At 58.1% G+C, this 113,430-nt stretch carries 98 protein-coding genes, 1 tRNA gene and 1 other RNA gene (2 of these 100 running past the window's edge); 38 read left to right on the forward strand and 62 right to left on the reverse strand.

Translation table 11 applies throughout. The annotated features are described in order from the left end of the window. The 3 genes from ACESMZ_RS03115 to ACESMZ_RS03125 form a co-directional block, all read right to left on the reverse strand. Positions 1–860, reverse strand: partial view of a HesA/MoeB/ThiF family protein gene (locus tag ACESMZ_RS03115; RefSeq protein WP_372972187.1) — the 5' portion only. Its footprint begins 244 nt before the window's first position; 860 of the gene's 1,104 nt are visible here — the first part of the coding sequence; its start codon is at positions 858–860; its stop codon lies off the left edge, out of view. Beyond that, positions 841–1,992 carry a HesA/MoeB/ThiF family protein gene (locus tag ACESMZ_RS03120; protein WP_372972188.1) on the reverse strand — a complete coding sequence of 384 codons (1,152 nt, stop codon included), beginning with the start codon at positions 1,990–1,992 and terminating at the stop codon, positions 841–843. Before ACESMZ_RS03120 ends, ACESMZ_RS03115 begins: the two co-directional genes overlap by 20 nt. Before the next feature lie 588 nt (positions 1,993–2,580). Beyond that, complete coding sequence (locus ACESMZ_RS03125; protein WP_348295693.1) at positions 2,581–2,745, reverse strand: helix-turn-helix transcriptional regulator; 165 nt, start codon at positions 2,743–2,745, stop codon at positions 2,581–2,583. Between the two features lie 217 nt (positions 2,746–2,962). On the opposite strand from ACESMZ_RS03125, the gene ACESMZ_RS03130 reads away from it, so the two are divergent. Together ACESMZ_RS03130 and ACESMZ_RS03135 are read left to right on the forward strand one after the other, a co-directional pair. Further along, entirely contained in the window at positions 2,963–3,568 is a 606-nt protein-coding gene (locus ACESMZ_RS03130) for a DUF6088 family protein (protein WP_372972189.1), read from the forward strand. Continuing rightward, entirely contained in the window at positions 3,561–4,571 is a 1,011-nt protein-coding gene (locus tag ACESMZ_RS03135; protein ID WP_372972190.1) for a nucleotidyl transferase AbiEii/AbiGii toxin family protein, read from the forward strand. Before ACESMZ_RS03130 ends, ACESMZ_RS03135 begins: the two co-directional genes overlap by 8 nt. Before the next feature lie 344 nt (positions 4,572–4,915). Here the strand turns inward: ACESMZ_RS03135 and ACESMZ_RS03140 are convergent, their stop codons facing one another. Then, positions 4,916–5,131 (reverse strand): antitoxin Xre/MbcA/ParS toxin-binding domain-containing protein, encoded by a 216-nt coding sequence (locus ACESMZ_RS03140; RefSeq protein WP_372972191.1) that lies wholly within the window; start codon positions 5,129–5,131, stop codon positions 4,916–4,918. A gap of 174 nt (positions 5,132–5,305) precedes the next feature. Between ACESMZ_RS03140 and ACESMZ_RS03145 the strand changes: the two genes are divergently transcribed. Genes ACESMZ_RS03145 through ACESMZ_RS03155 form a run of 3 tightly spaced genes read left to right on the forward strand, consistent with a single transcriptional unit; the run spans position 5,306 to position 11,374 of the window. Continuing rightward, on the forward strand, positions 5,306–5,848 hold the full coding sequence (locus ACESMZ_RS03145; protein WP_372972192.1) for a hypothetical protein: 543 nt from the start codon (positions 5,306–5,308) through the stop codon (positions 5,846–5,848). Further along, complete coding sequence (locus tag ACESMZ_RS03150) at positions 5,838–8,207, forward strand: hypothetical protein (RefSeq protein WP_372972193.1); 2,370 nt, start codon at positions 5,838–5,840, stop codon at positions 8,205–8,207. The genes ACESMZ_RS03145 and ACESMZ_RS03150 overlap by 11 nt, the downstream gene beginning before the upstream one ends. After that, positions 8,204–11,374, forward strand: coding sequence for a hypothetical protein (locus ACESMZ_RS03155; protein WP_372972194.1), 3,171 nt, complete (start codon positions 8,204–8,206; stop codon positions 11,372–11,374). The genes ACESMZ_RS03150 and ACESMZ_RS03155 overlap by 4 nt, the downstream gene beginning before the upstream one ends. A 58-nt stretch (positions 11,375–11,432) precedes the next feature. Here ACESMZ_RS03155 and ACESMZ_RS03160 read toward each other — a convergent pair whose 3' ends face one another. From ACESMZ_RS03160 to ACESMZ_RS03175, 4 genes are read right to left on the reverse strand one after another with little or no spacing between them, the layout of a single operon-like run. After that, on the reverse strand, positions 11,433–12,338 hold the full coding sequence (locus ACESMZ_RS03160; RefSeq protein WP_372972195.1) for a hypothetical protein: 906 nt from the start codon (positions 12,336–12,338) through the stop codon (positions 11,433–11,435). Continuing rightward, on the reverse strand, positions 12,335–12,604 hold the full coding sequence (locus ACESMZ_RS03165; RefSeq protein ID WP_372972196.1) for a hypothetical protein: 270 nt from the start codon (positions 12,602–12,604) through the stop codon (positions 12,335–12,337). The genes ACESMZ_RS03160 and ACESMZ_RS03165 overlap by 4 nt, the downstream gene beginning before the upstream one ends. Further along, on the reverse strand, positions 12,601–13,800 hold the full coding sequence (locus ACESMZ_RS03170; RefSeq protein WP_372972197.1) for an Arm DNA-binding domain-containing protein: 1,200 nt from the start codon (positions 13,798–13,800) through the stop codon (positions 12,601–12,603). The genes ACESMZ_RS03165 and ACESMZ_RS03170 overlap by 4 nt, the downstream gene beginning before the upstream one ends. Continuing rightward, positions 13,793–14,029, reverse strand: coding sequence for a hypothetical protein (locus tag ACESMZ_RS03175; RefSeq protein WP_372972198.1), 237 nt, complete (start codon positions 14,027–14,029; stop codon positions 13,793–13,795). The genes ACESMZ_RS03170 and ACESMZ_RS03175 overlap by 8 nt, the downstream gene beginning before the upstream one ends. A 151-nt stretch (positions 14,030–14,180) precedes the next feature. On the opposite strand from ACESMZ_RS03175, the gene ACESMZ_RS03180 reads away from it, so the two are divergent. Next, positions 14,181–14,387, forward strand: coding sequence for a helix-turn-helix domain-containing protein (locus ACESMZ_RS03180; RefSeq protein WP_286714595.1), 207 nt, complete (start codon positions 14,181–14,183; stop codon positions 14,385–14,387). 58 nt (positions 14,388–14,445) lie between these two features. Here ACESMZ_RS03180 and ACESMZ_RS03185 read toward each other — a convergent pair whose 3' ends face one another. Beyond that, complete coding sequence (locus ACESMZ_RS03185; protein ID WP_372972199.1) at positions 14,446–15,732, reverse strand: cysteine desulfurase family protein; 1,287 nt, start codon at positions 15,730–15,732, stop codon at positions 14,446–14,448. A gap of 53 nt (positions 15,733–15,785) precedes the next feature. On the opposite strand from ACESMZ_RS03185, the gene ACESMZ_RS03190 reads away from it, so the two are divergent. The 5 genes from ACESMZ_RS03190 to ACESMZ_RS03210 all read left to right on the forward strand — a co-directional run bounded on the left by ACESMZ_RS03190 (position 15,786) and on the right by ACESMZ_RS03210 (position 22,822). After that, complete coding sequence (locus tag ACESMZ_RS03190; protein ID WP_372972200.1) at positions 15,786–16,736, forward strand: DUF4007 family protein; 951 nt, start codon at positions 15,786–15,788, stop codon at positions 16,734–16,736. Then, positions 16,736–20,131, forward strand: a complete 3,396-nt coding sequence (locus ACESMZ_RS03195; RefSeq protein WP_372972201.1) for an ATP-binding protein — start codon at positions 16,736–16,738, stop codon at positions 20,129–20,131. The genes ACESMZ_RS03190 and ACESMZ_RS03195 overlap by 1 nt, the downstream gene beginning before the upstream one ends. Positions 20,132–20,135: 4 nt before the next feature. Further along, positions 20,136–20,972 carry a phosphoadenosine phosphosulfate reductase family protein gene (locus tag ACESMZ_RS03200; protein ID WP_372972202.1) on the forward strand — a complete coding sequence of 279 codons (837 nt, stop codon included), beginning with the start codon at positions 20,136–20,138 and terminating at the stop codon, positions 20,970–20,972. 75 nt (positions 20,973–21,047) lie between these two features. After that, complete coding sequence (locus tag ACESMZ_RS03205; RefSeq protein WP_372972203.1) at positions 21,048–21,569, forward strand: hypothetical protein; 522 nt, start codon at positions 21,048–21,050, stop codon at positions 21,567–21,569. Then, positions 21,566–22,822 carry a DGQHR domain-containing protein gene (locus ACESMZ_RS03210; RefSeq protein WP_372972204.1) on the forward strand — a complete coding sequence of 419 codons (1,257 nt, stop codon included), beginning with the start codon at positions 21,566–21,568 and terminating at the stop codon, positions 22,820–22,822. The genes ACESMZ_RS03205 and ACESMZ_RS03210 overlap by 4 nt, the downstream gene beginning before the upstream one ends. Before the next feature lie 51 nt (positions 22,823–22,873). Here ACESMZ_RS03210 and ACESMZ_RS03215 read toward each other — a convergent pair whose 3' ends face one another. The 5 genes from ACESMZ_RS03215 to ACESMZ_RS03235 form a co-directional block, all read right to left on the reverse strand. Continuing rightward, positions 22,874–23,716 (reverse strand): hypothetical protein, encoded by an 843-nt coding sequence (locus tag ACESMZ_RS03215; protein WP_372972205.1) that lies wholly within the window; start codon positions 23,714–23,716, stop codon positions 22,874–22,876. Between the two features lie 100 nt (positions 23,717–23,816). Then, a complete protein-coding gene (locus tag ACESMZ_RS03220) occupies positions 23,817–29,153 on the reverse strand; it encodes an FtsK/SpoIIIE domain-containing protein (RefSeq protein ID WP_372972206.1) in 5,337 nt (1,778 codons plus the stop codon). Beyond that, complete coding sequence (locus ACESMZ_RS03225; protein ID WP_372972207.1) at positions 29,150–30,682, reverse strand: hypothetical protein; 1,533 nt, start codon at positions 30,680–30,682, stop codon at positions 29,150–29,152. The genes ACESMZ_RS03220 and ACESMZ_RS03225 overlap by 4 nt, the downstream gene beginning before the upstream one ends. Continuing rightward, the gene (locus ACESMZ_RS03230; RefSeq protein WP_372972208.1) at positions 30,679–32,511 is read right to left on the reverse strand and encodes a hypothetical protein; all 1,833 of its coding nucleotides are present in this window, start codon (positions 32,509–32,511) and stop codon (positions 30,679–30,681) included. Before ACESMZ_RS03230 ends, ACESMZ_RS03225 begins: the two co-directional genes overlap by 4 nt. A gap of 674 nt (positions 32,512–33,185) precedes the next feature. Further along, a tRNA-Arg gene (locus tag ACESMZ_RS03235) sits at positions 33,186–33,262 on the reverse strand. 249 nt (positions 33,263–33,511) lie between these two features. Here ACESMZ_RS03235 and ACESMZ_RS03240 point away from each other — a divergent pair. Then, on the forward strand, positions 33,512–34,036 hold the full coding sequence (locus ACESMZ_RS03240; RefSeq protein WP_372956965.1) for a DUF2244 domain-containing protein: 525 nt from the start codon (positions 33,512–33,514) through the stop codon (positions 34,034–34,036). A 1-nt stretch (position 34,037) separates the two neighbouring features. Here the strand turns inward: ACESMZ_RS03240 and ACESMZ_RS03245 are convergent, their stop codons facing one another. After that, entirely contained in the window at positions 34,038–34,574 is a 537-nt protein-coding gene (locus ACESMZ_RS03245) for a YaeQ family protein (protein WP_372956966.1), read from the reverse strand. 161 nt (positions 34,575–34,735) lie between these two features. Here ACESMZ_RS03245 and ACESMZ_RS03250 point away from each other — a divergent pair, with 161 nt between their 5' ends. The 3 genes from ACESMZ_RS03250 (at position 34,736) to ACESMZ_RS03260 (ending at position 37,194) form a co-directional block, all read left to right on the forward strand. After that, the gene (locus tag ACESMZ_RS03250; protein ID WP_091848798.1) at positions 34,736–34,942 is read left to right on the forward strand and encodes a bacterioferritin-associated ferredoxin; all 207 of its coding nucleotides are present in this window, start codon (positions 34,736–34,738) and stop codon (positions 34,940–34,942) included. A gap of 198 nt (positions 34,943–35,140) precedes the next feature. Continuing rightward, positions 35,141–35,617 (forward strand): bacterioferritin, encoded by a 477-nt coding sequence (bfr, locus tag ACESMZ_RS03255; protein ID WP_372956967.1) that lies wholly within the window; start codon positions 35,141–35,143, stop codon positions 35,615–35,617. 221 nt (positions 35,618–35,838) lie between these two features. Beyond that, positions 35,839–37,194: a phosphomannomutase gene (locus tag ACESMZ_RS03260; protein WP_372956968.1), complete on the forward strand. Its 1,356-nt coding sequence runs from the start codon at positions 35,839–35,841 to the stop codon at positions 37,192–37,194. Positions 37,195–37,284: 90 nt separating this feature from the next. Here the strand turns inward: ACESMZ_RS03260 and ACESMZ_RS03265 are convergent, their stop codons facing one another. Next, positions 37,285–38,280, reverse strand: a complete 996-nt coding sequence (locus ACESMZ_RS03265; protein WP_372956969.1) for a phospholipase A — start codon at positions 38,278–38,280, stop codon at positions 37,285–37,287. A gap of 78 nt (positions 38,281–38,358) precedes the next feature. Next, positions 38,359–38,691 (reverse strand): hypothetical protein, encoded by a 333-nt coding sequence (locus ACESMZ_RS03270; RefSeq protein ID WP_372956970.1) that lies wholly within the window; start codon positions 38,689–38,691, stop codon positions 38,359–38,361. A 167-nt stretch (positions 38,692–38,858) separates the two neighbouring features. On the opposite strand from ACESMZ_RS03270, the gene ACESMZ_RS03275 reads away from it, so the two are divergent. Beyond that, positions 38,859–39,275, forward strand: a complete 417-nt coding sequence (locus ACESMZ_RS03275) for a c-type cytochrome (protein WP_372956971.1) — start codon at positions 38,859–38,861, stop codon at positions 39,273–39,275. Between the two features lie 65 nt (positions 39,276–39,340). Here the strand turns inward: ACESMZ_RS03275 and rep are convergent, their stop codons facing one another. After that, complete coding sequence (rep, locus tag ACESMZ_RS03280) at positions 39,341–41,359, reverse strand: DNA helicase Rep (protein ID WP_372956972.1); 2,019 nt, start codon at positions 41,357–41,359, stop codon at positions 39,341–39,343. Between the two features lie 217 nt (positions 41,360–41,576). Between rep and ACESMZ_RS03285 the strand changes: the two genes are divergently transcribed. From ACESMZ_RS03285 to gshA, 3 genes are all read left to right on the forward strand, one after another. Beyond that, entirely contained in the window at positions 41,577–43,292 is a 1,716-nt protein-coding gene (locus ACESMZ_RS03285; protein WP_372956973.1) for a putative bifunctional diguanylate cyclase/phosphodiesterase, read from the forward strand. 114 nt (positions 43,293–43,406) lie between these two features. Continuing rightward, positions 43,407–45,749: a Tex family protein gene (locus ACESMZ_RS03290; protein ID WP_372956974.1), complete on the forward strand. Its 2,343-nt coding sequence runs from the start codon at positions 43,407–43,409 to the stop codon at positions 45,747–45,749. Between the two features lie 96 nt (positions 45,750–45,845). Next, a complete protein-coding gene (gene gshA, locus ACESMZ_RS03295; protein WP_372972209.1) occupies positions 45,846–47,399 on the forward strand; it encodes a glutamate--cysteine ligase in 1,554 nt (517 codons plus the stop codon). Positions 47,400–47,457: 58 nt separating this feature from the next. Here the strand turns inward: gshA and ACESMZ_RS03300 are convergent, their stop codons facing one another. Beyond that, positions 47,458–47,901 (reverse strand): flagellar basal body-associated FliL family protein, encoded by a 444-nt coding sequence (locus ACESMZ_RS03300; protein ID WP_372956976.1) that lies wholly within the window; start codon positions 47,899–47,901, stop codon positions 47,458–47,460. Between the two features lie 117 nt (positions 47,902–48,018). Here ACESMZ_RS03300 and ACESMZ_RS03305 point away from each other — a divergent pair, with 117 nt between their 5' ends. Beyond that, positions 48,019–48,516, forward strand: coding sequence for a disulfide bond formation protein B (locus ACESMZ_RS03305; RefSeq protein ID WP_372956977.1), 498 nt, complete (start codon positions 48,019–48,021; stop codon positions 48,514–48,516). Between the two features lie 128 nt (positions 48,517–48,644). Then, entirely contained in the window at positions 48,645–49,127 is a 483-nt protein-coding gene (rsd, locus tag ACESMZ_RS03310; protein ID WP_372956978.1) for a sigma D regulator, read from the forward strand. Between the two features lie 137 nt (positions 49,128–49,264). Here rsd and ACESMZ_RS03315 read toward each other — a convergent pair whose 3' ends face one another. The 3 genes from ACESMZ_RS03315 to ACESMZ_RS03325 form a co-directional block, all read right to left on the reverse strand. After that, positions 49,265–49,978, reverse strand: a complete 714-nt coding sequence (locus ACESMZ_RS03315) for an FKBP-type peptidyl-prolyl cis-trans isomerase (protein WP_372956979.1) — start codon at positions 49,976–49,978, stop codon at positions 49,265–49,267. Between the two features lie 104 nt (positions 49,979–50,082). Next, positions 50,083–50,472, reverse strand: coding sequence for a DUF4124 domain-containing protein (locus ACESMZ_RS03320; RefSeq protein ID WP_372956980.1), 390 nt, complete (start codon positions 50,470–50,472; stop codon positions 50,083–50,085). Continuing rightward, entirely contained in the window at positions 50,469–51,023 is a 555-nt protein-coding gene (locus ACESMZ_RS03325) for a DUF2390 domain-containing protein (protein ID WP_372956981.1), read from the reverse strand. The genes ACESMZ_RS03320 and ACESMZ_RS03325 overlap by 4 nt, the downstream gene beginning before the upstream one ends. A 66-nt stretch (positions 51,024–51,089) precedes the next feature. On the opposite strand from ACESMZ_RS03325, the gene ACESMZ_RS03330 reads away from it, so the two are divergent. After that, positions 51,090–53,021 (forward strand): ATP-binding cassette domain-containing protein, encoded by a 1,932-nt coding sequence (locus ACESMZ_RS03330; RefSeq protein ID WP_372956982.1) that lies wholly within the window; start codon positions 51,090–51,092, stop codon positions 53,019–53,021. Between the two features lie 61 nt (positions 53,022–53,082). Here the strand turns inward: ACESMZ_RS03330 and ppx are convergent, their stop codons facing one another. Then, complete coding sequence (gene ppx / locus ACESMZ_RS03335; RefSeq protein ID WP_372956983.1) at positions 53,083–54,597, reverse strand: exopolyphosphatase; 1,515 nt, start codon at positions 54,595–54,597, stop codon at positions 53,083–53,085. A gap of 291 nt (positions 54,598–54,888) precedes the next feature. Between ppx and trxA the strand changes: the two genes are divergently transcribed. After that, complete coding sequence (gene trxA, locus ACESMZ_RS03340) at positions 54,889–55,215, forward strand: thioredoxin TrxA (RefSeq protein WP_091848782.1); 327 nt, start codon at positions 54,889–54,891, stop codon at positions 55,213–55,215. 75 nt (positions 55,216–55,290) lie between these two features. After that, the gene (gene mobA / locus ACESMZ_RS03345; RefSeq protein ID WP_372956984.1) at positions 55,291–55,884 is read left to right on the forward strand and encodes a molybdenum cofactor guanylyltransferase MobA; all 594 of its coding nucleotides are present in this window, start codon (positions 55,291–55,293) and stop codon (positions 55,882–55,884) included. A gap of 162 nt (positions 55,885–56,046) precedes the next feature. Here mobA and ACESMZ_RS03350 read toward each other — a convergent pair whose 3' ends face one another. Genes ACESMZ_RS03350 through moaB form a run of 4 tightly spaced genes read right to left on the reverse strand, consistent with a single transcriptional unit; the run spans position 56,047 to position 58,557 of the window. Beyond that, the gene (locus ACESMZ_RS03350; RefSeq protein ID WP_372956985.1) at positions 56,047–56,502 is read right to left on the reverse strand and encodes a molybdenum cofactor biosynthesis protein MoaE; all 456 of its coding nucleotides are present in this window, start codon (positions 56,500–56,502) and stop codon (positions 56,047–56,049) included. Between the two features lie 2 nt (positions 56,503–56,504). After that, positions 56,505–56,765, reverse strand: a complete 261-nt coding sequence (moaD, locus tag ACESMZ_RS03355; protein ID WP_372956986.1) for a molybdopterin converting factor subunit 1 — start codon at positions 56,763–56,765, stop codon at positions 56,505–56,507. 5 nt (positions 56,766–56,770) lie between these two features. Continuing rightward, positions 56,771–57,985, reverse strand: coding sequence for a gephyrin-like molybdotransferase Glp (glp, locus tag ACESMZ_RS03360; RefSeq protein WP_372957064.1), 1,215 nt, complete (start codon positions 57,983–57,985; stop codon positions 56,771–56,773). Then, entirely contained in the window at positions 57,985–58,557 is a 573-nt protein-coding gene (gene moaB, locus ACESMZ_RS03365; RefSeq protein WP_372956987.1) for a molybdenum cofactor biosynthesis protein B, read from the reverse strand. The genes glp and moaB overlap by 1 nt, the downstream gene beginning before the upstream one ends. Positions 58,558–58,919: 362 nt before the next feature. Between moaB and rho the strand changes: the two genes are divergently transcribed. The 3 genes from rho (at position 58,920) to ACESMZ_RS03380 (ending at position 63,174) form a co-directional block, all read left to right on the forward strand. Then, positions 58,920–60,182, forward strand: a complete 1,263-nt coding sequence (gene rho / locus ACESMZ_RS03370; RefSeq protein ID WP_372956988.1) for a transcription termination factor Rho — start codon at positions 58,920–58,922, stop codon at positions 60,180–60,182. A gap of 498 nt (positions 60,183–60,680) precedes the next feature. Further along, entirely contained in the window at positions 60,681–62,168 is a 1,488-nt protein-coding gene (gene ubiD / locus ACESMZ_RS03375) for a 4-hydroxy-3-polyprenylbenzoate decarboxylase (protein ID WP_372972210.1), read from the forward strand. Between the two features lies 1 nt (position 62,169). Continuing rightward, positions 62,170–63,174: a 2Fe-2S iron-sulfur cluster-binding protein gene (locus ACESMZ_RS03380; protein ID WP_372956990.1), complete on the forward strand. Its 1,005-nt coding sequence runs from the start codon at positions 62,170–62,172 to the stop codon at positions 63,172–63,174. 278 nt (positions 63,175–63,452) lie between these two features. Here the strand turns inward: ACESMZ_RS03380 and ACESMZ_RS03385 are convergent, their stop codons facing one another. The 12 genes from ACESMZ_RS03385 to ACESMZ_RS03440 all read right to left on the reverse strand — a co-directional run bounded on the left by ACESMZ_RS03385 (position 63,453) and on the right by ACESMZ_RS03440 (position 76,594). Next, entirely contained in the window at positions 63,453–64,064 is a 612-nt protein-coding gene (locus ACESMZ_RS03385; RefSeq protein ID WP_372956991.1) for a methyltransferase domain-containing protein, read from the reverse strand. Then, on the reverse strand, positions 64,064–65,626 hold the full coding sequence (locus tag ACESMZ_RS03390; protein ID WP_372956992.1) for a cation:proton antiporter: 1,563 nt from the start codon (positions 65,624–65,626) through the stop codon (positions 64,064–64,066). Before ACESMZ_RS03390 ends, ACESMZ_RS03385 begins: the two co-directional genes overlap by 1 nt. Before the next feature lie 98 nt (positions 65,627–65,724). Next, positions 65,725–67,011 carry a phosphoribosylamine--glycine ligase gene (gene purD, locus ACESMZ_RS03395; protein WP_372956993.1) on the reverse strand — a complete coding sequence of 429 codons (1,287 nt, stop codon included), beginning with the start codon at positions 67,009–67,011 and terminating at the stop codon, positions 65,725–65,727. 13 nt (positions 67,012–67,024) lie between these two features. Further along, positions 67,025–68,605: a bifunctional phosphoribosylaminoimidazolecarboxamide formyltransferase/IMP cyclohydrolase gene (gene purH, locus ACESMZ_RS03400; protein WP_372956994.1), complete on the reverse strand. Its 1,581-nt coding sequence runs from the start codon at positions 68,603–68,605 to the stop codon at positions 67,025–67,027. Positions 68,606–68,675: 70 nt separating this feature from the next. After that, positions 68,676–68,993 (reverse strand): DNA-binding transcriptional regulator Fis, encoded by a 318-nt coding sequence (gene fis / locus ACESMZ_RS03405; protein ID WP_372956995.1) that lies wholly within the window; start codon positions 68,991–68,993, stop codon positions 68,676–68,678. Next, entirely contained in the window at positions 68,990–69,988 is a 999-nt protein-coding gene (dusB, locus tag ACESMZ_RS03410) for a tRNA dihydrouridine synthase DusB (protein WP_372956996.1), read from the reverse strand. The genes fis and dusB overlap by 4 nt, the downstream gene beginning before the upstream one ends. Positions 69,989–70,223: 235 nt before the next feature. Then, a complete protein-coding gene (locus ACESMZ_RS03415; RefSeq protein ID WP_372972211.1) occupies positions 70,224–71,474 on the reverse strand; it encodes a DUF3426 domain-containing protein in 1,251 nt (416 codons plus the stop codon). 58 nt (positions 71,475–71,532) lie between these two features. Beyond that, positions 71,533–72,429 (reverse strand): 50S ribosomal protein L11 methyltransferase, encoded by an 897-nt coding sequence (prmA, locus tag ACESMZ_RS03420; protein WP_372956998.1) that lies wholly within the window; start codon positions 72,427–72,429, stop codon positions 71,533–71,535. A 1-nt stretch (position 72,430) separates the two neighbouring features. Further along, positions 72,431–73,777 (reverse strand): acetyl-CoA carboxylase biotin carboxylase subunit, encoded by a 1,347-nt coding sequence (accC, locus tag ACESMZ_RS03425; RefSeq protein WP_372956999.1) that lies wholly within the window; start codon positions 73,775–73,777, stop codon positions 72,431–72,433. Positions 73,778–73,797: 20 nt separating this feature from the next. Next, positions 73,798–74,253: an acetyl-CoA carboxylase biotin carboxyl carrier protein gene (gene accB / locus ACESMZ_RS03430; RefSeq protein ID WP_372957000.1), complete on the reverse strand. Its 456-nt coding sequence runs from the start codon at positions 74,251–74,253 to the stop codon at positions 73,798–73,800. Positions 74,254–74,278: 25 nt separating this feature from the next. After that, a complete protein-coding gene (gene aroQ, locus ACESMZ_RS03435) occupies positions 74,279–74,722 on the reverse strand; it encodes a type II 3-dehydroquinate dehydratase (protein ID WP_372957001.1) in 444 nt (147 codons plus the stop codon). Positions 74,723–74,971: 249 nt separating this feature from the next. Next, a complete protein-coding gene (locus ACESMZ_RS03440; RefSeq protein ID WP_372957002.1) occupies positions 74,972–76,594 on the reverse strand; it encodes a diguanylate cyclase in 1,623 nt (540 codons plus the stop codon). Positions 76,595–76,840: 246 nt separating this feature from the next. Between ACESMZ_RS03440 and ACESMZ_RS03445 the strand changes: the two genes are divergently transcribed. After that, a complete protein-coding gene (locus ACESMZ_RS03445) occupies positions 76,841–78,865 on the forward strand; it encodes an EAL domain-containing protein (protein WP_372957003.1) in 2,025 nt (674 codons plus the stop codon). 108 nt (positions 78,866–78,973) lie between these two features. Continuing rightward, the gene (locus ACESMZ_RS03450) at positions 78,974–80,035 is read left to right on the forward strand and encodes a DUF2333 family protein (RefSeq protein WP_372957004.1); all 1,062 of its coding nucleotides are present in this window, start codon (positions 78,974–78,976) and stop codon (positions 80,033–80,035) included. 64 nt (positions 80,036–80,099) lie between these two features. On the opposite strand, the gene ppa is transcribed toward ACESMZ_RS03450, so the two are convergent. Then, the gene (gene ppa / locus ACESMZ_RS03455; protein ID WP_372957005.1) at positions 80,100–80,630 is read right to left on the reverse strand and encodes an inorganic diphosphatase; all 531 of its coding nucleotides are present in this window, start codon (positions 80,628–80,630) and stop codon (positions 80,100–80,102) included. A 115-nt stretch (positions 80,631–80,745) separates the two neighbouring features. Next, positions 80,746–81,426 (reverse strand): ribose-5-phosphate isomerase RpiA, encoded by a 681-nt coding sequence (rpiA, locus tag ACESMZ_RS03460; protein ID WP_372957006.1) that lies wholly within the window; start codon positions 81,424–81,426, stop codon positions 80,746–80,748. A 187-nt stretch (positions 81,427–81,613) separates the two neighbouring features. Here rpiA and ilvA point away from each other — a divergent pair, with 187 nt between their 5' ends. Together ilvA and ACESMZ_RS03470 are read left to right on the forward strand one after the other, a co-directional pair. Then, complete coding sequence (ilvA, locus tag ACESMZ_RS03465; RefSeq protein ID WP_372972212.1) at positions 81,614–83,143, forward strand: threonine ammonia-lyase, biosynthetic; 1,530 nt, start codon at positions 81,614–81,616, stop codon at positions 83,141–83,143. Positions 83,144–83,381: 238 nt separating this feature from the next. Continuing rightward, positions 83,382–83,549, forward strand: a complete 168-nt coding sequence (locus ACESMZ_RS03470; RefSeq protein WP_372957008.1) for a hypothetical protein — start codon at positions 83,382–83,384, stop codon at positions 83,547–83,549. A 14-nt stretch (positions 83,550–83,563) separates the two neighbouring features. Here the strand turns inward: ACESMZ_RS03470 and ACESMZ_RS03475 are convergent, their stop codons facing one another. The 6 genes from ACESMZ_RS03475 to ACESMZ_RS03500 all read right to left on the reverse strand — a co-directional run bounded on the left by ACESMZ_RS03475 (position 83,564) and on the right by ACESMZ_RS03500 (position 87,112). Then, the gene (locus ACESMZ_RS03475) at positions 83,564–84,196 is read right to left on the reverse strand and encodes a 5-formyltetrahydrofolate cyclo-ligase (RefSeq protein WP_372957009.1); all 633 of its coding nucleotides are present in this window, start codon (positions 84,194–84,196) and stop codon (positions 83,564–83,566) included. Between the two features lie 24 nt (positions 84,197–84,220). Next, positions 84,221–84,401: non-coding RNA, 6S RNA (ssrS, locus tag ACESMZ_RS03480), on the reverse strand. Between the two features lie 48 nt (positions 84,402–84,449). Next, the gene (locus ACESMZ_RS03485; protein ID WP_372957010.1) at positions 84,450–84,779 is read right to left on the reverse strand and encodes a cell division protein ZapA; all 330 of its coding nucleotides are present in this window, start codon (positions 84,777–84,779) and stop codon (positions 84,450–84,452) included. Further along, entirely contained in the window at positions 84,779–84,985 is a 207-nt protein-coding gene (locus tag ACESMZ_RS03490; RefSeq protein WP_372957011.1) for a TIGR02449 family protein, read from the reverse strand. The genes ACESMZ_RS03485 and ACESMZ_RS03490 overlap by 1 nt, the downstream gene beginning before the upstream one ends. A 187-nt stretch (positions 84,986–85,172) precedes the next feature. Beyond that, a complete protein-coding gene (locus tag ACESMZ_RS03495; RefSeq protein ID WP_372957012.1) occupies positions 85,173–86,441 on the reverse strand; it encodes an ABC transporter permease in 1,269 nt (422 codons plus the stop codon). Next, positions 86,438–87,112, reverse strand: coding sequence for an ATP-binding cassette domain-containing protein (locus ACESMZ_RS03500; protein ID WP_372957013.1), 675 nt, complete (start codon positions 87,110–87,112; stop codon positions 86,438–86,440). Before ACESMZ_RS03500 ends, ACESMZ_RS03495 begins: the two co-directional genes overlap by 4 nt. 126 nt (positions 87,113–87,238) lie before the next feature. Here ACESMZ_RS03500 and ACESMZ_RS03505 point away from each other — a divergent pair, with 126 nt between their 5' ends. Next, on the forward strand, positions 87,239–87,775 hold the full coding sequence (locus ACESMZ_RS03505) for a DUF3299 domain-containing protein (RefSeq protein WP_372957014.1): 537 nt from the start codon (positions 87,239–87,241) through the stop codon (positions 87,773–87,775). 31 nt (positions 87,776–87,806) lie between these two features. Here the strand turns inward: ACESMZ_RS03505 and ACESMZ_RS03510 are convergent, their stop codons facing one another. Further along, a complete protein-coding gene (locus ACESMZ_RS03510; protein ID WP_372957015.1) occupies positions 87,807–88,370 on the reverse strand; it encodes a ZrgA family zinc uptake protein in 564 nt (187 codons plus the stop codon). Between the two features lie 141 nt (positions 88,371–88,511). Here ACESMZ_RS03510 and ACESMZ_RS03515 point away from each other — a divergent pair, with 141 nt between their 5' ends. From ACESMZ_RS03515 to ACESMZ_RS03530, 4 genes are read left to right on the forward strand one after another with little or no spacing between them, the layout of a single operon-like run. Then, positions 88,512–89,123: a UPF0149 family protein gene (locus tag ACESMZ_RS03515; protein WP_372957016.1), complete on the forward strand. Its 612-nt coding sequence runs from the start codon at positions 88,512–88,514 to the stop codon at positions 89,121–89,123. A 21-nt stretch (positions 89,124–89,144) separates the two neighbouring features. Continuing rightward, the gene (pepP, locus tag ACESMZ_RS03520; RefSeq protein WP_372957017.1) at positions 89,145–90,467 is read left to right on the forward strand and encodes a Xaa-Pro aminopeptidase; all 1,323 of its coding nucleotides are present in this window, start codon (positions 89,145–89,147) and stop codon (positions 90,465–90,467) included. Between the two features lie 51 nt (positions 90,468–90,518). Then, positions 90,519–91,799, forward strand: coding sequence for a 2-octaprenyl-6-methoxyphenyl hydroxylase (ubiH, locus tag ACESMZ_RS03525; RefSeq protein WP_372957018.1), 1,281 nt, complete (start codon positions 90,519–90,521; stop codon positions 91,797–91,799). Then, positions 91,796–93,010, forward strand: coding sequence for a UbiH/UbiF/VisC/COQ6 family ubiquinone biosynthesis hydroxylase (locus ACESMZ_RS03530; RefSeq protein ID WP_372957019.1), 1,215 nt, complete (start codon positions 91,796–91,798; stop codon positions 93,008–93,010). Before ubiH ends, ACESMZ_RS03530 begins: the two co-directional genes overlap by 4 nt. 1 nt (position 93,011) lies before the next feature. Here the strand turns inward: ACESMZ_RS03530 and ACESMZ_RS03535 are convergent, their stop codons facing one another. From ACESMZ_RS03535 to ACESMZ_RS03560, 6 genes are all read right to left on the reverse strand, one after another. Further along, entirely contained in the window at positions 93,012–93,626 is a 615-nt protein-coding gene (locus tag ACESMZ_RS03535; RefSeq protein WP_372972213.1) for a QsdR family transcriptional regulator, read from the reverse strand. A gap of 170 nt (positions 93,627–93,796) precedes the next feature. Next, on the reverse strand, positions 93,797–95,509 hold the full coding sequence (locus ACESMZ_RS03540) for an ABC transporter substrate-binding protein (protein ID WP_372957021.1): 1,713 nt from the start codon (positions 95,507–95,509) through the stop codon (positions 93,797–93,799). A gap of 152 nt (positions 95,510–95,661) precedes the next feature. Further along, the gene (locus tag ACESMZ_RS03545; RefSeq protein ID WP_372957022.1) at positions 95,662–96,714 is read right to left on the reverse strand and encodes an ABC transporter ATP-binding protein; all 1,053 of its coding nucleotides are present in this window, start codon (positions 96,712–96,714) and stop codon (positions 95,662–95,664) included. Next, positions 96,707–97,741 (reverse strand): ABC transporter ATP-binding protein, encoded by a 1,035-nt coding sequence (locus ACESMZ_RS03550; protein WP_372957023.1) that lies wholly within the window; start codon positions 97,739–97,741, stop codon positions 96,707–96,709. The genes ACESMZ_RS03545 and ACESMZ_RS03550 overlap by 8 nt, the downstream gene beginning before the upstream one ends. Positions 97,742–97,814: 73 nt before the next feature. Beyond that, positions 97,815–98,846 (reverse strand): ABC transporter permease, encoded by a 1,032-nt coding sequence (locus ACESMZ_RS03555; protein WP_372957024.1) that lies wholly within the window; start codon positions 98,844–98,846, stop codon positions 97,815–97,817. Beyond that, the gene (locus ACESMZ_RS03560) at positions 98,836–99,795 is read right to left on the reverse strand and encodes an ABC transporter permease (RefSeq protein ID WP_372957025.1); all 960 of its coding nucleotides are present in this window, start codon (positions 99,793–99,795) and stop codon (positions 98,836–98,838) included. Before ACESMZ_RS03560 ends, ACESMZ_RS03555 begins: the two co-directional genes overlap by 11 nt. 268 nt (positions 99,796–100,063) lie before the next feature. Between ACESMZ_RS03560 and fhuF the strand changes: the two genes are divergently transcribed. Both fhuF and ACESMZ_RS03570 read left to right on the forward strand, forming a co-directional pair. Further along, the gene (gene fhuF / locus ACESMZ_RS03565; protein ID WP_372957026.1) at positions 100,064–100,825 is read left to right on the forward strand and encodes a siderophore-iron reductase FhuF; all 762 of its coding nucleotides are present in this window, start codon (positions 100,064–100,066) and stop codon (positions 100,823–100,825) included. A gap of 162 nt (positions 100,826–100,987) precedes the next feature. After that, positions 100,988–103,177: a TonB-dependent siderophore receptor gene (locus tag ACESMZ_RS03570; protein ID WP_372957027.1), complete on the forward strand. Its 2,190-nt coding sequence runs from the start codon at positions 100,988–100,990 to the stop codon at positions 103,175–103,177. A gap of 63 nt (positions 103,178–103,240) precedes the next feature. On the opposite strand, the gene fhuB is transcribed toward ACESMZ_RS03570, so the two are convergent. From fhuB to ACESMZ_RS03610, 8 genes are all read right to left on the reverse strand, one after another. Then, positions 103,241–105,271 carry a Fe(3+)-hydroxamate ABC transporter permease FhuB gene (gene fhuB / locus ACESMZ_RS03575; RefSeq protein WP_372957028.1) on the reverse strand — a complete coding sequence of 677 codons (2,031 nt, stop codon included), beginning with the start codon at positions 105,269–105,271 and terminating at the stop codon, positions 103,241–103,243. Further along, positions 105,261–106,187, reverse strand: a complete 927-nt coding sequence (locus tag ACESMZ_RS03580) for an iron-siderophore ABC transporter substrate-binding protein (protein WP_372957029.1) — start codon at positions 106,185–106,187, stop codon at positions 105,261–105,263. Before ACESMZ_RS03580 ends, fhuB begins: the two co-directional genes overlap by 11 nt. Beyond that, a complete protein-coding gene (locus ACESMZ_RS03585; RefSeq protein ID WP_372957030.1) occupies positions 106,177–106,950 on the reverse strand; it encodes an ABC transporter ATP-binding protein in 774 nt (257 codons plus the stop codon). Before ACESMZ_RS03585 ends, ACESMZ_RS03580 begins: the two co-directional genes overlap by 11 nt. A gap of 83 nt (positions 106,951–107,033) precedes the next feature. Further along, positions 107,034–108,821 (reverse strand): ABC transporter ATP-binding protein, encoded by a 1,788-nt coding sequence (locus tag ACESMZ_RS03590; RefSeq protein ID WP_372957031.1) that lies wholly within the window; start codon positions 108,819–108,821, stop codon positions 107,034–107,036. A 57-nt stretch (positions 108,822–108,878) separates the two neighbouring features. Then, positions 108,879–110,228, reverse strand: a complete 1,350-nt coding sequence (locus ACESMZ_RS03595; RefSeq protein WP_372957032.1) for a lysine N(6)-hydroxylase/L-ornithine N(5)-oxygenase family protein — start codon at positions 110,226–110,228, stop codon at positions 108,879–108,881. Further along, positions 110,221–111,975: an IucA/IucC family protein gene (locus ACESMZ_RS03600; RefSeq protein WP_372957033.1), complete on the reverse strand. Its 1,755-nt coding sequence runs from the start codon at positions 111,973–111,975 to the stop codon at positions 110,221–110,223. Before ACESMZ_RS03600 ends, ACESMZ_RS03595 begins: the two co-directional genes overlap by 8 nt. A gap of 18 nt (positions 111,976–111,993) precedes the next feature. Continuing rightward, positions 111,994–112,968 carry a GNAT family N-acetyltransferase gene (locus ACESMZ_RS03605; RefSeq protein ID WP_372957034.1) on the reverse strand — a complete coding sequence of 325 codons (975 nt, stop codon included), beginning with the start codon at positions 112,966–112,968 and terminating at the stop codon, positions 111,994–111,996. Further along, on the reverse strand, positions 112,943–113,430 hold the 3' portion of the coding sequence (locus ACESMZ_RS03610) for an IucA/IucC family protein (protein ID WP_372957035.1). The gene runs 1,297 nt beyond the window's last position; only the last 488 of its 1,785 coding nucleotides appear in the window; its start codon lies beyond the right edge, outside the window — the gene reads right to left on this strand; it ends in the stop codon at positions 112,943–112,945. The genes ACESMZ_RS03605 and ACESMZ_RS03610 overlap by 26 nt, the downstream gene beginning before the upstream one ends.

The following is a 113,430-nucleotide window of genomic DNA, read 5'->3' on the forward strand; positions in this document are numbered from 1 at the left end:
CCAAAAATATCATCCTGATTTTGTGCCTGCATGTGTATCTCGAAACACTTTGCACAGGCTGTTAGTCCTGGAATTATTGTTTGTCCTACTAATGTTAGGTGCAGGTTGTAACCACCACCTACAATATGCGGGATGCCGTTCGCCATGCAGTAACGGGCTACGATATCGGTTGTAATATCGACGTTTGGAAAATCGGCGCAGTTAATTATTAGGTCAGCACTTGGGGGAATCTCTGAGAAAAAATGGTAATCGATTTTCGTGTCGAAAATTTCAACGTTCTCTGCGCCAAGGGTTAGTAGCCTTTCATTTGTTACTGAAGTCTTTGTTTTAGCTACCTGATAATTAAAGAAATTTTGACGGTGGAGGTTTGAGGGCTCTACAATATCATCGTCGACAAGTTGAAAGTTTTTTACTCCAGCTCTAGCTAACCCTTCAGCAACCCAAGTGCCGACAGCGCCCATGCCGACTATCATTACTTTTGAAGTACTTAAATTAGCTAAAGCCTCAATGACTAGGGATTTTCTTGGGAGATAATCTTCGATTAACCCAATAAGTCTCCCAAAACGTTTCTCGACAGTTGGTAAGTATGAAGCATCAGAATTTATGAGAATTTTTTTGGAGTTAAGAAACCCACAAAAATCTTTTAATGTCTCTCCTTCTATGTCTTTATGCGAGTCACATATTTCTCTCAGATTCCTGTCGCCGGTGAACTGAAGTAGTAGTTCTTCCATTCCTTCGTAATTGATGGCGACTTTTGTAGAGTCACGGGTGTTCGTTTTGAAAAACTCAATAGTGTTTCCGACGGAAACTAGAGCAACAGAACCTCGGAGCTTTAAATAATCAGAGTATTCCACAGACATTGCACTTCTCATTCTTCTGCATTGCAAACCAGGTCATGGTGCCATGGTTGATGAGGTATTCGCCCCGTTTGGATAGTTTTGGTAGGTTTTTGTCCTTTTTTATAATAAAAGAAATGATGCTGATGGACGCATGGCTACTTGAGAATAAAGATTGGGCGTAGCTGCCGCCAATACTTTGAAAGGAATCTTCTGCGATTGGGTTAGGCCTGCTTTTAGTGTTAATCTGGTCGCTAGCATATGTTGGCTTCCAATCTTTAAGGGCTTCTCTGAAGGTGTTGGAACAGCAGTCTATACAAGGCGTAATTCCGGGTATGATGAATTCGCCGGTACTCATATGGTGTGCATCAAATCCACCGGCCACGTACAGCGGCAGTTGTTTTGGCCAAAGATATCGCCCAAGCTTTGTGGAAGTGTGACCAATATAAGGCTCATCTGCTGTATTGATTACAAGATCCGTGTCTTCATCTATAAGTGCATCTAGATTTGTGGTTGGGGTGAGCAGTGATCTGCTTGTTGTGATACGAATTTCAGGGTTTATCTGCTCAAGGTGTTCTTTTAGGGCGGTTACCTTGGGTACCCCAATATTAAGGCGTGTCGCAAATGAATGGCGTTCTATTGAGCCTTCGGAAAGCTCTTTAGGATCGATGATTTGTATCGCTCCCAATCCGGCTCTTGTTAACTGTGTCGCGATATTTGATCCTACCGCTCCAGCTCCAATGATGGTTAACTTGGTGTTGAGTAACTTATTTTGTGCTTCGTAGCCTGTTACGTGATCAAAGAAGTTATCAAAAAAATTAATCTGTCTTAGGTATCGATCAATTAAATGGTTGTTTATGGGAGGTGGGGTTTTAGTGATTTCTTCAATTACGTTTTTTTGTGCAAGAAACGTGAAAAGATTGATGGCTTCCACTTCATCGAAAGTGTAGCCAAGTTCATTCAACTCCTCTTGTACAGGTGCAACTCCAGAAAGACGTCGTAATACTTCGGTGACCTGTCTGTCAGCAGTGATTGATATCTTTTCTCGTGTGTTTATTTTATAAAATTGGATTTTTGTCCGCTCTTCGACTCTATCGTCAATATAAATGTCGATAGAGTCTTTTATGCGGAACCTTTTGTCTAGAATAGAGGTCATGCTGGATTATTAATATTGTATTACTCCTGCGTTAACCTCCAGGTAACGATCCCATTCTGCAAGGCTATTCTCATCGGAGTTGGCTTCGTTCCGAGTGCAAACTCTTGTGCAGCAGTCGCTCCGGCCTCCTGAACAGCCATCGCTATAGTGAGCTGCTTGTGTTTTCTCTGTGATCTCTTCGAACTGCAAACTAACCTGCGCCATGTTAACTCCGTTTCCATTGGTTTTAGTCAGCGACTTTGAACGATGAGTTTGCCCCACACATGTCGTTCTTTGCAACCCGTTTCCTCATTGTTGAATACGCGGCGCGGCCACTCCACAACCCCGGATGTTGGTTCCTTTCAAGCTGATGATTGGGACGTTTCCTCAACGAGAATCAGTACACAGCTGAGGGCCACCCCCAGGGGTGCGCTGTATAGTGGAAATGGGCTCTAGAGAGGTACCGAGTTAGCGAGGATTCTGAACATTTTGGTTGGTGGACCTTCCTGGCGGCGGGTGGCGAAAGGGGCCTTTTAAACCGAGCTGGTATACATCTGCCTAACCTATTCGAGTAGTCAATCCTCGGGATTCAGTGTGATGGTGGTCCGTTCATTTCAACTTTTTCTCAAAAGCCTGTAGGTCCTCTTCCCGCCAGCGAGTAGTCCCGGGAGAGAGCTTAACGGGTTGAGGGAACCTCCCTTCTTTTACCCAGCGCCAAATCGTCGCACGGGAAACCTTGTAGCGCATACTGACTTCGATGACGTTGTAAAACATGGCTATACCTCCTTTTCGAATGCGGGACTAAACACCAACCCCTCTTTAATGGCAGGTCCGGAGTTCGCGCGTGGGCGAAATATGCAGCAAGATATCGTGATTCGATTACGCTAATGCGTATGTCGAGTCGCAGTCGCTGTAGGCAAGGGTCGATCATATCTTGAACGGTGTCAGAAAAAGTGGTAGGATTTCTGACATTCGTTTAGAGGTGAGTACCATGTCCGTTGCAGAGTCTGTTCAGAGTCAGATCGCCAAAGTTCCGCAAGGTGAACCTTTTACCAACAGCCGTTTTCTGCGGTTGGGGTCGCGCGCTGCTGTCGACAAAGCCCTGTCCAGGCTCGTAGAAGGAGGCGCTATCCAGCGGGTCGCACGGGGTGTTTTCGTCCGCCCCAAAAAAAGCCGGTTTGTCGGCAATGTCATGCCGGATGTTTCACGCGTGGTCGAGGTGATCGCGAGGGACCATGGAGAGACCGTTCAGGTCCATGGGGCGGAAGCGGCTCGCCGCTTCAAGCTCAGTACTCAGATGCCAACGACGCCGGTCTACTACACCAATGGACCTACACGTGAAATTCGCATCGGAAACCTTAAGGTGAAGCTCATGCACACCAGCAGTCAGAGGAAGCTTCAGCATGCAGGCAAAAAGCCGGGTTTGGCCCTCTCCGCGCTTTGGTATCTGGGTAAAAACAATATCAGCACCGAGGTAGTGAAGCGGATCCAGGAAGGGCTGAGCGAAGAAGAGTTCGAGACGCTGCTTTCCTCACGTATGCCGGCGTGGATGAGCGAGGCGTTCAGGCAATATGAGACAGGGCGTGCCCATGGCTGAGCAGGTGTTTCTCGAACTGTCCCCAGAAGAACAAAGCGATATCCTTCAAACTGTTGCGCCTCAACTGGCTCGCGGAGCCTCGGTGCTGGAGAAGGATATATGGGTCTGCTGGACCTTGCAGGCTCTATTCTCCATGCCCGGCGCACACCCCATGGCTTTCAAGGGAGGTACATCGCTCTCTAAGGTTTACGGTGTGATTGATCGCTTTTCCGAGGACGTAGATGTCACGCTGGATTACCGAGCCTTCGAGGAGGGCTTTGATCCTTTCGCGGAGGGGGTGAGTCGGACCAAAACCAAGCAGTTCAGCGACCGACTGAAAAGTTATGTCTTGGCCTATGCGAACGAAGTGGTCGTCCCGTACCTTGAAAGTGAGCTGGCCAAATTGCCAACGGCTGAGCAACATACCGTTGAATTGGACGATGGCGGTGAAAAAATCTGGGTCACTTACCCATCGGTTGTAGAGGGTACGGGCGAATACATCCGTTCCCAGGTACTCATTGAGCTGGGTGGCAGGAACGTTATCGATCCCAACGAAATTCATACGGTCTCTCCGTACATTGCCGAGTTAACGCAAGGCTTGGTCTATCCGAGCAGTGAAGTCGTGGTTCTATCTCCGGAACGGACGTTTTGGGAGAAAGCCACGCTCATACATGTCGAGTGCAACAGGGGCAAGCTCAGGGAAAGTGCTGAAAGGCTTTCCAGGCATTGGTACGACTTGGTCATGCTTGCAGAGCATCCTGCCGGCCAGTCAGCGGTCAAAAACCGGGAGCTGTTTGAGGAGGTTGTCCGCCATAAGAAAGTGTTCTTCCATACGGGCTACGCGAACTATGACGCTTGCCTAGATGGCCGGCTGAAGCTCTTGCCAGAGACGGAAACTCTGGAGAGCTTGCGGGCTGACTACGAGAAAATGGTGGGTGCGGGGATGATGTACTCAGCACCTCCGAGCTTCGAGGCCATTGTCGAGGCAATCCGGAACCTTGAAAGCCGTGTAAATGCTCGATGAGGGCTATTGTGCCTGTCGCGTGATTTATTAGCCCGCTGGAAGGGTGATTACGTTATCTAGCAGAGCGGTGCTTCGGGTGGGTATCGCTGGGGAACTACGAAGAAGCAGGTGGTGCAAACCTGGGAGTACATGCGCCATGAACTCGTTGGCCTATGACAGAAAACTCTGTCGGCCAGGTTTCCCTGCTGCCTAATGTCGCCATGGCGGGTGATCCACTTCTGGCGGTGGCAATAACTTGAATGAAAAAAAGGGTGTGGCGAGTCAGCTTGCCGGTCAGGAAATGAGTCCGGGTATTGGGAGTGCCATACTCCCTTAGACTCTCGTCACTCCAGAGCAGTAACTCGCTAGGGGAACACCCCATGCTCCATTTGGCCCACCAATCGTCGCACTTTTCCAATGCCAGCCTTAGTCCCCATCAGCGAGATCGGCGGATGGTTGCCAAGACCGCGAACTGACGAGGACATCCATTGGCCTGCGGCGGCTCGGTCATTCTCGAACAATTCCAGAATCTCCTGGTAGGCAATTTCTCTTAATTGTTCAGTGGTCATTTCTTCTGTCATGTCAGCTGCTCTTTTCACGATGATCTAGGTCCAGTTTTTCACATCTCGGCTTTGCTGCAAGCAAAAAAATCGACTCATCTGAGTCAAATTACGCTATTTCCGCAATTTGACTCGCCACAGAGTGCTTGCCAGTCCGGAAAATGGGTTTACGTTAATTTTCTGGAGGTTGCACCGATGGGATTAAAAACAGTAAAGGTCAAAATTGAAAATCTGGTCATCTCACCAAGCTTGTCCCCCGAATATCGGCGGATGCTTCTGGGGCTGACGTATCGGGTATCATCATTTGCCCAGATACCGGAGCCATTGCTCCTGGATTACATCATGGCTCACCCGCCAATTGGTAAAAAAGTTGGGGATCAGTTTCACGTTGTCGCCAATATCCGGACGCTTGCCCTCAAACCGTTTCTTCCTGGGGATACCCGAATTCGCGTGATCGAGGATGACCACGCTGATCGACTGGATATCGTAGCGGCCTCGGCATACCGTGAGTTGATTAACCTGATAATTTCCGGAATGACGAATCAGCAGTATCAGTACGCAGTGGTGGCGCTCTGGGAATTGTTTTTGAAGCATCACCAGAACAAACAGTTGCCTGTAACGCTCAAAACTGAACTGGCTCCTATCGTGGGGCTGAGACGCCAGGCGTTATCTGAGATAGCAATAAGGAAAGGGAAGGCCGGTTCAGCATTTGGTGGAGGTAGTGAAAGTGAGCGATAAAAGCCTGAGCGATATCCTTGAACAGCTGATCGATCCGCCATATGGAATGCTTGGTATTCAGCGCGTTGCAGAGGTACTGAGCGAGGTTCTTCAGCGGGCTTGGTTGATCAAAGCCGAAGTGGAACCGGAAGGTCGGGGAAAACCAGAGTTTCTGGATTTGACTCCTGAGCTCAGAAAGCTCTGCGGCGAAATTTCAACTCAATCTGATGGCTCTGGTCGGTGGGTCGAAAAAGACGGTGCAGTAAAACATTTTAAGACGAGTAACCCAATTTACTCTGCAATGTTTGAGCTATCAAAATCAACGAAACCACTTTCAGGTGGGCGTCTCCAGCTAGTGGCGCATGGCTTGGTTGCGGCCCACATGGGGGTGCCCATAACAGATGGTCGCGCAGAAATGCCAAAAGTGAACATCCAGGATGCATTTCGAGAACTGCGCCGTCTGGGTAGCCCTCTGCTCGATTCTGTTGTGTTTGAATTGCCGAGCCGTTGGGGCTGTTACCAGTCGTTAAAGACGGTTGAACAGTCGGGAAATCCGGACTTTAGTCACAAGGAGCTGGAGGGGCTTGGAAAAATCCGCCGACTTCTCGGTTTGTCCCTCGGGCTGGAGGTGCCATTAGAAGTCTCGACTAGACGCTCATCGGGCGCGCAAGTTGAGGGCCTGGAGCGCGGTGCAGAAGTTTCTCCCGACCAACTCGGTGATGTTGGAGGGGAAAAATTTTACCTGTTTGAGGCATCACTATCAGACCCGGCGTATATAGAAAAAGGACAGCGGGAAGGTCTTGCTCCGAAAGATGTGGTATCGGAAGTTCCGCAATTGAAGCCCTCCGGACATTCCAACCCTAGACGTGGAGGATCTCAACAACACGCAACCTACAAAGCGCGATACATTAAAAACCAGATGCGCAGGGCCGCTCAGCCGTTGACTGGACGTTGGGATCGGTTAACAGAATTTGATATTGCCTCGTCTATTTCCATGTTGTCCTGGCCAGGCGCAGGACAAAATCCGGGCACAATCGCGGCAGGCTTGGTTCTGCTCTCCAGCCGACCACTGACCGCAGTTTTGAAAACGCGTCTATTCGATCGCGCTAGTCAGCTCCCAAAGCATCCATCTGAAAATTTCATGGCTATTTGTTTTGAAAACGCCTTTATTCAGGTATCTGTGCCGGTGCCAGAGCGTTCTCGTCAGTTACGGATGGAATGGTATGCCAATCTGGTTCCTGCTGATGATCAGCTTAGGCTGCCCATTGTCAGGGTGCTGTGGGATTTGTTGGTTGAATATCTTGGCTCGTCGGGCACCGGGGAGCATGGTTACCTGTTTCCACAATCTGAAATAGACGATATCAAAAAAAGCGCTGAAAGCATTATTGCGGACGTACGATTAGAAGACGGTGCAAGGCTGACTGAAACTCGGCTTCAGCGCTGCCTCTATAATGAGATTGCGGATGTCTTGGGTGATACAGCGGATGCCGTTTTTATCACAGGCAACCAGCCGTCGGTAGGAACCCACGTTGGTATTCATTATTACTGTGTTTCCGAAGCCGATCTGCAGAATCGGTACTTAGGCGCCCTACGCGGAATGGTACCAGAAGGGCTACAGGAGTTAATGGTGCCGGTTAGGGGCTGCTTCAGCCGTGATCACTTTATTGGCAGTCCTATGTGCCCAACACTTGAATGGCTACGGGCCGTCGTCAGCGAACTCCGTGCAAAGTTGGCAGAATCCAAGCGTATGGCCTTGGATGCTGATCACCTTATTGAGCTCCATAACCGCTACACGTTGTATGTCGTGATGTTTATGGCCATGGCAACCGGGTACCGTAGTGTCCAGGCTCCGCTCTCTCGCGGCACTGATTATGATCCCCTATCGGGTATGCTCGTGGTGGCCGACAAAACCGACAGCGCATTCAGCCACGCGAGACTGGTGCCTGTTCCAGACATCTTTTCTCGGCAGTTAGACCTATACAGCCAGCATAGAGAACGTGTGGCTGACCGGATGTGGGCGATTCTGGGTATTGAGGAAGCGCAGCATTTTCTGTTTTTCCTTTCCAAGGTGAGCAGGGCCAAAGCATCCCAAAAACTCGTCAGGGTTGTCCCTGTCACAAGCGAAAAATTGAAGTCCCTCTTGAAAGGCACTTGGGATCTTCCTCTCAATGTTAATCGTCATTACATGCGCAGCGAGCTTCGTCACCGGGGAGTTCATGGGGAGCTGGTCGATGCCTGGATGGGACACTGGTTGGACGGCCAGGAGCCCATGGGGCGCTATTCAACGCTCAGTCCCATTGATTTTGCAGCACAACTTGAACCGGTTCTCAGTGGAATCTTGGAGGAAATGGGGTGGTTGCCCGAGGAGGGATTGTCATGAGTCGACATGTCCCCGTTGAAGAGCGCGACCATGGTGATGAAATCCGCACCAAGAAGCGTCGACAAAAGGTCGAAAAGGAGCGGAGGTTTGTCGAGGATTACCTGGACGAAAACGCCCGAGATATTTTGTTGGGAGAGTGTCCGAGCCAGTTGTCGGAGCAGAGGATAGACGAGCTTTTTGCAGCCGTGACAAAGGACGTTTCCGGGTACAAGTTGAAAACTCGGCACAATTATCTCGCAGAATTGCTCCAACAGGCGGCGAGCGAGCACAATCTCGATTTGCCCAATCAGCAGCGGATGGTTGTGTTGCACGGCGAATCCGCGCCGGCAACACCGTCGGGCTTCGAGGAACTCGCGATTCTTCGCACTTGGGTTAATGGGTTCTGGGCTGACATTGAGAATCCGCGAAGTCGCGATATCGCCAAAGAGAAAAAGCTTGATGCCGGGCGCCTGATTTTCAGTTTTGTTGTATTTGGAGGGGTGCACAGCAAGAAAAAGCTGCGATGGTTGGTCGATGCGATTCCAAAGGGCGTTTTCAGTCGAGATGAGCTCACATGGATGGATATTGAGACCAATATGGGTTTGTGGCGTTGGTATCCAGACCCTGTATCGATGCTGTTACTGCAGCACTGGTACAGAACCCACGGTGCAGATCAGTGGCCGGCTGAGATGAACACGGATCTTGCCCGTCTGGTTTTCAATTATCTTCGATTCCTCGAATTGCTGCAGAAGGGAGAAACGAAGCCCAAGCATGTTTTTCGGCGGTTGACCGATGCCTCCGCTACTTTGGATGCGACGCGGATAGAGGGTGCTATTCATCATATTCAGCGTAGCATCGGTGCAATGGTGTCGTTACCGGCAGATGCGTGGGCACGATTACTGACCAAAAAGGTCCCACTTCGAAGACCAGAAAGGCTGGATGATGCTGAAACCCAACCGGTAACTGACTTGCAACCGCTGACTGGCAGCTGTGACTCGGATGTTTTCAATGGGGTGAGTGCTATTCGGAGAGTTTTGAATAAAGCTACTCCGAAAAGCAAGCTGGGCGCCGGTGACAAAACTTACCAAGAGCTAATAGCTATTGCTGGAGACAATTCATGGGCTCCTGTGGTGCGCACTCTGGCAAGCTGGGCCGCACACATGCGCCGTTATGGGGGGCGCCAGAAGCGCATCGTAACCAGCAGCATTAAGAAATACCTTTCCTCGATAGCGAACCCCCTTGCAGAGATACTTGCAGGTATCGAGGACTTGAACGCGTTGGGTGAGGATGAGTGGCACGAAGTTTATGATCGCCTGCTTGCTACAGCTTCCTCAGGAAAACAGCGATCGAGTCGAGCAATCTTTGCGGGCTGGTTCCATGATTATCTGGTCGAACATTTCGGGATGCCCGAGGTGGAAATTGAGGGGGCGACCGTCAACGGCGAGGTGGACGCAAATATACTGACCCCCGCCGAATACGTCCGAGCAAACAAAATGCTGGCATATTCCGGCGAAAGTCCCCGCCTTATTCGAATACGACAGAATGTCTTAACCCTCGGATTTCGTTGTGGGTTTCGTCGCACGGAAATTCAGAAAACTCTAATCAAAGACCTGCAGGGCTTATTAGACCCTTCATCTAAGCGCCCGGAGCTTTTAACCAGAGGCAACAAATTTGCCGGTCAGAAAAGCGACAGTGGCACTCGACGCTTGCCGTTGTGGGCCTTGCTGACAGATGGCGAGTTGGAAGAACTACGTGAATGGTATCGATACCGGCTCCGAGAACCCGGTACAAAGCCAACCGACTTGTTATTTTGCGCCCCACAGCGGGGGAATGAACTGATCCCTCAACGACAGCTATTTAGTCCTATCCAGGAGGCAATGCGAGCGGCATCTGGCACTGATACTCTGCGGTTTCATCATCTCCGCCATTCATGCGTCACGTTCACTGCAGTGCGGTTGTTCGAGCGGCATGCGGGTGAACTCATGAAGGATGAGTGGGCCTCGGACGATGATGGAAATATCGAGATGCCGCATTGGGGGCAGGACATTTTTTCAATTGCTAACCGTTCACCTGAGTGGGCGCCTACTCGTAAAAAGTTATGGTTTCTTGCTCTGCTCACCGGCCATGCCTCTCCAGGCCAGACGTTAGCAAGTTACACCCACCTGATGGACTACGTAATCCGGGTAAGGCAGGCCCAACGTCGACTACCAGCTTTGAGTACGCAAGCGCAGGCGAACCTTCTCGGCTCAAATCCAGAGTCAGTGGCAGTATTCCGAAGTCGGCAGAACCTGAAAGACAAACCAACTGCCAGTGAGCTGGCCGCTGTTGCCAATCGGCGATGGCCTGGTGGTGTTTGCCAAACGGCAGGGAAGGATTTGATTAAATTTAAAGCTCCAGATTCAAAGGCTCTCCCTGAACGGCTGGCCGTCGAACCGTACACGGCATTTTTGATCTATGGTGCGCTGCTCCAATTCAATCGGCTGGTTGCCGACGGCTACGACAGAGAAAGGGCCGTTTCTAGAGTGGCGGAAAGATTTGATATGGCAGCCGGGGCTATTGAGGCGTGGCTTGAGCAGGGCAAATACCTAATGAATCAACATGCTCGTGATGGGAGCCGTGTAACAAAGTATACGCGCAACCTTATCAAGGACGCGAAACAGGTTCGCTTCAAGGATGGTGTCGGTGGCGTTGTAATGCCGGAGCTTCCTGAGTGCCCGACACCGCCTACGGCCAAGGCAGCGCATGGACTCGTAGAAGATATTTTCGAGCATGTGCGCTGTTGGCTTCGGGCAGAGCCTGAATCAGCATCTCATGCCTTGCAGACCGTGAATGACGCTATCACGAGCAGTAATACGCAGATATTGTTCACCCGTGATGAGGATAAGCTGATTTATCGAGAATTTATTGAGCAAGCGGGCCTAATGCATTTGATAAAAGTGCGGATTAAAGGCCCACAGCGCGTGGTGCCGGATCGGGAATTAAAGGCGTATTGGTCTCAGCGGTTTAATGTTCCCAAAGCGCGGGTAGTGATCATTTCGCAGGCATCGAAGGGGGATCGCTTCCCGTATGGGAGTGCTCAGATCGAGATAAGGCCGGAGCTGAAGCTCGGCAAGGGAGCCTCCCAGAACACAATGAAGGCCGTCAAATTTGCGATTTTTATGCTGATGCTGTCGTGTGCAGGGGAGTAGATTGAAGGCTCGGCTGTCGGGGGGAGGGCTTGAAGCTGGCCATCCTTGGCCAGCGAGTTCAGTTCCTTACGATCGGGAAAGCCCCATCGTGTCTATCGGGTTCGTTCCAACGCGTTGTTGGGCTGTTCATATAGAACTTTGCTGATGTCATCAGATTTGACTGGAGATCAGCAGCAATGAGGTGAGATGCCTGGACAACCATTGCTGAGGGATGTAATGGCTTCTGGCTTCCAATTCGATACATCGATGCGATGATGAACTGGATCATACGCACCGCCTCGGGATGAACCTGGCCTAGCCATTGGAGCTGGGGCGCAAGCAGCCCCAAAGTCTTAAGAACAACCTTTAGGTACTCGACTGGCTCACTGGCAGGTAGTTCAATCCGACCCAGCCCATGTAGCAGAGCTGCGATGGCAGCAAGCCATCGCTCTTCGTCGGAGTACCCGCGACAGGCATCGAATGATCGCGTAGCTACTTCCAGGCTATGCCGAGCCAAACAGCCCGGCTGTCGGAGGCCTGCTTCTTGCATCGCGCCATTCAAGAAGCGTAGCCCAACCGATGGTCGACCCAGCACTCGCCGAACAAAATCAGCTAACGGTTGCACCGGGCACGCGTCGATGAACAGTTCAATATCGACCACCAGATCTGGGTGGACCAGTTTCGACTCAGGCAGATGCAGCAGTGTGTCAGGCGTTTCCAGTAGAATGACAGTGTCTGAGCGCGACACGGCATTCCCCCGCTCACCCTCCCAGAGCACCAGCTGAACAGCACAGTCTGGGATTTCTGTGAGCTGGAGATCCCGGTGAGGTTGGAACATCACGACCTGATACTGCTCGAAAGAGTTTTCGATGGTCAGTTCCAACACCGGCAGGTCCTCCCCGTTCGGGATTTCCGTCAGGTGGGTAATGGTCCCGATGAAGATTTCTGGCTTGGTCTTCCAAGTGGTGTTGACGACAATGCTCATGCGAAGTCCTCCTGTGCAGAATGCAGAAGACGTTCCAGGTTGTTGAGCAGTTGCGGCAGAGGGTCCTGAAGGGCCTCGTCGTCCATCAGCCACATCTCATTTTCCACCCAGTGAGTGAGCGCAGCGAGATTAGAGCATTCGTCCCCTTCGCCAAGCACCGCGACGAGGTGAGTTCCGTCAGGAATTTGCATCGAAAATGCGAGCGCACTGGCCAAACGACTTGCGAAAGACTTTCGGCTGATAGAAAACAGTTGAGAATGGTTCATGAGTCACCTTCCTTCTTGGGATCAGTTTTGGCGTTGAATTCGTTAATGAGCAGGCGCTCGAACGCACTGCCATCGCGGCGGGTCAGATTTGGCACGTAGCGGCTATACACGCGGAAAAGCATTTCCGTTGTGGTATGACCCATTTGCCTTGCGATCCATTCCGGGTTCTCACCGGCGGCTAGCCATAGGGTCGCTGCGGTGTGACGGGTCTGATAAGGCCGGCGTTTACGCAACTCAAGATGGCGGAGCAGCGGGTACCAAACCCTTTTCGTGACGTTGTTATGGTTAAGCGGCCCGCCTGTTCTGGTACAAAAGACGAATTCATTTCCGCCAGTAGCTTTTTTCTGGTCCTCAAGTGCGTCGACGACCAGTTGAGACATCTCAACGTGACGGTAGCTACCATCGGTTTTCGTCTGCTCGATTTCACCCTTCACCAGGGCCTGGCGAACCAGAATCTGCCGGCGCTTGAAATCGACACAATCCCAGGGCAAACCATCGATCTCGCCGGTCCGAAGACCGGTAAAGAAGCGAACGGTGTAGTAATTCCTGAAATCTTCTCGAACCGTGTCCAGAATCAGCCGAACTTCTTCCAGAGAGAACGGTTCCACATCCGAGCGGGGCACCTTCAGTGATTTGATCCCCTGATAGGGTGAGGTAAACTCATACCGGTTGGCTGCCTCTCCCAGAATCATGCGCAATGGCGTCATGATGCGGTTGATACGGCTGGCGGAAAGTGGCTTTTTGCTCCGGGTCTGAACTTTGGCGAGGGACGCCCGGAACGAAAGAATTTCCTGCCTGGTGATGTGGCCAACCTCCGACTCTCCAAATTCCGGAATCAGATAGTTCTCCAGCGTTCCCTCAATCGTTGCGATGTAGGAGCGGCGCCACTGAATCCTCATTTCGTCCAGCCATGTTTGTGAAAATTCACTGAACAGCGGCGTGTCATGAGCCGCCCGAGCGCGCTGCAATTCAGCTTGCCGGGTAAATTCCTGCGCCTTGGGGCTGTCGGGGAAATACTTGTGGTACTCGAAAGTCCCCAAAGTGATTTCCGCCTCAACCTTTGCGAGGATTTTTTCCAACTGCTTCCGATTTTTGGGTACGTCTGAGAGCGCTGTTTGCTCCCGGCAGCGTTTCCCACGGTAGCGGAAGTCGAAGTACAGTTTTCCGGTTTCGGGTCGCGCGACGATCTTACCCACGGCACACACCTCCCCGAGCCATTGGCACGGCAAAGGCAACATTGGTGGCATGATCAAACATGTCTTGCTCAACCTTCTCCCAGATATAAAGAATTTTTCGCCCTCCGAACGGGCGGATGTAGTGAACGCCCTCAAGCAAAACACTGTCTTTCAAGCGTTCGCGAATGGTGCGAGCATCGTATTTGATGCGCTGCGCGAGCTCCTCGGTAGTCAGATACTCCTGTGACATAACTTTTCACCTCTGCTATCGTTTAGTGCTGGAGGGCATACCGCATTACTAGCGTCTCAAAATGTCCTCCTGTAGACCATTATGCACGCATAAAGACCTTTTGCAAGTCTTTTTGATCTCCTGCGAGTTAATTTGTTCTTTGGTGGGCCAAATGATTAAGTGCCATCTGTCGAAGCTGATGGGCGAGAAGAAGCTCAAAATTGTTGATGTGGCGAGGGAAACAGGGGTGAACCGGGGGACGATTACCCGGCTTTATCACGAAACAGCGAGTCGTGTGGAGCTTGAGACGATAGACGCGTTATGTCGGTTCTTGGGATGCGAAGTGGGGGAGCTGTTCGAATTTGTGGAGGACTCCTAAAAGGGCGTCCTCAAACAATGGAGCATGTGAGTTCGTGATTGGGTGCTCGCCCGGTTGGCTATGCTGTAGAAAGTGTTGTTGATAGTGAATTGGTGAGCCTGAGTAGCGCATGTTCGAGCAATTCCACTGCGTTATCGACTTCCTTCTCCGTGGTCTCAAAACCAAGGCTGAATCGTATGGCAGATTCAGCCTCTTCCGTCGTTAAGCCGATGGCTTTCAGCACGTGAGACGGTTCAGGAATGCCTGAGGTACAGGCTGAGCCAGTTGAAGCAGCTAGCCTCGGTTGTAGTGCGCCCAGAATGTCTTGTGCATTCAAGCCTTCAAATCCAATTGATATGTTGCCCGGATGGCGATTTTCCAGCTCCGCTCCAAACAGTCTTGCGGAATAAGGTAGAGCCAGGAGCTTATTCAAAAATCTGTCCCGAAGGGTACGGAGTTCTTCGCGTTTATGGGACGCTTCGGGTGAGCTTACATAATCACTTGCTGAGGCCAGTCCAACGCATAGTGGGGTTGGTAGAGTGCCAGGGCGAATACCTTTCTGTTGGCCGCCGCCGTATACTAGAGGTTCGATTTCCTCTTGAAGTTCACGGTTTATGTAGAGTGCACCTATGCCTTTTGGACCATACATTTTGTGACCGGATAGGCTGAGCATGTCTACATGAGACGCGAAGTCTGCCACAGAGATGGCTAGGGGAGCTTGGGCCGCGTCGCAGTGAAAAATGGAACCGTGTTTTCGCACAACCTCTGACAGCTTTTGGATGTTTTGTATCGTGCCAATCTCATTGTTAACGGCCATGATTGAGACCAACAGTACGTCGTCATCCATCAAGCGCTCTAGCTCGGAAACGACGATGTGGCCTTTGTGGTCAACCGGAATGATATCAACGACGAAGCCGTATTGATCTTGAAGCGCGCGCCCAGCCGACAAAACGCACTTGTGCTCAATTGCACTTAGCAAAATTCTTGTTTTTGATGACCCTCTCAGTCCAGCACGCCTGCCCAGCCCAAGGATAGCTAGGTTATTCGACTCTGTAGCTCCAGAAGTAAAAAAGATTTCGTCGCTATCTGAACCGATTAGTTCAGCTACGCGCTGAGCTGCAGCTTCAACTGCAGTGGCAGAGCGCCAGCCAAGTGCATGGTCTGAGGAGTGGGGATTAGCGAAGGCTTCTGAAAAATGTGGCCGCATTTCTTTCAAAACATGATCAGCAACCGGGGTTGTTGACTGATAGTCAAAATACATAGCCGTGATCCTGACAATTAAAAATGGCGCAAGCGAAGCTTTCTCGTACAAAAATCTGGCATGATCAAGCGTTCTGGATGAAGCTTCCAGGCTGAAATTGACCATAGCATAGGGGACGTATTACAGTCACCTGGACGGATCATCCAGGAGAGCAGTACATGGCGCGTGGGCCACTTTATAATCAGGACTATAAACCCCAATTTTCAGGACACGAGACTTTTCCGCTTAGGTATGGGTGGCTAAAAAAGTGCTTTGATCGCGTGGCTCAGACAGAAGATGAGCCTGCCAATAAGGCCCTGTGTTGGGGGGATGACGCTATCGCGGTTTTTGGGGTTGGCAAAAATATGGTGGCGTCAATTCGGCATTGGGCTACGGTTGCCGGTGTCATCGAAGAGCCTGTGGGTACAAATAAAGTTACCACAACTGTGCTAGGCAAGCTGCTTTTTGGTCCTGATGGAGTTGATCCTTATCTAGAAAGTCCGAACTCTCTGTGGTTGATTCATTGGAAGTTGGCAACGGATTGGAAGAAAAAAACGACGTGGTATTGGGCCTTTAGTAACTATTCAGCCGTGACATTTGAGCGCGACAAGTTCATCGAAAGGCTGCAGAGTGAATGGCCTTCATCAGCTAAAGCCACGATAAAGAATGATGTTGCTTGCTTTCTGAACACTTATGCAGGTCAGCCCATTTCGGGGAAAGGTGGAAGAGACGATTCTCTTGAAAGTCCCCTTGCAGAGCTTGGCTTAATAAAGCACGTTTCTCGGCGTGACGAATACAGATTTGTACGCGGCCAAAAAAATACTTTGGGTGATGGCGTCTTTATTTGTGCACTACTAGAGTTCTGGCAGGAATTCTCTCCCGCTTCTTCAACGCTTTCATTCGAGGCAATCGCTCACGAACCCGGATCTCCTGGAAGGATTTTTCTACTTGATGAGAACGATGTCGCCGACCGGTTGTTTAGGCTTGATGCCCTTACTGACAATGATCTCCGTTGGTCGGAAACTGCAGGCTTGAAGCAAGTTATTCGAAACCCGGACCTGGAGTTCGGTAGTGCACTTGATTTCGTTCGAAATGACTTTAAAAGCGCAGATGATAGAGAGGCCGCATAGTGTCTTTGATTGATCGAGTCAGCATTGCCCGGCGTTTCCAGAAATCAATGCAAATCGACACGGATCTTGGTAGCAAAGAAGCCTTAAACGGCTTTATCTGCCCTCAGTCTTCAGCTGATGTTCTTGTCTCGATGGCTCGGCATACCTCGGAAACTGGGCAGGGTGCATTCACCTGGACAGGGCCATACGGTAGCGGAAAATCAAGCCTAGCCATTGCTCTTAGTGCTTTGCTTGATGGAAACGCTGAATTGAAGGAGCAAGCGGCCTCCGTATTCGGAAACCGACTCACCCGAACGATACGAAACGCCTTTCCGACTGGCGAGCGCGGATGGCGAATCCTGCCGGTCGTGGGGAGGCGAGGCGATCCGGTCCATGTTTTGGGTGAAGCGCTAGAAAAGGCGGGGTATGTTTCTTCACGTCCGGGACTAAACTGGACGGAAGACAGCATTTTGGAAAGTCTCGTCTCTCTGGCTAACAGCGATGCCTCTGAGCATGGCGGTCTCCTATTGTTTGTCGACGAGATGGGGAAATTCCTAGAAGCTGCTGCTCAGGATGGATCTGATGTTTATCTTTTTCAGCGAATAGCCGAAGCTGCATCGCGGAGTAACGGTCGACTTCTTTTCGTAGGCGTCCTACATCAAGCGTTTGACGAATATGCCCACCGGCTTTCACATGAACTGCGAAATGAGTGGTCGAAGATTCAAGGACGTTTTGTTGATCTGCCTGTTAACACGATGGGCGAAGAACAGATTGACTTAATTGCTCGTGCAATTGAGGTAGATGGAGGTAAGCCGAAGTCCGGAACTCAGGTCCAAACTGTTGCGAACATTGCGCGTAAGGGGCACCCAGAGAGCGCGGGGCGATTGGCCGAGATGCTTGCTAGCTGTTGGCCTCTACACCCTGTTGTGGCTTGCCTTTTAGGTCCTATTTCTCGACGGAGATTTGGGCAAAATCAACGTAGCATTTTCGGCTTCCTCAACTCTTCGGAGCCCAATGGATTTCAAGATTTTCTCCGCTTGGCTAATGAATCGGATGTCTACACACCGGATAAGCTATGGGACTATCTGCGCGCCAATCTTGAGCCTTCGATTCTGGCATCTCCAGATGGTCATCGATGGGCGATTGCAGCCGAAGCTTTAGACCGCTGTGAAGGTAGCGGTGGGGATGATTTCTTAGTTAAGCTCCTAAAAAACATAGCACTTATAGATCTGTTCAAGGAACGATCCGGGCTAGTGCCAAGTTCTGAGCTACTTCTAACCTGCTTCCCTGATCTCAGCGAAGACTCTTTGAAAGATGCGCTCGCACTCCTGGATAAATGGTCGCTAACTATATTCAAGAAGTTTCAGGGTGCCCATGCCATCTTTGCTGGCAGTGATTTTAATATCGATCAGGCCCTCGGCATTGCGCTGGACGATATTGCAGAACTGGATTACGAGGATCTTGAATCATTGGCTGGTTTGCAGCCTGTTCTCGCCAAGCGACATTATCACAAGACTGGCGCCATGCGATGGTTCAATATGAACATTGCACCTGCAAAGGATGTGTTGGGAGTAGCTAAGCGGTTTAAACCAAAGGGCGGTGTTATTGGGGCGTTCCTGCTCGTCGTTCCTACGAAAGGGGAAGATGAAGAACGGATCCACGATCTTTGCCAAGAAGCGGCCGAGTTGAGTGAAGAATGGGACATCGTTGCGGGCTACTCACCGCAAGCCTGGTCCATCGTGGTGCTGGCAAAGGAGTTGTTGGCGCTCCACAAAGTTAGTAATGATCACCCCGAGCTTGCCGGTGATCCGGTAGCGAGGCGTGAAGTTTCGGCAAGAATTGCCGAAATGCAGGCGCAGCTGGAAATGGAATTGAGTAAGTTTGTTGCCGAAGCTACATGGTGCCGAAAAGGGGAGTTACCGAAGCAATACAGTCAGACTGGCTTAAATGGCTTGGCATCCGACCTCGCGGCCAGGCGTTTTAGTCGGTCTCCAACACTACACAACGAGCTTCTGAATCGTCAAAAGCCCTCAGGCAGCGCTATAGCCGGCCAAAATAGGCTTCTCAAACGTATGATAATGCACGAAGCCGAGCCTTGCTTGGGCATTGAAGGCTTCCCGGTAGAAGGCGGTCTGTATGCTTCGCTTCTACGAGCCACCGGTATTCATGCTGAAACCGAAAATGGTTGGCGTTTCGTTACACCACCTGAGGATGACAAGGAGCACAACCTAGCTCCGGCTTGGAATGCCGCAATTAAGTATATTAAAGATCGCAAGGATCGGCCCGTAACAGTTGCTGAAATATTCGATAATTGTTGGGCGAAAAAGCCGTTCGGTATTAAGCCGGGACTGATGCCCGTACTATCCGTTGCGTTCATTCTGAGTCAACGAGATCACCTCGCTGTATACAGGCAAGGTTTATTCCGGGCCATATTCGATGATGTGGACGTGGATTACCTTGCAAAGGACGCTGAGACGATCCAATTACGCTGGATGGATATCGATAGGGTTTCGCGCAGCTTGCTCTCAGAAATGGTCGATCTCGTGCGGGAGCTTGACGGAAAAAATGAACTCATCCATCTCCAACCCATCGACGTTGCGCGGGGGTTAGTTGCTATTTATGAAAAACTCCCAAACTGGACGAAGCGAACCATGCGACTGTCCTCTAGGGCCGTTCAGGTTCGAGATATGTTCAAGCGTGCGAACGATCCGAATAAGTTTTTATTCGATGATATTCCAGCGTTTGTAGATCCGCAGAGTGCGGATATATCAGAGCAATTTGATGTTCACAATGTCGTTTCTGTCGTGCGCGAGGGGCTTCAAGAATTGGTGCAAGCATACCCAGCGATGGTAAATCGACTTAGGGACATGCTTCTTGCTGAGTTGCAAGTCCCCAATCTCTCACCTCAATCGCTTGTTGAATTACGCGATCGCGCGGAGAACGTGAAGGAACTTGCTGGTGATTTCCGTTTGGACGCATTTGTGGGGCGGCTTGCAGAATTTGAAGGCAGCGACCAAGGCTTCGAATCTATTGCCAGCCTTGCAGCAAACAAACCGCCGAGAGATTGGGTTGATCCGGATATGGATCGAGCGTCAATAGAGCTCGCGTCTATGGCGCAAAAGTTCCTCAAAGCAGAAACCTTCACAAGGATAAAAGGCCGGCCTGAGAAGCGGCATGCAATGGCAGTACTTGTTGGTAAAGATGGAAGGCCAACACCACTTCTGCAAGAGTTTGAAGTTACTGACTCCGACCGGGAAGAGATTGAGCATCTCGTTGATAGGGTCACGGAAACCTTGGATGGGGCTGGAACGATGAACAAAAATATTGTTCTCGCTGCGTTAGCACAACTGAGTGCGCGATACATCGAAGATCCTAAGTTAAAGAAGTCCAATTCAGAAAACGGTGAGGTCGCATAGCGATATGGCAACCAAAGAAAGGCATGTTTTAGGTTTGTCCGGGGGGAGGGATAGTGCTGCCCTAGCTGTGTACATGCGGCAACACCATCCTGAAATCGATATCGAGTATTTCTTTACCGATACTGGTAAAGAGTTGCCCGAGGTATATGAGTATCTTGGTCGCCTTGAAGGGTTTCTTGGTAAGCCAATCCAACGTTTGAATCCCGATCGCGATTTCGATTTTTGGTTGAAGCAGTACAATGACTTTTTGCCTTCAGCCCAAACAAGATGGTGCACGCGTCAGCTGAAGCTTCGACCTTTCGAGCAATGGGTTCGCCCTATGCTGGATGAGGGAATGACCATATACAGTTACGTCGCTATTCGCGGGGATGAGGAATATCGCGAGGGTTACGCGTCGAAAGACGATAACCTCATTGTAAAGCTCCCGTTCAAAGACGCTGGTATCGATAAGGCAGATGTCTTGGATATTCTAGAGGGAGCTGGCTTGGGGTTACCGAAATATTATGAGTGGCGTACTCGAAGTGGCTGTACGTTCTGTTTTTATCAGCAGAAGATTGAATGGGTTCGCTTGATGGAGCGCCACCCAGAAGCGTTTGAAGAAGCCAAGGCCTACGAAAAAAATGCTGTTGAACACGGCTCACCGTTTACTTGGAGCCAAGGAGAGTCTCTGGAAGAGTTGGAGAAGCCTGCTCGGGTCCAACAGATTAAAGAAGATCATGAGGAGCGTCTGGCTAGGCAGAAGAAAAAAACTCAGTCAAACCCCCTTCGAAGTGATAGTGAACCTTTGGATATTGACGATCTTTATGGCAAGGCAAAGGTCTGCCTTGCCTGTCATAAGTAATTTAACTTTTAGAAGAAGTTAGAGGTAGCCTTTTGAAGCTTATCGACAGGGACTTGGTGCTGTTAAGGAGAGATTTTGGCTTTTGAATCGCTAATAGATTTTGCTGACGAGGCCGCGCGAGAGATTGGTCAATACATGCTCCAAGTTACTCTGCGGCCAGAGCAGTTAGTGGCGGAGGAGTACCCTGTGGCCGATTTAAATTGGGACTCTGTTAAATATGGCCCAGATGAAGTCCAGCGGGTGCCAGACGATAAGCGTGGAATTTATGCCTTTGCGATATGCCATAATAATTCAGTTCTTCCTCCTTATGGGTACATTCTATATATTGGTATAGCAGGAAGGAGGTCGAACCGATCTCTTCGCGAGCGCTATAAAGACTACCTCAACGAAAAAAAGGTCATTAAAAGAGAAAGAATCGCAAGGATGATAGGTAATTGGCACAATGTGTTGAGATTCTTTTATGCTCCGATACCCGATGATATGACATCAGAGGAATTGGAAGATCTAGAGAAAAGACTAAATAATGCGTTTCTTCCACCTTTCTCGGAAGGTGATCTGGATGCTGATGTCAAGAGGAAGAGAAGGGCTTTTAGATGAGTAAGTCAAAAAAAAATGAGATTACTCTCCCTGCCCTTCGAGGTGTAATGGGGAACTGGGTTTATTATTCATGTCTGATGCGGTTAGATGAGATTGCTGAACGAGTCAGGTTCGCCGACGAAGTGCATTCAAATAAGCTTTTGTCAGATATGATTCAGCGCCAATTAAAAAGAGGTCGTGGCGACCAGATTGCAGATTATCTAGAAACTCAGGAAGAGCGGTTTTTTAACTCGCTGGTGGTTGCGACATATGGGGGGGAGCCTAATTGGCATGGGTTGTCCGATGTTCGGAGTAAAGGTAAAAAAGATCTTCGCAATTTAGGTGAGGATACTATTTCCTCTATAGGCTTTTTAACTCTAAGAGGGGACGAAAATTTATTTGCTCTTGATGGGCAGCACAGACTTGCGGGTATAAAAAAAGCTATTAAAGGCAATATCGAACAAGATCCTTATGACGAGCTTTCCGTAATATTCGTCGCTCACAAGGATACATCCAAAGGCTTGCAGAGAACTAGGCGATTGTTTACCACGCTTAATAAAACAGCGAGGCCTGTGTCTAAGGGCGATATTATAGCTCTTGATGAAGACGATGTAATGGCAATATGTGTGCGATGGCTAATCGAGAATACGGACCTTTTTTCTGGAAACAGGATTGCATTTGTTGCATCCAACAATATGCCAAAAACAAACATTCGAAGCTTGACCACAATCGGCAATCTATATGACCTGCTTACAATATTTTTCACTAACTCTAAGCATGAGTTGAAAAAGTCTAAAGGGGATCTTCAAAGAGCTAGGCCTGATGATCAAGTTTTAAACCTTTATTTTAAGTATGCAAAGAAAATATTTAGTGAATTTAGAGATAAATTTCCAGAGCTCGAAGAGTTCTTCGCCGCTCAAGAAACCGAAAATGTTGTTGTCAAACATAGGGGTTCGCATGGTGGGAGTGCGCTATTTCGACCTATAGGGCTAGAGGTTTTTTCTCAGATAATTGCGAAGCTCACAAAAGATTATAGTCTTGAAGATGCAGTTGATCTCGTCTCTAGATTGCCGCGAGAACTCACAAGCGCACCTTTTGTTGGATTGATGTGGGAGCCGAATACAGAAACAATATCCAACTCACACAAAGTCACGCTAAGAGAGACTCTTTTGTATATGCTAAATGCATCAAAATATTCTGAGCAAAAGCTGCTTGAGAGATATCGGAGGGAGACTGGTGATGATCAAGCAGTGCTGCCTGACAAAGTTGTATAGGAAGTGGCGATAAGGAATGGGGAGGGGGCAGAGTTTGAATACCATTGTAGGTTAATTTTTGTTCCCTGAGTCCATCCAGCTGCATAGGCAAAAAGGCTGCGTTAGGTGAAGCGTTAGCGCATATTTCAGGGTACAGTTTTCTAAAAAGTAGTCGAATTCCTCGCCATATGCCCCTTCAATCGCAAGGTACTCATGAGACTTGAAGTTTTGGCAGTGCCTTTTGATTAATGCTTGGATGTAAATTGTTGCCGATCGGCTTGCGTGCAAGAGTAGATTGATTAATTCGGAAATTATGTATGTGTCGTCAGGATCTATGAAATCATTCATTAATGGAAATGCGCCATGTGCGATATGGTTTCTTAAGTTTCTGACAAGATGTAGGCCATAGCTATGGCTCTCCTTTGTAACTCCTTTTAGTCCACTAGTGTCAAGCTTGTACTGGTCAATGTATTTCACAAAATAGAAGTTCAAGTTGCCGATAATATGCAGAAAGCTATTCGGCAGTTCGGAGGTCGTTAGTTGGTCTACCAGAAAGGCAGACTGTACACTTGGCTTTCTGAGCCTCTTGAAATTAAGATCTTTGTGATTATTTCTGGCAAACTCGATGTATGATGAGGAACAAAACCTGTATGTCTCTTCCAAAGCATAACATATGTAAATGAAACGTGTAAGGGCTGTAGAGTATTTCGTGAAGATCTTCGTATCAATGTCGTAACGGTCTGCCGCAGTGCCACACCACAAAGCATCTTCTCCAGCATACTTCCATGCATTTATCTTCACACTTTCCAATTGACCCGCGAGTCTAAGCCAGTTGCCAATGACAAGGGTGTGCACTTCACGGGGACCGTCTGAGCCGGAGTATATATTTGAGTTGTCAAGGTACGTGCAGAACATGGCCATTTCGTAGAGATGGTCGGATAAGGGACGTAAAGAACTACAAATGGGGCACTTGGAAGTTTTCTGCACAGATTGTTTCTTCGGGTCCATCGTTTTATTAGCGTGAACGTTGAATTATATATGCTAGCTCAGCTATCTCTTCTTCGGATGCAAAGGGAACCTGTGCAAGAATCACATGGCCTTCCCCAGAAAGCTTAGCTGCTAGATGCCCGCGGCCAAGCAGTCGTTCTGCGCCAGGCTCATCCAGCACAAGCATAGAGTTTTTCTTGTCCGCCATCTTCAAAACTAGCCGGTTTGTAAGGTTCGCTCTTAACTGCATTGGCAGAGCGTCTTTATCCGGTCGTTGCGTGATAAGCACGAGGTTGATTCCAGCTGCTCTGGCCTTTACGCCTAGACGGCTCGCATTAAGATCAACGGCATCTCTGTATTCGTTGATCATCATCCAATCTGCCAATTCGTCGTGGAACAGCCAAATCCTTGGCAGTTGTTCGGAGGGCGGAACCTTTCGATTGTAATTATCCAGTTTAGTCACACCTGCCTCAGCCAATAGACGGTTTCTGCGTTCCATTTCGGCCACAAGCTCTTCTAGCGCATGGATTGCTTCGTCTTGTTCGGTAATGAGGTCGCCATCAAGGTGCGGCATGTTGCGAAGCCAAGGAAAGTCTATCCCGGCTTTAGGGTCAATCATGCGAATACGGGCCTTGTTGGGGGAGTTGGTTGCACAAATGTCCAATAAAAGTGACTGGACTAGTACACCCTTACCGCTGCCAGTTTCACCCGCGATTAAGGTATGGGGACCGTGCGGCTGGAGTCCTCCGAACTCGTTGCCAACATTAAGGTATAGCAACTCACCATCAGACTCTTTAGCACCGAGAAGCAAGCTGGTATTCGATTCAGGTGCAGTTGGCGGGAGTTCTCTTCTTCGCCAGAGATCCCTCAGCCGCAGTATCGCCCTATGTGGTCGCTTGACCATAATGATGACCTCCATCGGAGCGGCCATCACGTTAATAACATCAACGGCGTGGGAGGTTAGCAATTCTTGGCGTTTTTTCTCGACCTTAGGAATCGTAAGATCGTCGGATCCTCTGAAGCGTATAAGCGCAGCGTTGGGTGTTAGCCTCGCTCCGAGAAGTTCGGCCGTCATGTCGTAACCGCGCAAAGCCCGCTGTAAAGCTTTTACAGTTGTGTCGAGCCAAGCTTTTGTTTCCTCATCTTCGTCCTCTGAAGCGCTGCCACCACTTACCCATTCTGCAAGTTGACGAGAAGGCCACATTTCCAACAATTGATCAGAGGTATCAGAATTGGCGGCTTCTGGCTCCTGAGCTTGCTGGGGCTGTTCGGGCTCTTCGAATGAACTGGAGCTCGGTGTATCGGGCTCGCCTGACGTTTCCGATTCAAAGTTGCTTTCGGGTTCACTAGTGCCGTTTTCAGGTTTTGTAGGCTGAGCAGGTGTGTCGGATTCTGAGGTGGTTGGTGCGGTTTCTGTCGATGCCTTTCTGGACATTAAGGCATCATCCCAAATCTCAGAGTCAGTATCGCCTTCTGTATCAGGAGCCTTGTTGATTTCGGCGAAAGCCCGGAACATTTCCGCAACGCTGGCCTTGTCAAAGACTTGCTGAGAACAGTGCGGCATTCCCTTTAAAGGAGTGGCACCGCCGGCATCAACATATTCGTCATTGTCGTGGACGAAAACATGAGAAAAGCCTGCGAGCTGTATCGGTACTCCGTCAAGCCTCACCTCATCTGACCATCTATGCAGATCCCAACCATTCATAGATGCAGGGTCAAAGGGGTCCATGCCCTCAATCATGAAATCACCGATGCGATTAAGCCATATGTCGCGATCTATGCGCGTGTGCTTCGGCTCAATGGCTCGTCCCAGGCGCGCGACTGTCTCCTCTAGTTGCTTTGCGGATTTTTTTGCCTGCGCCCGGTAACCGCCGGAGGTAACGAACTTTGCTTCTGATATGGCCACCTTTAGAACCGGCTTGCCATCGATGATGCGCGGTGCGATCGCCATAATATCGGCTATTTGCTCCTCACGCTGGCCAAACCAGGAAGCAAAATCATCCAGAAAATACCAACCTATTGGTTGATTCCGGCCGCCAAGGCTACGTTGAATTTTTTCCATCGATAACACGATACCAAGCAGTTCATTCGCATAGTGGCCATATCGAGCTGCACGCATTACGACTTGTCCGGACAATGTATTCGCTTGGTCAATCAGCTTATCAATGACAGCCTCATTGCCTTTCGTAATTGATGGATCGATCCTATCTAGGCGCTCTTTGAGAAGCACTCGCAGAAGCTTCGGCTTCGATGTTGTCGATACAACGATGTTCCGATCCATGCGCCGATCTCGTATGTGGCGAATAACCCGAACACCGTTATTGCTGAGTAGGCGCCGATCCACGAGCTCATCGAAGTTCACTACCCATTCACCGATTTTATGGGTTTGAGTGAAGATGTTGCCGATATCGCCATCGCGGAAATTTACCTCCCGGGCAGGTATAACATCACCTGGAAGAGCATTATCTCCGTTAAGAAATTCGTTGATGAGGTTAAGGTAATTTTGACCGGCTCGGGGTTGAACTGGGCAGGCCAAATAGACTGAAGTTGATGTATCCGCCAAGTTAATTGGTCGACGTCGCGACCACCTCGCGGGCACATGTGTAGTCATCTCGGGGTTTCTGTCCCCCGGAGCCCTTTTCCAAACCAATTGGGCGTTTCTGGCCACGACATCTTGCAGCGCTACAAGATCTGCGGCTCGATCAGAATCGTCATCCGGAATCTTGGCCGCATCCAAGAATCCAACCCGCAATCGAGATAGGAAGTTCCTCGCCGCCTCGCTGGCCATAACGGAGCCAGATTCTTCGCTTACAGATACATTCTGTTGCTCATATATTCGTCTGATACGTTTAGGCTCTGAGTGGGTAAGCAAAAGATCACATTGGAGCTGATTCTCTTGCTCAACCTTGCTGGAGAGTTCCGAAGCGAGGGCGCTCGGCAAGGCTTTGGATTCAGCGTTGTAAAGAACCACAGAGAAGTTACTGCGTTCGTGAGGCAGCAACTTTAGATATTGTTCTCCGACATCACTAAAGGCTTTTGCGGCAACACCTGGTTCAATATCGAGTGCATCATCACTGTGTTGAGACTTTCTTAGTGGTGGCTCAGCCAGTGTGTAATCAAACGATGTATCTGCAGCAGAAAGCAGTTGCGTTTGGTCGTGATCAAACCCAATGCAAACTTCTGGATAATAGTTTGTGCGGAGTTCCGTTTGGATTTGAGAGAAGAGGAGATCCGCGCGAAAAATATCATTCTCTTCAGCATCCAAAACATCGTTCACTAGTTTGGCTGCCTGATGTGCCTTTACGCTAATCTCAGCGAGACGTAATGGATGCCAGGGGGCAATGATCGCAGCGAGGTTGCCTGCGCCTACATTGGCGACGCCCAGCCGCAGAACTTCCTTGCATAACTTTTCGCGGGCAAGATCGTTGTTTGCCCTGTATAGAAGTGAGGCAAGTAACTCATTGTAAGCTTCAGCTTGCGTGATAAAGGCTTTTGATCCGATGCCAGCGCCTTCTTGCGTAACCCATGCACGGATTGCTGTCGAATATGCGGTTAAGAAACTATTGAAACGTGTCTGTATCTCCTCAACACTGACTAGCCCCAATAGGTTCGATAATTCAGTTAACTGTTCTCGAAAATATGCACTTCGATCGCCGCTACTACTATTCGGGGCAACAAGCTTACCCGTGTTTGAGTTTGAGACATCGCGAATTGTGTTGATGTCGTTTAAATCGATCCGCTGTATGCTTCCCTTGGCGCTCACTGATTGCCTGGTGATATCCGCCGTGGGTAACAAAGCATATTGTTCCGTCTCGTTTGCGACGCTCAAAAGGTCTTCAGGCAGTGCTGTCGCAATAGCGTCGACCGGCATTTCCCAATGAAACACCAGTTTTGTATTAGCGCCTTCAGGATCAAGGACAACTTCGAATTTAATTGAGCGAGCTTCTTTAGAGCCGGAATTAGATTTGGCGAGATCTGATTCGACGCGTGGAAAGTAAAACTCCTCTAGCTTTCCGAAATCAACTTCAACTTTTTCTCCCAGGATTGCTTCCAGGCCGCGGTATCGGAATGCGAAGTAGCGTGCGACTTTGGGATTTTTCGTACGCCAAAAACTCTTCTCTCTACTGCTAGGGATACGAACGGTTAGTTTCTTCTCTTTCAGTTCCTCGTCATTAACCCGACGACGTAAGCTGTCCAATGTTTCAATTAGTCCCACTAAGAAATCTTGGTAGGTTTGTGGGTTACGATAAACATAGCGCTCCCACTTGCCAGACAGTTTTTTGTCTCTAGCCAGGTGCTCCCGATGCGTCTCGAAAAAGGCCTGTAGGTCTTCTGAGGGATCTTTCGGGAAAGAACTCGCAAGAAGCTCACGCTCCTCCTCTTCAAGCAGGTCATCGAATTCGTCGTCAAAGAATTTAATTGTTTCTTCACCGAGGGGCTGAGAGGAGCTTTTATTTACACCTTCAAAAAGCTCAGAGATCGATCTCCAATCTAAATTCACCAAGCTTTCCTGTGAGGGTGACCAGCTATCAATTCGTAAGTCAGAATCGAGGAATGCTTTAATCACCTCTTGTTCTGATGCTTCGAGGCGATCAGAAATTTCTTCAAAATTAGTGCGGAGATGCTCGCGAGGAATTGGCTCGCCTTTTTCCGTTTCTTGTACCAGCAGAGGGCGGACTTTAGTGTGGAGGCCTCTGAATATCTTGCTCCATTCACCAGTGTTGTCTCGCTTTTTCTCCGGGATGCGGTCAAAGTAGCCCGAAAACTTGGGCAGTTTCAGGCTAGGCAGCGCGTTATCAACAGCCTTTTGCAGGGGGAGGCCATCCGCGGTGATTCCGCGAGCAATCGAAAGCACGAAATCTGCAAACGTTTCAATTGTGCGAGCAGCGTGAGATTGATTCGCTGCCTTCAGGGCGGTAATTAGATGTTCCCTTTTGGTTTCATCTAGATAGGCAGAGGTTAATCCTGCCTGATCGATCCAGGCTGCGTAGCGACTTCGAAGCGTATCAGTCTCGATCTTGGTGACCTTCTCAACACTTTTGTCGTTGCGTTGGAGCTCTTCTTGCGAGGCAGCAAAGAGAACAGCTCGGAATTCATTCGGCAGCCGACAGTGGCGCCAGTGAGTAATGGACTGGTTACTTCTCGCAGAATCGGGAAGGTCGTCGTTTGGGTCGAATAGATTAGCTATCCGGACCAAGACAGTTGATGCGGTGGTGGGCTCGGATAGCACCGACTGTGCGATAGAGCGAATGATTGAAGGTTCCAATCCGAGCATACAAAAACGCATCGAACCATCCGCCTCTTGGTCGAGCTGAGCCCGAATGAAATCTTGAGCGACGGCCGAGATTAGTTCGTTTCGTGTCATTTGTTGCTCCTAAAAGGGTTCTCGACATAGGCGCAATCATCAGAGAGGCGGCGTAGCAACCCCAGAGTCCTTAAGCGTTGTTCCAAGCGTTGGGTATTTTGTAAAAAAGCATTTTGATCGGTAGGCAGTGTTCCGAAAGCTCTTTCTGCCTCATTCGGGCCGATTATTAACCGGAATTTTTCATAGAGTTTGGAAAGAAAGCGGTGATATTCCTCTCGTCCCTCGTCCACAACGCACATGACAAGAGCTTTAAGTAGAGAATCATCGGGTGAGTACCAGGTTCCAGACCCTCTACGCGATACTGCCAACCCAATTTGTTTCGCCCATTCCAGGTGGACCTTTCCAACGTGTTGTTGGTGACGGCTTTCTGCGTATTCCCTTAAGGCTTCAAATATAGTCTCTGGGTCACCGGAAGGGATGCCGTCGGCAGGCTGCCAATCGTATCGCTGAGCGAGATATTCCCGCACTGCGTCAGCAGGATCTCTTGCCTGCAAAGCCTCATGCCATCGCTCATCGTTTTTAGCTGCCTCGATATAAGCGCGCACAGCCCTTGTGGGTAGCATTCTGTTCGCCCCGAAGTTCTCTTTTGAAAGTTCGAACAGTGTTGTTCTCTTTGGAGAAGCTATCTCCAGAACGAACTTCGGTTCGCTGGAATCTCCAACTTCCTCATTCGCTCTTCTAAGCATGTAAATGAGCATGTGAAGAGATGAGAGGCGCATCAAAGGATCAAGTAGGGCCTCACCTGTGAGATCTAAATTAAGTAGCGTCAGCCAAGTCTGAGAAAGATCGCCGTACTCCCTTCGTTTGGCGAAAGGTAGATACCCGATCGTGCTTGATACGGGATTCGAGTCGATTCTGTATCCTTCAGGGAGTAAGGCTCGAACGACACGGTTCCATGTTTCGTCGTGGCGTAGCAGTTTTTGAGAAATTAGATTAGCGAGAAGCTCGCCGTTGCCACTGCGATTGAGCATGAGGTAAAGAAGTTCGCCGCTCCTAGCAAAGAAGCGCCTGTCTGGGCTGTTATTGGCGTTTGCAGGCAAGTCAGCGTAAAGGCAGTTCGGGCCATAAGGAAAAAGAAAGCGTGACGTCCATCTGCGCTTCCGATGTGGCTCGACTGCAGTTGTTTGAAAAAGCTCAACCACTCGGGAGAGACGAGCAAACGAGCCAAAACGATCTTGGAGATACCTGAAGTCGTCGTCAGAAGAAAACGCTTTGAACCATTCCTTCCATCGCTCCGGGTCGGTTTGATAGCTGTCTTCGACAAACCGAAGGTGTGGGTTGTTAAAGATTAGCTGCCTGAGAGGAAGGAGTCGTGGAATGTGGTACGTAAAGGCTTCATGAGCATCCTCTCCCCAGTGTTCCTTCAGAGCCTTTGCCTGCTCCTGGCGGGATTGAAATATTGCTAGGAACTCTAAAAATACGAGCCAGGGCGTTTGGTCGTTGTACAGGCGATGGCCCCATATAGCTTCATCAACCCACACATTGACATCTTTTCTGTATTTCGCCGGAGCCTCAAGGCGTGCCTTCATGAGTCTAGCCTTATTCGAATATTTTCGGGGTGCACTCGCCCTTCGTTATCTACAGTAAGAGCCTCTAAGTTTATCTCGTCGCGAGTTGGTTCTTCGCCAATCAACCCGTCTAAGCGGGTTATGAGTCTGAGCTTGAAGTCCAAAAAATCTTCGTTGCATTGCCGAGAAAAGCTGGCGGGCAAGCTCCCACTTGCTACTCTCACCAAGTACTCGAAATGGGTAAGCTGAAGGGTTAGAGTGTCAATAATGCCGTCGCCATCTGCCGCAGGATCAACTATCTGCATGCAAGGCGTTGCGTCATCTTTATCTAAAACAAAGCTAAGATATGGATCTCTTCTGTGCCTCGATGTCGGCAAATCGTAGTTTAGAAGGGAAGCAATTCTGCCGCGGCCATCTCCGCCAGAGGAGGCAAGATAGAGCTTGGTCCCTTCATCAATCATCATCCCGCAAAATGTTCTATTGAGTCCGCGGACCAACAGTTCTTCTGTTCGGGACGTGTCACCATCGTCTTTCAAGCCCTCAACAAACTCTAAAAATTGGCCAGAAGCCTGGTAGACGGTCAAGCGCCAGGGATCTAGGGGGCTGGTGGAGGGAAGTGAGAAAAAAAGCCTTTGTCTCTGCCGTGAAAGCGCCTGCATAAATTCTTCTATATCGTCGCGGGCTCCTTCCAGATAGTCCTGCAAATATCGTTTGTAGGCTGCAGCTCCATAATAGATGTCATTGGATACGAATTGGGTGTACGCATCTGAGCCACTATATGGTCCGTAAATCAATAGGTTATCAAATTTGTTGTCGGTTTCGCGCCCAATGCCGAAGGCTTCGAGGATGTTGAAAACTTGGTATTGTTGTCTCTGCCGCTCAGGAAGGTTCATGCCGAAGACGTTGGCATAAGGGTTGGTTAAGCGATAATCCTCTTTTTCTGCGCGATTCTTGGCCGAGCGGCATGTTAAGAGAATGCGGCCACTCTGCCGGTCCCCTAGAAGAATATTGACGCTAAGAAGTAGAAGGTCACGGATTGGCACGTGCATGCGGTTGGCCCGAGCCAGAGTCATCAACTCTCCAAGTCTTTTGCGAAATACCGCTCCGTCACCGCTTTTACGGATTCGTTCGCGATTTAGCCGAATTGGGCAAGTTGTCGAACCGTCGTCACCTAATAAGTCACAGCCTTCGCAGTTTGACCATTGGGGGTGCTCAACAATTTGTTCTATGATTTCGTGGAAGTGATTTGAAGCGTCTAGGCGGCTGAGATTAAAAAGGTAGAGGTTCAATGACTCGTCTTCAATTCGCTCCTCTACCAGCATATCCTCCACAGTCTTGAATATCCGATGCTCTTGCTCCCCTTGGTTATCTGACCAATCACGCCAGCTTGCGAGAAGTTGGCCATCGTTAGCAGCGACAAGATATACATTCTCAGCAGATGCGTCTGTTACCGCACCTGCAAGCCCGCTGAGGACATTTGTTTTCTCATCCTGAGTAAGCTCGCTCAAGTCTTTCACGATGATCAGTGTTTTTCTAGATACAGGGAGCGTTAACGAAACGACCTTTTCGCCTGCATTCCAATGACCTGGGTCACCACCAAAAGCAATCCAAATTTGCCGACAATGGAACGTTTTGCCATCGCCTGCAGTCCCCGTAAGAACGACGTTCCGGGGCTCGGCAGATTCAAAATTTTCCTTAACCTCTTCCAGCTTCGCAGGACTGATGTGAATCACGGGATCAATTTCATGACGCTCGATTTCCGCCTGGATCAGCTCGTCGTACATGTTGTCCCCAGCCGGGATTGGACCGTAATGGCGAAGGAAGGAAATCAGGCCATTTGATTGGCTCATCGCTGCGGACTCCCTGTGCGGCAGTAGTTGCTGAGATAGAAAGCTGACGATGTGATGTGGAACTGAGGCGATTGGAGATGCGAAAGTGATTGGATAATTGTCTTATTTTTAACGATCACTTCATTCTCTCCCTGACAGCAATGCTAGGGTTCAACCCTTACGCAAAATTACAGCTATTCCAAAATCAAGACGTTAGTGATGAATACGTTAAAAGTCCAGAGCTTCAGCTCTCTTCATTGCGCTAGTTGGTGAATGGTGGCCCGGGTATGTGAAGGCATTGCCTTCTGTGACTCTAGCTTGCGACCAAGGTCCATCGATCTGTAATCGTGAAATCTAGTTTTAAAGGACGTGAAGGGGGGCAATTCGCTGATCGAGAAAGCTGATGGAGCGAGCGAGATTCTGGCGACTCGGATCGTCAGTGTTTTGTGTCCAGACTGGGATGATACGTTCTTCGTGCAATGGTCAAAGTTTTCAGCTCTCGAAATGTCGACCTAAAGTCGTGGACACACAGTGGACACAATTTGGACACATGCTCAATTTCGTGTGCCAGACAAGGCAATTATGAAAGCAGGGCAGAGGTCATTACCCTTTTCGAAGCTTGAGCGATTGCAGTTTCGCGAAACAACTATAGAAGGTAAGATTGAGGAGCTTAACGTGTTGATTCGCCATGAAAATGGCCCGCCCGTCAGGATTCGAACCTGAGACCTTCGCCTCCGGAGGGCGACGCTCTATCCAGCTGAGCTACGGGCGGATTTCAACAAGTTTGGCATGTTTGACCGTTGCCTTCGGTTCCGGATTTTTTCTTCGACCCTTGCCTCCGGAGGGCAGCGCTCTATCCAGCTGAGCTACGGGCGGATTCAAATTCACCGGTTGCCGGTGATTTCGAGTGCGCAATCTTACGTGGGCAGACGGAATCTGTCCAGCCCTCCCTGAGCCTCTCTTTTGATGTCAGTTGCCGGTCTTTGCCTATACTTGATAAAAGGCAATTTGGCGTTCGTGGATGAGTGAGCTTCCGATGATCGAACGGCTGGCAGACAATGACGGTATCCGCTACCGGCTGACCCCCAACCGGTCCATCAGCTGGCCCGGCCTGGTGCGGGTGTGGCTGGGACTGTCGGTGGTGACCGGTTGCGTGGTGGCCGGCTGGACCCTGGCGGGGGTCTGGATGGTCATTCCCTTTGCCGGACTGGAGCTCACAGCCGTCGGGGCCGGCCTGTGGTATACCGCCCGCAAATGTGCCCGCCAGGAAGTGATCACTTTCGGACCTTCCACCATTGTCCTGGAAAAGGGCCACCAGCGCCGGGAGCACCACTGGCAATGGCCACGCCCGGCGGTGAGGATCCAGCTGGACCCGGAACCCCATCCCTGGATGCGTGAGCAGGTGTGGCTTTGTTCCGGGGGCGAGGAAATTCCCCTGGCTGACTTCCTGAATCCCCGGGAGTCGCGGGAGCTGGTCACCGTCCTGCAAAGTCAGGGGTTGCCTGTCAGCCGGCGAGCCCGGGAGTTTGTGGGAATCTGGTTCTGACCTACAAACGCACTTCCGGCGTCAGACTGATCACGGTGGTACCATCGCCCACGGTCACTTCACCATCCTGGATATTGACCTGCAGGTTCATGGTGCGGTCGGCCAGTTCAGCCAGGGCGGCGGTATCGTCCTGCGCCAACGCGATGACCGACAGGTTTTCGTGTCGCTCCAGGCGGTTGTGGTGTTTATCCCACCACACCGGCAGTGCCCGCCCGCCGTAACCATAGATCGTCACCCTGTCTGCCCGGTTGCAGGCCTTGCGTACGCGGTCCTCCTCGGGCAGGCCTACCTCTACCCAGTGTTCGATGTGCCCGGTCAGGTCCTTCTGCCATAAGTCTGGCTCGTCATCAGTGCTGAGACCACGGGTGAACTCCAGGGCATCGTTGGCGTGCAGGGCAAAGGCCAGCAATCGCACCATCATGCGCTCGTCTGTCTCGGAAGGATGCCGGGCGATGGTGACGTGATGGTCGGCGTAGTAGTGGCGATCCATGTCGGCGATGTTAAGGGTCGCTTTGAACACGGTGGCTTTCAGGGCCATGGTTGCTCCGTGGTTTGTCCATGGGGAGGAGGCAAGTGTAGCGGATTTTGCTGACCCGCTGTTGTGTGATTTTTTGTACAGAACCGATTAAACGGGTTGCAATCACGCCTGCGAATAACAATAATTATCACTAAGTTTGATTGGGACGAGAGATTTCTCCTATGTACGTCTGCCTCTGCACTGGTGTTACCGACCGTGAAATCCGTGAAGCTGCGGAGAACGGTGTCAGTTCCATGCGTCAGCTTGGCAAGGAGCTTGGTGTCGGGCGCCAGTGTGGGCGTTGCGCCTGTACCGCCAGGGAAATTCTGCGTGAGTCCCGCTCTTCTGATTACCTGGCCCTGGCCAACCTGCTCGCCCAGCCCGCCTGACCGGGAAACCATCCCGGCCAGCGCCGCTGTCAATGACCTCTGTCAAACGTAAACCATTCTCTTGCGCGATTTTTTCTTGGCGGATTACGGTCTATCCTTGAGGCATCTGCTGTAGCAACGCAGCGGTTCAGTTGAGATGCGACGCCCGGTCAGACGGTCGTCAGCCTGAATGAGAGACAACCAGAGGAGGCCCTGGCCGTGAAAGGTGACAAGAAGGTTATCCAGTTTCTGAACAAGGTGCTGGCCAATGAGCTGACCGCCATTAACCAGTACTTCCTGCATTCGCGCATGTACAAGGACTGGGGCATCACCAAGTTGGCGGACAAGGAGTACGAAGAGTCCATTGACGAGATGAAGCATGCCGACCAGCTCATTGAGCGCATTCTGTTCCTGGAAGGCCTGCCGAATCTGCAGGACCTGAACAAGCTGCTGATTGGTGAGAATGTCCAGGAAATGATCGAGTGTGACCTCAAGCTGGAGATGACTGCCCACTCTGATCTCAAGGAAGCCATCCTCTATTGCGAGGATGTGAAGGACTACTCCAGCCGTGAGCTGTTCCGCAGCATCCTCGACAGTGAGGAAGAACATATCGACTGGCTGGAAACCCAACTGGAAATGATCGGCCAGATGGGTATTCAGAATTACATTCAGCTGCAGTCCGGCGCCGCGGAATAATCGCGGCCCTGCACTGAATCCGGGCATGGCCGGCCGGCCATGCCCTTGTCCGGGACCCGGCCCTGTTAAGGCCGGGTTTCTTTTTGGTCATTTTTCCGTTCGGAACTGCAGTTGTCATCGGCAAATGGCTAGAATGGGCCCGGTTGTTGCCTGATACCGGGGTGTAACCCCAATGGACGCCCCGAACCTGATACCGCAGACCAACCGGGAGAATCTTTGCCATGGACCTGTCCTGCTTTAAAGCCTATGACCTGCGTGGCCGCGTGCCGGACCAGCTTAATCCGAACCTGGCCGAGCGCATTGGCCGTGCCTATGTGGAAGTGACCGGTGCCCGCAAGGTGATTGTCGGCTACGACATCCGGCTGTCCAGCCCTGAAATCGCGGATGCGTTGAGTTCCGGGCTGATGGCCGCTGGCGCCGATGTGTTCGATATCGGGCTGGGTGGTACCGAGCACGTCTATTTCGCCACCAGTCATTTCGGCATGGACGGGGGCATCATGGTAACGGCCAGCCACAACCCCCGGGACCATAATGGTATGAAAATGGTGGGTCCGGAGTCCCGGCCCATCAGCTCCGATAACGGCCTCAACGATATCCGCGACCGGGTTCCGGAACCCTTTGAAGACGCCCCCCGACAGGGTAAATATGAAACCCTGGAAGTCATGGCCCCTTATGTGGACCACCTGCTCGGGTACATCGATGCAACCGCGCTAAAACCCATGAAAATCGTGGTCAACGCCGGCAATGGCGGGGCCGGGCTGGTGATCGATGCCCTCGAACAACACCTGCCTTTCGAGTTTATCAAGGTCCATCATGAGCCGGACGGCCATTTCCCGAACGGGGTGCCCAACCCGATCCTGCCGGAAAACCGCGCCGCGACGGCGGAGGCGGTACTGGAGCACCAGGCGGCTATGGGCATTGCCTGGGATGGTGACTTTGACCGCTGTTTCTTCTTTGACGAAACCGGTCGTTTCATTGAGGGCTATTACATTGTCGGCCTGCTGGCGGATCAGTTCCTGCGCAAGACCGGCGGTGGCAAGGTCATCCACGACCCGCGCCTGACCTGGAATACTCTGGACCTGGTCCGGGCCGCCGGCGGTGAGCCGGTGGAAAGCAAGACCGGCCACGCCTTTATCAAGCAGCGGATGCGGGACGAAGACGCCGTATATGGTGGCGAGATGAGTGCCCACCACTATTTCCGGGACTTCGCCTACTGCGACAGTGGCATGATCCCCTGGCTGCTGGTGGCCGAGCGCCTGTGCCAGTCCGGGCAGACCCTGTCGTCACTGATTGATGCCCGGATCGAGGCCTACCCGGCCAGTGGCGAGATCAACCGGACCATCGATAATCCACCCAGGGTTATCAAGGCCATCGAGGAAACCTACGGTGCCAAGGCCAATGCAATCAGTCATGTCGATGGCCTCAGTGTGGAGTTCGATGACTGGCGCTTCAACCTGCGCATGTCCAACACCGAGCCGGTGGTTCGACTAAACGTGGAGTCACGGGGCGACAAGGCCCTGATGGAAGAGAAAACCGCTGAGTTACTGAACGAGATGGAGCGGCTTAACCAGGCCTGATGGCCGGGTGAGGTCTATGCGGCATAGGTATACGGCACAGGCACGACCAGCTGGTCGTCCCTGTGCGTTTGTCAGCCGCAAAACCGGAAGTTACAGCCAGTCGTTCAGCATGATGCCGATACCGATACGGTGCATCCGCTCGTTGTAGTCGATCAGACTCTCGCCGTAGCCGTTGTAATACTGCACGAAGCCCTTGAGGGTGTCGCCCATGGGGAAGCTGTAACCCAGCTCTACCGAGGTGCGATTATCGTCTGACCGCAGGTTGTTCATCAGTTTGGTGGACAGGACGTGGTCATCGTTCCATTTGTAGACAGCAATGTACTCCGCATAGCCGAGGTACTCCTCGATATCCGGGTTGTCGTCATCGCTGTCCTTTTCCGGCAGGCGATACCAGGGGTTCACCATGAACAGCCAGCGATTGTAGGTATAGGAGACGCTGCCCTTGATGCGGTTCCAGCTGCGGGAGCGGGGTTCGGACTGCCCGTTGGATTGGTGGACCAGGCCAATGGCAGCTGTATTCAGCTCTCCCGGGCCGAAATCCCAGCCTAGACGCTGCCGCAGGAAGATTTCCGGTTCGTAGTTGGTCTCCCGGAAAGGAGCAGACTCCTTGGTGTTGAATACCTGCCAGAACGATTTCTGGGTATAGCCGAACCAGAGCGTCGTACGTTCGTCGAGCACGCCGGTCAGCAACGGCACCCTGAAGCTGATCTGATACTTGGCCTCTTCGTTATACAGGTTGGCGTCGTAGTCCGATACCCCCAGCCGTGGGCTAACGGGGTTCTGGTTGGGGCTTTCCACATAGGTGTAGGGCAGGATATAGGTGGGCTGATAAGGGACGAAACCGCCGATCAGTGAACCGATCAGGCGCTCCTTGGCCTCATATTCCTCGATTTCCTGCTCCATCGCCCGGTCGTCCGAGCTCTGTTCTCCGGACTGCTCGACCTCCTCGCCAACCTCGTCCGCGAGTGCCTCCACTTCTTCCCGGGTGATCTCCTCGTCCGTGTCGTCCTGCGCCTGGGCGCCCGCCTGTAGCGGTATCAACACGCCGGCGCAGACGGTCAGGATCAGTGGGTTCCATACTCTCATAGGCGGTCCTTTTGTGGTCAACAGGCCATGATGGGCTAACTGGCGTGACATCATCATTGCAGAAGCATTAACCGCTGCTCACCCCGGCAGGCTTTGCCAGGTCTGGGCAATGGCATAGGCCCACACGCCCAGCAGTGTCAACGCCAGCAGGCCGAAGAGAATCTTTTGCCGGCGGCTCTGGCCAGCTTCTGCCGAGGCGACCCATCGAAGGTACATCAGCCCCAGGAACGAAAGGAAAACAACCAGGCTGGCGCCAGCGGGAATCAGCAGCCAGGCCGGATCAACCTGTCCGCCACCACTGGCCTGGCCAAGCATCGCCATGGACCCGACCAGTATCGCCAGGGCAATGAATTCCGCAGCCAGCAGCGGCTTGCGCCAGGGGTGGGTATTCTGTGAAGGTTTGCCGGTCATTGCGTCCTCGGCCGGTGGGTGAAACAGGAACTGCCCTATCTTAGCGGTTTGTTGGTTTTTTTGCCCGGCTCCACCCGCTATAATGCGCCCACATACAATTGGGGAGCCTTCGGATCCGTCAACACCCCTGGTTCCCGGAATGCTCTGATGAGAGGTGCATTGTGAAAATGATGAGAGTCCTGGCGGCCGCACTGGTTGCATTCGGTCTGACGGCGGCAAGCGCTGTTGCAAGTGTTGAAGATCAGATCCGTGAGCGTATCGCCCCGGTGGGCAAGGTCTGCCTGCAGGGTGAGGAGTGCGGTTCCGCTGCCGCGGCTTCATCGGAGGAATCAAGTGACGGCCCCCGCGCCGGTGACGTGGTATACGAGTCCGCCTGCACCGCCTGCCATGCTACCGGCGCGGCGGGTGCCCCCATTCTGGGTGATGCGGATGCCTGGAGCGACCGAATCGACAAGGGCATGGAGACTCTCGTGGACCACGCCATCAATGGCTTCCAGGGCATGCCTGCCAAAGGCGGATGCAGCAGCTGTTCCGATGAGGAAATCGAAGCTGCGGTAGAGCATATGGTAGACGCGGTTAATTGATGCAGAAAGGCCGGCTCGCGTTTGGCGGGCCGGCCTTTTCTTCTCTTCCCCTGTCCTGCAACTCGTCAGCTACCCAGGTCCCCCAGGAGAGCGCTGAGAGTCGCCTTGCCTTTCTGCTGATTGGCTTCCTGATCCAGGTCACCGGTTCCTTCCCATTTCACGTCGCCCTCCGGCAGTTCGTCCAGGAAGCGGCTGGGTATGGTCTCCAGCTTTTCGCCATACTGGCGGCGTTGCGCCGCGAAAGTCAGTGTCAGGGTCTCCCGGGCCCGGGTAATGCCCACGTACATCAGTCGCCGTTCTTCCTCGATATTGCCTTCCTCGATACTGGAGCGGTGAGGCAGGATTTCCTCTTCCAGGCCCATGATGAACACGTGTGGGAACTCCAGACCCTTTGAGGCATGCAGGGTCAGCAGTTGCACCTTGTCGCTGTCGTCCTCTTCTTCCTGCTGCTCCATCAGGTCTCTGAGTATCAGTCGGCTGATGGCGTCTTCAATGGTGGTCTCGTTGGCGGTGCCCTTGTCGTCGTCCAGCATGCGCTGGATGGAATCCACCAGGTACCAGATGTTCTCCATCCGGCGTTCTGCCTGCTTGGGGCTGCTGGCGTGCTGGTGCAGCCACTCTTCATACTCGATATCGGTGAACAGTTGCTTGAGTACCGGCACCGGGTCTTCTTCATGAAGGCGACGACAGGTGCCTTCCACCCAGTGGCGAAAACGGCGCAGCCGGTCCAGGCCCTTCTCGGTAACATGGGTCTCCACGCCCATTTCGTCCAGGGCCCGGTGCAGGCTGATGTCCCGGGCGCGGGAGTAGTGGCTCAGTTGTTCCAGGGTGCGGGGGCCGATTTCCCGCCGGGGTACGTTGACCACCCGCAGGAAGGCGGCGTCATCGTCCGGGTTGATCAGCAGGCGCAGGTAGGCCATGGCGTCCCGTATCTCGTTCTTCGAGAAAAACGACTGGCCACCGGAAATCCGGTAGGGAATCTGGAAGGCCTGCAGTTTCATTTCCAGCAGCCGGGCCTGGTGGTTACCGCGGTAGAGCACGGCAAAGTCCCGGAACTGCAGACCCTTCTTGAGCTTCTGGTCAATGATCTCTGATGCTATCCGGTGGGACTCGGCGTCCTCGTTGCGGCAACGCACAATGCGCAGTTCATCACCGATGGTGTGGTCGCTCCACAGGGCCTTCTCAAATACGTGGGGGTTGTTGGCGATCACTTCATTGGCGCAACGCAGGATACGGGCGGTGGACCGGTAGTTCTGTTCCAGCTTGACGATCTTCAGGCTGGGGAAATCCGCTTTCAGCTGCACCAGGTTCTCCGGCCGGGCCCCCCGCCAGGCATAGATGGACTGGTCATCGTCCCCCACCACGGTAAACGCCGCCCGTTCCGCCACCAGCAGTTTGACCAGTTCGTACTGGCACAGGTTGGTGTCCTGGTATTCATCCACCAGCATATAGCGGATCTTGCGGCGCCACTTGGCCAGGGCTTCCGGCACGGTGCGGAATAACTGTACCGGCAGCAGGATCAGGTCATCGAAGTCCACCGCATTATAGGCCTTGAGGTACTGCTGGTAGCGCTTGTAGATCAGGGCAATGCGCTGTTCCCGCTCGTCGGCTGCCCGGCTCCAGGCGTCCTCCGGGCCCTTCATGTCATTCTTCCAGGCGGAGATGGTGTGCTGGATGTCCGACAGTTCATCACCGGCGTCGGCGCTGGCTTCCCGCAGCATCAAGTCCTGCAGCAGGGCCTTGGCGTCTTCTGCGTCGAAGATGGAAAAGCCCGGGTGGTAGCCCAGGTGGGCCAGCTCCTCACGGATGATGTGCATGCCCAGGTTATGGAAGGTGGAGACTGTAAGCCCCCGGGTCTGCTTGCGGTCTACCAGCTTGCCCACGCGTTCTTTCATCTCCCGCGCGGCCTTGTTGGTGAAGGTCACTGCGGCAATGTGTCGCCCCGGGATGCCGGCCTGCTCGATCAGGTAGGCGATCTTGCGGGTAATCACGCTGGTCTTGCCACTACCGGCCCCCGCGAGTACCAGCAGGGGGCCGTCGATGTAATGCACGGCTTCGCGTTGACGGGGGTTAAGTTGTGACACAGTTCACCTGATGCGGGATTCGGCAGAAAGGAGCATTCTACCTGAGACCAAATTCTGTATCTTCATTGGCTATCAGCTATCTTGGTAAGGTGTTTCTGGGGCCGACCTGTACGTTCGCAATCTTGTTGAAACGATACGGGATCTCCACGGATCACCTTCTGGCAGTCATATCATCCGGCCCATGGTGGGCGGGGTAACAAGAGCATCTGAATCTGTCATGCAGTCCGATAACCTGCGCATCCTGGTCCTGACCGGGGAACAGACCGACTTTCTGCGGTACGGGGCCATGCTCCATGGCCATGGTGACTTTGTTCCCGAACTGACCTGGTGCCCCGACCCGGATGATGTCGGTGATCTGCTGATCAACGCCCATTTCGACGTGCTGTTATGGGAGCCCACCTTTCACGCAGGCTCCGAGGGTGGCTTTCTCCAGTACCTGGCAGTGGCCGGCAATGAAAAGCCGGTGATCGCCATTGGCGGGGGGCTCGAAGATGAGCTGGCAGAGGGGCTTCTGGCCGGCGGTGCGGCAGATTACCTCTGCAAGGGCCGCGTGGACCGCTGGTCACTGGCCCGGGCCGTGCGTTGTGTCTGGTTCCGTCAACAACTGGAAGACAGCGCCGGCGGCCAGCTGGGGCGGGAAGTAGCCAGTGGCTTTATCAACCGCAACCTGTTCTTCGACCGTCTGCAGCAGGCGATTCTCCGGGCCGAGCGGGGCAATCACCGACTGGCGCTGATTCACATCAACCTGGACGACTTCCGTACCGTTAATGAATCCCTGGGTTACCGACAGGGTGATGAGCTGGTGCTCCGGCTGGCCGAGCGGCTGCGTCAGGTCATGCGCCGGGTGGACTCGCTGATGCGCATTGGCGGTGACGAGCTGGCGGTGATCGCCGAAAATGTGGATGACTCCCTGGATCTCTCCCAGATCGTCCGCAAACTGGTGTCAGCCATGAGCGACCCGGTCACCGTGGCCGGTAACCGGGTGGGTGTGACCGCCAGCCTCGGCGTGGCTACTTTCCCCGAAGCCGGCGATACTCCGGAAACCCTGTTGCGCCGGGCCAACCGTGCCATGTTCGAGGCCAAACGCGACTCCGGCACCAGCTACCGCTTCTATAACCGCCAGCTTCACATCTCCGCCGGTCACCAGCTAAAACTGGAGGGGGACCTGCGTAATGCCCTGCGGTCTGGCGAACTGGAGCTCTACTACCAGCCCCGCATCGACCTGGTTACCGGCGAGGTGAGGGGGGTGGAGTGCCTGATTCGCTGGAATCATCCCACCCGGGGGCTGGTCATGCCCGATGAGTTCATTCCGGCGGCGGAGCGCAGTGGCCTGATTGTGCCCATCGGCTACTGGGTGATCGAGCAGGCCTGCGCCCGGCTGCAGGAGTCGGCGGACCTGGGCTTCCCGGGGCTGGTGTTTGCGGTCAACCTGTCGTTCCGGCAGTTCCATGACCGCAAAATGACAGAAACCATCTTCCGCATTATCTTCAACGCCAACGTGGACACCAGCCTGCTGGAGCTGGAACTTACCGAAACCGCCATGATGCACGACCCGGACTATGCCCAGCGCTGTCTGCGGGAACTGAGTCAGCTGGGTATCAGCTTTGCCCTGGATGACTTTGGCACCGGCTATTCCTCCCTTACCAACCTGCAACACCTGCCCATCTCCCTGGTCAAGATCGACAAGTCCTTCGTTCAGGCCCTGGGTGAAACCGGCGACTCGGAGCACATCATCCGGGCCATTATCAGCCTGGCCCACAGCCTGCAGATGAGCGTGGTGGCGGAGGGTGTGGAAACCGAAGGACAGCTGGCCTTCCTTCGTGACCAGCACTGCGACGAAGTGCAGGGATACTACTATGCCCGCCCCATGCCCTGGCCGGCACTGCTGGATTTCCTGCAGGACCGCAATCGCCTGGCTTGCCTGCCGGAGTAAGGCCCTGTACCTTTTGCGGTCTGATGAAATCCGGCCGCCCTGAATCCGACAGGCGGCTGGTGACGAATGGCCCGTCGTCCCGCGGGCAGGATTTTCCCTTTCAGGTAACACAGCATGATCAGTATTCCAGGCCGGATTGCCGAAGAACTCGGTGTTCGCGAACAACAGGTTAACGCCACCATTGCCCTGCTTGACGAGGGCGCCACCGTGCCCTTCATTGCCCGCTACCGGAAAGAAGTGACCGGCGCCCTGGACGACAGCCAGTTGCGAACCCTGGAGGAGCGGCTACGCTATCTGCGGGAGCTGGAAGAGCGGCGGGAGACCATCCTCAAGAGCATCGATGAGCAGGGCAAGCTGACGGATGAACTCCGCGCAGCCATCGATGAGGCTGACACCAAGAACCGCCTGGAAGACCTGTACCTGCCCTACAAGCCCAAGCGCCGTACTAAGGCCCAGATTGCCCGTGAGGCAGGACTGGAGCCATTGGCGGACAGCCTCTATGAGAACCCGGGCCAGGATCCGGAATCACTGGCGGCGGAATACCTTAACCCCGAAGCCGGTGTCGAAGACGCCAAGTCTGCCCTGGAAGGCGCCCGTAATATTCTTATGGAACGCTTTGCCGAGGATGCGGAACTGCTCGGTCGTCTGCGGGATTACCTGTGGAATGAGGGGCAGCTGAAAGTTACCGTGATTGAAGGCAAGGAAAACGAGGGCGCCAAGTTCCGGGACTACTTTGATCATCAGGAGCCCCTGAAAAAAATGCCATCCCACCGGGCGCTGGCGATCCTGCGGGGCCGTAACGAGGGTATTCTCACCTACGCCATCACCGTGGAAGGCGAGAGCGATGACCGCCGCGTGCCTCACCCGGCGGAGGCGAAGGTTACCGCGCACTGGCGCATCCGTGACCAGGGGCGCCCGGCGGATCGCTGGCTGGCGGAAGTGGTGCGCTGGACCTGGCGGGTCAAGCTCTCCACCCAGCTGGAAACGGACCTGATGGCCCAGGTGCGTGAAGGCGCCGAAGCCGAGGCCATCCAGGTCTTTGCGAACAACCTCAAGGACCTGCTCCTGCTGGCCCCCGCCGGCCCCCGGCCGACGCTTGGCCTGGATCCGGGGCTGCGTACCGGGGTAAAAGTCGCGATTATCGACGGAACCGGCCAGGTGGCCGGCTACGGCGCCATCTACCCCCACGCCCCGAAGAACCAGTGGGACCAGTCCATAGAGCAGCTGGCGAAGTGGTGCCGGGAACACAGAATCGAACTGGTGGCCATCGGCAATGGTACCGCGTCCCGGGAAACCGAAAGGCTGGTGGCCGACCTGTGCAAGCGCTACCCGGAGTTCAAGCTTAACCGCATTGTTGTGAGCGAATCCGGCGCGTCCATTTATTCAGCCTCTGAATTTGCCTCGCGGGAACTGCCGGACCTGGACGTAACCATTCGCGGTGCTGTCTCTATCGCCCGCCGGCTGCAGGACCCGCTGGCGGAATTGGTCAAGATTGAACCCAAGTCCATCGGCGTCGGCCAGTACCAGCACGATGTCTCCCAGGTGCAACTCGCCCGCAGCCTTGACGCGGTGGTTGAGGATTGTGTCAATGGGGTGGGCGTTGATCTCAATACCGCCTCGGCACCCTTGCTGGCAAGGGTATCCGGTCTCAACCCCGGCACCGCCGAGAACATCATAGAGTTCCGCAGCCGCAACGGTGGCTTCCGCAGTCGTAAGCAGTTGCTGGAAGTGCCCAGGCTGGGGCCGAAGACCTTTGAACAGGCCGCCGGCTTCCTGCGAATCAGCCAGGGAGAGAACCCCCTGGACCGTTCCGCCGTACATCCCGAGGCTTACGGTGTGGTGGAAGCCATCGCCGGGAAGAGTGGCCGCAAGGTGGCGGACCTGATCGGCGATGTCAGTTTTTTGCGCAGCCTGAATCCGGAAGACTACGTAACCGACCAGTTCGGGGTGCCCACCATCCGGGATATCATCGCCGAGCTGGAAAAGCCGGGGCGCGACCCCCGGCCGGAGTTCCGTTTTGCCAGCTTCCAGGAAGGGGTGGAAACCCTCAATGACCTGAAGCCCGGCATGACCCTTGAAGGTACGGTGACCAACGTCACCAATTTCGGGGCGTTCGTGGATATCGGTGTGCATCAGGACGGCCTGGTTCATATCTCGGCCCTGTCCCATGAGTTTGTTAAGGACCCCCGTGAGGTGGTCAAGGCCGGCGATATCGTCAAGGTCAAAGTGATGGAAGTGGACATTCCCCGCAAGCGTATTGGCCTGTCCATGCGCCTGGATGACAAGCCCGGCGAGAGCAACCGGCCGGGGCGGGGACAGGGCGAACGCCGCAAGCCCGCCCAGGCACGCGAGGGTTCCGGTGGCGGCGGGCGTGGCGGTCAGTCGCAACAACCCCGGGGTGCCATGGCTGGGGCCCTGGCCGAGGCACTGGCCTCAGCCCGCAAGGACAAGCGTTAATCCAACGACGGCAGGCGGCGTTGCAGTCGCCTGCCCGTGCTAAAGTCGTCCGTAGCGGCAAGGCTTCCGCTCGCCGGGTGATCAGAGGAGTCAAACATGGGTGCATCGCGCCACGGGCTGTTCGCTCAGCTCAATGCCAGTGACTGGGACGGGTTCCTGAAAGGGGCCGAGAAAGAGGGGCTGCGGGTTGATCGCAACGGGTTCATTGCTCAGACCCCGCATCCGAAGGCACTGGGTTCGGCGCTGACCCATCCGCGCATCACCACCGATTATTCGGAATCCCTGCTGGAACTGATCACCCCGGTGTGTCGCAGCACCGAGGAAATGCTTGCGTCCTTGCGGGATATTCACTGGTTTGTGCACCAGCACCTGGAAGACGAAGTGCTCTGGTCCGCCAGCATGCCCTGTGAGCTGGATGGTGACCCGAGTATTCCGATCGCGGAATACGGCCGTTCCCATATTGGTCAGCTCAAGCATGTGTACCGCCAGGGTCTGGCGGTACGCTACGGACGGATGATGCAGAGCATTGCCGGCGCCCATTACAACCTGTCTCTGCCGGACAGCTTCTGGCAGAAATGGCAGCAGTTGCTGGCCGACGGGCAGTCCCTGCAGGATTTCAAATCCGACCAGTATTTCTGGCTGATCCGCAATTTCCGCCGCCGCAGCTGGCTGCTGATGCTGCTGTTCGGTGCCTCTCCCGCGCTGGACGCCAGCTTTGTTCGCGGCGTCAGTCACCAGCTCACACCTTTCAGTGACGACACCTTCTATGGCCGTAATGCCACTTCCCTGCGCATGGGGGATCTGGGCTATCACAACAACGCCCAGTCGTCCCTGAATATCTGTTTCAATGAGCTGAAAACCTACACCGAGACCCTCGACCGGGCGATTCACACCACCTGGCCTCCCTATGAGGAAATCGGCACCCGTCGTGGCGATCAGTTCATCCAGATCAACACCAGCATTCTGCAGATCGAGAACGAGTACTACAGCGCCGTGCGGCCGAAGCGGACCACCGAGCGGGGCGAGAAGCCCATCCAGGCACTGGAACGTCGCGGCGTGGAGTACATCGAGGTGCGCTGCCTGGATCTTGATCCATTCTCCCCTCTGGGTCTGAACGCACCGCAGGTGGACTTCCTGGACCTGTTCCTGCTGGGTTGCCTGCTGCAGGACAGTCCGCGAATTGGCGATGCCGAGTGTGATCGCCTGGACGACAACTACAAGGACGTGGTCAATGAAGGTCGTGATCCCCGGCTCCAGCTGACCCGTTGCGATCGCAGTATTGCCCTTGGTGATGCCTCGCGGGAGGCCCTGGATGAACTGAACGGCCTGGCGGAGCAGCTGGACCAGTGGCAGGGCGGTACCCGCTACCGGGAAGCCCTGGCGGTGCAGCGGCAGAAGCTGGATGATCCGTTATTGCTGCCCTCAGCCCGGGTGCTTGCAGCCATGGAAGATACCGGTCGCGGTCACCGGGAGTGGACCCTGGAGATGTCCCGGGAGCACCAGCGCAGCCTGCAGGAAGCCGTACCTGACGAGCAGGTACGTGCAGACTTCGAGCGCATGACACGGGAATCGCTGGACGAGCAGGCGGCTATGGAAAAAGCCGACAGCGGCACGTTCGGAGAATTTCTCGAGAACTATCTGGCCAGCTGACAGTCACAGGCGGGTAAATGGTCCCTGTACCTGGCCAGCTGGCTGAGCGCTGTCTGGATCAGCGCTGTATGACGAAGGTGCTGAACAGCACATTGACGATCTGTTCGTCGGTCCGCTGTTGTTCCAGGACCTGGTTCAGTCGGGTACGGGCTTCCTCCCGGACGGCCTGCTGGCCTTCAGGGGACGACAGGGTTTCCAGGTCGGTCTGTTCGCCAAAAAGCATGACCAGTTCATGGCGTAGCCGGGGCATGTGGGTTTCAATGGCCGCCCGGGCGGTTTCCGAATTCACCCGGAGAGTAACATCGGCCTTCAGGTATTTGAGTCGCTCGGACGGTTCCCCCACGTGGGTGACGAATGAGGGCTTCATTTCCACGTAATCGGTAAAGGTCGGGGCCTCCTCACTGGTCTCGTCAGCCTCAGGCTCGTCCTCGGCAGTAACCGGGAGGGGCAGTGCGACAACCAGGATGAGGCTGATCCAGAAGGCAAGGTATCGATTCATCATCGGTTTTCTTGTTTCACGTTGGCAAATGGTCTGGTCCGCAGAATAGCAGGACCCGGTGATGGATGCAGCCATCGCGGGTCGGACGGCCCCAGACCGCGACAGAAGGTTGTTCGACAGATGCGCAGACTGGTTTTTCTCTTTGCTTTCCTGGTACCGGCCGCCTTGCTGGCGGTGGCATTCTACATGGAATACGTCATGGGCCTGGAGCCCTGCCCGCTGTGCTGGCTGCAGCGGTTTGCGTTCATGGGCGTTGCCGCGGTGGGGCTGCTGGCGGTCGTGCATAATCCGGGACACATCGGCGGTCGCATCTATGGCTTTCTGCTGGCGCTGACGGCGGGTATCGGGGCAGGGCTGGCGGGTCGTCAGCTGTGGCTGCAAAGTTTGCCGGAAGACCAGGTGCCCGCCTGCGGCACCTCGGTTGACTATATGCTGGAGGTGTTTCCGCTGATGGAAGTGCTGGCCATGGCGGTCAAGGGCACCGGCGACTGTGCCAAGGTGGTCTGGACCTTCCTGGGTCTGAGCATACCCGGGTGGACCGCCGTATTCTTCACCCTGATCATACTGGCCGGGCTGGCGGTCCTGTTTGGCCTCATCCGGCCGTCTGCCCGTAACTGACAGGGCGTTCCCCGGTACCATGTAGAGCCGTATATGCCGTGTTTTTGGTGCTTGCCCGGCTGCGCGCAATTAGGGTAACTTGGTTCTCACTGCTGACTGCGACAAACCTTATCCGCCCGGGAGGCACCATGTTAGAGAACTGCCGTAATGCGAAGGAGCGCTGGGGAGGCGTCCACCAGTTGATTGACCGCTGGCTGAAAGAGCGTCAGGAGTTGTTGGTGCACTATTGTGACCTCTCCGACACCGCCCGGGACACTGCATCAGAGAACCTCGGTAAGAAGCTGGAGCGGCTCTGTCAGATCCTGGTGGACTACACGTCAGCGGGCCACTTCGAGATCTACGAACAGCTGATTCAGGAGGCCAGGGAGTTTGACGACGGCGGTATCGAACTGGCCGGTCGTATCTACCCCCGCATCAGTGAGACCACCGAGGTGGTACTGGACTTCAACGAACGCATCGATGGCAAGCGCCCGGCCGAGTCAGAAATGGATGACCTGATGGCGGAGCTGTCCCGACTGGGTGAAGCCCTGGAAACCCGCTTCGAGCTGGAAGACTTCCTGATCGAGCAACTGCACAACGTCCACGCCGACAAGGTGCCATCATCGGCGTGAGTTTGGCTGCTTGCCGTTGAAGGGAAGTCTGTCCGGTGCGGCCGGGTCAGCATCACGGGCACAGAAAACGAATTGCACAACCAGAAAGGGCGACTCCGTGGAGTCGCCCTTTCTGGTTTCAGGTGATGACCGTCGGATTAATCCTCCGGGTTCACTTCCAGCAGTTCCACATCGAATACCAGGGTTTCATTGGGACCGATGCTCATGTTGCCGCCGGGACCGTAGGCCAGGTCGGACGGAATGTAGAGCTTGAAGCGGCTGCCCTCGCTCATCAGTTGCAGGCCTTCGGTCCAGCCATCAATGACCTGGTTCAGGCGGAAACTGACCGGCTCTCCACGTTCGCGGGAGCTGTCAAACACTTCCCCGGAGAGCAGCTCACCGGTGTAGTGCACTTTGACCTCGTCGTCCGGACCGGGCTTCTCGCCGTCACCTTCCTCGATCACTTCATACTGCAGGCCGGACTCGGTGGTGGTGACCTCGTCACGTTCGCCGTTCTCCGCCAGGAACTGTTCACCAGCCTCCCGGTTTGTGGTGGCAGCCTGTTCCATGTCCTGCTGCTGCCGGGTCTGCATCTCCTGCTGATAGGCCAGCATGGCGTCCTGGATTTCCTCGCGGCTGAGGCGGGGAGACCCGTCCTCTGCGTGGCCGTGGCGGAAGCCTTCGATAAACTGTTCCAGCTCCAGTTCGGGCAGGTCGTTTTTCATGCGCTCGGCAAACACCATGCCCATGCCGTAACTGACTTTCTCGCTGTTGGTTTCCAGCGGTGCCTCGGTAACTTCCGGACTCTGGGTGCCGGCAGTACAACCGGCGAGCACGCCGGCAACGGAAAGGGCGATCAGCGTTTTCTTCATGGTTATTCCTGTCACGATAATGAGTTGTTCGTGGGCAAAGACCAAAGGTAACTGCTTTAACGCCGTGATACCACTGACGGAGTCGTCATTTTCGCCCGGGTGACTCAGCTTCCGGACTGGGGCAGCTGGGGTTCCAGCGCAAAAGGCGCGGAATAGGGCGCGGTCAGGTCTTCCCCGGCGGGGTCCGGTGGCACCGGATCCAGCATCCGTGTGTTCTGGCCGGGCTCGATCGCCAGGGTATTCCAGCTGCCGCTCTGGGGCGGCTTGTCGGCATAATGCCAGCTGCCTTCGGCGTCCTGCCATTTGAAGACGATTTCCGGGCCGGGGGGCGTTACCGGTGCAGGAACCAGGGCCTCAAAGGAGGGGATGGCCGTGGATTCCCGGGTTTGCTCCGGGTCACTGCCAGCGTTTTGTGGCGCCTTGACGCCGAAAATCAGCAGTGCCACCAGCAGGCCCAGAGCCGGGAAGGCGAGACGGATCAGCCAGCGGGTCATGGCTCCGGGCCTCCCCCGTTGTGATGGCCGCCAGAGCCCTCCGGCGACGAAATCAGGTTGATGAGCTTTGCCAGATGTCTGATCATGGGCTCCGATTTTTCGTTGAGGCTGCCTTCGATGGCCGGGGCGGCCACGCGGAGGTTCTGTTCTGCCAGCAAGGCTGTCTCTGTCACCGGGCTTGCCGGGGCTGAGTCAGCGAGTGCCAGCCATGCCCGGTACAGCTCTATCCGCTCGGCTTCGAGCTCGGCCCTGGCCAGGGATTGCCGTAGCGGTGCGAGCAGGTTATCGGATTTATCCAGGGATTTCTTAAGGGATCGTACGGACTCCGTCACCGTTGCGCGCCATCGGCGCAGTGTGTCGGGTTCGTCGCCGGAATAGTCGCGGCCCTCGCTGGCCAGCCAGCCGGCACAGAGCAGGCGGGTGACGGACCAGCCCTGTTGCTGCAGGTCCAGGCACAACTGGCTTGCCCCGGGCTGCTGCCAGAGGGTCAGTGAAAAGCGCCACAGGGGCGTATCCGTCTCGGGTGTGTAGCCTGGTTCCTGCGCTGGCATGAAACGTCCGTTAACCGGTCCCCGGTTCATTCACGAATTTTACCCCGGGAGCGTTATAATCCCGCAATGATTACGATAAGCAATCTCAGTTTACAACGCGGTGGTGTCTGGTTGCTAGATTCCACCAGCGTCACCATTCAGCCGGGACAGCGGGTCGCCATTGTCGGCGCCAACGGCGCGGGCAAGTCCAGCCTGTTCCAGCTGTTGCTGGGTCAGCTCTCCGCCGAGCAGGGCGCAGTTGCACTCCCCGGCGGGTGTCGCATTGCCCACATGGCCCAGGAGGTGGAAGCCTCGGGGCGCAGCGCCCGGGAGTTCGTGCTGGACGGCGATACCCGTCTGCGGGAACTGGAGGCGGCACTGGCAAAGGCGGAGGCTGAAGGTAACGACCATGCCATGGCCCACATCCATGGCGAACTGGATGTTCACGAGGCCTGGTCGGCACCCCGCCGGGCGGAAGCGCTGATTCGGGGGCTGGGATTTGCCGAAGGCGATGCGGATCGGCCGGTGTCCTCCTTTTCCGGTGGCTGGCGTATCCGGCTGAACCTGGCCCAGGCCCTGATGAAGCCTTCGGACCTGTTGTTGCTGGACGAGCCCACGAACCACCTGGACCTGGATGCCTGCCTGTGGCTGGAGAACTGGCTCTCCCGGTACCCGGGCACGTTACTGTTCATCTCCCACGACCGGGATTTCATGGACCGGGTTGCCACCCATATCATCCATTTCGACCGCAAGAAACTGGTGCAATACACCGGCAACTACTCCGCCTTTGAGCATCAGCGCAGTGAACGGCTGGCCCAGCAACAGGCCAACTACGAGAAACAGCAGGCCCGCGTCGCCGAGATCCAGCGCTTTATCGACCGCTTCAAGGCCAAGGCCACCAAGGCCCGGCAGGCCCAAAGCCGGGTCAAGGCGCTGGAACGGATGGAGCAGATTGCGCCGGCCCACATTGATTCGCCGTTCAGCTTTACCTTCCCGGTGGCAGAGAAGGTGTCGAACCCGCTGTTGTCGATCCGTAACGGCAAGGCCGGTCATGGCGACACCGTCGTGTTGTCAGGGCTGAACGTCACACTGTTGCCCGGTAGCCGCATTGGTCTGCTGGGCCCCAACGGCGCCGGCAAATCCACGCTGATGGATGCCCTGCGGGGTGAAGCCACCCTGCTGGCGGGAGAGCGCACCACCGGTGAGCACCTGGCCATTGGCTATTTCGCCCAGCACCAGCTGGAGTCCCTGGACCTGGACGCCAGTCCGTTCCTGCACCTCCAGCGGCTGTCGCCGAAGGCGTCGGAACAGAGCATTCGCAACTTCCTGGGGGGCTTCGACTTCCATGGTGATGAGGCCCTCTCGGCCATCCGTTCCTTCTCCGGCGGCGAAAAAGCCCGGGTGGCGCTAGCGGTGATTGCCTGGCAGAAGCCCAACCTGCTGCTTCTGGATGAGCCTACCAACCACCTGGACCTGGAGATGCGCCAGGCCCTGACCATGGCCCTGCAGAACTTTGACGGCGCGATGGTGGTGGTCTCCCACGACCGGCACCTGCTGCGCAACACCGTGGACGAGTTCTGGCTGGTCAGTGACGGCGCGGTCGCGCCCTATGAGGGCGACCTGGAAGACTACGAGCGCTGGCTGGCTGATCGGCGCCGGGATGATGACGAGCCTCCGCGTCGGGACAGCCAGGCTGCCGTTTCCAGTCAGGGGACGGGGCTCACGGCGGAACAGCGCAAGGTACAGAAGCGGGAGCAGGCAGAGCTGCGCAAACAGCTGAGCCCCTGGAAGAAGCAGCTGACCCAGGCGGAGAAAGCCATGGAGGCGGCCCAGGCGAAACTGGCCGAGCTGGAGGACGTGTTATCAGACCCATCCCTGTACGATGCAGCCAGCAAGGAGCGTCTCAAGGCCCTGCTGGCGGACCAGGCAAGCGCACGTTCAGCGCTGGAAGAAGCTGAGGTCACCTGGCTGGAAACCAGTGAGAAGCTGGAAGAGCTGGAGGCGCAGTTGGAAGCCTGATCCGCGGGGGCTGGCCAGAGGGGTGGTCCGGCGAGGCCGGTCGCGGGTGCACACAGGCTTGCTAGCGGGTCTGGATCTCCAGCGAGAAGTCCTGCCGGGCCAGGTACTCCTTCTCGTTCTCCAGATCCGCCAGGGTCAACGGCCGCTGGCTGAGCCAGTCTTCGTCAAAGGTCAGTTGCAGGCGCCGGTTCGAGGCCCTGGCCGTAAGGGCTGGCGGTGACTCGTAGTTGCGGGCATGTTGCAACAGCACTCCCAGCCTCAGCAGCACGCAAAGACGCTTGAGACGCTGTGCGTCGGCAGGCTCGAACCCGTCAAAGATGGACGGGGTAAACTTGCGTCGGTGGCCCCGTACCAGCGTGGCCAGCTCCTGCTGGAACTGCTGGGTAAAGCCCGGCAGGTCTGAATAACGCAGCAGGTAGGCACCATGTTTGTGGTACTGGCTGTGGGCAATGGTCAGGCCGATCTCGTGCAGCCGGCTGGCCCACCGCAACAGCTCCTCATCCCCAAGGGTATTGATGTTCCAGTCCCGGCAGACGCATCGCCACAGGGCGATGGACGAGGCTTCCACCGCCTCGCCATGGCGCTGGTCCAGGTGATAGCGCTCCTGCAGCGCAGTGATGGTGCGCTCGCGGACATCCTCGTGCTGGATGCGCCCCTGGATGTCGTACAGCAGCCCTTCCCGCAGGGCTCCATCGGCGTAGGTCATCTGTTCGATGCCCAGGGACTCGAAGGCAGCCAGCAGAATGGCAAAGCCGGCCGGGAAAATGCTCTGCCGGTCAGTACGCACCCCCAGGTCTGCCAGCCGCCGTACATGGCCCATATCGATCAGGCGGCGACGTAGCTCCCGCATGCTCTTGAGATCGATGGTGCCGTCTGTGATTCGCAGGCTGGCCAGTACACTGGCGACGGCCTTGATGGAGCCGGATGAGCCCACGGCACTGTGCCAGCCCAGCTCCCGGTAACGGGAGCGGATATTGAGCAGCTCCTGGGAGGCATGGGTGACGGCCTGGTCCATTACCCGGCGGGTGATCTTGCCGTCAGGGAAATAGCGGTTGCGGAAGGACACGCACCCCATATGCAGGCTTTCCAGCGCCTGGGTCTCGAAGCGCTCACCGATGATGAATTCGGTGCTGCCACCGCCAATATCCACCACCAGTCGGCGACCGGTATCATCAGACAGGGTATGGGAAACGCCCAGGTAGATCAGGCGGGCCTCTTCCCGGCCGGCGATGATCTCCACCGGGTAGCCGAGCACTTCTTCGGCGCGGGCGAGGAACTCCTGGGTATTACGGGCAACCCTCAGGGCGTTGGTGCCAACAATCTGCACCGCTTCCGGGGGCATGCCGCTGATGCGCTGGGCAAAGCGGCTGAGGCAGGCAAGGGCGCGTTGCTGGGCTTCTTCGGTCAGGTTGTTGTCGGCGTCCAGGCCAGCCCCCAGCTGGACCTTTTCGCCCATTTTCTCCAGGGTCCGGATTTCCCCGTGAACCTGGCGGGCTACCACCATATGAAAACTGTTGGAGCCCATGTCGATGGCCGCAAGCAGCTCGGGCGGGTTGGCATTGTCTGAAGCCGTCACGTGTCTTGAAATCCTCTTGCCAGCCTTTATAGTGAGGCGCCTGCGCCGCTGCCGGTACTATAAGCGAATTGACTCGGACCTGTCAGTACCGGATACGCCTTGCAATAGCGGAGACTACTGCCTGTCGGCGCTTCACAGGTGGAAGCCAAATCGCGTAAAGTAACGTATAGTCGCTTTTCAAAAGGCACCCTATTTTGTTCGCGGCGGTGATTGCACCGTCAAAGATCCAGTTCACCGGACGCCACTGCCCTCAAGGGTCGCGGCCTCGGGTGACAGAAGCAGGAAACAGCAATGAGCGGAAACATCGTAAACGTAACCGACGATTCCTTTGAGCAGGACGTACTGAATTCCGACACCCCCGTGCTGGTGGACTACTGGGCAGAGTGGTGCGGTCCGTGCAAGATGATTGCACCGGTACTGGAAGAAATTGCCGAGGAATACGAAGGCAAGCTCAAGGTCTGCAAGCTGAACATCGACGAAAACGAACAGACCCCACCCAAGTTCAATATCCGCGGCATTCCCACCCTGATGCTGTTCAAGAACGGCAACGTGGACGCCACCAAGGTGGGCGCGCTGTCCAAGTCCCAGCTGGCCGCCTTCCTGGACAGCAACCTCTAAGCAGGTGATGTCCAAAGCCGCCCCTGAACCTGGCCATCAAACGCAAGCCAGGGTCACGGGCGGTTTTTTATTGCCATGATCAGCGACCGGCCTCCCGTTATCATCGGCCTGCTTCTCGCAGGCGGCAAAGGCACCCGCATGGGCGGCCAGGACAAAGGCATGCTCCCCTGGCAGGGCCAGCCCATGGCCCGTTGGGTCTTCAGGGCCCTCGCCACGGTAACCCCCGAAGTCTTTATCAGCGCTAACCGCTCCCTGGGTGACTACGAACAGCTGGCCCCGGGCCACGTCCTCCAGGATCCGCGAAACTTCTGTCACCAGGGCCCCCTGGCCGGGCTGCTTGCCGGGCTCAGGGCTGCCGCCCGCGAAGGTGCCACCGCTGTCCTGGTCTGCCCCTGTGACACCCCCGGCATCACCCCGGCTACCCTCGATGCCCTGGTCATCGCCTGGGAATCCCGACCTGACCGCCCGGTGATCGCCGAAAGTGAGGGCAGGACCCACCCCCTGCATGGGGTCTACCCTGTCAACCTGATGGTCCCTCTCCAGCAATGGCTGGAGTCCGGTAACCGACGGGTCATGGGATTTGCAAAGTCGGCTGGTGCAGTGGTCGTGGACTGCCCGGAAGCCGGCGAGGTCTTCAGAAACCGCAATAAACCAGACGATCTGTTGTAGTGTTTGAAGCCACTCAACGCTGTTTGAATCGGTACCCGGGTGGGGGAGCTTTTCTTCCGGAAAAAGAGCTCGCTTTGCTCAGACACCTTTTTCCTGCAGAAAAGCTCCCCCACCCGGGTACCAGCCACCTGAAGATCCAGCCACCTGACGCAGGCGATGAGGTCATTCCTCCCAGCGCCCACCGACGTGCAAATCCGACTCTTTCTGCTCCACCCAGTGCTCTCCGGATACGGTCAGCTCCTTCTTCCAGAAAGGCGCACTGGTCTTGAGCACGTCCATCAGGAACTGACAGGCAGCAAAGGCGTCTCCCCGGTGGGCGCTGGCCACGCCTACAAAGACAATCTGGTCTGAGAGCCGCAAGGTGCCCACCCGGTGGATTACCTTTACCCGGCGAATATCCCACCGCTCCCGGGCCTGACGGATCAGATCACTGATCACCTGTTCCGTCATGCCGGGGTAGTGTTCCAGGTACAACCCGGTTACACCCTGCAGGTCGCCACTGTCCCGCACCAGCCCGGTAAAGGTCGCAATCGCGCCAGTGCCCGCGCCGCTGTCCCGCAAGCTTTCATACTCGGCTGCCGGATCGAAGTCCGTTTGACCAACGCGTACCTCTTCCATGGCTAGCCTCCGGTGACCGGCGGGAAAAAGGCCACTTCATCTCCGGGCTTCACCGGAGTGGCAGGCCTGGCCATGGCCTGGTTGACCGCAATCATCACCGGCTGGTCTCCGTTCAGCTGCGCCCAGGGGCCGCCCCGGTCCGACAGCTGCTCCAGCAGGTCGCCGGCGGTCTGGCCGGCTTCGCAGGGCAGGGTTTCCTGGTCCGTGCCCAGTTCCTCCCGCAGGCGGGCGAAAAAACGAACGGTCAGGGTCTGGTCACTCATGGTCATTATCCAAGCAGTTCACTGAAAGCGTAGTAGAGAACACGGTCGCCTGCCGCCAGGGTTGTATCCTCCGGCACCACTGCCAGGCCATCCCCCCAGCAGGCGGAGCTCAGCACGCCGGAGCTCTGGTTCGGGTAGGCAGCAACCTCCGTCAGGTCACCATTGGCCTGCTTGCGGGCCCGCAGGAACTCCCGCCGGACCGAAGGCCTGTCCACCGAAAACGCCGCCGGCAGGTGTTCGCCCAGCGGATGGTAGCGGCGGTTGCCCTGACAGTGACGGATATAGGGCAGGCCAGCCACCAGAAAAGTGACCAGTACCGCCGCCGGATTGCCGGGCAGGCCCAGTACCGGGGTGCCGTCCAGGGAACCGAAGGCCAGCGGTTTGCCGGGTTTGATGGCCAGGCGCCACAGGGAAAGCTCACCGGTTTCTTCCAGCACCACCCGCACATGGTCTTCCTCGCCGACGGAGACGCCACCGCTGGTAATGATGAGATCCGCTTCGGCGGCGGCGCCAACGAGGGTCGACCGGGTATCCTCCCGGTTGTCCCTGAGGGTTTCGCAGCGAACAATATGGCAACCGACAGCCTGCAGCAGGCCCGTCAGGGTATAGCGATTGGTGTTGTAGATCTGTCCGGCCTGCAGTGGCTGGCCCGGGTCCACCAGCTCGTCGCCAGTGGAAAACACAGCCACTCGCAGAGGTTGCAGAACCTCGACAGAGCCAATGCCCATGGAGCCCAGCAGCCCCATTTCCTGGGGTCGTATGGGTGTACCGGCTGACAGGGCAATGTCCCCGCTACGCAGATCCTGGCCCTGACGCCGGATATTCTGGCCATCCTCAACCGTTGCGGTTATGGCGATGCCGCCGTCCCGCGCGCCGGTTCGTTCCTGCATCACTACCGCATCGGCCCCCGCCGGAATCTCCGAGCCAGTGAAAATGCGCACCGCAGTGCCAGGCTCCAGGGTGCCGGGTGGTTGTCCGGCAGCGACCCTGGCCGACACCGGCAAAGGTTCCCCGGACGCGGCGTCAGCCACCCGCACGGCATAGCCATCCACAGCACTGTTGTCCGCGGGCGGGACATCTGCCGGTACCCGGATATCCTCCGCCAGAATCCGCCCAAGGGTCTGCTCCAGCGGAAGCTTCTCTGTACGGTCCACCACCTGCGCCCGGGACAGCAAGTGTTCCAGGGCGTCATCCAGTGAGGTCAGGTTGGAACCAGCCATCATGCTTGCGCCTTGTCGCCGATCACTTCGTCCAGGCGATGCACCGGGCGGTCTGGCTTGCGTTGAACCAGGGCCGCGAAGTTGCAAGGCCCGTGGCGACTGTCCAGCTGGGTACTGAGTATGCCCTCCCAGCCAGTGCGACAGGCGCCGGTGGAGCCGGGCAGGCAGAAGATAACGGTATGATTGGCCAGGCCCCCAAAGGCGCGGGACTGGATGGTGGAGGTACCGATATCCAGTTGCGACAGGCGGCGGAACTCTTCGCCGAAGCCGTCGATGGTCTTGTCCAGCAGCGGACCAACCGCTTCCGGGGTGCTGTCCCGCTCGTGGAAGCCGGTGCCACCGGTGATGATGATGCCGTGAATGGCCGGATCAGCAATCCAGCGGGACATCAAGGCCCGCACCAGGTAAATGTCGTCCGGGAGGATGCGACGGGCAGCCAGCTGGTGGCCGGTGGCCACTAACTGGTCTTCCAGATACTGCCCGGAGGTGTCTTCCTCCGGCCCGCGGGTGTCGGAAACGGTCAACAGGGCGATGTTCAGGGGCACCAGTTCACCGGTGGGTTTGCTGCTCATGGCAATCTCCGCAGTAGTAAGGCTTTGATGATTCCAGTATCCGCATTGGTCCGGGTTATTGGAAGGGAATACCCCAACAGATATAGGTAGTGTCGCGCAGGAAATCAGGGCAGGGCGCAAAACCAGTGCAAAAATGGGGCAGTAATACTTGACACAGGTGCAGCGGGTAGTCGATTATCCTGTTTGCCTGGCGAACGGTTGTTCTCCCTGTCCCTGGCCTCTGTACTTTTCCGGACTCCATCACTACCGGTTGCTCCATCTGGCCAGCACCAACTTTTTACCGTTTATCTGATCAACCCGTTCAGGGGCATCCCTGTCATATCAACGATCGCTTACTTCCATTCCTGATAATCCAACAAACTATGAATCTTACTGAACTCAAGCAGAAGTCTGTGCCCGAATTGCTCGACATCGCGCAGGAAATGGGCCTGGAAAACCTTGCCCGTTCGCGCAAACAGGATGTCATCTTCACCATTCTGAAGAAACACGCCAAAAGCGGCGAAGACATCTATGGTGATGGCGTACTGGAGATTCTGCAGGACGGCTTCGGCTTCCTCCGTTCCGCCGATGCCTCCTACCTGGCCGGGCCCGATGATATCTATGTCTCGCCCAGCCAGATCCGCCGTTTCAACCTGCGTACCGGCGATACGGTCTCCGGCAAGATCCGCCCGCCGAAGGATGGTGAGCGCTATTTCGCGCTGCTCAAGGTTAACGAGATCAACTTTGACAAGCCGGACAACGCCCGTAACAAGATTCTGTTTGAGAACCTGACGCCGCTGTTCCCGGATGAGCGCCTGGTGCTTGAAGCCGGCAACGGCAGCACAGAGGATCTGTCTTCCCGGGTGCTGGACCTGGTGGCGCCCATCGGCAAGGGCCAGCGCGGCCTGATCGTATCCCCGCCCAAGGCCGGTAAGACCCTGTTGATGCAGGGCATCGCCCAGGCGATCACCCGTAACAACCCCGAGTGCCATGTGATGGTGCTGCTCATCGATGAGCGTCCGGAGGAAGTGACGGAGATGCAGCGCACCGTGCGTGGCGAGGTCATCGCGTCCACCTTTGACGAGCCGCCGGCCCGTCACGTCCAGGTGGCGGAAATGGTGATCGAGAAGGCCAAGCGCCTGGTGGAGCACAAGAAGGATGTGGTCATCCTGCTGGACTCCATTACCCGGCTGGCGAGGGCCTACAACACGGTTATCCCGTCGTCTGGCAAGGTTCTCACCGGTGGTGTGGACGCCCACGCCCTGGAAAAACCCAAGCGTTTCTTCGGTGCGGCCCGGAATGTGGAAGAGGGCGGCAGCCTGACCATTCTGGCAACGGCCCTGGTGGATACCGGCTCCAAGATGGACGAGGTTATCTACGAGGAGTTCAAGGGTACCGGTAACATGGAGATACACCTGGACCGCAAGATTGCGGAGAAGCGGGTCTATCCGGCCATGAATATCCGGCGCTCCGGTACTCGCCGCGAGGATCTGCTGATGACTGAGGCGGACATCCAGCGGGTCTGGATTCTGCGCAAGTTGCTGCACTCCATGGACGACGATACCGCGGCCATCGAGTTCCTGCTGGACAAGCTCAGGGATACGAAGACCAATGACGAGTTCTTCCAGTCTATGAAGCGTCGCTAACACCCGCTGTTCCGGTGAGGTTTTCTTTGCGCACAGGCCCTTGGGAAAGGGTCAGCATCGTGAAGCCCCTCACCGGACGCGCCATGAATACCTCCCTGTAGGCTCGTGTTGCCGTCCCTGGCAACACTTAACGGTCCGGTGAGGGGCTTCACGATACTGCCCTGCGGATCCTTTGCGCGCATCGTATTGCAATCCATATTTCGGCCATGACGTAACAGATCAGGCACTGGTTCGTACCTGAGTAAAGAGGTCGGACTAGCTCAGTTTTGAAAGCCTACAATATCTGTACCGGTCAGCGTGGAGTCTGAAGAACGGGGTGGGGAGGGTCTTTACCAGACCGTTAAATGTTGCCAGGGACGGCAACATGAGCCTACAAGGACGTATTCATGGCGCGTCTGGTAAAGACCCTCCCCGCCCCGTTCCTGCCACCAACACTGGCAGGCCGGGGCGGACAGGTGGATGTTCGGGCACAGAGCGAGTAACCAAACGGAGACCGGCATGAAATACAACGACCTGCGAGACTTTCTCGCCCAGCTGGAAAAAATGGGTGAGCTCAAGCGTATTTCGGTTGAAGTGGACCCCCATCTGGAAATGACCGAAATCTGCGACCGCACCCTGCGGGCGGGCGGGCCTGCGTTGTTGTTCGAGAGCCCGAAAGGTTACGACATGCCGGTACTGGGTAACCTGTTCGGAACACCAAAACGGGTCGCCATGGGCATGGGGCAAGACAACGTCACCGCCCTGCGGGACATCGGCAAGCTGCTCGCCTACCTGAAGGAACCGGATCCCCCCAAGGGCTTCCGGGATGCCATCGAAAAGCTACCCCTGTTCAGACAGGTCATGCGCATGAGTCCGAAAGTGCTGCGCTCGGCTCCCTGCCAGGAAGTAGTGCTTGAGAAGGACGATGTGGACCTGGGCAGGATACCCGTTCAGCATTGCTGGCCGGGGGATGCCGGGCCGCTGGTGACCTGGCCGCTGGTGATCACCCGTGGCCCCCACAAGGAACGCCAGAATCTGGGCATCTATCGCCAGCAGGTGATCGGCAGGAACCGGCTGATCATGCGCTGGCTCAGTCACCGTGGAGGTGCGCTGGATTTCCAGGAGTGGCAGCGGGCCAATCCGGGCAAGCCCTTTCCTGTCGCGGTGGCTCTCGGAGCCGACCCGGCCACTATTCTCGGCGCGGTAACACCGGTGCCGGATACCCTCTCAGAGTATGCCTTTGCCGGGCTGCTCAGGGGCGGTCGCACCGAACTGGTCAAGGCCGGGCTCAGTGACTTGCAGGTGCCCGCCAGTGCCGAGATCGTGCTGGAAGGTTTTATCTACCCGGACGATACCGCGCCGGAAGGGCCCTTCGGTGACCACACCGGTTATTACAATGAGGTGGACCAGTTCCCGGTGTTTACCGTGGAGCGCATCACTCACCGCAAGGATCCCATCTACCACAGCACCTACACCGGCCGCCCGCCGGATGAGCCGGCAATCCTGGGTGTGGCCCTGAACGAGGTGTTCATCCCCATCCTGCAGAAGCAGTTCCCGGAGATTGTCGACTTCTACCTGCCGCCGGAAGGCTGTTCCTATCGCCTGGCCGTAGTAACCATGAAGAAGCAGTATCCCGGCCACGCCAAGCGGGTGATGATGGGGGTCTGGTCGTTCCTGCGGCAGTTCATGTACACCAAGTTCGTCATCGTGACTGACGATGATGTGAACGCCCGGGACTGGAACGACGTCATATGGGCCATGACCACACGTATGGACCCGGTCCGTGATACCACCATGGTGGAGAACACTCCCATCGATTACCTGGACTTCGCCTCACCGGTGTCTGGCCTGGGCTCCAAGATGGGCATGGACGCCACCAGCAAGTGGCCGGGGGAAACCGACCGGGAGTGGGGAGTTCCGATCACCATGTCTGATGACGTCAAGCGTCGCGTCGATGAGAAATGGGACAGCCTGGGCATTGAAACCCCGGCTCCCCGCCCCGAGTAATATGGCCACTGAATACCGGGTCGTCCGGTTGCGGCCGTCCGGGCTGAACTACACTGTGGCTTCCGGTAACGATCTGCTCACGGCCGCCGCGGCAGCCGGCATCGCCGTACCGTCAGCATGCCGTAACGGTGTCTGCGAAATCTGTGAGGCCCGCCTGTTGGCAGGGGCGGCCATCAATACCCGGAATCAACAAATGATCACGATGGGTGAGCGACTGATGCTGTGTCGCACCGAAGCGCTCACCGATCTGGAACTGGAGATAACCGCCGTTATGGGCGCAGGACAGAATTCACCGAAAGTGTTTCAGGCCCGGGTCGTGGAGGTGCGGTCCATCAGTCACGATGTCTACCGGGTCGAGCTGAAAGTGAACCGGCGGCGGGAGCTGGCTTTCCATGCCGGGCAGTACCTTTCGGTAAATCTGCCGGATGCCGAACCCTGTTATTTTTCCATTGCCAGTAGCCCGTCGGCGGAGAATATTGAGCTTCATATCCAGGCAACGCCCGAGTGGGTATCCGCCCAGAAAGTGATTGACGCGCTCATGTCAGGCGGTGAAGTAACCCTGGAAATGCCCCACGGTAAGGCCTGCCTCGCGGCAGCGCCCCGCAAGCCTTTACTGATGGTGGCGGCCGGCACCGGCTTCGCCCAGATGAAAAGCATGGTGGATTATCTGCGGGAAACCGGGTTCGATCAGCCGGTGACCTTGTACTGGGGCGTCCGCCGGCCGGAAGATATGTACCTGCGGTCCCTGGCGGAGAGCTGGGACAGGGAATGGCCGCCTTTTCGTTTCGTGCCAGTGGTCGGTGATGATGAGGACAACGACTGGAGTGGTCACCACGACCAGCTGGTGGACGCGGTACTGGCGTCCGGTTATGACTGGGGCAACGTGCAGGTAATGGCCAGTGGCTCGCCGGTCATGGTGTATACCCTGATGGATGCCCTGGTGGAAGCCGGCCTGCCGGAAAGCGAGTTTTACTCCGATGTGCTGGAGTATGCGCCACGGAATTGAGGCCACGTCATCTGCGGCCTTTCGCCAAGTGCCCTTCGACGAGCTCCATTTGACAAGCGCCCTTCGACAAGCTCAGGGCGAGCGGAAGGAACGAGAGATATCCTTACCACGATACTCATATCTCGTCCTGAAGGTACCTGTTATCTCATCGTGAAGGTACCTGTTATCTCATCGTGAAGGCACCTGTGGGCAGCTCTTTGGGGCTCAATCTCCTTTGCCCGATCGCCCTGAGCTTGTCGAAGGGCGATTTAAGAAGGACCCGCGGCCGGAAAATTCCATCACTCCCGGGTGCGGCTGAAGATGGCCACCTGCGTTGGTGGCCCGAACTCCCGGTCTTCCTCACCAATACCGCTGAAGCGTACCTGATAGCCACACTGCCTTGCCGTTGTGGTACACCACTTGCGGAACTTGTCGCGATTCCATTCAAACCGGTGGTCCGGGTCCCGGAGTGCCCCGGGGCGCAGGCCATACAGCGGGTTATACTCGGCATTGGGGGTGGTCAGGATCAGCCAGCCCGGACGGAAGTGTTCGAACACCGCCCGCTGGACCTCGGAGAGTCGCCCCGGGTTCACATGCTCGATGGTCTCCACCATCGCAGCGGCGTCAAAACCCGTGAGGTTGAGGCCAGGGTCCATGTAGCTGCCCTGCAGCAGGGTCACCCGGGATTCACCAGCGGCCACTTCTGCCAGCATCGCCCTTGCCTGGCGCAGTGAAAGCCCTGACTGCTCCAGACCGGTCATGTTGGTATAGACCGGCTCCCGGATCAGGCGGCGCAGCAACGAACCACTACCGCAGCCAAGGTCCAGCACACTGCGCGCCCCGGAGCCACGGATCAGCGTGGCTACCCGGTCCAGGCGCTCCTCGTGAAGGGAGCTGGACTGGGTATCCATCAGGTTGCTGACCCCGGCACCGGGTGACGCTGATCGTTCAGGTGGCTGGCCAGGGCGACGCCGGTTTCGCTCATGGTGAGGAAGGCGTCGTCGGCGCCAGCCTCCCGGATTTTCTCGGCTTCATCGGCATAACCGGTATGGGCGATTACATAACCGGTAAAGCCTTTCTTGCGCAACATGCGGGCGGCAATGACCTTGCCCTCGATATCGTTCATGGCAAGTATGACCGCTTCCAGGTGTGGCATGTGCAGGCCTTCCCAGAAGGTGGTGTCTTCCGCGTCTGCGAAAACCACATTGCGCCCCTCATCCGAATGTTTCTGGGCCTTGGCGGGGTCCGAGTCCAGTCCCATCAGCGTGGGTTCCTCCTCACATAACCGGTCATAGGCGGCCGTACCGGTGCGTCCCATTCCCATCACCAGTACCCGGGTATCCCCGAGTGAGATGGGTTGTTCATCCGGATGATGTTTGCGGCTTTCCAGCGGGGCCAGCCGGTGGGCCAGTCGCTCATAGAGCGGGTGGGCCAACCGGTTAAGCGGCGCCGAAAGCAGGAACGACAGGGAGACCGCGATTGCCAGCGGAATCAGCCATTCAGGCAGGGCCACACTGGCGACGATAAGGCCGAATTCGCTGTAGTTGGTCAGCGAAAGACTGGTCAGGAAGCTGCTGCGGGCACGGAGGCGGAACAGCAACAACAGGAAAAAGAACAGGATACCTTTCAGGGGCAGGACCAGGGCAGTGACCAGGGCGAAGATCAGGGCATTGCTGTCCGGCAGGCCCCCGATGCCGATCTGAAGGAAGAAGCCGACCAGGAAGATCTCCTTCACGCTCCACAGGGACTTTGACAGTTCCTGGGAGCGGGGGTGATTGGCCAGCATGGCGCCGAAAATCAAAGCGCCCAGCTCTGAGCTCAGGCCCACCGCCTCGAAGCCAAGGCCGCCGATCACCAGTGCCAGCAACAGGCCCAGCAGCACCAGCAGCTCATCATGGCCACTGGCATCCAGCAGGCGGTAAAGGAGAGGCCTCAGCAGGGGCAGGCCGAAGATCAGCAGGGCCCACTGTGACGGGGTCTTGCCGGCGGCCAGGCTCATGACCACCAGCGCGATCAGGTCCTGCATGATCAGGATGCCGATGGCCACCCGGCCATGGAACGCCCGCAGCTCCCGCTTGCTTTCCAGTACCTTGGCGGCAAGCACGGTGCTGGAAAAGGACAGGGCCACGGCCAGCAGCAGGGCGGTGGTCCAGTCGAGTTCCGCCAGGTAGTGGATGCCGGGGGTAAACACCAGGCAGGTGATGCCGAAGTGCAGCAGGCTGCCGCCGATCACCTCCGGGCTGACCACGGATTTGAGCTTCAGTTTGAGGCCAACGGTGAAAAGCAGCAGAAGCACACCCAGGTGGGCGATGTGGGACAGGGCGTCGGTGTTCTCGACCACCAATGGGGTAAAGCCGGACAGCCCACTGAGCACGAAACCCGCTGCCAGGTAACCCACCAGGGGCGGAAGGCCCACTCCCTTGACCAGCAGGCCCAGGGTAAAGGCGAAGGTGATCCAGATGGCTTCGGACATGGAGCGAGTTCCTCGTAAACAGCAGGGGGCCGATTGTAACGCAAAAAAAAGCCCGGCAGCTTATGTGCAGCCGGGCTTTCAATAGCGGCGGTGCCGGATCAGCCGTTTTCCCGGGCGATGGCCCGCCAGGCGATATCCTTGCGATAGAAAACACCGTTCCAGGTAATCCGGTCCGCCAGCTGGTAGGCGCGCTGCCGGGCTTCGGTCACCGTATTACCCAGGGCGGTGGCGCAGAGTACACGACCGCCGTTGGTCAGCACCTGTTCGCCCTGCAGCCGGGTGCCGGCGTGGAAGACTTTCTCGCCCTCGGTTTCCCCTTTCGGGAGACCGGCAATGACATCGCCCTTGTCATAGTCTCCCGGGTAGCCACCGGCGGCCAGTACAATACCGACCGAGGCGCGGTCATCCCAGAGTGAGTCACACTGGTCGAGGCTGCCGTCGATGGCGGCGTTACACAACTCCACCAGGTCCGACTGCATGCGCAGCATGATGGGCTGGGTCTCCGGGTCGCCAAACCGGCAGTTGAACTCGATGACCTTCGGTGCGCCGTCGTTATCGATCATCAGGCCGGCGTAGAGGAAGCCCTTGTAGGGGTGGCCCTCGGCCGACATGCCGCGCACGGTGGGGTAGATGACTTCATCCATGATGCGCTGATGAACAGCGTCTGTTACCACCGGGGCGGGAGAATAGGCGCCCATGCCGCCGGTATTGGGCCCGGTATCACCGTCGCCCACCCGCTTGTGGTCCTGGGAGGTGGCCATGGGCAGCACATGCTCACCGTCCACCATCACGATAAAGCTGGCCTCTTCGCCTTCCAGGAATTCCTCGATGACTACCCGGCTGCCGGCATCGCCAAAGGCATTGCCGGCCAGCATGTCGCGGATAGCGGCTTCCGCCTCCTCCAGCGTCATGGCGACGATCACGCCCTTGCCGGCGGCAAGGCCATCGGCCTTCACCACGATCGGTGCGCCCTGTTTGCGCACGTAGGTGAGCGCTTCGTCCACATCGGTGAAATTGCCATAGGCGGCAGTGGGGATGTCATGCCGGGCCAGGAAGTCCTTGGTAAAGGCCTTGGAGCCCTCCAGCTGCGCCGCGCCCTGAGTGGGACCGAACACCCGCAGGTTGCGGGACTCGAACTTGTCCACAATACCGGCCACCAGGGGCGCTTCCGGACCGACAATGGTCAGGCCTACGTCGTGGGTCGCGGCAAAGTCCGCCAGGGCGTCAAGGTCCATTACGTCGATGGAGACATTTTCCAGCCGTGGTTCCAGCGCGGTGCCGGCATTTCCCGGTGCCACGAAGACCCGGTCCGCCAGGGGTGAGCGGGCCGCCTTCCAGGCCAGGGCGTGCTCGCGGCCGCCGCTGCCGATAATCAGGATGTTCATGTTGTTGTTCTCCTTAGTGGCGGAAGTGCCGCATGCCGGTGAAGACCATGGCGATGCCATGCTCGTTGGCAGCGTCGATCACCTCCTGGTCGCGCATGGAGCCGCCTGGCTGGATAACCGCGGTTATCCCCGCTTCGGCGGCGGCATCGATGCCGTCCCGGAACGGGAAGAAGGCGTCGGACGCCATCACCGAGCCCTTTACTTCCAGGTTTTCGTCGGCCGCCTTGATGCCGGCGATCTTCGCGCTGTATACCCGGCTCATCTGCCCGGCGCCAATGCCGATGGTACGGCCGGCGCGGGCGTAGACGATGGCATTGGATTTCACATACTTGGCCACTTCCCAGGCGAACAGCATGTCGTTGAGTTCGTCCTCGGTGGGCTGGCGCTCTGTGACGACCTTGACGTCATCCATGGAGACCATGCCCAGGTCCCGGTCCTGCACCAGCAGGCCACCGGTGACCCGCTTGTAGTCCAGGGCCTTCGCGCGCTCGCCGTCAAATTCGCCACAGGCCAGCAGGCGTACGTTCTTCTTGGCGGCCACCAGTTCGATGGCTTCGGGGCTGACGGTAGGGGCGATAATCACTTCCACGAACTGGCGGTCAATGATTGCCTGTGCCGTTTCGCCGTCCAGTTCACGGTTGAAGGCAATGATGCCACCGAAGGCGGAGGTGGGGTCGGTGGCGAAGGCCAGGTCATAGGCCTGGCGGATATCGGCACCAATGGCCACGCCGCAGGGGTTGGCGTGCTTGACGATCACACAGGCCGGATCGGCGAAGGGCTTGACGCATTCCAGGGCAGCATCGGTATCGGCCACGTTGTTGTAGCTCAGCTCCTTGCCCTGTAACTGTTTTGCGGTGGCAACGCAGGCTTCCCTCGGCTGGCGCTCGGCATAGAAGGCAGCCCGCTGGTGCGGGTTCTCGCCATAACGCATATCCTGGACCTTCACATACTGGGCGTTGAAGGTACGGGGGAAGTCCGCATTGTCGTTATCCGGGGTACGACCGCCCAGGTAGTTGGCGATAGCGCCGTCGTAGCCAGCGGTGTGTTCAAAGGCCTTCACTGCCAGGTCGAAGCGGGTGCTGTAGGTCAGCTCTCCGTCGTTCTCGTCCAGTTCCCTCAGAACCCGGTTGTAGTCCGATGCGTTGACCACGATGGCCACATCGTTGTGGTTCTTGGCAGCGGCGCGGACCATGGTGGGGCCGCCGATGTCGATGTTCTCGATGGCAGTGGCCAGGTCGCAGTCCGGGTTGGCCACGGTTTCTTCAAAGGGATAGAGGTTAACGACCACCATGTCGATGGGAGAGATGCCATGGTCTGTCATCACCTGGTCGTCAATGCCGCGACGGCCAAGGATGCCGCCGTGGATCTTCGGATGCAGTGTCTTGACCCGGCCGTCCATCATTTCCGGGAAGCCGGTATGGTCGCTCACTTCAGTCACCGGTACCTGGTTTTCCTTCAGCAGGCGGAAGGTGCCACCAGTGGACAGCAGCTCAACACCGCGCTGGGTCAGCTTGCGGCCGAATTCCACGATGCCGGTCTTGTCGGACACACTGATCAGGGCCCGGCGAACGGGAGTGTTTGACGGATTTGCCATTTTCGATGCCTTTTTGAAACAGGAAAGGCCTCGCGAAACAACTCCGGGAGGCCTTGGGAGAATCCGGTGATTATAGCAGACCGTACTGCTTGAGTTTCTTGCGGAGCGTTCCGCGGTTCAGTCCAAGCATGGTGGAAGCCTTGGTCTGGTTGTTGCGGGTGTACTTCATGACCTGCTCCAGCAGGGGGGCTTCCACTTCCGACAGCACCAGTTGGTAGACGTCGGTTACCGGGGCGCCGTCCAGTTGGGCCAGGTAGTTCTTCAGGGCCACCTCAACGCTGTCCCGCAGGGTGACAGAGTTGCCTGTGCTGCTGACGGTCTGAAGGGTGGGCTGGTCGTCGTTAGCGGGACGAGCCATGGAATCGTGTGCCAGTGTTTCAGCGGTCATGCTGCGAATACCTCTCCATTTCGTAAGGCTGCAAAATACTGTTGGATACTGTCGGACTGCGCCTGGGCGCAGTCCAGTGCATTGAAACGCTTGCGGAACTGTTTGCCGGCATCGTGGGCCTGCAGGTACCAGCCCACGTGCTTGCGGGCGATGCGAACGCCCATAGGCTCCCCGTAGAACTGATGGAGCGACTGCAGGTGATCCAGCAGAATTGACTCCACCTCGTCCAGGGACGGCGGCGCCATGGTTTTGCCGGTTTCCAGGAAGTGGCGGATCTCCCGGAAAATCCAGGGGCTGCCCTGGGCGCCGCGGCCAATCAGCAGGCCATCGGCACCGGTGTGTTCCAGCACCGTCTTTGCCCGTTGTGGCGTGGTGATATCCCCGTTGGCGAACACCGGTATGGCCACCGCTTCCTTGACCCGGGCAATGGTGTCGTACTCGGCCTCGCCCCGATAGGCGTCGGCCCGGGTGCGGCCGTGTACGGCAAGGGCCTGGATGCCCGCATCTTCCGCCAGGCGGGCGATGGTGACGGCATTGCGGTTGTCCCGGTCCCAGCCGGTACGCATTTTCAGGGTGACGGGCACATCCACTGCCTGTACCACGGCGTGGAGTATGTCCCTTACCAGCGCCTCGTCCTTCATCAGCGCCGAGCCGGCCGCCTTGTTGCAGACCTTCTTGGCCGGGCAGCCCATGTTGATGTCGATGATCTGGGCGCCCTGATCAGCGTTCATGCGGGCGGCATTGGCCAGCATGTCCGGGTCACCGCCGGCAATCTGCACGGAACGGGGCTCGGGTTCACCGCTGTGATCCAGCCGCAGGCGCGACTTACGGGTGTGCCACAGGGACGGATCCGCAATCACCATTTCAGACACTGCCAGACCCGCGCCCAGGCGCCGGCAAAGTTGCCGGAAGGGGCGGTCTGTCACGCCGGCCATAGGCGCGACCACCAGGGAATTGGGCAAGGTATAGGGCCCGATTTTCACCGTGGGAAGCATACGTCTGAGTCCGTCTTCGGGTTCCTGTACTGTCTCTGAATCTACCATACCTGATTGCCTGGCTCCCGGATGGGACGTCAGTCAGAAAAGGATGCCGGATTCAGGGGGCGACAATGATACCGCTGGGGGTGAGGGTATTGAAGGCCGGAACAGGGGAAAAAGTTGATTATTTTTCACCCTGTCTGGTTGACTTTCATCCGGCGGGCTGTCCACCGGGTGGCGTAGCCCGGATGGCTCAGGACTCTCCGCTGCGGTTAACGAAACGGAGGTTATAGTTGACGGCATCGCGGCCCGGGTCACGGATACTGATGGCGATGCGTACCGGAGTGCCTGAGGGCATGGATTCCATCCCGGCACCTTCGCCGGCCAGGTAATCTTCCGGCGGAAAAACACTCTGGGCTACCACGTCGCCGTTCAGGTTCGAAAAGGTGAGGGCGATGGCGGGGAAGGGCTGTTCGAACTCCGCCTGATTGATGATCACCGCATCCACCAGCAAGGCGGAGCGGTCGTCCGGATCCGTGCGCACTACCAGTTTGCGGCTCTGGATCCGGTCCATGGCGACCAGTGGCGCCAGCTCGCAACCGGCGTACTCGCAGGCTTTTTCATACCATGGGCGCAGCTCCGGGATGACCGAGAGCCGGTCAAACTGGAACCAGGCCACCTGGGAGACCAGTCCGCCCAGCAGCGCCAGGATCACCAGCGTCCACAGCCAGCCCCGAAGGCCTGAGCCCGAGCGTGAGCCAACGGATACCGGTTCCCTGGACAGCCGGTCGTAGGGAGAGGCGTCATCCAGCGGCGGAAAGCTACCGCCGGTGATGCGGTCCCGGGGTTGTTCCGTGTAGGCTGGTTCGTCCTGCAGCTCTACCTCGGCCACCATTCCCTCGATTTCCAGATCGTCTGTGGAGGCCGGGGCGCCCGGTTCCCGGGCAGTAAGGCTATCGCCGGATTCCTCCGGCTCGATGGTTGGTTCCTGGCGGTGGATTTCCCGGTCGGGCGTGGCTTTCGGATCAGCCGTGCCGGTGGCAGGCCGGGCCTGCTGGTGCCGCTGTGAAGTGCTGTCCGGCAGCTCTTCCTGCAACATGGCTTCTGCCCAGCTCTCGTCCACGTCCTCCATGTCGTCATCATCAACATCGCCGCCCTGCTCGGCGCCCGGCTCAATGCTGCGAAAGCTGTCGCTCAGCTCGTCATCGGCGAAGCGGGAATCCTGTCCGGCGTAGGGGCCCTCGGCGGCGTCTTCTTCCGGGTTGTCCTGGAAAATCAGGTCGTCATCCGGGTCGGTGGCGCTGAACTGGTCATGGCCCGCATCCTGCGCGGCGCTACCGGATGACTTGCCCGCCGGGGAGTCCGCGTGACTGCGGGCGTCGAATACCTCCATGCAGTGACCACAACGGACCTTGCCATCGGCAATGTTGAGCTGTTCACCGGTCACCCGGAAGCGGGTGTCGCAGTGAGGGCAGCGGGTCAGCAGGCTGGAAGTATCGGCCATCCTAAAATCCTGTAAAGGTCCAAGACTCTCAGCAGTTTAGCGGCAGTATTCCGCTTCGTCATCCACCAATACGGCGACCTGTGAGGCGTATCCATTCTTCGCGCTGTTCCGGTTCGTCCATGACAAACCAGGGCTCATAGGCGCGCATCACGTCACGGGCCTGCTGGGCAAGTATGCCGGACAGCACCAGGTGGCCACCGGGGCGTACTTTGCCAGCAAGGGTTGGGGCCAGCTCAACCAGCGGACCGGCCAGTATGTTGGCCAGCAGGATATCGGCCCGGGTAGCGGGTTCATCACCGGGCAGGTAGAGGTCAAGCCGGTCGTCACCGACATCGTTGCGACGGGCGTTGTCACGACTGGCTTCCAGGGCCTGGGGGTCGGTGTCCACGCCAATGGCATGCTCGGCGCCCAGCAACAGGGCGGCCAGTGCCAGAATGCCGGAACCGCAGCCGTAATCCATCACCTGACGGCCTTCCACGTCCGTGGCGTCGAGCCATTCCAGGCACAGGGCGGTGGTGGGGTGGGTGCCGGTACCGAAGGCAAGGCCCGGGTCCAGCAGCAGGTTTGCCCCCTCGGGATCCGGGGCGGCGTGCCAGCTGGGGACGATCCACAGACGCTGGCCAAACCTCAGGGGCTTGAAGTCGTCCATCCAGGCCCGCTCCCAGTCCTTGTCTTCCACCAGGGTGACCTCGATCTCCGGCAGATCCTGCTGGGTCTGCTGGTGCCAGGCGTCGCGGATCGCGGAACAGATCTGCCCGATGTCCCGGTCGGCATCGAATAGCCCGGTTACCCGGGTATCGCCCCAGAGAGGCGTCGTACCGGGATCCGGTTCGAAGATGGGCTGGTCGGCGGCGTCTTCCATGGTGACTGCGTCGGCGCCCATCTCCATAAGTAGGTCTTCCAGCTGATCTGCGGTATCAGGATCAGCCGGAATCTGCAGTTGGATCCAGGGCATATCAGTCCCGTATCAGCTTTTCGAGGTAGTGGATGGTGAAATCCACGCTCTTGAAGCCGCCATCCCGCACCAGGTTGCGATGCAGAGGCTGGTTGGTCTTGATGCCTTCCACCACCAGTTCGTCCAGGGCATTCTTCATGCGCCGCCTGGCGATTTCCCGGTCGTCACCCCAGGTGATCAGCTTGGCCACCAGGGAGTCGTAGTAGGGGGGGACCGTGTAGCCACTGTAGAGGTGGGAATCGACACGGATACCGTTGCCGCCGGGTGCATGGAAATGCCGCACCTTGCCCGGACTGGGCACGAAGGTTTTCGGGTCTTCGGCGTTGATCCTGCATTCCATTGCGTGGCCGGACACCCGGATATCGTCCTGGCTGTACTGCAGCGGCATGCCGCTGGCGATGCGCAGCTGTTCACGGACGATGTCCACACCGGTGACCATTTCCGAGACCGGGTGCTCGACCTGGACCCGGGTGTTCATCTCTATGAAATAGAAGGCGCCGTCCTGGTACAGGAACTCGAAGGTGCCGGCACCGACGTAGCCGATTTCCTTGCAGGCGTCGACGCAGGCCTTGAGGGTTTTCTGGCGGGCCTCTTCGTCGATGTTGGGGGCCGGTGCTTCCTCGATCACCTTCTGGTGGCGGCGCTGCATGGAGCAGTCCCGGTCACCCAGGTGAATGACGTTGCCATGGGTGTCGGCCAGTACCTGCACTTCCACATGGCGCGGCCGTTCCAGGTACTTTTCCAGGTAAACGGTGGGATCCCCAAAGGCGTTCTTGGCTTCCGTCTGGGTGACCTGGATTCCCTTGAGCAGCGCCGCCTCGGAGTGAACGACCTGCATGCCGCGACCACCGCCGCCAGAGGCCGCCTTGATAATCACCGGATAGCCGATCTTGCGGGCGATGCGCAGGGTGCGTTCGTCGTCGTTATTGATGGGGCCGTCAGAGCCCGGCACAGTGGGGACGCCCGCTTTCACCATGGCTTCGATGGCGGATACCTTGTTGCCCATCAGGCGGATGGTCTCGGCCCGCGGGCCGATAAAGGTAAACCCGCTCTTTTCCACCTGCTCGGCAAAATCGGCGTTTTCCGCCAGGAAGCCATAGCCCGGGTGGATGCCCACACTGTCGGTGACCTCAGCGGCACTGATGATGGCGGGAATATTGAGGTAGCTTTCGGTGGCGCTGTTGGGGCCGATGCACACGGACTCGTCCGCCAGGCGTACATGCATCAGGTCGCGGTCGACCTGCGAGTGTACGGCAACCGTGCGGATGCCGAGCTCCTTGCAGGCCCTGAGCACCCGCAGGGCGATCTCGCCGCGATTGGCGATCAGAACTTTATCAATCATGGCCATGATCTTTTGTCACCTGTTGCTCAGGAAATGATAACCAGCGGCTGGTCGAACTCGACCGGCTGACCGTTCTCCACCAGGATCTCGGTGACCGTACCGCTCTTGTCGGCTTCAATCTGGTTCATCATCTTCATGGCTTCGACGATACAGATAACCTCGCCGGCCTTGACCGTCTGGCCCACTTCCACAAAGGAGGGGGCGCTGGGGGACGGGGCCCGGTAGAAGGTGCCTACCATGGGAGATTTGACAGCATGACCGGAGGGCACTTCCGGCTCGGCCGGGGCCGCAGTCTCGGCAGCCGGTGCCGGGGCGGACGCCTGGGGCTGGGGTGCGTGCATGGGCTGGGGGGCGTAGGTGACGCTGGGCTGTTCGCGGCGCCGGGAGATGCGAACTGAGTCGTCCCCTTCCTGAATCTCCAGCTCCTCGACGTCGGATTCCTCAAGGAGTTCGATCAGCTTCTTGATTTTGCGAATGTCCATGGTAGTTCAGTCCCGTCTATCGGTGTCAGTTTGAGTTGATTCTTCGCAGGGCCGCCTGGAGGGCCAGGTCATAGCCGTGGCTGCCCAGGCCGCAGATAACGCCATCGGCGATATCGGAAAACCAGGAGTGGTGGCGGAAGGGTTCCCGGGCGTGCACGTTGGACAAATGCACTTCTATAAAGGGAACACCGGATGCCAGCACTGCATCCCGCAGGGCCACGCTGGTGTGGGTGAATGCCGCCGGGTTGATGATCAGATAGTCGATGCCCTCGGATCGGGCCTCGTGCAGGCGCTCGATCAGTTCGTACTCGGCGTTGGACTGCAGGTGCAGCAGGTGATGGCCCTGATCGGCCGCTGCACTGTGCAGGCGGTCGTTGATGTCCTGAAGGGTTTCATGGCCGTAGACGTCTGGCTCGCGGACGCCGAGCATGTTCAGGTTCGGTCCGTGGAGGACGAGGATAGTGGCCATGACGCATCGTGCCTTGCTGGGTTTCTGTGAAAATAGCGTATTTTAACGGATTTTGCGCCCATGATGCGTTTTGAAAGCCGCCGGTTCAACAGTTTTTAACAAACGACCGTATGAATTCGTGGTGCAGTTCAGAGTTTGTCGCATCGGATGGCAATTCTCGACGTTTGCGGCTGTTCCGTCCATAAGACCATGGTTTCATGGACGGAATGCGGAAGTTTCAGATTGCTGCCTGTTTTGGCGATAGAGGTGTCAGGCGGACGGGTCTTCGGTGCCGATGACGCAGTTGCGTCCGGCGTTCTTGGCCCGGTACAGGGCCTGGTCGGCCCGCTCGCACATGGCCGAGGCCGGCTCGCCCTGCCAGCGGGCCACGCCGCAGCTGAAGGTGACGTGGAATTCCCGGTCACCGGCGTTCTGGGTAAGCTCGGCGAAGCGCTCGCGGATATCGTTGAGTACCGCCCGGGCGTCGCTTTCCCGTGTATCCGGCAGAATCACTGCGAACTCCTCTCCGCCGTAGCGACCGATATGGTCTGTCTTGCGCAGCCGCTGTTTGAGGAACATGGACAGTGCCCGCAGGATACGGTCACCGATCGGGTGACCGAAGGTATCGTTCACCTTCTTGAAATAGTCCACGTCGATCATGGCGAAACACAGTGGCTGACCTTTCTGGCTGGCACGCACCATCTCCTGCTCCAGCAGGTACAGGGTATGGGTGTGGTTGAACAGGCCGGTGAGGCTGTCGCGGATCATCAGTGCCAGCAGGGAGCGGGCCCGGCGGCCCCGGTTGTGGATGGTGGCCACCAGGTGTTTCGGATCAATGGGTTTGGTGAGGAAATCATCACCCCCCAGGCTCATGGCGTGTAGCTGCTTCTGCACATCATCTTCTGCAGACAGGTAAATGATAGGCACGCTGTGGAACCGGTCCTGTTGCCGGATGACCCGGGCGATCTCCATGCCGGTGCAGCCGGGCATGTACATGTCGAGGATGATGATCTCCGGATTGAACTCATCCAGGGCCATAATGATCTGCATCGGATCGGTAATGATATGGGCCTTCATTCCCGCCTTGTTCAGCACCGTCTCCATGAACTTGGCCTGGGCCCGGGAGTCGTCCAGAACCAGTACCCGGTAAGGCTCGATGGCACTGTTGTGGGTATAGGTCTCGATTTTCTCGATCAGCTGTCCGGGGTCCACCGCCGGGTGGAAGAACTCCTCGCCACCGCAGCGTGAGGCGCGCAGGCGGGTCTCGATGGTGCCGTCGTCCTCGCTGACAAAGATGATGGGTATCGGCGTTTCATGGCGCTGCTGCAGGGTTTCCACCGTGCTCATGCCCGTGTCGGCCCCACCGCCGAAGCGAATGTCCATCAGGATGGTTTCCGGTTTGTGCAGGGCGCAGGCGTCCATCAGCTCCGCGGCAGAGGCAAAGGCCTCGGCGCGGAAGCCGAAAAACTCCAGCTGCCGTACCAGTCGCGTCGCCAGTTCATGGCTGGCCAGGGCAATATAGACCGGGGTCTTGCGGTAGACCCGGGGAGGCTCGGCGCTCTGGCGGTCAGCCTTGCGCTGGGTGCTCTGTTCCAGGGAGATAATCGCTTCCCGCAGGGCTTCCAGGGCTGGCTGGCCAGGGGCTTCGCCCTGGGGCCAGTGAGGCAAGGCAGCCAGGATACCCCTGCCGGCGTCCACGTAGGTGGTCATCTCGAACCGGCTGGCATAGCGTGCGAGCTTGTCGGCGGCGGCTTCCAGGTCTCCGCGGAAAGGAGCAGCGTCCTGTGGATCGGCGTGGATCTTCTGCCAGGTATCCAGGACCACCCGGGCCTGGTTGGTGACGCGGCGGGCAAAATGCTGGCGCAGTTTTTCTTTCTGGGACTCGTCAGTCATGTTTCCGGTAGGTCCTGTCCTGTTTTTATCAGCGCATTGGAACCGGTGTCCGGCACCCGGGGGAAGCCAGGCCGGTTCCAGTCTGCCTTTCATCGTGGATTGCAGGATGACTTTGTTGCTGCAGTCTATAGTGTTTGTAACAGAAGGCGCAGGCGGCGAACTGTAAATCTTTGTGAACCTGAGACATGGGCACGTTTCGGTGCGTCACGCCGGCCCGACACACTCCAGAACAAGGGTGAGGCACGGATGCGGCAGAGACAGAACAACGCCGGCACCAGCCGGGTTATCACATTGCGGACCCTGTTGCTGATCTTCACGGGTGCCCTGGTGCTGTTGCTGCTGATGGCCAGTATGCTGATCAGCTTTGACCGCTTTCGCAGCTATGTGGCAGAGGAACTGGAAGGTCGCACCCGCGACGCGGCAACGGCCGTGGGTCTGTCCCTTTCCAATGCGATTGATGCCGGTGATGAAGTGGCAGTGGCATCACTGATTGATTCGGTCTTCGACAGCGGCGACTACCTGGTCATCGAGTTTATTGACCATGACGATCGCATGGTCGCAGGGCGTGTCCGTTCCCTCGCCGACCTCGGCGTGCCGGGCTGGTTCGTGGCCATGGTGGATCTGCCCAGGCCTGTGGGGACAGCATCGGTGATGCAGGGCTGGCGCTGGCTGGGCCAGGTGCGGGTGGTCGGACACCCGGGTAACGCCTATCGCGACCTGTGGTGGGTCACTGTGTGGCTTACCCTGGCTTCCGTGCTTATTGGTGTGATTGCCATTATTGCCCTGTATCTGTTGCTCGGACGTTTGCTCCGGCCACTGCGGGCACTGGAGCAACAGGCCGAAGCCATCGGCCGACGGGACTTCCGTCGTCGTACCGGAGTGCGGTCGACCCGGGAGCTGAACCAGGTCACCCGGGCCATGAACCAGATGACCGACGACCTTGAGCAGCTGTTCTCTGGCCAGGCTGCCCTGATCGCCCACCTGCGCAAGCTCAACAATGAGGATGCCCTGACCGGCCTGGCCAGCCGCAATGCCTTTGACCAGCAACTGGCAGTGGAAGTGGTCAGCGAGGAGGGGCGCCGCCCCGGGGCATTGATACTGCTGCAGGTCAGTCGCTTTGCGGACTTTAACCAGTACGCCGGCCGGCTGGAGGCGGACTCCCTGCTGGTTCGTCTGGCGGAAGAGCTGCAGGGCTTTGTGAGCCGGCACGCAGGGAGTTTCGCCGGGCGGCGCAGCGGGGCTGAGTTTGCGGTGTTTGTTCCCGGTGGGGCCCCTGCCGATGCGCAGATCTGGGGACGGGAGCTGGTGGATGATATGCAGTCCATCTGCGCCGAGTTTGCCGGCAAGGACGCCGACCCCGTGGCCGATATGGTGGTCCATGCCGGGGTTGCCGGTGTCACCGACGGCCTCTCGGTACGGAGCCTGTTCGAGGCTGCTGACGGTGCCCTGCGGCGTGCCCAGCTCGAGGGTGTCAGCAATTGCGAGCTGGCCGACAGCGGTGCCGATGTCCATCATGGCGCCGAAGACTGGCGCCGGCTTCTTGAGCACGCTCTGGACCAGCAGAATCTATGGCTCTGGGAGCAGCCTGTGGTGGGGGCGGACGACACCACGGTGCTTTACCATCAGGTGCTCTCACGGCTGCTGGTTGAACGCACCTGGGTAAGGGGTAATGTGTACGCCCCGCTTGCAGAACGGTTTGGCCTGATGGCGCGGCTCGACCTCATGGTGCTGGAACGCACCCTGAAGCGTCTGCGGGATGAGCCCATGGTTACACTGGGCATGTCCCTGGGGACCTCCTCCGTGGTTTCCCCCGGGTTTGCCGAGCAGGCGCTGGAACTGGCGCGGGAGGCTGGCGTGGATATGCAGCGCTTGTGGATCGGCTTTCCGGAGCAGGCGCTTCACTATCATCGGCGCCAGACCCAGGCGCTGGTGGTGCAGTTGCGCCGTACCGGTGCCCGGCTGCTGGTCGACCGTTTCGGGGTGGGGGGTATTCCCTTCAGCTACCTCAGGAATCTGTCGATCCAGGCGCTTCGTATTGACACCAGCTTTGTACACGGCATTGACCGGCAGGACGACAACCGTTTCTATCTCGAATCCATGATCACCATCGCCCATGGTCGCGGCGTGCAGGTGCTGGCGTCCGGGGTGGAAACGGAGGCCGAATGGCGTACCCTGAAGTCCGCTGGTGTGGACGGGGCCGCCGGTTATCACCTGGGCCGGCCCGGGCCCGTGGGTGACCCTCCGGTGGGTGGGGGCGACGCCACTGATTGAGTCCGGGCAGGGACGAGGGTGGCTAACTATCTGCCGGCATTGCAAAAACCTGACAAATCATTCATCTTTGAGCCCGGGCTTCTGGTTCATCGGCACAGGACAGTGACTATGTTAAACCGACTCAAATCCCTCTTTTCCGGCAGCGGATCAGGTTTTCAGGGCTCATCTGCGGCGGCGGGCAGGGGGCGCTCCATCGGCAAGATCGTGGCCATCGTTGTGGTGGTTTACCTGCTCGTCACCATCATTCTGGGCATGATCTGGAGCAGCGAGCCGGACACCTTCTCGGTCCGGGAGCACACCCGCACGGTTGCCAGCGAAATGGGTCGGGAGCCGGTAACCGGTTTTGCCACTGCGGCCACCATGATCCGCGTGGCCGAAACCCTGCTGGAAAAACCCGGTGGCTATATTTCCAACGATATCTTCCCGCCCGGTCTGTGGATGGACAACATGCCGGCATGGGAATACGGTGTGCTGGTGCAGTTGCGGGACCTCTCCCGGGCCATGCGGCAGAATATCAGCCGGTCCCAGAGCCAGTCGTCGGAAGACCCGGACCTGACCGTTGCCGAGCCGCAGTTTCACTTCGACAGCGAAAGCTGGGCGTTGCCTTCCACAGAAGGTGAGTACCGTCGTGGTATCCGCGCCCTGGAAAGCTACCTGAACCGGCTGTCTGACCCTGAGCGGCCGCAAGCCCAGTTCTATGCCCGTGCCGACAATCTCAACAACTGGCTGGCAGATCTGGAAACCCGTCTGGGCAGCCTGTCACGGACACTGAGTGAAAGCGTCGGCAAACCTGAAGTCACCGAAGCGCTGGCTGGCATCCAGGATATTGACCCGTTGGAGGAAGAAGAACCCACCAGTGATGTGAAAACTCCCTGGATGGAGATCGACGACGTCTTCTACGAGGCACGCGGGACCTCATGGGCCCTGTTGCATATCTTCCGGGCTATCGAGGTGGATTTCCGCAAGGTGCTGGCGGACAAGAATGCTCAGGCGAGCGTTCGGCAGGTTATAATCGAGCTGGAAGAGTCCCAGGCACAAATGTGGAGCCCCGTTATCCTCAACGGTAGCGGCTTCGGCATACTCGCGAACCACTCACTTACCATGGCCGCTTACCTGGCCCGGGCCAATTCCGCCGTTTCCGACTTGCGACAGCTGCTGTCCCAGGGCTGATCCCTGCCGTTTACCCACAAAAAACCGGGCCTCTCGAAGCCCGGTTTTTTGTCCCAGGACGGAATTACTTGCCCTGGTAGTTGGCCACGGATTCCTCGATGGCCTTGCGGGCGGCTTCCGCGTTGTCCCAGTTCTGAACCTTGACCCACTTGCCAGGCTCGAGGGTCTTGTAGTTCTCGAAAAAGTGCTGGATCTGGTCCCGCAGCAACTGGGGTACATCGTCGATATCCTTGACGTCGGTGTACGCCTTGGTGAGCTTGTCATGGGGTACCGCCACCAGCTTGGCATCGCCACCGGCCTCGTCTTCCATGTTCAGCACGCCGACCGGGCGGCAGCGGATGACAGAACCGGGCTGAACCGGGTAGGGGGTGATAACCAGCACATCCAGGGGGTCGCCATCGTCCGCCAGGGTGTGGGGGATAAAGCCGTAGTTGGCCGGGTAGAACATCGGGGCGGTCATGAAGCGGTCCACCATGACAGCGCCCATGTCCTTGTCGATCTCGTATTTCACCGGGGAACTGTTGGCCGGAATCTCAATGGCCACGTAGATGTCTTCGGGCGGGTTCTTGCCGGCGGGGATATGATCAAAGTTCATGTCGGATCCTTCTCTGCGAAATTGGGATGTTCAGACTGCGGTGAAAAAGTGCGCGACATTATACGGGCATCGGGGCGCAACCGAAACACAACCAAGGTCGGGAGGCTGCGATGTCTCAGACACCGTCGCGCTTGATGGTCTTCACCCCGTCCGGGGAGCCCAGCAGCAGCACGTCGGCCGGGCGCCGGGCAAACAGGCCGTTGGTGACGACGCCGACGATCTGGTTCAGCCGTTCTTCAGCATCAATGGGACGGGACAGATCCATGTTGTGGATATCGATAATGATATTGCCATTGTCGGTGGTGACGCCCTCCCGGTAGACCGGGTCGCCGCCGAGCCTTACGATCTGGCGGCCTACATGGCTACGGGCCATGGGGATGACCTCCACCGGCAATGGAAAGGCACCCAGGATATCCACCCGCTTGGATTCATCAGCAATACATATGAAGGTCCTGGCAACCGCTGCAACAATCTTCTCCCGGGTAAGGGCCGCACCGCCGCCCTTGATCAGCTCCAGGTTGTCGTTGGTCTCGTCGGCACCATCAACGTAGAACTCCAGCTCGCTCACAGTGTTGAGGTCGTAAACCGGAATGCCGTGCTGTCTGAGGCGCTCAGCGGTAGCCTCGGAGCTGGCCACGGCGCCGTCAAAATCGTTGCGGACCTCGGCCAGGTAATCAATGAAGAAGTTGGCGGTACTGCCGGTGCCCACGCCGATCACGCTGTCCCGGTCCAGCCTTGGTGCGACATAGTCCAGGGCAGCCCGGGCCACCGCTTGCTTGAGTTCATCCTGTGTCATGCCTGGTCTCCGGTTGGTGGCAAATGTCTGAGTTGGAGCAGCGCCGGGGCAGGCGCAGGGACGCTATTATAGCCCTGCGAAGCTGCCGGGTTATAGACGCGGGTGGTGCAAACTTCCTACACTGTACGTTTGCCCCGACGCCGGGGCCGCCTATTTACGCCTCCCAACTGACCGGACAGAACGCACCATGCCGCAACGCTACATCAAAAAGATTCTTGATGCGCGGGTTTACGATGTGGCCATCGAATCCCCGCTGACCGAAGCCCGCAGTCTCAGCAAGCGTCTGGGCAACCAGATTCTGCTCAAGCGTGAGGATCTGCAACCGGTATTCTCCTTCAAGATTCGTGGTGCCTATAACCGGATTGCACAGCTGTCCGACGCCCAGAAAGCCAAGGGCGTTATCTGCGCCTCGGCTGGCAACCATGCCCAGGGCGTGGCGCTGGCGGCTAAAAAACTGGGTATAAAGGCCGTGATTGTCATGCCGCAGACCACGCCGGACATCAAGGTAAAGTCAGTGCGGGACCGGGGTGCAAAGGTGGTACTCAGGGGCGACGCCTTTGACGAGGCCGCGGCCCACGCCCAGGAACTGATTGCCAAGCACGGCTATACCTACATCCCCCCCTATGACGATCCGGATGTCATCGCCGGCCAGGGTACGGTGGCAATGGAGATGATGTGGCAGTTCTCCCATAACCTCCATGCGGTCTTCATCCCGGTGGGCGGCGGTGGGCTGATTGCCGGCATGGCGGCCTACATCAAGTATCTGCGCCCCGAAATCAAGGTGATCGGCGTGGAGCCGGACGATTCCAACTGTCTGCAGGCTGCACTTGCCGCCGGCGAACGGGTGATACTCGATGAAGTAGGCATCTTTGCCGACGGCGTGGCGGTGAAACAGATTGGCGAGGCGCCCTGGGAGATCTGCAAGGATAATGTGGACGAGGTGATCACCGTGTCTACCGATGAGATCTGCGCGGCCATCAAGGATATCTTCGAGGATACCCGCTCCATCAGTGAGCCTGCCGGAGCCCTGTCTGTGGCGGGCATCAAGAAGTACGTGGAGCGGGAGCAGCTCGAAGGCGAGAACCTGGCCGGTATCCTGAGTGGCGCCAACATGAACTTTGATCGCCTGCGTTACATTTCCGAACGCACTGAGGTGGGGGAGAAACGTGAGGCTATCCTGGCGGTTACCATTCCCGAGCGCCCCGGAGCCTTCAAGACCTTCATCAATGCCCTGCACAAGCGCAGCATCACCGAGTTCAATTACCGGTATTCCGATGCCGAAGCCGCCCGCATCTTTGTGGGTATCCAGGTGCAGGCCGGTGGTCACGGTCGGGAAGAGCTGGTCCAGAGCCTGCGGGAAGACGGTTATCAGGTGGTGGACCTGACCGACAGTGACCTGGCCAAGCAGCACATTCGCCACATGGTGGGTGGCCACGCTCCCAGGGTGGACAACGAGAAGGTATTCCAGTTCGAGTTTCCGGAACGCCCCGGTGCCCTGCTGAAATTCCTGATGTCGCTGGGCACCCGGTGGAATATCTCCATGTTCCACTACCGCAACCATGGCGCCGCCTACAGCAGGGTGCTGATGGGGGCCCAGGTGCGGGAGGGCGAACTGGAGGATTTCGAGGCGATGCTGGACCGGGTCGGGTTCCGTTATACCAATGAGACGGATAACGAGGCTTACCGCCTGTTTCTGGGTGCGGGCAACGGCCATTAACCGTTGTTTAGTCGCGCCTGGAGCTGGGTGAAACGGACTGGTTACTTTTTGCAATAACCTGTGCTGCAACATTTACAAACTGTAATTTATAAAAATTGTAAAATTCAGGATACGTGTTACTCTTTTGTCAATTCTCGGAGTTGTCGGCAGGCGCCTGTTTTTGCGGAGAAAGCAGGCGTTTAAAACAACAAGAACAGTCGCTGGATTGGGCGGTTAGCTCATTAGTGGAGGAGTGGCAATGAGGCGTAAGCCGGACATGATTCGTACGGTGGTTCTGTTATTCGTGATAGGACTGGCGGCGACCGGGCTGACGTCTTTCGAGGTTTCCGACGAGAAACCCCGGGCCATCCCCGCTGAAATCAGCGCCCAGGGCCAGTGGCTCAACGGTAAGCGCAGCGAAGGCTGATTACCTCACGCTTTTTATCCGGTCCTGTAGATCCTGCGGTCTGTCACCACCGCATCCAGTGGTATATCCCAGGGTTCCACCGGTAGTCTCTCCACCTTTTGCAGTTCGTGTGCCAGCCCGATCAGGGCGGGTCGCAGCCTTGGGCGTATCCGCGTGAACGCAAAGGTGCGGTCGTAGAAGCCGCCCCCCATCCCCAGGCGACCACCTTCCTCATCAAACCCCACCAGGGGCATAAGAACCACATCCAGCGACCAGGCCGGGCGAATTCGGCGGCAATGGAAGACCGGCTCAGGTATGCCAAAGCGATTGGGTGTCATGGGCGTGCCGGCATCGTAGCGGCAGAAGGTCAACTGGCCGGAATGGATGGGGTGCAGAACCGGCAGGTAAAAGTGCATGCCTCGGCGCTGGCTTTGGGCCATGAACAGGCCAGGGTCTATTTCGCCATCGTTGGGCAGGTGCAGGGCGATGTGCCGGGCACTCATTACCCTGGGGTGCTTGCGCAAGGTGTTGGCCAGGCCAATGGCGGCCTCTTTCTGCTGCTGCGGGTTCAGTTCCCGGCGAGTCTGGCGCAGATGCCTGCGCAGGGCCTTGCGGTCCCGGGCGGTGTCTGGTTCGAAATCTGAGAGATTCTGGAAGGTGTGTGTCACGTCAACGGCAGGGTTGAATGAAATAAGCTTCCCGGGCTGCCGTTATCGGATGTGGCCCTTGAACCCAGAGTTCAAGGTGGTGGCCGCTGTGACATATTAGGCTTTCCCCTTCGCGGGGGACTTGCTCACAATGCCCTGAAGTAGCCACCTGGGTGTTGCGCATCGGCTCGAGGACGTATCCGACCAGCGAACAGCCCAGGAAGTTGACCTCATTATACGGGTACAGGCCGGGGCGGATGCAACCGTTTACGGTTTAATTTCTGTTATCCGGGTTATTGGCAGAATCTGTTGCAGACGGGCTCCCGCCCAGGGCGCTGTCCAGCTTCTCCTCCATGGACCTGAGCAGTTCGTCGGCGGCGCCGGACATGCTGGAATCTTCCAGCAGCTCGTGGGTGATGTTGAGAGCGGCCATCACGGCGATACGCTCGGTGCCCAGAACCTTCCCGGTGGTGCGAATTTCCCGCATCTTGCTGTCCAGGTGGCGGGCAGCCCGGCGCAGGGCGTCCTGCTGGTCTTCGGGGCAGGCGACCAGGTAGTCCTTGTCGAGAATGCTGACTTCAACCGTGGTAGGGGACTTCGACATCAGTGATGCTCCAGGGCCCGAAGGCGGCCAATCATGGCTTCTATGCGGTTCTTGGCCAGGTCATTGCGCTGGATAAGCTGCGCCCGTTCCCGGTTCCATTCATCCTGAAGCTCACGCATGGCTGCGTTATCCTGCTCCAGCTTGCGACAGCGCTCAATAAGGCGGTCCAGCTTGTCCGCCATGGCCTGCAAATCTGACTGTTCCATAGACATTCCGCTACGTGAGGGGGCATTTGTACACCGGTGGCCCCTTTCGGTCTGGCACTTCGTTCACTGGCGCTTTCACACCATACTCGCTCAACTATAAGTGGGCTATGGAAACGGGTCAATTTGCCAGTCTGTCATCTTGCTGTGACGCCCGTCGCAACCCTGGTCAGGAGTTGCTGGCCGCCGGTCAGCCGGCGCCCCAGCCAGAAGGCCGGTTGCCGAGTCGCCAGGCCTTCAGGGCCGGTACGGTACCGACCAGTAGTCCTGCCAGGGGCACGGAGAGCAGCAGCAGGCTCTCCACCCCGGTGAGTGCTCTCAGGTTGATGGCCAGACCGAAGCTGTCCAGAAGCCAGGGTGCGACAGCCAGCAGCATCAGGTACCAGAGTCCGGTGGCCAGCACCGTGGCGGTGACGGCAAGTCCGGTACACTCCAGCAGGTAAAGGCTGGCAATGAGGGAAGGGGAAGCCCCATTGGCCCTCAGTACAGCGATTTCCTGGTGGCGATGGGTCTGCAGGGTCAGCAATACGGTTACCAGGCCGGCCAGGCTGATGGCCACCACGAAGGCAGTGATGCCCAGCAGAAGCAGCTCGAACTGCCCCAGTACCTGCCATAGCTGGGCCAGTGCAACTCCAGGCAGAATGGCGGACAAGGGCTCCCCGGCATACTGGTTGATATCTCTCTGCACCTGGAAAGTGAGAATCTGTCGCTTGATTCCGGCCAGCGCGGCGGTAATGGTTTCAGGCGTCAGTTCCCGGTCGCGTGCGGCGTCTGCTGAGAGGGTGCGACCGGGGGCGGGTACACCGGCCTCCCACCCGATATGGATGGCCTCCAGCCCCTCAAGGCTTACGTACACGCCCCGGTCCACGGGGGTTCCGGTCGGGGCAAGTACACCGCTTACCCGGAAAGGGTGCTGATCATGTTTCACGAAGCTGGTGCGGCCGCCCCCGTGAGACAGTACGATCTCGTCTCCGGTCCGGTGATCCAGGGTACGCGCCACCTGGGAACCCAGCACCACATCGAAGACGTCGCTGAACCACCGGCCTTTCGCCAGTTGCAACGGCTGGTCGTCTCCGTACTGGTAGTGCTCGAGGAAGCGACTGTCCGTGCCCACCACGCGATGGCCCCGGTAACTGTCCCCCAGAGACAGGGGGATTAACCAGTCGATCCGTTCATCTCCCTCCAGTTCCTCGAACGAGTTCCAGTCCAGATTGTTTGTGGCGTGCCCGATATGGAACACGCTATACAGCAGCAGGTTCAGCTCGCCGCTGCGGGCGCCGATAATCAGGTCGGTGCCTGAGACCGCGCTATTGAAAGACTGGCGCACCTCCGTGCGAAGGTACTGGACCCCTAACAGCAGGGACACGCTGAGGGTCAGGGTCAGGGTGACCAGCAGCAGTATGCGACGGCGATGCCAGAGGCTGGCCGTGGCCAGTGACAGGGCCAGGGATAGCTTCATGGGTTCACCTCCACGTCTGTCAGCAACTCCAGGTGGTTGCTGAAGTGGCTGGCCAGGGCCGGGTCGTGACTGACGAACACAACACTGGATCCGGTACGGGCGGCCTGCTCGAGCAACAGCGCCACGAACCGGTCCCGGTTTTCCACATCCAGGGCCGAGGTGGGCTCATCGGCCAGGATCAGTGGCGGCGCGCCGATCAGTGCCCGGGCTGCGGCTACCCGTTGTTGCTGGCCGGTGCTCAGTTCAGGAGCCTTGCGGGTGAGGGTTTCTGCGGGAAGCCCGAGCGCTGTCATCAGCTGGCGGGCTGCAGTTGCCGGATCACCGGCCTGTTGCCGGCGGCGTCCTGACAGCCGGCAGGGCAAGGTGACGTTGTCGAGGGCGGACAGGTAGGGCACCAGGTTAAACTGCTGGAAGATGACACCGGTGCGGTCGGCCCTCAGCCGGTCCCTGGCTCCGCCGGACAGTCGGGTCAGGTCCTGGCCATGAACCTGGATAGTGCCGAGGGTGGCCCGGTTCAGGCCGCTCAAAAGGCTCAGCAGGGTGGTCTTGCCGCTGCCACTGGGTCCGTGAATGAACAGATGCTCGCCGGCCGGCAGCGAGATGTCCGGAAACCCGAGCCGACCGGGTTGTCCGGGCCACTGCCAGCAAAGATTAGTGGTGTTGATGATCATCGGTGTCGGGAACCTGTTTTCCGTTCAATGGTCATGGGAAGCACAATGCCGCCGTGGCATGATACCCCGGCTGGCTGGCCGTTGAGATGGCCCGGTCTGTTTTTCGTTAATGGCAGGAGATTTTTCATGCAGAGGTCTTTCATAAGCGTCGCGCTGGCCTGGGTTGCGGCCCTGGTACTGTTGGCCGGTACGGGAGCGGCCCACGCCGAGTGGCGGGAACTGGACTGGCTCGAGCTTATGCCCGAGGAGGACCTGCGGCTGCTGGAGAGCCTGCCGGAAATCGAGCATGAGGGCGATGGCCCGGTGGAGCTCCCGGACGAGATCATGACCGGTAGGGTGGTGCCCGAGATGGACGGCGTTGAGGCCCGCATCCCCGGTTTCGTCGTGCCCCTCAAAACCGTGGGCAGTGAGCAGCGCATTGTCGAATTCTTCCTGGTGCCCTATTACGGCGCCTGTATTCATGTGCCACCCCCGCCGCCGAACCAGATTATCCATGTCACCTACAAGCCCGGTTTCACCCTTGGCGCGCTTTACGAACCTGTCTGGATTCAGGGCACCCTGAAGACCGAGTCTGTGGAAAATGACATTGCCGCGGCTTCCTACACACTGGTCAGCGAGAAGGTGGAGATGTACGAAATGGAAGACGCGGACAGCATGTTATAGGCCGGTTCTGTTCTGGACCGGCTCTTGCGAGCTATCGTGACAGTGTGAGAGCGGTTTCCCCCGCGTCCAGTTCGCTGTGCCCCTGACCGTTTGGTGTTATCCAGTCCACTGACAGGCTGTCAATGCCGGGGAAGCGCTCCATCAGCGGTACTGTCAGGGTGCCCGACAGCTCACTGCCGCAGTTGAGCCGCTGGGTGACTTCGAAGTCACTGTGACCGTTCTCTTTCGGGCTATCGCCGTGGTCGTGATCATGGTCGTGCCCGTGGTCATGGCCCGTTCCCCCCATCTGGTGAATGCTGCCGGCACTGACCGTGCAGTCATTAGCTGGCGTCTGGATCAGCGCATTGGTTTCCAGCCATTGATGGGCTTCGTGTCTGACCTTCTCCTGCTCAGGCCCCCGGGGCGCGTGTTCGAATCCGAGCAGGTTGGCAGCCGGTGAGCGCAGGATCAGCTCGGCGGTATTGTCTTCAATAGCCACCTGCAACTGGGCTGCTCCGTGGACATGGGCGCTCTGGCCATCCTGGCCGAAGCCGGTAACCGGCAGCAGTAGGGCGGCAACCGTGAAGGTGAAGTTTCTGGCGGTGGAAATACCCATGGAATCTGTCTCAAGTTGGAATGTTATAACATAATTTACTGATGCCTGAAGGCAGGTCAAGGAATTTTGCCAGGATGTGCCGCAGTCCTGGCGGAAATGGTAGGATTGGAAACCCACTCAGCGAACAGGTAAAGCGCTTTAATGACTGATAACGCAGCCTCAGGTTCCCACACCGACGATTTCGAAGGTTGGGCAAATCTGTTTACCCGGTGCCGGGCGTTCAGCCATCCCTCCGAACTTCATGGCGGCCTGTGCGGCCGGCTGGCGGCAGGTGCCCGTCTAAGTGAGCAGCAATGGCTGGAGGTGGTGTGTGAGCACGTTGGTATCGCCCCCGATGCGCTGGCCAGCGACGATGACCTGCCCCCGGAGTTGCCATCCTTTATGGATGATGCCTATCGACAGACCCTTGACCAGCTGCGTGCCACTGACATGGCGTTCCAGCCGCTGCTGCCGGAGGACGATTACGCCTTTGACCAGCGCTTGCAGGCCCTTTCTGCCTGGGTGCGGGGCTTTCTCGAGGGCATGGCCCTGACCGCCGGGCAGCGCCTCGGCGAAGCCCCCGACGAGATCCGTGAACTGATCGAGGACCTGGTGGCCATCAGTCAGGTGGAAGATGCCGACGATGGTGACGAGGCCTCTGAAGTCCAGCTTAATGACATTACCGAATACGTCCGCCTGGGAGTGATTTCCGTATTTACCGAGTTCAATCCCCCGGAGCAGACGCCCCCTTCTGCAGGTCAGACCCTGCACTGACAGCCCGTACCAGGAGACCCTATGAGTCCGTGGATTCCGATGAATGAACACGCCGAGCGCCGGCGCCGGCTGATGGAGCTGATGGCAAAGGACAGCATTGCCATCCTGCCCGCCGCCCCGGAGTGTACCCGCAACCGGGATGTGCTCTTTCCGTTCCGCCAGGACAGTGACTTCCAGTATCTGACCGGTTTCGGTGAGCCCGAGGCGGTGGTGGTGCTGATCCCGGGTCGTGAGCATGGCGAATCGGTGCTGTTCTGCCGGGAACGCAATCCGGAGAAGGAGAAGTGGGACGGCTCGATAACCGGTCCCGATGGCGCTATCGAACATTACGGTCTGGACGATGCCTTTCCTATTGCTGACATCGATGACATCCTGCCGGGCATGATCGAGGGCCGCAGCCGGGTGTACTATCCCCTGGGGCGGGACCAGGCCTTCGATGCCCGGGTTATGGACTGGATCAAGCAGATCCGCAGCAAGGTGCGGGCAGGGGCCCAGCCTCCGGGCGAATTCGTGGCACTGGAGCACCTGCTCCACGACCTGCGCCTGTACAAGAGTGCCAACGAACTCAAGGTCATGGCCAGGGCCGGCCAGATCAGTGCAGAAGCCCACTGCCGGGCCATGAAGCGCGCCCGCAGGGGCGGATACGAATACCAGCTGGAAGCGGAGCTGATCCATACCTTTATGGAACACGGCGCCCGTAACACCGCCTATCCGTCCATTGTCGGAAGCGGCGCCAATGGCTGCGTGCTCCACTACATCGAGAACAGCGCTCCCCTGAAGGAAGGCGACCTGGTGCTGATCGACGCCGGCTGTGAACTGGACTGCTACGCCTCGGACATCACCCGGACCTTCCCGGTGAGCGGCACCTTCAGCGAGCCCCAGCGTGCGCTCTATGAAGTGGTGCTGGAAGCCCAGTATGCCGCCATTGATGCGGTTCGCCCGGGCAACCACTGGAACATGCCCCATGAAGCGGCCCTGGAGGTTCTGACCCAGGGACTCATCGACCTGGGCATTCTCGGGGGAACCCTGGCAGACGCCCTGGAAAAGGAAGCCTACCGGCCGTTCTTCATGCACCGTACCGGCCACTGGCTGGGAATGGATGTGCATGACGTGGGTGATTACAAGGTGGGTGATGCCTGGCGGGTACTGGAGCCAGGCATGGTACTTACCGTGGAGCCCGGGCTGTATGTTGCGCCGGACAATATGGATGTCGATCCCCGGTGGCGCGGCATCGGTATCCGTATCGAGGACGATGTCGCTGTCACCAGGGATGGCTGCCGCGTACTCACCGACGCGGTGCCCAAGAACATCGCCGAAGTGGAAGCCCTGATGGCAGAGGCCTGACGGCGTCGTGTCGGACAGGTGGCACAGTGACAGGAGCTGGTCCGGAATCCCATGCAGACCTTTGATACAGACATACTGATTGCCGGTGGCGGACTGGCCGGTGCCACCCTGGCCCTGGCCATTGCGCGGCTGATCCCGGATTACCGTGTGACCGTGGTGGAAGCTTTCCCGTTGGCGGAAAAACCGGCCCCGGCGGACTACCAGCCCAGTTACGATGCCCGCTCCACGGCACTTTCCTGGGGCTCCCGACAGATCTTCGAACGCCTTGGCCTGTGGTCGGCCATTGAGAAGCAGGCAGCAGCGATCCGTCATATCCATGTATCGGAACGGGGTCGCCTGGGTGTGACCCGGCTGGCGGCCCAGGATCACCACCAGCCAGCGTTGGGCTATGTGGCGGACAACCGCTGGCTTGGCCTCTGTCTGATGGACGCCCTGCGTGCGCAGTCGTCGATCCGGTGGCTGGCACCGGCCCGGGCGACCTCGGTGATTCCCCGGGAGGGTGGTGTTCAGGTTATGGTCCGACAGGGTAGCGAAGGCGACGAAGGGAGGGAGGAAACCCTCAGTGCCCGCTGCCTGGTGGTCGCCGATGGCGGTCGCTCCGGTCTGCGGGAGGGCCTGGGCATTGAGGTAACCCGGCAAGACTACGATCAGTTTGCCCTGATCGCCAATGTCAGCACCGAACTTCCTCACCAGGGCACTGCCTGGGAGCGCTTCACCGATCGGGGGCCCATGGCACTGTTACCCCAGGTGGGCGGCCCCGAACCGGGTCATCGCTCTGCACTGGTGTGGACGCTCTCCCCGGCTGAGCTGGAAGAAGTTCTCGCACTGGATGACGCCGCCCGCTGCCAGCGCCTGCAGGCGGCCTTCGGCTGGCGGCTGGGTCGTTTTACCCGCTTCGGCGAGACTCACCATTATCCCCTGTCGCTGACCCTGGCCCGGGAAACCGTACGCCCCGGTGTCGCGCTGGTGGGTAACGCTGCCCATTCCCTGCACCCGGTGGCCGGCCAGGGCTTCAACCTGGCCCTGCGCGGTTTGATGGCGCTGGTGGCGGCTTTCCGCCATGCCAGTCAGACTGGCCTCTCCCCGGGTGACTTACAGGTCCTGGCCCGATACCGGCAGGCCCATGAAAGTGATCAGCGCCAGACAGTCGGCTTTTCGGACACCCTGGTGCGCCTGTTCGGTGGTGAGTATCCGGCGCCTGGCTATGCCCGCAGTGCCGGCCTGGCCGGGCTGGATATGGTGCCTGGTGCCAAGCGCTGGTTTGCCCGCCAGGCCATGGGGCTGGGTACCGGTAGCAAGGCCGTCGACCGCAGGGAGGAGCACTGGCAATGAGCCATTTCGATATTGTGGTGGCCGGTGGTGGAATGACCGGCAGTGCGCTGGCCCTTGGTGCTGTCAGTCAGGGCTGGCGGGTGGCTCTGGTGGAAACCGCACCGTTGTCTGCCCTCATAGCGCGTCCGGCTGATGCCTTGGACGTGGACGGTTTCGAGCCCCGGGTCAGCGCTATCTCGGTAGCCAGCCAGCGCCTGCTGGAACAGCTGGGGGCCTGGCAACGGGCCACCGAGACCCGGCACTGCCCCTACACGGCCATGGATGTGTGGGATGGTGAGGCCATTGGCCGTATCCGTTTCGAGGCAGATGAACTGGGCGCTCCGTCACTGGGTACCATTATCGAGAACCGGAACCTGGTCCGGGGGCTGTTCCAGCAGGTGGAAGCGTCTGAGCTGACCTGTTTTGACGGCCAGTCGGTCACCGGCATGACCAATGCCGATGGAAGCTGGCAGCTGACCCTGTCCGGCGGTGAGCAGCTGACGGCAGCTTTGGTGGTGGGCGCCGACGGCGCCCATTCCAGAATCCGTCAATGGGCGGGGCTGCCCACACGGGAGTGGGATTATGACCAGGAAGCCATCGTCTGTACCGTGCGGACCGAACGGCGCCATGAAAGCACCGCCTGGCAGCGCTTCACTGCGACGGGCCCGCTGGCGTTCCTGCCCCTGCAAAGCGATAACGTAAACGATAGCGGTCACTTCTGCTCCATCGTCTGGTCCCAGGATACGGACCGGGCACGGGAGCTGCTGTCCCTGGATGACGAAGCCTTCTGTGCAGCATTGGGCCGGGCCCTGGAGGGACGGCTGGGTGCGGTGGAGGCGGCCTCGAAACGTCACGCCTTTCCCCTGCGCCAGCGCCACAGCAAGCAGTATGTGCAACCAGGGCTCGCCCTGATCGGGGATGCTGCCCATACCATCCACCCCCTGGCGGGGCAGGGTGCCAACCTGGGGTACGGCGATGTGATTGCGCTGCTGGGGGAGCTGGAGCGGGCCATGGATCGACAGGAATCCCCGGGGGATCTGATGATGCTGCAACGCTACCAGCGCCGTCGCAAGGGTGAGAACCTGGCGATGATGGCGGCCATGGAGGGTTTCAAACAGCTCTTCGCCCGGGACGAACTGCCGCTTCGCTGGCTGCGCAGCACCGGCATGCGCTGGCTGGACCGGGCCGCGCCCCTCAAGAACCAGGTTGCCGCCCGGGCCATGGGGCTCTGAGTCAGGGTGGCGGACAAGGGTGGCTTCCGCAAAGGGTGCGAATTGCCTTGCAGGCCTCATTAATCGCGATCGGGCGGCCGACAATCAGATCGCTGTAGGTGAAGGTTTCGGTCAGGCGGATGATCACCAGCGCCAGGCTGTCGGTTTCCAGCTCTGGCCTGATTGTGCCCTTGTCGATTTCTTCCGTCAGCAGCTGTTTCATGGCGTTCAGTCGACGCTCCTGCAAAAAGCGCGTGGAGGTGAGTACCTGCAGGGCAAACTGCGGATCATCGCTGATAAACTGTCGCAGGGGCTGTGAATTGATGACTGCCGTCATGGTGAAGCGGCAGATATTGGCAATGTAGTCTGCCCCGGTGCCCTTGGCCTTTTCGCGGGCCTCCTGCAAGGTGGGCTCGTAGACGGACCACATGATTTCCGCCATCAGCAGTTCCTTGGTGCCGACCCAGCGAAACAGGGTGGTGCGACCGATACCGACGCTTTCGGCCAGGTCGTTGAGGCTGATGCGCTCACCCCGCAACCAGCGGCGGCGGGCTTCCTTCAGGACATCCAGCGGTGTGGCACGCTGGCTGGGGCGCTCCACGAACTGACTCAGCGGTGTATTCTGCTGTCTGGTCATCGGATCCTCCCTGAAGTCGCTTCGGCAAGGAGCGTGCGAGGGTTCCAGGGAATCGGGCGCCAGCTCCCTGGACGCCCGGGCGGGTTTTCTGTGCCCCGGCTGTCAGTTGACGGCCGGGGGCTGTCGGGGGCCCAGGGCCCCCACTCGATCAGTGGCTTTGATGGTCCGGGTCAGTCGTCGAACCCCATCTCTTCTTTCATCTTCTGGTCAATCCAGATACGGGAGTAGATGGGGCCGGGACGAACCGCACCCACCCTGAGCTCACCGTGATAGTTCTTCACCCAGGGCCACCAGGCGCTGTAGGCCGTCGGAGTGGGCAGGAAAACGTGGGGCACGTTTTCTTCCAGAACGTAAACGTTCAGGTCTTTCAGGATTTCCTTCTGGGCTTCCAGGTCCCGCTCGCGGATGGCCTTGTTCAGCTGCTCGTCCACGTGGCTGTCGGAGTGCCGGTCCGGGTTCCAGGTCTGACCCGCCAGGTAGGACTTGCGCAGCACCTGCAGGGGGTTACCCGCGCCATTGGTAATCATGTAACCGGGCGCCTGGTTCTCGTGGCCCATCATGGACCGGTAGGCCCCGTACTCCATGGACTGGATCTCCATCTTGACGCCCACTGCCGAATAGTAGGCTTCCATCAGGTTGACCAGGTCCATGTGATAGGGGTTGCCGGAAAACACCTGCACCTTGAACGTCAGACCGTCTTCGTAACCGGCTTCCTTGAGCAGTTCCATGGCACGTTCGGGGTTGTAGTCGAACAGCTCCCTTCCTGCCTCATCCAGTTCGTCGATGGGGGTGTAGTAGCCTTCCTGGGTGGTTGAGATGGGGTATTCGAGCAGTTCGCCCCGGCCGTCCAGCAGCCCCTCAAGAATGGCCCCCTGGTCCACGGCCAGGTTCAGGGCCCGGCGAACCCGTACATCATCGAAGGGAGGGATGTCGTTGCGCAGGGCCATATAGTGCCCGGCGGACTCCAGGGCCTCACGCCAGATCAGATCAGGGGCGCCTTTCTTCAGTTCGTCCACGAACTGCCAGCGCACACCTTCCATAATGTCCACCCGACCTGAGCGCAGAGCCGCAATGGCGCTGGCCTCGTCCTTGATGATGCGGTAGGTGACCTTGTCGTTCAGGGGCAGGTCGTAGGTTTCGCCGTCAATTTCGACGGTATCCCAGTGATCAGGGTTGCGCTCGTAGACCTGACGACTGCCCCGCTCCACATCGGCCAGCCTGTAGGCGCCGGTGCCGGTGGCATTACGCCAGTCACCACGGCCCTCGGAATCCAGGGCGTGCCACTCCGGCGGGGCGATGGCGTCGAAATAACCCCAGGCCATGCGGTAGTGCCAGTTGGAGTGCCAGTGGTTGAGGTGTGCCACCACAGTACGCTCGTCCTGTGCCTCCCATTTGTCGACAAAATCATAGAATTCCGGAATGCGGCGCTCCGCAGCCCAGATCTGCTCAAAGTGATTGACCACGTCATCGGCCACCAGCTTGCGCTTCTCCATCAGGCCTTCCCGGGCCGGCCAGTAGACGTCGTCCCGCAGGTGGAAAACGATACGCAGCGGGTCTTCCAGAATTTCCCAGCTTTCGGCCAGGTCCCCTTCGAGCTGCTCGTAGGGAATGAAGGCCTGGTTGGTAAAGGCGTTAACATCCTTGCCCCGGGGACCATAGTCCAGGTTGCCCCGGAGCAGGTGGTCCATGAACAGGCCGTCATGGCTGTTTTTCCAGTTCCAGGTCTGGGGGTCCCAGGTGACTGCGTCCAGCGTGCGGTACATGGTCACCACGTTCAGCTCGCCACCGAGCTGGACCTCTTCCGCAGCCAGTGGGGGCACCACCAGCGCTGCGGACAAGGCGCCAGCCAGAAGCAGCCGTTTGCCAGTGTGAATCGCTTTCATTGTTGTTGTCTCCTCGAAGGTTCGAGCGATTTTGCGGCCCTGATTCAGGCGCCTGACGGACCCTGATGGTCACGGGGCACCCTGCCGCTCTCCTGTTGCCTTCCGTCACAGGACGGTCGGTTACGTTGATCTTCTGTTGGTTCGTCCGGCTATCAGCCCACGGCCAGCAACCGGTCAGTCATCACATCCTCTGCGCGCACGTCTGATACCTCCGGATCATAGAGGTGGCAGGCCACCTTGTGCCCGCCGTCGCCGGTCTCCCTGAGCCGGGGCTTTACCGTGCGGCAGGCCTCGTGGGCATACTGGCAGCGGGTGTGGAAGGTGCAGCCGGTGGGTGGGTTCAGGGGGCTGGGGATCTCGCCATCCAGTGACGGGTCGAACTCGCGACTGGCTTCCGCGTCCGGATCCGGCACCGGAATGGCCGACAGCAACGCCCGGGTGTAGGGGTGGCGTGGGTTGTCATAGAGTTCGTCGCGGGAGGTCTCCTCCACCACGTGCCCCAGGTACATCACCATGATGCGGTCGCAGATGTGTTTCACCACCGCCAGGTCGTGGGCAATGAAGAGGTAGGTCAGCCCGAATTCGTCCTGCAGGTCTTCCAGCAGGTTGATAACCTGGGCCTGAATGGACACATCCAGGGCCGACACCGGTTCATCGCAGATGATCAGGTCCGGCTCCGCCGCCAGGGCCCGGGCAATGCCAATGCGTTGGCGCTGGCCGCCGGAGAACTGGTGGGGGTAGCGGTCCGCCATGTTCGGGTTCAGGCCGACCCGCTCCAACAGGCCGTGGACTCTCTCCTTGTAGGCCTGCTTGTCCTGGTGGAGCCGGTGTATCAGCAGGGGTTCGCCGATAATATCCATGACCCGCATGCGCGGGTCCAGGGCACCGAAGGGGTCCTGGTAGACCATCTGCACCTTGCGGCGATATTTGCGAAGTGCTTTCTGGTCCAGGACAGTCAGGTCGGTGCCGTCAAGGATAACCCTGCCTTCGGTGGGCTCGACCATTCGCAATACCCCCAGCCCGGTGGTGGACTTTCCACATCCGCTTTCTCCCACCACCCCCAGGGTCTCGCCGCGCCGCACCTGGAAGGAAACTCCGTCCACCGCCTTCACTGTGCCGGTAACTTTATGGCCCAGCAGTCCGCCATAGAGCGGAAAATGAATCTTCAGGTTTTCCACTTCCAGCAGAATGTCGTTGTCAGACATGGGGCTGCACCTCCGTGACGTCGACCCAGCAGGCCTTCCAGTGATCTCCGGAGACCTGTGTCAGGGGCGGGCGATCCTGGCGACACTGGTCTTTTGCGTAGGGGCAGCGGGGGTGGAAGGGACAACCCTTCGGCAGGTTGGCAAGGTCAGGTGGCTGTCCCGTGATGGGTATCAGTCGCCCGCCCTTGGGCTGGTCCAGCCGCGGAATCGATGCCATCAGGCCCAGGGTGTAGGGGTGGCGGGGGCTTTTGAAGATCTCCCGGGCGGTGCCCTGTTCCACAACCCTGCCGGCGTACATGACGTTGATACGCTCGGCGTAGCGGGCGACCACGCCCAGGTCATGGGTAATAAGGATCATCGAGGCGTTATTGCGCCGGGTCAGGTCCTTGAGCAGTTCCAGAATCTGTGCCTGTACGGTTACGTCCAGAGCTGTGGTGGGTTCATCTGCGATGATCAGTCTGGGGTCACAGGCCAGCCCCATGGCAATCATTACCCGCTGGCGCATGCCACCGGAAAGCTGGTGGGGGTACGCCTGCAAGCGGCTTTCCGGGTCGGGTATGCGCACCTGCCTCAACAGTTCAACACAGCGTGCCTTCAGGGACTTCCGGTCGCCCTTGCCGTGGGTCACCATGGGCTCGGATAGCTGCCGGCCCACGGTCAGAACCGGGTTCATGGACGTCATGGGCTCCTGGAAGATCATGGCGATGTCGCCGCCCCGCAACTGCCGGATCTCCTCATCGTTCATGGCCAGAACGTCGCGACCATCAAACAGGATTTCTCCGTCGGTAATTTCCCCCGGGGGGCTGGGAATCAGCCGCAGGATCGACATGGCGGTCACGCTCTTGCCGGAGCCGCTCTCACCGACAATGGCCAGGGTTTCCCCCTTGCGCACATCGAAACTGACGCCGTCCACGGCTGTCACTGTCTTGCCGTCCTGGCGGAAGCAGGTTCTGAGATTATTGACCCGGAGCAGAGTGTCCGGACGGACTTCGGATTCCGGGATCTGGGCAAGTGGTTCAGCGAGCACGATTGCTGTCTCCGTTTTCCGGGCCGGTACCACACTGGCCCGACCGGTTATTGTTATTGGCCAGGTGTGCCATCTACGGCATCGGCTTCCGGTTGACCCGGGCCATATAGCGACCCGTGCCACCCCGCATCCTGGGGTCCAGAAGATCGCGCAGGGCATCGCCGAACATGTTGATACCGAAAACGGCGATGGCCAGTGCCACCCCTGGCATGATGGCCAGCCAGGGAGCGACAAACATATAGCTGCGACCGTCGAGACTCAGCATGCCACCCCAGCTGGGGGCGGGCGGGGGAATGCCGAGACCGAGGAAGCTGAGCCCGGATTCCGCCAGAATGACCGCCGCCAGGCGGGTGGTGAACAGAACGATAATGGGCGGCATGACATTGGGCAGGATGTGTCGCCACAGGATCCACAAGGTGGATGCACCCATGGACTTGGCGGCATGGACGTAGATGTTTTCCTTGGTACTCAGTACTGCCCCGCGAACAATCCGCGAGCCGGAGATGCCGAACAGCAGGCCCAGTATCAGAATGACCTGCCAGGTGCCGGGGCCGATGACGGATACCGCAACAATCAGGATGATCAGGTCCGGGAAGCACATCCAGCCATCCACCAGGCGCTGGGTAGTCATGTCGGTGCGTCCGCCCAGGTACCCACTCACCAGGCCAATCACCACGGAAATTACGATGGACAGTGTGGTGGCCGCGAAGGCAACGATGACGGATAGCTGGGCACCATGAACAATGCGGGCAAACACATCCCTTCCCAGGTGGTCAGTGCCCAGCCAGTGCTCCGCCGATGGCGGCTTGAGGCGATCAAGGGGGGCGATGGCGTTGTAACCTTCCGGAGCAATCACACTGGCAAACAGGCCCGTGAGCAGCAGGATGATACATATCAGCGCCCCAAAGGCCCCCATGGGTCGCTCGGTGACGAGGCGGTAGAAGAATTCCACATGCCGGTTGCGGTACCGCAGGGGTACCCGGATGGGGACGGCTGACTCGTCGGCCATGGCCCGGCCGGGTTCCACCGGCGCCCGGGGATCCTTGCCTTCGGCGCCCTTGCGGCTGAAGGCGCTCTGTTGCGGAGAAATCTGATCAACTGTCATAGCGCACCTTCGGATCCAGCAGGCCGTAGCACATATCCACCAGCAGATTGACCAGCATCACCACCACTCCGGTGATCAGGAAAATCCCGGTGATAATGGGGTAGTCACGGGTATTCACGGACTGGAGTAGCAACTCGCCCAGCCCGGGCAGGCGGAAGATCTGTTCGATAATCACGGTGCCGCCAAACAGGATGGGGACCAGGATGCCGATCAGGGTGATCACCGGAATGAGCGCATTCTTGACCGCATGGCGAATGACCACGGTCCGTTCGGGCAGGCCCTTGGCCCAGGCAGTGCGGATATAGTCCTGCCGCAGTACTTCCAGCATCATGGTGCGGGTCATGCGCATGACCACCGCGGAGAGGGAGGCACCAAGCACCAGGCTGGGCAACAGCAGAACCTTGAGGTTTTCAATGGGGTCTTCGAAGAAGGGCACGATGTCATTGGGGGGCGACCAGCCCCACCACATGGAGGGCAGGATAACCACCATGGTACCGAGCCAGAAATTGGGTATGGCCAGGGCAACAATGGAAAAGGTCCGCCCGACGTTGTCCCCCAGGGTTTCCTGTCGCACGGCCGAATAGATGCCGATGGGGATGGCAATGGTCAGGGCGATGATCAGCGAGAATATCCCGAGCTGCAGGGTGACCGGCATGCGGTCGCCGATTTCCCGGGTGACCGGTGTATTGCGCCACAGTGAATCACCGAGATCGCCCTGCAGCGCATTGCCGGCCCAGCTGAGGTATTGCATATAGATGGGTTTGTCCAGGCCCAGGGCCTGCTCCAGCTCCGCCCGTGTGTCATGGCCGGTGGAGGCATAGTCGTTTTCGGTGAGCATCAGGTCCAGCACATCGCCGGGAATCAGCCTGACCACGCCGAATACAATGATGCTGGCGACAATCAGGGTGGGAATCAGCGCCAGCAGGCGCCTCAAAAGGTAGGTTCCCATAGGCCGTCTCTGCTTTGTTGTTATCGTTATCGTCCGGTTTCAGGCCCCTTGTTGTTGATTATCGGGTGGTGCCATTCCGGAACATTGACCCTTTCAGGTATAGCAGCAGAACGATTTGTTGCAAAGTTCCATTGTTGAAAAAAACATCAAAAAGTTTCACAGGATGATGGAGACGCTTGGGAGGCGAATGATCCCTCCAGCTTCGTCTTGCCGGGTACCGCATGTATAATAATAAAAATTATCATTATCTTTTACATCGGTGCTCACCATGACCATTCCTGCCTTGGCACCCCTGTTTGTAGGGGATTTCGCACATTACCGTGACGTGCTGGTATTACCCGGCCAGGATCAGCGCCCGGGCATTCCCGCTCAGGAGCTTGTCACCGCTGACGGGCTGCAGTGGGTGCTGTCCGAATACAGACGGTCCCAGCCAGGGGATGACGAGCGGGCGCTGCTCTCGCTCTGGTCCCGCTACTACTTTGTCAAGCTGACCGTGCCGGTGGTGGGCGCCAACCTGATGCTGGGGCGTGAGCTGACCGTGGGACTTGATGGCATTGAAGTAATTCTGGGGGAGGGAGGCGTGCCGGAAGCCTTCCGGCTGCCTGATGAAGGGCGTCCCTTCCGGACCCCTCCGGCGGACGGGTTTGAGCGCTTCCGTAACCTGCTGGAGGAGAACTTCGCCCCACTGATTGACGGCTGGTGTCGACAGGTCAAGGTGTCCCGACGGGTGCTGTGGAACAACGCCGCCAACTATTTTGAATGGCTGATCCGGACCCTTGAGTCCACGAAGGTTCCGCAGTCGATGCTGGCGGACGGGCAACAGGTGGTGGAGGCCCCCCGTTACCCGGATGGCCGGCCAAACCCCATGGCCAGTCCGGTGCGGTATGTGGAGCAGGGCGGGGGGGACGAGCCACTAAGACAGCGCCGGCATTGCTGCATCCGGTACCGACTGCCGGACCTGCCGCTGTGTCGTAACTGCCCGCATATTGACCGGCCCCCGAAGGGGGCGCTGCTACCCGGGGACGATTAACCTGCCATCCTTACCGTTTTGGTGAAAGCGGAAGGCTGTGTCTGTGGTCTCGCCTGCCAGAAGAGTCTTCGAAGCTTGTTAGTTAATGATGTTTCAAATAAAAATCATTCGCATTACAATGTGAGCGATTGTTAACTCACCAAAAAATGATGGAGACCTTCGATGTATCGAAATTCCAACCCCGGCTTTCGCCGAAAAGCCCTGGTTACTGCAATCATGTGCGCAGCCCTGCCTGGAGTGGCAGCGGCCCAGGAAAATGAGCCGAAGGCGCTGGAAGCCCTGGAAGTTACCGCAAGCCGTGGCCAGGCAGCCTCGGAAACTACGGACAGTTACATCAGCGGAGCAAGCACAACCTCGATGAAGATGGCCCTTTCTCACCGGGAAGTTCCCCAGGCCGTCACAGTTGTCACCCGTGAACAGATGGATGACTTCGCCCAGAACGATATTAACGATGTTCTGGAAGGCACCACCGGGGTCACCGTAGAGTCGGTGGAAACAGACCGCACCTACTACACCTCACGGGGTTTTGACATCAATAACTTCCAGTACGACGGCGTGGGTATGCCGGCCGTCTACGATAATGTGCAGGGTGAGCTGGACACCGCCTTCTTTGACCGCGTGGAAGTGGTCCGGGGCGCCAATGGCCTGATGACCGGTTCCGGCAACCCGGCCGCGACCGTCAACTTTATCCGCAAGCGCCCCACTGCCGACACCAATGCCTCTGTGTCAGTGACCGGGGGTTCCTGGGACAAGAAACGCATTGTCGGTGATGTTTCCGGTGCGGTATCCGAATCCGGTGCGGTACGTGGTCGCGTGGTGGCCGGTTACGAAGATAAGAATTCGTATATTGACCGTTACAGCAATGAAAAGCAGATGTTCTACGGGGTGCTGGAAGCAGACCTTACCGATACCACGTTGCTGACCCTGGGGCATGCCATTCAGACCTCTGACACGGACAGCCCGTTGTGGGGCGCGCTGCCCTTGTTTTACACCGATGGCTCCGCTACGGATTTCGCACGCTCGACCAGCACTGCCTCCGACTGGTCATACTGGGATAACACCCAGCACAACAGCTTTGTGGAGTTGCAGCAGGAGCTTGCCGGTGGCTGGAGAGCCACGGGTACGGTGTTCCGGCTGAAGAACGAGAGTGAGTCTGAGCTTTTCTACCAGTTCGGAACCCCGGATCGTCAAACGGGTCAGGGGCTGTTGGCCTATCCGAGCCAGTACGACCTGGACGTAGAGCAATGGGTCGTGGATGCCTATGCAACCGGTCCGTTTACCCTGGCTGACCGGACACACGAACTGGTGGTTGGGGCCAGCTGGTCGCGCTCAGAGACAGAAGATGAGTCACGGTTTGACTACAACTACACCCAGGGCGTCTTCGTTCCGCTCCCGCCGCTTGACCAGTGGGATGGTAACTTCGCGAAGCCTGACCTGGTCTACGCTCCATCGGGCTCCGACTGGACCGACCGCGAAACGGCAACCTACGCGGCAGCCCGCTGGTCGCTCACAGATCAACTGACGGCAATCACCGGCCTTCGCCTGACCTGGCTGGATAACAAGGGTGAAAGTTACGGCGCCAGCAAAGAAAGCAGTTACAACGCCGTGGAGACGCCCTACGCCGGCCTGATCTACGACATCAACGACGATCACTCTGTCTATGCGAGTTACACCGAGATTTTCACGCCCCAGACAGAAGTGGATATCAACCGGGACCGCCTGGACCCGATTGATGGCGTCAATTACGAGCTGGGCCTGAAAAGCGAGTTTCAGGACGACCGCGTAAACACCACACTTGCCCTGTTCCAGACCGAGCAGCAGAACGTGGCCGAAGCGGCCGGTACCTTCCCGGGCAGCGCCGACTCCTACTACACCGCAGTGGATGGCCTGACCAGCCGGGGTGTCGAGGCGGAAGTGGTTGGTGACCTCACCGACCGTATCCAGCTTTTTGCGGGTTACACCTACGTGGACATCGAGGACAAGGATGGCAATGGCGCCAGGTCCTTTGTGCCGGAGCACCTGGCCCAGGTGCGGGCCACCTGGAAAGTGCCGGCTGTTGATGGCCTGAAGCTGGGCAGCAAAGTGCGCTGGCAGTCCGGGATCACGCAGGAGCAGGGTGTTGCGACTACCGGCCCGAATGCCGGCGAAACAATCGTTACCAGGCAAGGCAGCTACGCGGTTCTGGACCTGATGGCAAGCTATGACTTTGCCAGCGACTGGAATGCGACTCTGAACGTGAACAATGTAACCGATGAGAAGTACATCGAAAGCCTGAAAAAGTTCGGTGCTTCGGCTCAGGGCTTCTACGGTGAGCCGGCGAACGCCAGTCTGACCGTTTCCTGGACGTACTGAACCGGTAAGGGGGTGGCCGGCGGCGCCGGTCACCCCAGATCCCACCCCCAAGTTCTCCCTGCCTCAGCTTCGACCGTGGCGGCTTAATCCCCACAGGAAGTACAAACCGCCCACCAGGGCCGCCAGAAGCCCGGCCGGTAGCTGGTTGGGATAGACCAGAACCCGGGCCAGGTAATCGGCCAGGGAGAGCAGGAGCCCGCCCGCCAGGACCGCGATCAGCAATTGCCGGCCCACCGTCTGCTGCCCCAGTACCCGGGCCAGGTGGGGAGCGATCAGCCCGACGAAACTCAGTGGTCCGATGACCACCGTGGAAGCCGCGGTCAGCACCGCCGCCAGCACCAGCAGCAGAAGCCGCGTGCGGGGAACCTGCAGCCCCAGGGAAGAGGCAGACGTATCGCCCAGCGGCAGCAGCGTGAGTGGCCGCAGAGCAAGAAGTAACAGGGCGCCGAGGCCGACCACCAGCGCCAGTAAGCCGAAGGCTTCGGATTCCGAGACCAGCCAGGTGGAGCCGTACATCCAGTTGAGCAGGCGCGACGCCACCGTGCCGCCGGAGGCCATCACCAGTCTCAGGCCGGCGTCCATGAAGACATACAGTGCCAGCCCGCCAAGCAACAACTGATTGCCGGCAAAATGGTGTTTCCTGGCCAGCAGCATCAGCAGGCCGAGGGCACCGGCGGCACCGGCGGTGGCAGCAGCCAGCTGGCCCGCGCGGCCAATCTCCAGGCCGGTCAGAACCAGCACCACCATCACCAGCGCCGCGCCACCGCTGATACCCAGCAATTCCGGGCTCCCCATGGGGTTGCCGGTCATCCGCTGGATCAGTGTGCCGGCCATGCCCAGTGCCATTCCGGCCAGGATCGCAGCCATCAGTCGGGGGCCACGCCATACCCAGGCGTCTGTCCATTGTGCCAGGGGCGTCCAGTTCCAGCCCTCAAGGCCCGGGGACCACCCCATGGAGAGAATCATGGTCAGGACCAGCAGCGAGCACAGTAATCCGGCCACCAGCAACGGGTTGCGGCGACGGGGCAGAAAGCCGGCCGGGCTGGTGTCCTGGCCGGGCATATGATGGGTGTTACGGATCCCCTGCAGGGCCAGAAGAATGACCGGCCCGCCAATCAGTGCGGTGGTTGTGCCGGTGGGGACCAGTGAGCCGCCATCCCAGGTGGTAGCCCAGTGGGCCAGGGTGTCGGCCAGTAAAAGCAGGCCCCCGCCGACCAGGGTGCTCCAGAGCAGCCGTTCGGTCAGGGTTCTGGCGCCCAGCAAGCGCGCCAGCACCGGTGCCGCCAGCCCCACAAAGGCCACCACGCCAACCCGGCTGACCACCACGGAGCTCATGATGACCACCAGAAACAGGGCAACAGCGCGAAGCAGTGATACCTTCGCGCCCAGAGAGCTCGCCGATGCCTGGCCGAGTTGCAGCAGTTGCAACGGGCGCATCAGGGCGACCATGAGTACGGCGATAATCAGTACTCGGGGTAACAGATCAAGGAAGGGTGCCCAGTTGTTCTGCACCAGTGAGCCCGCGCCCCAGATGAACAGGTTGCCGAGCCATTCGCCCTTGAGCAGCAGAAACGCCATGTTGATGGCGCCGAGAAAGAAGGTCACCACCAGTCCGGCCAGTATCACGGTGACCGGTGAGAAGCCCAGCCGCCAGGTGAGCAGAATCACCAGGCCGATGGCCAGCAGGCCTCCGGCCACCGCCGCAAGGTCCGGGCTGAAGGCCAGCAACCCCGGGGCGAACAGAGTGGCTACGGTTACGCCGAACTGCCCCCCGGCTTCCACCCCCAGGGTAGTGGGCGAGGCCAGGGGGTTGCCGAGCACCTGCTGGGTGACGGCGCCGGCCAGGCCCAGTGCGCAGCCGATCAGTATCGCCATGGACACCCTCGGGGCCCAGCTGAAGTGGGCCAGAACAGAAGCATACTGACTGCCATCAAAGGTCCAGAACGCGGCCACAAGCTGTGACGGTTGCAACTGGGTGAACCAGGGCACGGCGCTGGCGGTAAGGGCGGCCAGCCAGAGAACGGCAACGGCAACCGGTAGCCTGGCGGGAATTTCCGGGTGATGCCGAGCGGGCAGGGGGGACTCAGCGGACATTGTCGCTGCCCCCTTCAATCAGGGCGTCGGTGAGGGCGACCGCCAGGCGTTTGACGGGGTAGACGCCGCCAAAGGGCCAGGTGGCGGGAACCCGGTAAATTTCATGGTTTCGCACCGCCGGCAGGTAGGTCCAGAACGGGCTGCTGGCCAGGCTGTCGGCCAGCCCGGGCACCAGGGGATCGATAACCACGACACGACTGTTACGGGTATCGGCCACGGCTTCCAGCCCCGTGGAGGCAAACCCCCAGAAGTTGCCCGCATCCTGCCAGGCGTTGCTGAGACCAAGGCTGTCCAGGGTTTTCTGGTACAGGCCATCGGGGGTGTAGATGCGAATGTGGCGGTCATCCAGAAAGTTCAGCAGGGCCACCGGCTTGTCGGTCAGGCCGGCCTGCTCCAGTCGTTCCCGCTGTTGCCCGAGCGTCTGCTCAATATCCGCCAGTACTGATTCGGCCCGGTCTTCCCGGCCGGTCATCTGGCCAAGGGTGAGCAACATCTCCCGGGCCCTCTCAAACGGCTGCGAGTCCTGTGTATAAACGCTGATCACGTAGGTCGGGGCAATCCTCTCCAGAAGCCTGGCCGCCGGCGCCATTTCAGTGCTGGTAACAATCAGGTCTGGTTTCAGTTCGGCAATGGCCTCCAGGCTGGGGGCGACCCGGGTGCCGACATTGGCAACATCGCCGGGGAGTGCCGGTTCCTGAACCCAGGTGCTGTAGCCTGCCTTGTCGGCTACTCCGACCGGGGTGATGCCCAGCAACAGCAGGGTCTCGGTAGCAGCCCAGTTCAGCGCGACAATGCGTTCGGGGGGCTCGTTGAGCGTCAGCGTGCCGCCCTCGTGGGTCCAGGTCTGCGCCATTCCCGGGGCGGTAAAGGCCAGCAGGCAGGCGCCAAGCACCACTACTCTCAGGCTAGTGAACATAGGAAACCCACTGGCCGGGTGCCCGTTCCATCACCCCCATGGGTACACTGTAAATGGATTCCAGGATCTGGCTGTCCATGATGTCGGCCGGTGCGCCATCCGCCACCACGTCGCCGCCCTTCAGGGCCACCAGGCGGTCGCAGAAACGGGAGGCGAGATCCACATCGTGCAGTACCACTATCACCGTCAGTTCCCGCTGCTCGGCCAGGCGTTGCACCAGGCGAAGGGTTTCCACCTGGTGCTTCACGTCCAGGGCAGAGATGGGTTCATCCAGCAGCAGACAGCGGGTCTGCTGGGCCAGCAACATGGCAATCCAGGCGCGCTGGCGTTCCCCACCGGACAGGGTATCCACGGAGCGGTGCGCGAAGGATTCGAGATCCGTGTCGGCGATGGCCTGGTCAATCAGCGAGTGGTCTTTGTCGCTGTAACGCCCCAGAGGACCCCGCCAGGGATAACGGCCCAGGGCCACCAGCTCCCGTACTGTCAGGCCATCGGTGCCGGGTGGATGCTGGGGCAGGTAGCCGACAATGCGGGCAAAGGCGCGGGCCCCCAGGCTGCTGGCGGGGTGGCCTTCCAGCATTATGTCGCCGGTGCTGGCCGGGATCTGTCGGGCAAGTGTTTTCAGCAAGGTGGACTTGCCCGAACCATTGTGGCCGAGCAGGGCGGTTACCTGGCCCTCGTTAAAGGCCAGGTTGATTTGCCGGAGAATGGTGGTATCACCGAAGCGGACGGCAAGATTCCGGATATCAAAAAACGCAGGCATTCAGATTCCCCTGTTCGTGTGGCAGGCAGCATAATCTAAATGCGAATACCTATCAATAATATGCTGGTGTCCGGTGAACAGCCTCAGGCCTGTCCGGTCTGCACTCGCCATTGCGCGGCATAGGCCCCGCCATTGCTGATAAGGCTGGCGTGGTCGCCCTGTTCGATAATCCGGCCGTTCTCGACCACGGCAATGGTGTCTGCATCCACAATGGTGGACAGCCGGTGGGCGATCATGATGACCGTACGGTTATGGCCAATGCGCCTGAGCGAGCGTTGAATGGCGGCCTCGGTTTCGTTATCCACGGCACTGGTTGCTTCGTCCAGCACCAGGATGGGCGGATCCTTCAGCAACGCCCGGGCCAGGGACAGCCGCTGGCGCTGGCCTCCCGAGAGACGAATACCCCGCTCACCCACCGGCGTATCCAGACCTTCCGGCAGGGCGTTAATGAAAGACCAGGCCTCCGCGGTGCGGGCGGCCTCCATGATCTCCGCTTCGGTGGCGTCGGGTTTGCCGTAGGCCAGGTTGTCGCGGATGCTGCCCTCGAACAGGTACACATCCTGGCTGACCAGGCCGATGGCGTCCCGCAGGGATTTCAGGCTGACGTCGCGGACGGGCTGGCCGTCGATACGGATTACACCGTGGGCAGGATCGTAGAACCTCAGCAACAGCTTGATCAACGTGGACTTTCCGGAGCCGGTGGCGCCTACCAGTGCCAGCGTGTTGCCTGCGGGAACGTCCAGGGTAATGCCCTGGATGCCGGCACCACTGCCCGCGTAGCGAAAGCTCACCTGATCGAACGAGACCCTGCCGCGAACCGGTGCTGCCAGTGGTGTCCCGGCTTCATCCCGGACATACACCGGTTCGGCGAGCAGGTCCAGGATTCGTCGGGTGCTGGCCATGGCCCTTTCGAACAGATCAATGACCTCAGCCAGCCCGGTCAGTGGCCATAGCAGGCGCTGCGTGAGGAACACCAGCACGCCATAGGCCCCTACGTTCAGGTTGCCTTGCAGGGCCATCATGCCGCCCACAGTGAACGTGGCCAGGAAGCCGGCCAGTATCGCCATGCGAATCACCGGAATGAACGCAGAACTGATGCGAATGGCGCGGCGGTTGGCTTCTACGTAGGCTTCGCTGGCCTCCTTCAGACGCGTGGCTTCCCGCTGTTCCGCAGTGAAGCTCTTGATGGTGGCGATGCCACCCAGGTTGTTGGCCAGGCGACTGGACAGATCCCCCACCTTTTCCCGCACATCGGCGTACAGGGGGCCAGCCTTGCGCTGGAAGTAGAAGGCGCCCCAGATGATCAGGGGAATGGGTGTGAAGGCCAGCAGGGCAATCAGTGGTGACAGCACGAAGAACACGGCGCCCACCGCCACCACCGTGACGCCCACCTGGATCATGGCATTGGCGCCGCCGTCCAGGAACCGTTCCAGCTGGTTCACGTCGTCGTTCATGGTGGCCACCAGCTGCCCGGAGCTGGTGGCTTCGAAGAAACTCATATCCAGGCGCTGGGCGTGCTCGTAGGCATCCTGGCGAAGATCCGATTGCAGGCGCTGGGCCAGGTTGCGCCAGAGAACCTGGAACAGGTACTCAAACAGTGATTCGCCAGCCCAGATAAAGAAAGTGAGCACCGCCAGGATGGTGATCTGCTCCTGCGCCGTTTCAAACCCCAGTCCGGCAACAAAGCTTTCTTCCTGGTTCACCACCACATCGATGGCAACACCAATAAGAATCTCCGGGGCAATGTCGAAGAGCTTGTTGATGATGGAACAGGTGGTGGCTGCGATGATCTGGCGGCGATAGCCCCGCGCGTATCGGAGCAGGCGGCCGAGGGCGGCGAAGCTGCTGGTGTGCCGGGCGCCAGTGGTCATGGTCCGCTTCCTTTTTTTGCTGTCTGGGTTCCAGGGGCGGGAAGGGTAGCGGATTCTTCAGTCTTTTAAAACAGAATGATTTTCAGTTACACCCCGTGGCCCTCCGGCCCTGTCGCGCTTCGCCCCGGATTTCTGGCTGCGCCAGTGCAAGGGCATGGCCTGTTCCCTGACCGGGTAATGGGGTTCCCCAAGCAGGTGGTTGACGATCACGGCGGAGCGCCAGCTCATCAGGCTGAGCTGGGAATCGGCGATGCCGTGGCTGAGCCGGCCCTGGTTCACGGTATAGATCGCCCGGTTGTCTGGACCGTCCCAGTCCAGGTTGAAGGCCTTGCCAATGCATGGCTGGCCCCGGGAGTCTCGCTTCAGGTTGCGCTCCAGTGGCTCGAGGCAGGGGGGCAGGCCATGCTCGAATCCGGTGCACAGCAACAGCTGGTCCGCCTGGTGTTCCTCGAACTGATCGTCCAGCCGGTTGCGGGTAAGAAGGGTCATGGGCGTACCATCGGTAACGGCATAGAGGGTGCGGCCAGGGAGCAGTTCCGGTACTGGGCGGCCGGGATGCTCAAGGGGGTACTCATAGAGGCGCTGATACAGGGCTTTGAGGGTATCCGGGGAGATGCCGTCAGAGGCCAGCTTCTGGTAGCGAACCAGCTCCCGGCGGCGCTGCTCCGGCAGGCCATGGAAGGTGCTCACATACCCCGGCGTGAAATACAGGTTGGTGAACGGCGTTTCGTCCAGGGGCTCGAAGTTGGGGCGCCGGGACAGCCAGCGGATGCTGGCGGGTTCTCCCCAGAGCCCGTCCATAAGGCCAAGCAGAACTTCGGCACCGGACTGGCCACCACCTATGATGGCGACGTCCTGACCGCTGAAATCCCGGGGCTGATCCATCAGGTGAATGCAGTGCAGGCGGCTGTCTCCGCTCACGGATTCGCACGCGGGCGGCAAATGGGGCCGGATGCCGGTGCCAATGCAGAGGTTGCGGCTGAATACCGGCGGTCGTTCCTGGCGGAACTCCAGCCGGAAGAGACCATCCTCGAAGCGGACGGATTCCACGGCCTGGCCAAAGTGGAGGTCGGGCAACTGGTTGGCGACCCAGCCCAGGTAATGGGCGAATTCCCGTCGGCTGATGGCAGGCATCCCGGCACTCAGAAAAGGATACAGCCGGCCCTGTTGTACCAGGTAGTTAAGGAAGCTGTGGGGGTTGCAGGGATCGGCCCCGGTTACCAGGTCCTTCAGAAAGGATGTCTGCAGTCGTGCACCGGGCAGCTGCATCCCGGGGTGCCAGTCGAACGCGGGTTTCTGGTCGAAAAAGGCGGCACGGGTGTGGGGGTGCTGATCCAGCAGCGCCGCCACGCTCAGGTTGAACGGGCCGATACCGATACCGGCAAGGTCCAGAATGTCCTTACTCATGGCAAATCTCCGGAGTCTGGTGGTAGCAGGGATTCAATGGATTGGGCAGTTCCGGCCCCAGGGCGGGCGTGGGCCGGGCGGCATCATCGCCATAGCCCATGCGGAATCGCACCCGGTTGAGGCAGACCCGCTCCATGGTTGGTCGCAGCAGATCGAAGCGCGCAAAGGCCGGGGCCAGCTCCGGGTGCTGCCGTTGATAGCGGCTCAGGCACTGGTAAAGCAGCTGATAGAAACGGGCTTCCGGGAAACCGAGCGCCTCCTCCAACAGCGGAGATAGAAATCGCAGGCCGGTAACCAGGTGACCGGTATACAGGTCGTGGAGCAGGTGTGCCGCCGGCAGTCGCGGCAGCTGGTCCGCCAGGGCTGCCGGCACGCCGGCCTGGATAGGGCAGCCGCCGTCTTCCAGGCGCAGGTCGCCGTGGAAATCCTTGATGACCACCCGCTGCGGACGGTACTGGCGGAAGATCACGCCCAGGTTCTGGCCATGGGCCACAAGGCCGACGCCGTACCGGCAAAGCAGGTGATAAAGGGGCAGGGTGACCCGCTCGAACAGTTGTGTCAGCCATCGCTCCACAGGCCAGTCGGAACGCCGGACCATCTCCGCCACCAGCGGCCTGCCAGCGCCGTCACATTGCATCAGCACCGCGAAGATCCAACCCTGCTCGCCCTCGTTCAGCTTCCCGGCAAGGCTCTGCCGCCATACGGCTCCCAGCATTTCCCGGTAGCGGTAGGGCGTGCCGGTGACCTGCTGCTGATGCGGGTGGGGCAGGTGCAGCCCGCCCAGCTCCCGCTGCACGGTCAGGCCTTTTTCCGCCAACAGCGAGTCCCATTGGGCAACGTCCTCCAGCCACCGGGAAAGCGCTGGCGCCAAGGCCATGGGCTCCGGCGGAATGCCCCGGTAGCAGGAGGTGTTCAGAATGGTCAGCGACAGTTTCAGGTCACACCGCTCGGGTTCGTCCAGGTTGGACAGGGTACGAATGGACTGCTGGGGCAGGTACGACTCGCCCGATTCGCCCAGATCCACCAGGGTGCCAGCCTGCAGCATCGGGGCGTACTGGGTCTGGATAAACTGTTGCCACTGCCAGGGGTGCACCGGTAGTAGCTGCCAGTCTGCGGAGTGGAGATAAGGCGCCAGGTGCTCGCTTTCTGCAGGGGTCAGGCACTGCTCCGGTGCCGGATCTCCGCAGGTACGGATACCGGTTGCCCGGTGTGCCGCCAGCCAGCGAAGGTGGAGCGGCTGGCCGGCCTCGGGGCTGTATTTGTGCAGTGCCTCCTGCCCCCAGCCCAGGCGACCACGGTTGGCCAGTACCTTGGGGTGACCGCCCAGCAGTCCTTCCAGCCGGGTAGCCGGCAGCTCCAGAAGTTGCGCGGCACTCATCCGGCCCAGGGTTTGCTGGCGCAGAAGGTCGCCGGCCAGGGTGCTGTTGAGCTCCTCGATAAAGTTCCCCAGGGTGATGTCTGTCATGGCGAAGGCGGCCTGGCAATCGAGCACCATCTGGATGGCGTCATGGAATGGAAAGCCGTCCCTGCGGATGGACTCCGGTCGTATCCGGAGATAGTCCCAGGGCGTGCGCCGGGCCTCGAAATGGTAGGTGTGTGCTCCGGTGTCCAGCCGGTAGCGCCCGGCTCCGCTGAGGGTGCTACCGTCACGGACCGGTTTCAGCAGGCCTTCCCAGGCGCACTCGGCCAGGGTGCGGGCCATCAGGCGCTGGTTGACGATCTGCCAGTTGGCGGTGGGTTCCATCATGTACGTCCCTGTCGTTTTTTACAGTCGGGTGTCCGAGAAGAAGCGCTCCCGGGGATTGCAGAGCAGGACTGCGCGTTTGTGGGGAAAGTCGAACTCGCCGTGGTGCTCCCAGGTGGTGGTTCGGGTGTATCGCAGCATGGCCCTGTTGTCGGCCCGGGGTTCGCCCCAGAGCCTGTGGGTGCGGGGTTCCGCCAGGAACAGGAAGTGGCTGACGGCATTGAGCCAGTGAATGGTCTGCCCCTCCCCCAGGAACCGGCGCTCACCGATCAGCACGTGCATGCCCTGATCATGGGGGCGGGCATCGCAATAGGGCCCCAGCCGGTCTTCGGGCACGTAGTAGGTCTCGAAATAGCCCACGGCTTCACCGTCAGCTTCAAGAATCAGTGGCAGCGCGTGAGGGTCGGCCCGGCGCTCCTCGAGCATGGCATCGAGGCGCTCACGGCCCCAGGGGTATTCCCAGAAGCGAGCAGCCCGGGGGTCGTTCTGCCAGCAGTGAAAGCGTTCGCCATCCTCCGCCACGGTGGCCCGGCGCAGGGTGACGGTTTTGCCCAGCGCCGGCACCAGTCTCCGGTAAAGGACCTGGTCGCCCACGGCCGGACGCCGGGGGTGACTCACCTGGCCGCTGGTGACCCATTGCTCGGGCATCACCGGCCACAGGCCCGGGTCGAGCCAGTGCTCGCGGATCTGGTAAAAAGCAACCCGGGGTATGGACCTGCTCCCACCAGTGTTCCGCCAGGCCGGGTGAGCGGTATCGAACCCATCGCTGACGGCGCCGGCGAGCTCGAGCTCTTCGACACCGGATTGGGCGAACAGCGCGTCCAGGAGCTGGTGGCCGGTTACCGGATCAGGTGCCGGGCCTTCCCAGGTCACAATGCGCATCCCCTGGCTCGATGGCGCTACCCGGCACTGCCAGGTTCGGTCTTCCTGGGTCAGGCGGAACTGTCGGTTATCGGACGAGGATGTCAGTTCAATGGGCGAAAATGGCTGCGTCATGGGTTTTCCTTTCCCTGGTGTGGGCCTGCCGGATGGTGACCAGCGGATTAGGCATTGGGTGGTAGATGGCCTCGAGGTCCTCGAGGGTGTTCTCATTCAGGGCTCGGAGGGAGCACAGAAAGTTGTTCTTGGCGTGGAGCGTGGGACTGTCCAGCAGGTAGTGGAGTGCACCGGGGTCCGCCGGCGATTCCGCCAGACGCTGCTGAAGCCACTGGCGAAGTTGCTGCCACAGGGTCTGTTCCGGGCATAGCCCTGCTGCGGCCAGTGAAGTGATCACATTGAAAGTGCTGTTGATAAACAGGTAATAGCAGAACAGTGGTACGGCCAGGGTATCCGGTAACTCGTTATCACTGTCTGCAATAGTGGCCTTCAGCGCCGGACCGAAACGCTGATGGGCCAGGGCCGAGAACCCGGTGCCCTGGCAGTCACGGAACCAGGCGGCCACTGGCTGGAAGTCGTCGT

This window comes from Marinobacter sp. (assembly GCF_041690615.1).
In the GTDB taxonomy this organism is placed as follows: domain Bacteria; phylum Pseudomonadota; class Gammaproteobacteria; order Pseudomonadales; family Oleiphilaceae; genus Marinobacter.

What these genes read in the sequence shown, in the direction of transcription:
- ACESMZ_RS03570 (WP_372957027.1), top strand. Translation starts at nt 100,988, where the DNA reads ATGTATCGAAATTCCAACCCCGGCTTTCGCCGAAAAGCCCTGGTTACT.
- ppa (WP_372957005.1), bottom strand. Translation starts at nt 80,630, where the DNA reads ATGAACTTTGATCATATCCCCGCCGGCAAGAACCCGCCCGAAGACATC.
- ACESMZ_RS03320 (WP_372956980.1), bottom strand. Translation starts at nt 50,472, where the DNA reads ATGACCCGCTGGCTGATCCGTCTCGCCTTCCCGGCTCTGGGCCTGCTG.
- ACESMZ_RS03390 (WP_372956992.1), bottom strand. Translation starts at nt 65,626, where the DNA reads ATGTCCGAAGCCATCTGGATCACCTTCGCCTTTACCCTGGGCCTGCTG.
- ACESMZ_RS03180 (WP_286714595.1), top strand. Translation starts at nt 14,181, where the DNA reads ATGATTAAGTGCCATCTGTCGAAGCTGATGGGCGAGAAGAAGCTCAAA.
- ACESMZ_RS03325 (WP_372956981.1), bottom strand. Translation starts at nt 51,023, where the DNA reads ATGCCAGCGCAGGAACCAGGCTACACACCCGAGACGGATACGCCCCTG.
- ACESMZ_RS03220 (WP_372972206.1), bottom strand. Translation starts at nt 29,153, where the DNA reads ATGACACGAAACGAACTAATCTCGGCCGTCGCTCAAGATTTCATTCGG.
- ACESMZ_RS03175 (WP_372972198.1), bottom strand. Translation starts at nt 14,029, where the DNA reads ATGTCACAGGAGTATCTGACTACCGAGGAGCTCGCGCAGCGCATCAAA.
- ACESMZ_RS03300 (WP_372956976.1), bottom strand. Translation starts at nt 47,901, where the DNA reads ATGATGAATCGATACCTTGCCTTCTGGATCAGCCTCATCCTGGTTGTC.
- ACESMZ_RS03245 (WP_372956966.1), bottom strand. Translation starts at nt 34,574, where the DNA reads ATGGCCCTGAAAGCCACCGTGTTCAAAGCGACCCTTAACATCGCCGAC.
- ACESMZ_RS03155 (WP_372972194.1), top strand. Translation starts at nt 8,204, where the DNA reads ATGAGTCGACATGTCCCCGTTGAAGAGCGCGACCATGGTGATGAAATC.
- ACESMZ_RS03290 (WP_372956974.1), top strand. Translation starts at nt 43,407, where the DNA reads ATGATCAGTATTCCAGGCCGGATTGCCGAAGAACTCGGTGTTCGCGAA.
- ACESMZ_RS03120 (WP_372972188.1), bottom strand. Translation starts at nt 1,992, where the DNA reads ATGACCTCTATTCTAGACAAAAGGTTCCGCATAAAAGACTCTATCGAC.
- ACESMZ_RS03135 (WP_372972190.1), top strand. Translation starts at nt 3,561, where the DNA reads ATGGCTGAGCAGGTGTTTCTCGAACTGTCCCCAGAAGAACAAAGCGAT.
- ACESMZ_RS03600 (WP_372957033.1), bottom strand. Translation starts at nt 111,975, where the DNA reads ATGATGGAACCCACCGCCAACTGGCAGATCGTCAACCAGCGCCTGATG.
- ACESMZ_RS03505 (WP_372957014.1), top strand. Translation starts at nt 87,239, where the DNA reads ATGCAGAGGTCTTTCATAAGCGTCGCGCTGGCCTGGGTTGCGGCCCTG.
- moaB (WP_372956987.1), bottom strand. Translation starts at nt 58,557, where the DNA reads ATGAGCAGCAAACCCACCGGTGAACTGGTGCCCCTGAACATCGCCCTG.
- gshA (WP_372972209.1), top strand. Translation starts at nt 45,846, where the DNA reads ATGGGTGCATCGCGCCACGGGCTGTTCGCTCAGCTCAATGCCAGTGAC.
- ACESMZ_RS03415 (WP_372972211.1), bottom strand. Translation starts at nt 71,474, where the DNA reads ATGGCCGATACTTCCAGCCTGCTGACCCGCTGCCCTCACTGCGACACC.
- ACESMZ_RS03140 (WP_372972191.1), bottom strand. Translation starts at nt 5,131, where the DNA reads ATGACAGAAGAAATGACCACTGAACAATTAAGAGAAATTGCCTACCAG.
- accC (WP_372956999.1), bottom strand. Translation starts at nt 73,777, where the DNA reads ATGGCCATGATTGATAAAGTTCTGATCGCCAATCGCGGCGAGATCGCC.
- ACESMZ_RS03265 (WP_372956969.1), bottom strand. Translation starts at nt 38,280, where the DNA reads ATGAGAGTATGGAACCCACTGATCCTGACCGTCTGCGCCGGCGTGTTG.
- ACESMZ_RS03515 (WP_372957016.1), top strand. Translation starts at nt 88,512, where the DNA reads ATGACTGATAACGCAGCCTCAGGTTCCCACACCGACGATTTCGAAGGT.
- prmA (WP_372956998.1), bottom strand. Translation starts at nt 72,429, where the DNA reads ATGCCCTGGATCCAACTGCAGATTCCGGCTGATCCTGATACCGCAGAT.
- ACESMZ_RS03215 (WP_372972205.1), bottom strand. Translation starts at nt 23,716, where the DNA reads ATGTTCTGCACGTACCTTGACAACTCAAATATATACTCCGGCTCAGAC.
- ACESMZ_RS03260 (WP_372956968.1), top strand. Translation starts at nt 35,839, where the DNA reads ATGGACCTGTCCTGCTTTAAAGCCTATGACCTGCGTGGCCGCGTGCCG.
- ACESMZ_RS03190 (WP_372972200.1), top strand. Translation starts at nt 15,786, where the DNA reads ATGGCGCGTGGGCCACTTTATAATCAGGACTATAAACCCCAATTTTCA.
- moaD (WP_372956986.1), bottom strand. Translation starts at nt 56,765, where the DNA reads ATGAGTGACCAGACCCTGACCGTTCGTTTTTTCGCCCGCCTGCGGGAG.
- aroQ (WP_372957001.1), bottom strand. Translation starts at nt 74,722, where the DNA reads ATGGCCACTATCCTCGTCCTCCACGGACCGAACCTGAACATGCTCGGC.
- ACESMZ_RS03250 (WP_091848798.1), top strand. Translation starts at nt 34,736, where the DNA reads ATGTACGTCTGCCTCTGCACTGGTGTTACCGACCGTGAAATCCGTGAA.
- mobA (WP_372956984.1), top strand. Translation starts at nt 55,291, where the DNA reads ATGATCAGCGACCGGCCTCCCGTTATCATCGGCCTGCTTCTCGCAGGC.
- ACESMZ_RS03350 (WP_372956985.1), bottom strand. Translation starts at nt 56,502, where the DNA reads ATGGAAGAGGTACGCGTTGGTCAAACGGACTTCGATCCGGCAGCCGAG.
- ACESMZ_RS03285 (WP_372956973.1), top strand. Translation starts at nt 41,577, where the DNA reads ATGCAGTCCGATAACCTGCGCATCCTGGTCCTGACCGGGGAACAGACC.
- ACESMZ_RS03165 (WP_372972196.1), bottom strand. Translation starts at nt 12,604, where the DNA reads ATGAACCATTCTCAACTGTTTTCTATCAGCCGAAAGTCTTTCGCAAGT.
- ACESMZ_RS03510 (WP_372957015.1), bottom strand. Translation starts at nt 88,370, where the DNA reads ATGGGTATTTCCACCGCCAGAAACTTCACCTTCACGGTTGCCGCCCTA.
- ACESMZ_RS03545 (WP_372957022.1), bottom strand. Translation starts at nt 96,714, where the DNA reads ATGTCTGACAACGACATTCTGCTGGAAGTGGAAAACCTGAAGATTCAT.
- rpiA (WP_372957006.1), bottom strand. Translation starts at nt 81,426, where the DNA reads ATGACACAGGATGAACTCAAGCAAGCGGTGGCCCGGGCTGCCCTGGAC.
- ACESMZ_RS03275 (WP_372956971.1), top strand. Translation starts at nt 38,859, where the DNA reads ATGATGAGAGTCCTGGCGGCCGCACTGGTTGCATTCGGTCTGACGGCG.
- trxA (WP_091848782.1), top strand. Translation starts at nt 54,889, where the DNA reads ATGAGCGGAAACATCGTAAACGTAACCGACGATTCCTTTGAGCAGGAC.
- ACESMZ_RS03445 (WP_372957003.1), top strand. Translation starts at nt 76,841, where the DNA reads ATGCGGCAGAGACAGAACAACGCCGGCACCAGCCGGGTTATCACATTG.
- accB (WP_372957000.1), bottom strand. Translation starts at nt 74,253, where the DNA reads ATGGACATTCGCAAAATCAAGAAGCTGATCGAACTCCTTGAGGAATCC.
- ACESMZ_RS03130 (WP_372972189.1), top strand. Translation starts at nt 2,963, where the DNA reads ATGTCCGTTGCAGAGTCTGTTCAGAGTCAGATCGCCAAAGTTCCGCAA.
- ACESMZ_RS03385 (WP_372956991.1), bottom strand. Translation starts at nt 64,064, where the DNA reads ATGGATACCCAGTCCAGCTCCCTTCACGAGGAGCGCCTGGACCGGGTA.
- ACESMZ_RS03160 (WP_372972195.1), bottom strand. Translation starts at nt 12,338, where the DNA reads ATGAGCATTGTCGTCAACACCACTTGGAAGACCAAGCCAGAAATCTTC.
- ACESMZ_RS03270 (WP_372956970.1), bottom strand. Translation starts at nt 38,691, where the DNA reads ATGACCGGCAAACCTTCACAGAATACCCACCCCTGGCGCAAGCCGCTG.
- fis (WP_372956995.1), bottom strand. Translation starts at nt 68,993, where the DNA reads ATGACCGCTGAAACACTGGCACACGATTCCATGGCTCGTCCCGCTAAC.
- ACESMZ_RS03380 (WP_372956990.1), top strand. Translation starts at nt 62,170, where the DNA reads ATGGCCACTGAATACCGGGTCGTCCGGTTGCGGCCGTCCGGGCTGAAC.
- ACESMZ_RS03305 (WP_372956977.1), top strand. Translation starts at nt 48,019, where the DNA reads ATGCGCAGACTGGTTTTTCTCTTTGCTTTCCTGGTACCGGCCGCCTTG.
- ACESMZ_RS03500 (WP_372957013.1), bottom strand. Translation starts at nt 87,112, where the DNA reads ATGATCATCAACACCACTAATCTTTGCTGGCAGTGGCCCGGACAACCC.
- ACESMZ_RS03535 (WP_372972213.1), bottom strand. Translation starts at nt 93,626, where the DNA reads ATGACCAGACAGCAGAATACACCGCTGAGTCAGTTCGTGGAGCGCCCC.
- glp (WP_372957064.1), bottom strand. Translation starts at nt 57,985, where the DNA reads ATGGCTGGTTCCAACCTGACCTCACTGGATGACGCCCTGGAACACTTG.
- fhuB (WP_372957028.1), bottom strand. Translation starts at nt 105,271, where the DNA reads ATGTCCGCTGAGTCCCCCCTGCCCGCTCGGCATCACCCGGAAATTCCC.
- rsd (WP_372956978.1), top strand. Translation starts at nt 48,645, where the DNA reads ATGTTAGAGAACTGCCGTAATGCGAAGGAGCGCTGGGGAGGCGTCCAC.
- ACESMZ_RS03240 (WP_372956965.1), top strand. Translation starts at nt 33,512, where the DNA reads ATGAGTGAGCTTCCGATGATCGAACGGCTGGCAGACAATGACGGTATC.
- purD (WP_372956993.1), bottom strand. Translation starts at nt 67,011, where the DNA reads ATGAACATCCTGATTATCGGCAGCGGCGGCCGCGAGCACGCCCTGGCC.
- ACESMZ_RS03595 (WP_372957032.1), bottom strand. Translation starts at nt 110,228, where the DNA reads ATGAGTAAGGACATTCTGGACCTTGCCGGTATCGGTATCGGCCCGTTC.
- ACESMZ_RS03580 (WP_372957029.1), bottom strand. Translation starts at nt 106,187, where the DNA reads ATGTTCACTAGCCTGAGAGTAGTGGTGCTTGGCGCCTGCCTGCTGGCC.
- purH (WP_372956994.1), bottom strand. Translation starts at nt 68,605, where the DNA reads ATGGCAAATCCGTCAAACACTCCCGTTCGCCGGGCCCTGATCAGTGTG.
- ACESMZ_RS03560 (WP_372957025.1), bottom strand. Translation starts at nt 99,795, where the DNA reads ATGGGAACCTACCTTTTGAGGCGCCTGCTGGCGCTGATTCCCACCCTG.
- fhuF (WP_372957026.1), top strand. Translation starts at nt 100,064, where the DNA reads ATGACCATTCCTGCCTTGGCACCCCTGTTTGTAGGGGATTTCGCACAT.
- ubiH (WP_372957018.1), top strand. Translation starts at nt 90,519, where the DNA reads ATGCAGACCTTTGATACAGACATACTGATTGCCGGTGGCGGACTGGCC.
- ACESMZ_RS03490 (WP_372957011.1), bottom strand. Translation starts at nt 84,985, where the DNA reads ATGGAACAGTCAGATTTGCAGGCCATGGCGGACAAGCTGGACCGCCTT.
- ACESMZ_RS03125 (WP_348295693.1), bottom strand. Translation starts at nt 2,745, where the DNA reads ATGTTTTACAACGTCATCGAAGTCAGTATGCGCTACAAGGTTTCCCGT.
- ACESMZ_RS03440 (WP_372957002.1), bottom strand. Translation starts at nt 76,594, where the DNA reads ATGACTGACGAGTCCCAGAAAGAAAAACTGCGCCAGCATTTTGCCCGC.
- ACESMZ_RS03145 (WP_372972192.1), top strand. Translation starts at nt 5,306, where the DNA reads ATGGGATTAAAAACAGTAAAGGTCAAAATTGAAAATCTGGTCATCTCA.
- ACESMZ_RS03200 (WP_372972202.1), top strand. Translation starts at nt 20,136, where the DNA reads ATGGCAACCAAAGAAAGGCATGTTTTAGGTTTGTCCGGGGGGAGGGAT.
- ACESMZ_RS03210 (WP_372972204.1), top strand. Translation starts at nt 21,566, where the DNA reads ATGAGTAAGTCAAAAAAAAATGAGATTACTCTCCCTGCCCTTCGAGGT.
- ACESMZ_RS03605 (WP_372957034.1), bottom strand. Translation starts at nt 112,968, where the DNA reads ATGACGCAGCCATTTTCGCCCATTGAACTGACATCCTCGTCCGATAAC.
- ACESMZ_RS03230 (WP_372972208.1), bottom strand. Translation starts at nt 32,511, where the DNA reads ATGAGCCAATCAAATGGCCTGATTTCCTTCCTTCGCCATTACGGTCCA.
- ACESMZ_RS03530 (WP_372957019.1), top strand. Translation starts at nt 91,796, where the DNA reads ATGAGCCATTTCGATATTGTGGTGGCCGGTGGTGGAATGACCGGCAGT.
- ACESMZ_RS03590 (WP_372957031.1), bottom strand. Translation starts at nt 108,821, where the DNA reads ATGACCACTGGCGCCCGGCACACCAGCAGCTTCGCCGCCCTCGGCCGC.
- ACESMZ_RS03225 (WP_372972207.1), bottom strand. Translation starts at nt 30,682, where the DNA reads ATGAAGGCACGCCTTGAGGCTCCGGCGAAATACAGAAAAGATGTCAAT.
- ACESMZ_RS03485 (WP_372957010.1), bottom strand. Translation starts at nt 84,779, where the DNA reads ATGTCGAAGTCCCCTACCACGGTTGAAGTCAGCATTCTCGACAAGGAC.
- ACESMZ_RS03585 (WP_372957030.1), bottom strand. Translation starts at nt 106,950, where the DNA reads ATGCCTGCGTTTTTTGATATCCGGAATCTTGCCGTCCGCTTCGGTGAT.
- ACESMZ_RS03540 (WP_372957021.1), bottom strand. Translation starts at nt 95,509, where the DNA reads ATGAAAGCGATTCACACTGGCAAACGGCTGCTTCTGGCTGGCGCCTTG.
- rho (WP_372956988.1), top strand. Translation starts at nt 58,920, where the DNA reads ATGAATCTTACTGAACTCAAGCAGAAGTCTGTGCCCGAATTGCTCGAC.
- ACESMZ_RS03185 (WP_372972199.1), bottom strand. Translation starts at nt 15,732, where the DNA reads ATGGTCAATTTCAGCCTGGAAGCTTCATCCAGAACGCTTGATCATGCC.
- ACESMZ_RS03495 (WP_372957012.1), bottom strand. Translation starts at nt 86,441, where the DNA reads ATGAAGCTATCCCTGGCCCTGTCACTGGCCACGGCCAGCCTCTGGCAT.
- ACESMZ_RS03450 (WP_372957004.1), top strand. Translation starts at nt 78,974, where the DNA reads ATGTTAAACCGACTCAAATCCCTCTTTTCCGGCAGCGGATCAGGTTTT.
- ACESMZ_RS03470 (WP_372957008.1), top strand. Translation starts at nt 83,382, where the DNA reads ATGAGGCGTAAGCCGGACATGATTCGTACGGTGGTTCTGTTATTCGTG.
- ilvA (WP_372972212.1), top strand. Translation starts at nt 81,614, where the DNA reads ATGCCGCAACGCTACATCAAAAAGATTCTTGATGCGCGGGTTTACGAT.
- ACESMZ_RS03330 (WP_372956982.1), top strand. Translation starts at nt 51,090, where the DNA reads ATGATTACGATAAGCAATCTCAGTTTACAACGCGGTGGTGTCTGGTTG.
- ACESMZ_RS03555 (WP_372957024.1), bottom strand. Translation starts at nt 98,846, where the DNA reads ATGACAGTTGATCAGATTTCTCCGCAACAGAGCGCCTTCAGCCGCAAG.
- pepP (WP_372957017.1), top strand. Translation starts at nt 89,145, where the DNA reads ATGAGTCCGTGGATTCCGATGAATGAACACGCCGAGCGCCGGCGCCGG.
- ACESMZ_RS03315 (WP_372956979.1), bottom strand. Translation starts at nt 49,978, where the DNA reads ATGAAGAAAACGCTGATCGCCCTTTCCGTTGCCGGCGTGCTCGCCGGT.
- dusB (WP_372956996.1), bottom strand. Translation starts at nt 69,988, where the DNA reads ATGCTTCCCACGGTGAAAATCGGGCCCTATACCTTGCCCAATTCCCTG.
- ubiD (WP_372972210.1), top strand. Translation starts at nt 60,681, where the DNA reads ATGAAATACAACGACCTGCGAGACTTTCTCGCCCAGCTGGAAAAAATG.